Annotated in this window: 72 protein-coding genes and 1 riboswitch; of the genes, 29 read left to right on the top strand and 43 right to left on the bottom strand. The window is 35.4% G+C overall.

Features of this window, described 5'->3' with window-relative positions; translation table 11 throughout:
* The first annotated feature begins 1,366 nt into the window (after positions 1 to 1,366).
* From J3495_RS13365 to J3495_RS13355, 3 genes are all read left to right on the top strand, one after another.
* Entirely contained in the window at positions 1,367 to 1,513 is a 147-nt protein-coding gene (locus tag J3495_RS13365; RefSeq protein ID WP_210667047.1) for a hypothetical protein, read from the top strand.
* Between the two features lie 5 nt (positions 1,514 to 1,518).
* Positions 1,519 to 1,887 (top strand): hypothetical protein, encoded by a 369-nt coding sequence (locus tag J3495_RS13360; protein WP_210667046.1) that lies wholly within the window; start codon positions 1,519 to 1,521, stop codon positions 1,885 to 1,887.
* A gap of 153 nt (positions 1,888 to 2,040) precedes the next feature.
* Complete coding sequence (locus J3495_RS13355) at positions 2,041 to 2,436, top strand: hypothetical protein (RefSeq protein ID WP_210667045.1); 396 nt, start codon at positions 2,041 to 2,043, stop codon at positions 2,434 to 2,436.
* A 69-nt stretch (positions 2,437 to 2,505) separates the two neighbouring features.
* Here J3495_RS13355 and J3495_RS13350 read toward each other — a convergent pair whose 3' ends face one another.
* Complete coding sequence (locus J3495_RS13350) at positions 2,506 to 2,874, bottom strand: SpoIIAA family protein (RefSeq protein WP_210667044.1); 369 nt, start codon at positions 2,872 to 2,874, stop codon at positions 2,506 to 2,508.
* Between the two features lie 584 nt (positions 2,875 to 3,458).
* Here J3495_RS13350 and J3495_RS13345 point away from each other — a divergent pair.
* From J3495_RS13345 to J3495_RS13330, 4 genes are all read left to right on the top strand, one after another.
* Complete coding sequence (locus J3495_RS13345; RefSeq protein ID WP_210667043.1) at positions 3,459 to 3,893, top strand: DUF1810 domain-containing protein; 435 nt, start codon at positions 3,459 to 3,461, stop codon at positions 3,891 to 3,893.
* A 99-nt stretch (positions 3,894 to 3,992) separates the two neighbouring features.
* The gene (locus tag J3495_RS13340) at positions 3,993 to 4,829 is read left to right on the top strand and encodes a sulfite exporter TauE/SafE family protein (RefSeq protein WP_210667042.1); all 837 of its coding nucleotides are present in this window, start codon (positions 3,993 to 3,995) and stop codon (positions 4,827 to 4,829) included.
* Positions 4,816 to 5,223 carry a DUF1634 domain-containing protein gene (locus J3495_RS13335; protein WP_236025465.1) on the top strand — a complete coding sequence of 136 codons (408 nt, stop codon included), beginning with the start codon at positions 4,816 to 4,818 and terminating at the stop codon, positions 5,221 to 5,223. The genes J3495_RS13340 and J3495_RS13335 overlap by 14 nt, the downstream gene beginning before the upstream one ends.
* Positions 5,224 to 5,251: 28 nt before the next feature.
* Complete coding sequence (locus J3495_RS13330; RefSeq protein ID WP_210667041.1) at positions 5,252 to 6,274, top strand: Atu2307/SP_0267 family LLM class monooxygenase; 1,023 nt, start codon at positions 5,252 to 5,254, stop codon at positions 6,272 to 6,274.
* A 303-nt stretch (positions 6,275 to 6,577) separates the two neighbouring features.
* On the opposite strand, the gene J3495_RS19330 is transcribed toward J3495_RS13330, so the two are convergent.
* From J3495_RS19330 to J3495_RS13310, 5 genes are all read right to left on the bottom strand, one after another.
* Positions 6,578 to 6,700 carry a hypothetical protein gene (locus tag J3495_RS19330; RefSeq protein WP_262898267.1) on the bottom strand — a complete coding sequence of 41 codons (123 nt, stop codon included), beginning with the start codon at positions 6,698 to 6,700 and terminating at the stop codon, positions 6,578 to 6,580.
* 164 nt (positions 6,701 to 6,864) lie between these two features.
* Positions 6,865 to 8,634, bottom strand: coding sequence for a RagB/SusD family nutrient uptake outer membrane protein (locus J3495_RS13325; protein ID WP_210667040.1), 1,770 nt, complete (start codon positions 8,632 to 8,634; stop codon positions 6,865 to 6,867).
* 3 nt (positions 8,635 to 8,637) lie between these two features.
* Entirely contained in the window at positions 8,638 to 11,919 is a 3,282-nt protein-coding gene (locus tag J3495_RS13320) for a SusC/RagA family TonB-linked outer membrane protein (protein ID WP_210667039.1), read from the bottom strand.
* Between the two features lie 71 nt (positions 11,920 to 11,990).
* On the bottom strand, positions 11,991 to 12,914 hold the full coding sequence (locus tag J3495_RS13315) for a FecR family protein (RefSeq protein WP_210667038.1): 924 nt from the start codon (positions 12,912 to 12,914) through the stop codon (positions 11,991 to 11,993).
* A 78-nt stretch (positions 12,915 to 12,992) separates the two neighbouring features.
* Positions 12,993 to 13,523: an RNA polymerase sigma-70 factor gene (locus J3495_RS13310; protein WP_210667037.1), complete on the bottom strand. Its 531-nt coding sequence runs from the start codon at positions 13,521 to 13,523 to the stop codon at positions 12,993 to 12,995.
* Between the two features lie 261 nt (positions 13,524 to 13,784).
* Between J3495_RS13310 and J3495_RS13305 the strand changes: the two genes are divergently transcribed.
* Positions 13,785 to 14,849 (top strand): phosphatidylinositol-specific phospholipase C1-like protein, encoded by a 1,065-nt coding sequence (locus J3495_RS13305; protein ID WP_210667036.1) that lies wholly within the window; start codon positions 13,785 to 13,787, stop codon positions 14,847 to 14,849.
* A gap of 433 nt (positions 14,850 to 15,282) precedes the next feature.
* On the opposite strand, the gene J3495_RS13300 is transcribed toward J3495_RS13305, so the two are convergent.
* Entirely contained in the window at positions 15,283 to 17,244 is a 1,962-nt protein-coding gene (locus J3495_RS13300; protein WP_210667035.1) for a metallophosphoesterase family protein, read from the bottom strand.
* Positions 17,245 to 17,484: 240 nt separating this feature from the next.
* Between J3495_RS13300 and J3495_RS13295 the strand changes: the two genes are divergently transcribed.
* From J3495_RS13295 to J3495_RS13285, 3 genes are all read left to right on the top strand, one after another.
* Positions 17,485 to 18,765: an acetyl-CoA C-acetyltransferase gene (locus J3495_RS13295; protein ID WP_210667034.1), complete on the top strand. Its 1,281-nt coding sequence runs from the start codon at positions 17,485 to 17,487 to the stop codon at positions 18,763 to 18,765.
* Positions 18,766 to 18,891: 126 nt separating this feature from the next.
* On the top strand, positions 18,892 to 21,813 hold the full coding sequence (locus J3495_RS13290; protein WP_210667033.1) for a PQQ-dependent sugar dehydrogenase: 2,922 nt from the start codon (positions 18,892 to 18,894) through the stop codon (positions 21,811 to 21,813).
* A 246-nt stretch (positions 21,814 to 22,059) separates the two neighbouring features.
* The gene (locus tag J3495_RS13285; RefSeq protein WP_210667032.1) at positions 22,060 to 23,412 is read left to right on the top strand and encodes a GH1 family beta-glucosidase; all 1,353 of its coding nucleotides are present in this window, start codon (positions 22,060 to 22,062) and stop codon (positions 23,410 to 23,412) included.
* A 36-nt stretch (positions 23,413 to 23,448) separates the two neighbouring features.
* Here J3495_RS13285 and J3495_RS13280 read toward each other — a convergent pair whose 3' ends face one another.
* Both J3495_RS13280 and J3495_RS13275 read right to left on the bottom strand, forming a co-directional pair.
* Positions 23,449 to 23,985 carry a hypothetical protein gene (locus tag J3495_RS13280; protein WP_210667031.1) on the bottom strand — a complete coding sequence of 179 codons (537 nt, stop codon included), beginning with the start codon at positions 23,983 to 23,985 and terminating at the stop codon, positions 23,449 to 23,451.
* Positions 23,986 to 24,172: 187 nt separating this feature from the next.
* Complete coding sequence (locus J3495_RS13275) at positions 24,173 to 24,664, bottom strand: TlpA family protein disulfide reductase (protein WP_210667030.1); 492 nt, start codon at positions 24,662 to 24,664, stop codon at positions 24,173 to 24,175.
* Positions 24,665 to 24,870: 206 nt separating this feature from the next.
* On the opposite strand from J3495_RS13275, the gene J3495_RS13270 reads away from it, so the two are divergent.
* Entirely contained in the window at positions 24,871 to 25,173 is a 303-nt protein-coding gene (locus J3495_RS13270) for an ArsR/SmtB family transcription factor (protein ID WP_210667029.1), read from the top strand.
* Between the two features lie 6 nt (positions 25,174 to 25,179).
* The gene (locus tag J3495_RS13265) at positions 25,180 to 26,283 is read left to right on the top strand and encodes an NADH:flavin oxidoreductase (RefSeq protein ID WP_210667028.1); all 1,104 of its coding nucleotides are present in this window, start codon (positions 25,180 to 25,182) and stop codon (positions 26,281 to 26,283) included.
* Positions 26,284 to 26,350: 67 nt separating this feature from the next.
* Here the strand turns inward: J3495_RS13265 and J3495_RS13260 are convergent, their stop codons facing one another.
* The 8 genes from J3495_RS13260 to J3495_RS13225 all read right to left on the bottom strand — a co-directional run bounded on the left by J3495_RS13260 (position 26,351) and on the right by J3495_RS13225 (position 35,396).
* Positions 26,351 to 26,932, bottom strand: a complete 582-nt coding sequence (locus J3495_RS13260; protein WP_210667027.1) for a chemotaxis protein CheB — start codon at positions 26,930 to 26,932, stop codon at positions 26,351 to 26,353.
* Complete coding sequence (locus tag J3495_RS13255) at positions 26,914 to 27,723, bottom strand: CheR family methyltransferase (RefSeq protein ID WP_210667026.1); 810 nt, start codon at positions 27,721 to 27,723, stop codon at positions 26,914 to 26,916. The genes J3495_RS13260 and J3495_RS13255 overlap by 19 nt, the downstream gene beginning before the upstream one ends.
* Positions 27,724 to 27,728: 5 nt before the next feature.
* Positions 27,729 to 28,094 (bottom strand): response regulator, encoded by a 366-nt coding sequence (locus J3495_RS13250; RefSeq protein WP_210667025.1) that lies wholly within the window; start codon positions 28,092 to 28,094, stop codon positions 27,729 to 27,731.
* 14 nt (positions 28,095 to 28,108) lie between these two features.
* A complete protein-coding gene (locus tag J3495_RS13245) occupies positions 28,109 to 31,678 on the bottom strand; it encodes a response regulator (RefSeq protein WP_210667024.1) in 3,570 nt (1,189 codons plus the stop codon).
* A gap of 14 nt (positions 31,679 to 31,692) precedes the next feature.
* On the bottom strand, positions 31,693 to 32,913 hold the full coding sequence (locus J3495_RS13240; RefSeq protein WP_210667023.1) for a hybrid sensor histidine kinase/response regulator: 1,221 nt from the start codon (positions 32,911 to 32,913) through the stop codon (positions 31,693 to 31,695).
* Between the two features lie 386 nt (positions 32,914 to 33,299).
* Positions 33,300 to 34,133 (bottom strand): hypothetical protein, encoded by an 834-nt coding sequence (locus tag J3495_RS13235; protein ID WP_210667022.1) that lies wholly within the window; start codon positions 34,131 to 34,133, stop codon positions 33,300 to 33,302.
* A 280-nt stretch (positions 34,134 to 34,413) separates the two neighbouring features.
* Positions 34,414 to 34,755, bottom strand: coding sequence for a hypothetical protein (locus J3495_RS13230; RefSeq protein ID WP_210667021.1), 342 nt, complete (start codon positions 34,753 to 34,755; stop codon positions 34,414 to 34,416).
* Between the two features lie 68 nt (positions 34,756 to 34,823).
* Positions 34,824 to 35,396 (bottom strand): YciE/YciF ferroxidase family protein, encoded by a 573-nt coding sequence (locus tag J3495_RS13225; RefSeq protein WP_210667020.1) that lies wholly within the window; start codon positions 35,394 to 35,396, stop codon positions 34,824 to 34,826.
* 192 nt (positions 35,397 to 35,588) lie between these two features.
* Between J3495_RS13225 and J3495_RS13220 the strand changes: the two genes are divergently transcribed.
* A complete protein-coding gene (locus J3495_RS13220) occupies positions 35,589 to 36,077 on the top strand; it encodes a hypothetical protein (RefSeq protein WP_210667019.1) in 489 nt (162 codons plus the stop codon).
* A gap of 77 nt (positions 36,078 to 36,154) precedes the next feature.
* On the opposite strand, the gene J3495_RS13215 is transcribed toward J3495_RS13220, so the two are convergent.
* The 4 genes from J3495_RS13215 to J3495_RS13200 all read right to left on the bottom strand — a co-directional run bounded on the left by J3495_RS13215 (position 36,155) and on the right by J3495_RS13200 (position 38,846).
* Positions 36,155 to 36,802, bottom strand: coding sequence for a DUF5661 family protein (locus tag J3495_RS13215; protein WP_210667018.1), 648 nt, complete (start codon positions 36,800 to 36,802; stop codon positions 36,155 to 36,157).
* 520 nt (positions 36,803 to 37,322) lie between these two features.
* The gene (locus J3495_RS13210; protein ID WP_210667017.1) at positions 37,323 to 37,874 is read right to left on the bottom strand and encodes a hypothetical protein; all 552 of its coding nucleotides are present in this window, start codon (positions 37,872 to 37,874) and stop codon (positions 37,323 to 37,325) included.
* A gap of 32 nt (positions 37,875 to 37,906) precedes the next feature.
* Positions 37,907 to 38,179, bottom strand: coding sequence for a hypothetical protein (locus tag J3495_RS13205; RefSeq protein ID WP_210667016.1), 273 nt, complete (start codon positions 38,177 to 38,179; stop codon positions 37,907 to 37,909).
* Between the two features lie 106 nt (positions 38,180 to 38,285).
* Positions 38,286 to 38,846: a hypothetical protein gene (locus J3495_RS13200; RefSeq protein ID WP_210667015.1), complete on the bottom strand. Its 561-nt coding sequence runs from the start codon at positions 38,844 to 38,846 to the stop codon at positions 38,286 to 38,288.
* Between the two features lie 598 nt (positions 38,847 to 39,444).
* Between J3495_RS13200 and J3495_RS13195 the strand changes: the two genes are divergently transcribed.
* The 10 genes from J3495_RS13195 to J3495_RS13150 all read left to right on the top strand — a co-directional run bounded on the left by J3495_RS13195 (position 39,445) and on the right by J3495_RS13150 (position 50,139).
* Positions 39,445 to 39,774 (top strand): hypothetical protein, encoded by a 330-nt coding sequence (locus J3495_RS13195; protein WP_210667014.1) that lies wholly within the window; start codon positions 39,445 to 39,447, stop codon positions 39,772 to 39,774.
* 160 nt (positions 39,775 to 39,934) lie between these two features.
* Positions 39,935 to 40,522 carry a DUF4142 domain-containing protein gene (locus J3495_RS13190; protein ID WP_210667013.1) on the top strand — a complete coding sequence of 196 codons (588 nt, stop codon included), beginning with the start codon at positions 39,935 to 39,937 and terminating at the stop codon, positions 40,520 to 40,522.
* Positions 40,523 to 40,925: 403 nt separating this feature from the next.
* A complete protein-coding gene (locus J3495_RS13185; protein WP_210667012.1) occupies positions 40,926 to 41,798 on the top strand; it encodes a helix-turn-helix domain-containing protein in 873 nt (290 codons plus the stop codon).
* A 75-nt stretch (positions 41,799 to 41,873) separates the two neighbouring features.
* Entirely contained in the window at positions 41,874 to 42,284 is a 411-nt protein-coding gene (locus J3495_RS13180) for an OsmC family protein (RefSeq protein WP_210667011.1), read from the top strand.
* Between the two features lie 36 nt (positions 42,285 to 42,320).
* Positions 42,321 to 43,370, top strand: a complete 1,050-nt coding sequence (locus tag J3495_RS13175) for an alpha/beta hydrolase (protein WP_210667010.1) — start codon at positions 42,321 to 42,323, stop codon at positions 43,368 to 43,370.
* Between the two features lie 134 nt (positions 43,371 to 43,504).
* Complete coding sequence (locus J3495_RS13170) at positions 43,505 to 43,855, top strand: hypothetical protein (RefSeq protein WP_210667009.1); 351 nt, start codon at positions 43,505 to 43,507, stop codon at positions 43,853 to 43,855.
* Between the two features lie 282 nt (positions 43,856 to 44,137).
* Positions 44,138 to 44,833 (top strand): ABC transporter ATP-binding protein, encoded by a 696-nt coding sequence (locus J3495_RS13165; RefSeq protein ID WP_210667008.1) that lies wholly within the window; start codon positions 44,138 to 44,140, stop codon positions 44,831 to 44,833.
* Positions 44,834 to 44,867: 34 nt separating this feature from the next.
* Positions 44,868 to 47,321, top strand: coding sequence for a TonB-dependent siderophore receptor (locus tag J3495_RS13160; protein WP_210667007.1), 2,454 nt, complete (start codon positions 44,868 to 44,870; stop codon positions 47,319 to 47,321).
* Between the two features lie 9 nt (positions 47,322 to 47,330).
* Entirely contained in the window at positions 47,331 to 48,779 is a 1,449-nt protein-coding gene (locus J3495_RS13155; protein WP_210667006.1) for an ABC transporter permease, read from the top strand.
* A gap of 1 nt (position 48,780) precedes the next feature.
* A complete protein-coding gene (locus tag J3495_RS13150; protein WP_210667005.1) occupies positions 48,781 to 50,139 on the top strand; it encodes a DUF3526 domain-containing protein in 1,359 nt (452 codons plus the stop codon).
* 74 nt (positions 50,140 to 50,213) lie between these two features.
* Here the strand turns inward: J3495_RS13150 and J3495_RS13145 are convergent, their stop codons facing one another.
* The 10 genes from J3495_RS13145 to J3495_RS13100 form a co-directional block, all read right to left on the bottom strand.
* The gene (locus tag J3495_RS13145) at positions 50,214 to 50,618 is read right to left on the bottom strand and encodes a cupin domain-containing protein (protein WP_210667004.1); all 405 of its coding nucleotides are present in this window, start codon (positions 50,616 to 50,618) and stop codon (positions 50,214 to 50,216) included.
* A gap of 250 nt (positions 50,619 to 50,868) precedes the next feature.
* A complete protein-coding gene (locus tag J3495_RS13140) occupies positions 50,869 to 51,738 on the bottom strand; it encodes a helix-turn-helix domain-containing protein (protein WP_210667003.1) in 870 nt (289 codons plus the stop codon).
* A gap of 195 nt (positions 51,739 to 51,933) precedes the next feature.
* The gene (locus J3495_RS13135; protein ID WP_210667002.1) at positions 51,934 to 53,190 is read right to left on the bottom strand and encodes a tetratricopeptide repeat protein; all 1,257 of its coding nucleotides are present in this window, start codon (positions 53,188 to 53,190) and stop codon (positions 51,934 to 51,936) included.
* A gap of 1 nt (position 53,191) precedes the next feature.
* Positions 53,192 to 54,502, bottom strand: a complete 1,311-nt coding sequence (locus tag J3495_RS13130; protein ID WP_210667001.1) for an AAA family ATPase — start codon at positions 54,500 to 54,502, stop codon at positions 53,192 to 53,194.
* A 601-nt stretch (positions 54,503 to 55,103) separates the two neighbouring features.
* Entirely contained in the window at positions 55,104 to 55,592 is a 489-nt protein-coding gene (locus tag J3495_RS13125) for a hypothetical protein (RefSeq protein ID WP_210667000.1), read from the bottom strand.
* 446 nt (positions 55,593 to 56,038) lie between these two features.
* The gene (locus J3495_RS13120) at positions 56,039 to 57,472 is read right to left on the bottom strand and encodes a TolC family protein (protein ID WP_210666999.1); all 1,434 of its coding nucleotides are present in this window, start codon (positions 57,470 to 57,472) and stop codon (positions 56,039 to 56,041) included.
* Complete coding sequence (locus J3495_RS13115) at positions 57,465 to 60,632, bottom strand: efflux RND transporter permease subunit (RefSeq protein ID WP_210666998.1); 3,168 nt, start codon at positions 60,630 to 60,632, stop codon at positions 57,465 to 57,467. The genes J3495_RS13120 and J3495_RS13115 overlap by 8 nt, the downstream gene beginning before the upstream one ends.
* Positions 60,633 to 60,745: 113 nt before the next feature.
* Positions 60,746 to 61,828, bottom strand: coding sequence for an efflux RND transporter periplasmic adaptor subunit (locus J3495_RS13110; RefSeq protein WP_210666997.1), 1,083 nt, complete (start codon positions 61,826 to 61,828; stop codon positions 60,746 to 60,748).
* A 171-nt stretch (positions 61,829 to 61,999) separates the two neighbouring features.
* Entirely contained in the window at positions 62,000 to 62,395 is a 396-nt protein-coding gene (locus tag J3495_RS13105; RefSeq protein WP_210666996.1) for a hypothetical protein, read from the bottom strand.
* A gap of 280 nt (positions 62,396 to 62,675) precedes the next feature.
* The gene (locus tag J3495_RS13100) at positions 62,676 to 63,578 is read right to left on the bottom strand and encodes a carbohydrate kinase family protein (RefSeq protein WP_210666995.1); all 903 of its coding nucleotides are present in this window, start codon (positions 63,576 to 63,578) and stop codon (positions 62,676 to 62,678) included.
* A gap of 144 nt (positions 63,579 to 63,722) precedes the next feature.
* Between J3495_RS13100 and J3495_RS13095 the strand changes: the two genes are divergently transcribed.
* Complete coding sequence (locus tag J3495_RS13095) at positions 63,723 to 64,301, top strand: pentapeptide repeat-containing protein (protein WP_210666994.1); 579 nt, start codon at positions 63,723 to 63,725, stop codon at positions 64,299 to 64,301.
* Here the strand turns inward: J3495_RS13095 and J3495_RS13090 are convergent, their stop codons facing one another.
* From J3495_RS13090 to glyA, 3 genes are all read right to left on the bottom strand, one after another.
* On the bottom strand, positions 64,302 to 64,799 hold the full coding sequence (locus J3495_RS13090; RefSeq protein WP_210666993.1) for a GNAT family N-acetyltransferase: 498 nt from the start codon (positions 64,797 to 64,799) through the stop codon (positions 64,302 to 64,304). It lies immediately after the preceding gene.
* 137 nt (positions 64,800 to 64,936) lie between these two features.
* On the bottom strand, positions 64,937 to 65,530 hold the full coding sequence (gene miaE / locus J3495_RS13085) for a tRNA-(ms[2]io[6]A)-hydroxylase (RefSeq protein WP_059117297.1): 594 nt from the start codon (positions 65,528 to 65,530) through the stop codon (positions 64,937 to 64,939).
* Between the two features lie 138 nt (positions 65,531 to 65,668).
* A complete protein-coding gene (gene glyA, locus J3495_RS13080) occupies positions 65,669 to 66,943 on the bottom strand; it encodes a serine hydroxymethyltransferase (protein WP_210666992.1) in 1,275 nt (424 codons plus the stop codon).
* Positions 66,944 to 67,051: 108 nt separating this feature from the next.
* Between glyA and fahA the strand changes: the two genes are divergently transcribed.
* Positions 67,052 to 68,335, top strand: a complete 1,284-nt coding sequence (fahA, locus tag J3495_RS13075) for a fumarylacetoacetase (protein WP_210666991.1) — start codon at positions 67,052 to 67,054, stop codon at positions 68,333 to 68,335.
* A 286-nt stretch (positions 68,336 to 68,621) separates the two neighbouring features.
* On the opposite strand, the gene J3495_RS13070 is transcribed toward fahA, so the two are convergent.
* Positions 68,622 to 69,662, bottom strand: a complete 1,041-nt coding sequence (locus J3495_RS13070; protein WP_210666990.1) for an agmatine deiminase family protein — start codon at positions 69,660 to 69,662, stop codon at positions 68,622 to 68,624.
* A 190-nt stretch (positions 69,663 to 69,852) separates the two neighbouring features.
* On the opposite strand from J3495_RS13070, the gene J3495_RS13065 reads away from it, so the two are divergent.
* Both J3495_RS13065 and J3495_RS13060 read left to right on the top strand, forming a co-directional pair.
* On the top strand, positions 69,853 to 71,376 hold the full coding sequence (locus J3495_RS13065) for a choice-of-anchor I family protein (RefSeq protein ID WP_210666989.1): 1,524 nt from the start codon (positions 69,853 to 69,855) through the stop codon (positions 71,374 to 71,376).
* Between the two features lie 224 nt (positions 71,377 to 71,600).
* Positions 71,601 to 72,863 (top strand): OmpA family protein, encoded by a 1,263-nt coding sequence (locus J3495_RS13060; RefSeq protein ID WP_210666988.1) that lies wholly within the window; start codon positions 71,601 to 71,603, stop codon positions 72,861 to 72,863.
* 78 nt (positions 72,864 to 72,941) lie between these two features.
* On the opposite strand, the gene J3495_RS13055 is transcribed toward J3495_RS13060, so the two are convergent.
* On the bottom strand, positions 72,942 to 73,829 hold the full coding sequence (locus tag J3495_RS13055) for a carbon-nitrogen hydrolase (protein ID WP_210666987.1): 888 nt from the start codon (positions 73,827 to 73,829) through the stop codon (positions 72,942 to 72,944).
* A 293-nt stretch (positions 73,830 to 74,122) separates the two neighbouring features.
* Positions 74,123 to 75,121: a S1/P1 nuclease gene (locus tag J3495_RS13050; RefSeq protein WP_210666986.1), complete on the bottom strand. Its 999-nt coding sequence runs from the start codon at positions 75,119 to 75,121 to the stop codon at positions 74,123 to 74,125.
* A 172-nt stretch (positions 75,122 to 75,293) separates the two neighbouring features.
* Between J3495_RS13050 and J3495_RS13045 the strand changes: the two genes are divergently transcribed.
* Positions 75,294 to 76,247 carry a glycoside hydrolase family 68 protein gene (locus J3495_RS13045; RefSeq protein WP_210666985.1) on the top strand — a complete coding sequence of 318 codons (954 nt, stop codon included), beginning with the start codon at positions 75,294 to 75,296 and terminating at the stop codon, positions 76,245 to 76,247.
* Between the two features lie 160 nt (positions 76,248 to 76,407).
* Here J3495_RS13045 and J3495_RS13040 read toward each other — a convergent pair whose 3' ends face one another.
* The 6 genes from J3495_RS13040 to J3495_RS13015 form a co-directional block, all read right to left on the bottom strand.
* Entirely contained in the window at positions 76,408 to 77,376 is a 969-nt protein-coding gene (locus J3495_RS13040) for a YeiH family protein (RefSeq protein WP_210666984.1), read from the bottom strand.
* 74 nt (positions 77,377 to 77,450) lie between these two features.
* Positions 77,451 to 78,347: a LysR family transcriptional regulator gene (locus tag J3495_RS13035; protein ID WP_210666983.1), complete on the bottom strand. Its 897-nt coding sequence runs from the start codon at positions 78,345 to 78,347 to the stop codon at positions 77,451 to 77,453.
* 64 nt (positions 78,348 to 78,411) lie between these two features.
* Complete coding sequence (locus tag J3495_RS13030) at positions 78,412 to 80,439, bottom strand: hypothetical protein (RefSeq protein WP_210666982.1); 2,028 nt, start codon at positions 80,437 to 80,439, stop codon at positions 78,412 to 78,414.
* Between the two features lie 129 nt (positions 80,440 to 80,568).
* Entirely contained in the window at positions 80,569 to 81,315 is a 747-nt protein-coding gene (gene fabG / locus J3495_RS13025) for a 3-oxoacyl-[acyl-carrier-protein] reductase (RefSeq protein WP_210666981.1), read from the bottom strand.
* 184 nt (positions 81,316 to 81,499) lie between these two features.
* On the bottom strand, positions 81,500 to 82,822 hold the full coding sequence (locus J3495_RS13020; RefSeq protein ID WP_210666980.1) for a Na+/H+ antiporter NhaC family protein: 1,323 nt from the start codon (positions 82,820 to 82,822) through the stop codon (positions 81,500 to 81,502).
* Between the two features lie 58 nt (positions 82,823 to 82,880).
* Positions 82,881 to 82,977, bottom strand: a riboswitch (SAM-I-IV-variant riboswitch).
* 427 nt (positions 82,978 to 83,404) lie between these two features.
* Positions 83,405 to 83,731, bottom strand: a complete 327-nt coding sequence (locus J3495_RS13015) for a hypothetical protein (RefSeq protein ID WP_210666979.1) — start codon at positions 83,729 to 83,731, stop codon at positions 83,405 to 83,407.
* Positions 83,732 to 84,016 lie beyond the last annotated feature (285 nt).

Below are 84,016 nucleotides of genomic sequence, written 5' to 3'. Positions count from 1 at the left end.
TTAAACAAAAAATTGATATAATTTTGTCTTTACAAAGCATTGGTGAGGTTTATTGGTTCGCAAAACAAATTTACTAAACCTCTGCTTTGTTTTTTATACTATAGAAACTAGCAACTTGAATTAATTACCTAAATTAATTTGGTCGCAATATAGATGCAAAAGTCACAAAAAAAGGTAACGATTTGTACTTTTAATGGGGGGCAAACGTTTTTTACTGCCGTTTAAGCCTTAAAATCTAATACAATAAATATATTCGAAAGTAAAAAATTAAATACTTTTTTGCCAAATTTATTTTTGGAATCTTCTCTCAAATTTAACAAAACAAAAACTTTCCGCATCAGTAGAATTACGAGCATAAGTGCTAACCGAACCGTAAATTAAAGCTCGCTCCAGAATATAGATCAGTAATTATTTTTTGCATCATGGACTGATCTAACAGTGGCTATCATCTGCTAAAAACACTCTAAAGCAACTTTAGCCTGATACAAAAAAACAGTGGTTTTAGCACCATTAATGGAGCCAATATTGCATTTCTTGTTACTACAACCGGCATTTTATTTGGTACAATATTTTCTTCTTCTAACAGTCTGTTTCGATTTACGAAAGATGGAGACAATAGAATAACTTACAGAGGAAACAAAACCAGGTATTTTCAGGTAGCGGCTTCTGTTTCATATCAGGGTAATGCCGATTTTACCGTAATCCTTTACATAGCCAGAAATGGCATCGTCCTTACCGAAACAAAAGTATATGGCAAAGGTACCACTGGTCTTTTTACAACATCAGGTATTTTAGCACTGCCAATTATATCAACCGTTCAGCTGAAAAAAAATGACTATATCGAAATCTGGGGAGAACGCTTTGATGGAAGCGGAAATATGCAAACGGTATCTCTTAATTTAACCGCAAGATAACCAGAGTGAAAATAATTCCTGATTTTCTTATCAAAATAGCTTAAAAACCGTGCTAATATCAAATGAATAGCATAGATTTTAGAATCTAAACATTGCCTATCTGTTGTTTTATTTTTGATCTGTCTTAAATTTGTATAAATTCTATACAAACCCTTCAAAGTCATTTGATTTTGGAGGGTTTTTACGTTCAACCTCTTTTGCTTCTTGTAGATACATCTCAATTTGGAGTTTTTTAGTTTTTGATGCTCCGCATTAGCATTCAAATATTTGATAATCAATAATTATTTTGATAAAAAACATTCAACTTCTGATGAAAAAAATTATACTTTATCTGAAAAAAATTACATTATAACTAGCTGTTAATTATACAATTACGTTTATTTATTCTGTAAGAAAGAAAAAAGCATTTAGAAGTAGATTTGTAAGATACAAACAATTAAAATTTAAATATCATGAACACTAAAGATTCAAAAAACAGCAGCACATCTGGTGCAAAATCAGCAAACAAAAAAACGGAAGCAAAAAAAGAGGAAACTACCAAAAGTACTCCAAAATCTTCTGAAAAAGATATGAAGAAAACGGCAACGAGTAAAAAGTAATTGTTATGGAAAACCAAAACAGTCAGAATGATTTTCGCAGCAAGCGGGATTCTTCTAATCAAGACTTGGATACTCTTATTGATAATGAAAAATCATATGCTGATAAAGCAAATAACTATCAGAAAGAGGATCTTATTAATGAGACAAATGATTATAGTCGAAATGAAAACATTCCGAACGAAAAGCGTATCATTAATGAAGATGATTTGATTACCAATGATGCTAATCGGGACGACTTAGACGAGGAAATCCAAACCAATTTGGAAGAAGAGGAAGACGAAATCGTCAGAAAAGAAAATGATCTGGATAACACAAACGAAAGAGATTTTGATTCTGAGAAGAATTTTCCAAAAGACAATTCAGGGCAATTTTAGTTGCCTATCGAGAAAGAAAACCGTTAAGTTATTATACTTAACGGTTTTCTTTTTTAATTATCTTTACTTAATTTTTTAGTTTAAATTAATAAATATAAATGTTTTAAAAACAAATACTTAGTATTTATTTTTAAAATTTTAATCATCATAATCATGAGTTTATCCACACAAATAGTTTGGCTTTTTGTTTTGGCAATTCCGATTGCCTGTATCGCCTGGACAGTTACGCATGAAGAAATTTTTAAGGAACCCCGAGAATGGTGTCAAAAAAATGCTAATCAAGGACGAACATTGTTAAGAAGAAAAGCCTTTTACCTCTTTACTTGCGAATATTGCTTTAGTCATTATGTAACATTGTTTTTTCTGGTTCTTTGCGAATACAAATTACTACTGAATGATTGGCGCGGCTATCTCATTGCTGGTTTTTCGCTGGTTTTTGTTGCCAATATCTATATGAGTCTTTTTGCATTGCTTAGACAAGCTATAAAAAAGGAAAAAGTTGAGATTGAGAAAATTGAAATCGAAACAAAAAAAGACACGAAAAAATAGCGCAATACATTGGCAATGCACTATTTTTAATTTACTGAAAATCAAGAACTAATATCGCACACAATATTCTTAATTTATATTTCCTTCTACCCAATTTAACGCTTTATTGAAAGTTTCTTTTTTAAATCCTTTAAATTCTCCCGGCATTATTACACTAAATCCATTAGTAAAAGCAATAATATCGTCTGAATCTGTTACAATTGCAGATCTGTTCCATTTTCCTAAGTGTTTAAGGCCAATCATAGCATCTTGAAGCCAAGCACCAGCAGTAAAATCTTTAAGGTCTGTATCTAGAACCAATAAAAAATTAATTTGATTTGTTCGCTTTACCAATTCTTCGATAGCAGGAACTACAACGGTCTTAAAATCATCTTTGGTAACTTCTGCCAGCGCTCTAAAAGCAACCATATTGTCTACAGTGTCAATTTTGTGTATCATAATATTGTGGAGTTTAAATGTTATTTTCGTTTCCATCAAAATTAGTTTGTACAATCTAAAATCACTTATACGATACTTTAAAAAAATTACAAAATAACGATCACATTTTTTTCTTCGTTTATCTAAAAATCTGAGTATATTTTATATTCTAAAGCTTAAGAAATGCTAAAAAAACACAACGAGAACTAATTTAAGATTCGAATAAAACTTCTGTATTATTAATTATTTTATTAAACTATAACTTTATATAAAAAATCATAAATAATTGGTAATCTGACTTAATGATTTAATAATTATTAATACATGACATTTCGTCATAGCTGTAAAAACTAGCAAATACTTATCTATTGAGACCAAAAAATTTAATTTTAAAAGTCAGCTCTAAAACGATTATTCAAATCGAAGTTACAATTATTGATAAGCAGATTTTTTTACATTTCTTCATGAAAAAACAGGGTAAAAAACAACTGAATAATAAGCTAAATTTTGCACAAAAAAAACTTTTTATAAGGACTTTGCTTTCTAAAACTCAATATATTTTCAGTAGATTTACCGCCAGAATGCCCCAATAAATATTTTACCTAATGGCTTACAATAAAAAAGATTTGCTTCGTTTTTTAGAGGCTCAAAACAAATTATACTTAACTGCATTATCTGAAATTAAAAAAGGAAAAAAAGAATCGCCGTGGATGTGGTTTATCTTTCCTCAAATAAAAGGACTTGGATCGAGCGATACTTCAAAGTTTTACGAAATAAAAAGTGCCGATGAAGCCATCGCTTATTTGGAACACCCTATTCTGGGAAAACATCTTATTGAAGTCGCTGCTGAACTTCTAAAAACAGAAGAAAAAACGGCATTAGAGATATTCGGAATGCCAGATGATGAAATCCTGAGATCTAGCATGACCTTGTTTGCCAGCGTACAGAACAATGAATCACTCTTTCAGGAAGTTTTAGAGAAATATTTTGACGGATCATCCGATTTTCATACCATTCAATTGCTATACGGAAATCTTTAATCAACTTTTCACAACTCAGATTTCACATTTTATTATAAGACCAAACTCTCCATAGACAAATATCTATTTGTAAATTAGCCTTAAATAAATTGTATTCGCATGACAGTACTTACATTTACACTGATTATGATTCTCGGTGCTTTTTTAGCAGGTTTTATTGGTTCATTATCAGGTCTTGGCGGCGGAATCATCATTATACCGCTCTTAACAGTCGTTTTGGGTGTTGATATTCATTATGCAATTGGTGCGGCTTTGGTCTCCGTAATCGCTACTTCTTCTGGTTCTGCAGCCGCTTACGTAAAAGAAGGAATTACCAACATTCGCCTCGGGATTTTTCTCGAAATTGCCACCACTATTGGAGCCGTAGGAGGCGCTTTGCTTTCTACCATTGCTCCTACTTCTTTTATAGCGGTTTTATTCGGACTCACTTTAATCTTCTCTGCTATTAATTCGCTTCGCAAGAAAGAAGAACATATTGTATTAGAATCAAGTTCATTGGCCAAGAAGCTGAAACTCCCCGGAACCTACCCCACGCACGATGGCCAAATAATGAGTTACGGAACCAAAAATGTGGTCGGCGGATTCGGAATGATGGGCGTTGCGGGTATGATGTCGGGATTATTAGGAATAGGTTCTGGAGCCTTTAAAGTGATTGCGATGGACAATATTATGCGAATTCCGTTTAAGGTTTCTACCACAACCAGTAATTTTATGATGGGCGTTACTGCTATGGCCAGCTCTGTGATTTACATTCAGAAAGGCTACATCGAACCCGGAATCTGCATGCCTGTTGTCATTGGTGTTTTGTTTGGAGCCATGGCTGGGGCCAAAGTATTGGTGCGAACAAACCCCAAGAAACTGCGCATCTTTTTTGCCTGCCTGATTCTGGTTTTGGCGGTAAACATGATTTATAGCGGAATAAATGGTAAAATATAAAACGATGCAGCAAGAAAAATTTGGAGAAAAAGATTTCCAGAATATTATAGGCAATTTATTGCGTTACGGCGTCTGGATTTCGCTCACGGTGGCTTTTATTGGCGGAGTTATTTATTTGATACATCACGGTCACGAAGTCGAAAATTACTCGGTGTTTCAGGAGAAGGATCGCAGTATCTTCGAAGTCATTTCGTCTGTTTACCAAGGTGCCATTCACGGAAGTGGAACCTCTATAATTTTTTTCGGAATCATTCTTCTTTTCCTAACGCCAATTTTTCGTATTTTACTCTCGCTTTTTTCGTTCCTTATCGAAAAAGACTACCTGTATACCGTGATCACACTCATCGTAATTTTGATCATATCAATAAGCGTTGCATTGGGTTTTTCACATTAAAAAAATAAATTTAACACCATTAAAGATCATGGAAATAGGAATAGACAGTTTTGCTTCGGCAATGTACGGTGACCACAATACACTGAGCAGCGTAGATGCAATGGAACAATTGCTGCAAAGAATTGAGTGGGCCGATCAAGCCGGACTGGATGTTTTTAGTATTGGCGAGCATCATAAAAAAGAGTTTTTAGATTCGGCAACCGCTGTAATACTAAGTGCTGCCGCAGCTAGAACAAACCGAATAAGGCTCGCAAGCGCCGTAGCTGTTTTAAGTGCCGCCGACCCTGTGCGAGTGTACCAAAGTTTTGCCACCTTAGACTTGATTTCGAAAGGAAGAGCCGAAATTGTCGTTGGTCGCGGGTCGTCTATAGAGGCTTATCCGTTATTTGGGTTTGATTTGAATGATTATGATGCGCTCTTTAAAGAGAAACTAGAATTGCTGCTGCAAATTCGCGACAATGAATATGTTACATGGTCAGGACAATTTCGTCCTGCATTGCACAATTTACCCGTTTATCCAAGGGCCGTGCAGGAAAAACTACCTATCTGGCTGGGTGTTGGAGGTACTCCCGAATCTTTTGTACGTGCAGGATCTTTGGGTTTACCGCTGATGGTAGCCGTAATTGGTGGCCAAACTCACCGATTTCGACCTTTAATCGATTTGTACCGAGAAGCAGGAAAAGCGGCTGGATATGCACCAAACGAACTTAAAGTAGGGCTACATTCACCTGGTTTTGTCGGAAGCGATAACGAAAATGCAATAGCAACCTATTACCCTGGCTACGCCGAACTCTGGACAAAATTAGGATTAGAGCGTGGTTGGCCACCTGTAACCAAAGTCAAGTTTGATATGCTTATCGATGACCAAGGCGTTTTGGTTGTGGGCGGACCGGAACGTGTTGCCGAGAAAATACTGCGCCACAGCGAATCGCTTGGCGGAATTGATCGATTTACATTCCAGATGGATAATGCCGGCCTCACACACGCTCAATTAATGAATGCAATTGAACTTATTGGTGCAAAGGTAATTCCGTTGATAAAAAAGGGATAATGCAACTGTTTTGTTATATTATACTTTCTTGTCTTTCACTGAAAAAATTATGTCAAACCTCTCTGTTTAGACGAGATAAAGTGTATTCAGGAGCAATTTCCAGCTATCATTCCAATCTTTTTAGGGCTAAGAAAAATAGCCCTAAAAAGGATTTTCCCTTCTATCTGGGCTAGGCAATCGTTTTCATAACAAAGTTTTTCTACAGTAAACATCTATCGTAATTCAATACGCATGCGAGACTTCTTAATCGTCCAAGAAAAAATTTCAAGCTATCATTCGGCCTGTCCGAATGAATGAGTTACATTACTTGCATTTAGTTTTCTCAAAAATAGTTTTTAATTGATCCATAACAGATCCCGATTTAAAATCTTCTTTTGCAATTGCATCAATAAGTTGTGGGCCATCTGCAAAAGTTTCTTTCGACATTTTTCTGATTAGTGAATCTGTACCTATCGCAAAACCGTTTGATGCTGTGGTAGCATATATTTAAACCATTTTACAAGTCTGTAATCGTCAATAGTGCTAAAACAAAAGCCTGTTTCCGGAAGAAACAGGCTTTGATAAAAAAAAAATAAACTAACACAAAAAAACTAATTATATCCTTGATTTTGTTTGAATTCCTTAGTGACATCAATCGTTGACTGAGGAATTGGAAACACCCTTCTGTAAGGTTGAGATGCTGGTTTTGCTGTTCCCGGCAAATCAAACTTCCCGAAACGAATCATTTGTGGTCTTCGGTACAATTCCCAATACAATTCAAAACCTATTTCGTTATACAATTTCGTTTCGTCTATAGAGCTAAGCGCTTTTCCAGGTGCATTTCCGTACAAAGACTCTCTTTTTCTGCTGGTACGCAATATATTTAAATCATTCATTGCCAAACCTGTAGCTCCTTTTCTAAAATAAGCCTCGGCTCTCATTGTGTAAATGCCGCCCAGACGAAATAACGGAATATCTACGTTACTGTTTCCGTTTCCTCCTTCCGGATCAAATTCATATTTAAAAATACGAGCACCCTGATTAATTTCGTTCTGAGCAAAAACCGACTGAGCCGGGTTTTTAAAAGTCAATGAAGGCGTAAAATCCATTCTTGTAGTTGTGCTTTTTTCCATATAAAGTGGAGAAACTTTAATGCGGTTACCCACCATTTCCAGTGATCCGGAAGGTAATAATATTGGACCATATTGAGGTCCCGCTACAATGCCTCTTGTAAAATGAAACCAAGGCAAGTTTGTGCTCTTCGGAATAATATCTGTAGCAGGAACGCTTGGCGTTGTTCCGTCATTGGTAAACCATGTACCATCTGCGTACTGATAAGCCTGGTTGAATCTCGGGTCATCATGATTGCCATCCCAAGTGGCATAAAATTCAGGAGTCGTACACGCTGCGTTTGTTCCTCTGTTTGCTGCAGATACGCGCTGATTACGCTCCATACATACATAAGCAAAACTGTTAGAACCGTTACGGATGTAATCAATTTTTTGAGAAATAGCAAAAATAAGTTCTTTGCCATTGTCGTTGTCTCTTGAGAAATTTTTGAAGTAGTCGCTTTCTAAACTAAATTTTCCAGAATCAATCAATAAAGAAGTATAATAAATAACACGATCCATATCGGTTCCTGTACCATTTACAGCTGCTTCATTAAAATTAAAATTAGATGTCGCGTTATAACGATCTTTTAGTACAGCACGATTCAGATACATCGTACTCAGAAAGCCGTAAGCTGCCTGTTTGGTAAACCTTCCGTGATGTGTTTGTTGTTCTCCTAGATTGGCTAAATCCGGTATCAGAGCTTCGACATCAGTGATTAATTTATCAATTTGAGTATCGGCTTTTAAAATTTGCAAAGGCGCACTTGGGTTCATCGGATCTCTGTAAGGTGCTTGTCCGTAAAGGTCTAAAGTTACGTACGTGTAATAAGCCAAAAGCGCTTTTGCTTCGGCTAGAAACAGTTTCTTTTCTGTGATCGAACTCTCCTCGATAGATTGAATAGCCGTTAACGAACGTGTAATTCCGTTGGTCAACAAATTCCAGTTGTCTACCACAATCGCATTATCAGACTTCCATGTAAACTCGTGCATATCTCTCCATTTTCCGCCATCTCCCCAGTCACTCCCTCGTGTTGGCAAAATAGCTTCATCTGAAGTATATTCCTGTAAAGAAAAAACTCCCGAATGATCTACAAAAGTCCTGTCTCCCAATCTGTCATAAGCCGCTGCCAATGCTCCGGCAGGGTTAGAGGCATTTTCTCCCAATACCTCATCTAATACAACTTCATCCAAATCAGTACAGTTGCTAAAGAGAAAAATAAAAGAGAATAATGTTATGATTTTTAAACTAAAAATTGTTTTTGTCTTCATGTTTTATAATTTTAAAGTTGCTCCGAAACTAAAAGTTCTAGAAGTTGGGTACGCCGCATAATCGATACCTATAGATTGATTTCCCCCGTTTGATTTCGGACTGTTAATTAAAGGGTCGTATCCGGAATAATTGGTGATCGTGATAAGATTATTACCTGTAATATAGAGTGTCAAACCATTTATCCAGCTCACGCTTTTTAAATCAAAATTGTATCCTATTCGGGCAGTATTTAATCTGATAAAATCAGACTTTTCTAAAAATAAGGTAGATAAAATTGGCGCGTTTGTTGCATTGGCTCCCGACTCATAATAACCTGTAGCCACATTTCGATCTGAAGCTAAATTATTGATATTTAAAGCATTCAACCCTGTATTATTCAATAAATAACCTCCTGTCTGACCAATAATCGAGAAAGAGAAACTAAAGTTTTTGTATCGCATATCACTGTTAAATCCATAGTAAAAAGTAGGTAAAGCGCCTTCGATAATAATCCTGTCGCTGTTATCAATTTTACCGTCTCCGTTTTGATCTTTAAAAACATTTGCTCCGTTGGCATCAAAACCGGTGTGTTCTAACAAATAAAAAGAACCCGCTGCATAACCGCTTTTGTAAATATTGGCATTAACTCCAGATTGTCCAGGTCCTGAAATTGTTCCTGTTAAGATTTCTGAAATCGGTAAATTTTCAATTTTATTGTTTAATGTCGCACCGTTAACGTCAACATTCCAAGTGAAATCTTTAGTATCAACAAGTTTTGAACCTAACATAAATTCAAAACCTTTATTGATAATTTCACCATCAATATTCGTCCAGATTGTAGTCGTTGGACTCAAAGCTTGCGAAGGAATATTTAAGATAGCATCGGTAGTGGTTTTATTGAAGTAATCTAAGGTTCCGTAAAGCTTGTCTTTCCATAAATTAAAATCAAGACCTACGTTGTATTGCGTTACAACCTCCCATTTTAAGTTCGGGTTTGGTGTTCTGTTTACCGAAACTCCATTGACCAAATTTAAGTCATTGTACAAATAATACCCATCTGCTCCCGAAAGAGAATAACTTGCCTGCGTAATTTTATTCTCTACTTCCTGGTTTCCGGTTTGTCCCCAACTCGTTCTTAACTTCAGGTTATCAACTGTTGCTGATTCTGCAAGAAAGTTTTCTTTGGCAATATTCCATCCTAAAGCAAATGACGGAAAGTAGCCGTATTTGTTGTTTTTTCCAAAACGAGTTGAACCGTCAGCCCTCATCGAAGCTGTTAAAAGGTATCTTTCGTTAAAGGTATAATTTAACCTTCCAAAATAAGACTGCAATTCGTTCTCCTGAGCGTAACCAGTAACTCCTGACTGCGTTCCTGCAAAACCGGGATTGATAGAAGGCTGTACGCCTACTCCCTGATTGGCAATTCCGTCGATGCTAAAAGCTGTTCCTGATCTTTCAAATTTTTGATACGAAAAACCACCCAATGCTTCAAATTTGTGTTTATCCAGTAAAAGATTGTACGTTAAATAATGCTCTACCAAAGAGTTTTTAGAATCAAGATTGTTTTGTACGTATTTCCCTTTTGGATTCAAATCGGTTAAGTTTGGGTAAATGGTCGTATTTCTCTCGGCCGTAGAACGGTCAATACCAATGTTAAGTTTGTATTCCAGTCCGTTAAAAATTTTAAGCGAAGTTTCTAAATTTCCTAAAACTCTCAATGTACGGGTTTGATCAGTATAAATGCTCAACAAATACGCCGGATTGTAGTGCGCATTCATATTAAAGTTGGTATAATTTCCGTTACTGTCAAAAACAGATCTGGTTGGGTTGGCCATCAAGGTATGAACGATTAATTGTCCGTTAGAACCTCCATCATCACTTGTAGGAACGCCGTCATCTTTTGTTTCGCTGGCAGTAAGATTCATTTTTACCTTCAAACGTTTGTCTTTCAAAAAAGATTCTGATGCATTAATTCTACCGGAAATACGTTTAAAATTACTGTTATGAATGATCCCTTCCTGATCCATTTGTGCAAGCGAAGCAAAGTAATTTCCTGACTCTGTTTGCTTAGAAAAAGACAACGAATTGTTTTTTGTAATGGCAGTTCTATAAATTACATCTTGCCAATCGGTATTGCCGCCGTGATCAAAAGCAGGGTCTTTAATGGCTTTTCTGTATTGATCTGCACTTAGCACATCCAGCTTATTGGCTACAGTGGCCACTCCCATATAGGTATCAAAAGTAAGCGTTCCCTCGCCTTTTGATCCTTTTTTAGTTGTAACAAGTACCACTCCGTTAGAACCTCTTGCTCCATAAATAGCCGCCGCAGAAGCATCTTTAAGAACCGTAATCGACTCGATATCGCTTGTATTTAAAAAGTTAAGAGGATTTTTGGCAGATGAAGCTCCAAAACCAACGTTTGTTCCAGTCGGACTTACACCTTCATTTGATAACGGAACACCATCTACCACAAATAAAGGTGTACTGCCGCTTCTGATAGACCCAACTCCTCTAATGGTTACATTTACGCCTGCGCCCGGTTCTCCACTCGTATTGACAACACGAACTCCTGCAACTTTTCCTTGTATCAGATTATCAACAGAGATATTAACCCCTTGTTTAAAATTGGCCGCTTCTAATTGTGTTACAGCTCCGGTAACATCTTTTTTAGACTGTTTACCATATCCAACCACCAAAACTTCGCTTAGTTCTGAGGTATTTGGCTCTAATTGAATCGTCATAAAAGAAGACTGAACCGTTACGATTTTTGTTTTATAACCCAAATAAGAGATTTCAATTGTTTTTCCATCGCCAACCGTAATCTCAAATTCACCATCAAAGTTAGTAACTGCCGAATTTTTAGTATTGCTTTCTAAAATAGTAACACCTGGAATTGGGACTTTATTTTCGTCAACAATTTTTCCTTTAACTGTAATTTTATCAATTGCTTTTTTGCTTATTACGCTGTTTTTTGCTTTTTGAATTAAAACCAGTTTTCCGTTAATATTATAATTGAAATTTGCTTTTTTAGAAAGTTCCTTCAAAATTACATCTACAGATTCGTTGGTGTAATCAAAAGTATAGACCGTATTGTCTGCTATTACAGCTTCTCCGTAACTAAATTTATAGTCCGTTTGTTTGCTCAATTTTGAAAAAATAGAGACTAGAGTCGCTTTTTCTATTCTATTTTTTAGATTAGATTTATTACTAAAATTAGTTTTACTATAACCGCCCTGAACGACCAGTAAAGCCAGCACTAAAAAGGCAATGCTCTTTAGATTTAAATAAATGGATTTAAAATACATGATTTAAGTTATTGTTTTTTTTCGATACTTATTTTACTTGCAGTGATTTTCAGCAACTGCTTTTTTTATATTTAATTCACTTTTACTATTTCGCCATAAACTTTGAATTTTAGGTTCGTGATATAATTAATTTGTTCTAAAACACTTTCCAGCGTTGCTTCTTTTTGAATAAATACCGTCAATGAGGTAGCCAAAACCGACTCGTTTTTGTATTCAAATTCAACTCCGTATTTGTATTGCAAAATATTGATGACCTCCTGTAATGTCGCCTGATTTAGAGTGATGTCGGTTGCATACCAATTGACCAAAAAGACCTTATTGATACTTTGTTTCGTTAATGATTTTCTTTCAAATAAAGCTTCTTCACTTGCCACTAAATCAACACTTTGGTGCTTTGTCGCCACATTTACTTTGCCCGTAACTACAATCACTTCGCATTTTGATTTTGATAACTGAATGTGAAATGAAGTTCCCAAAACCTTTGTCTGAAGTTCTCCTGAACTAATGATAAAAGGATGTTTTTTGTCTTTGGCTACTTCAAAAAAAGCATTTCCTTCTAATAAAGAAACTCGTCTCTGGTCTCCCGAAAATTTTTCAGGATATTGAAATGATGAGTTTGCTGCCAGATAAATTTTCGAACCATCACTTAATTGTATCGATTTGGGGACATCTGATGTTCTGAAGGTTAATTGCTTTTCGTTAGCAACATTCGGCTTAAAGTAGAACCCTAAACCAATTAAAAAAAGAATACTGGCAGCCACCATATATTTTAAATAAGGAGAAAAAGTACGCTGCTTCCCTATTTGTAGTTGAATATTTCTAAAAATATCCTGCGAAGCATCGTCGGCACTTCCCATCGAGGCATCGTCCCAATTTGCTTTTTGATATTCGCTTAAAGCGAAATTATTTAAAAGATTTTCTTCTGCCTCAGATGTTTTTTTTCGAGAACTTTTATCAATTAAATATTCTAAACTGTGTTGGATTCTTCTGATCATATTACTTATTATTACCAATAAGTACCCAAAATCAGAAATCGTACTACCTTAAAATATTATGAAACTATTAACTGAAAGTTATCTTAAAAACTTTGATGAAAGAAAAAGATATGGCAGTAACCAAGTGATTTCTTTCATGCCCGCACGCAATTGTTTTAAGGCTGCCGAAATTTGATTTTTGACGGTTTGTTTCGATATTCCGAGCTCATCCGCAATCTGTTCTATTGACATATCCTGAAACTTATACATAAGCAAAACTTCCTTACGCTTTTCAGGAAGTTTGTCCAATAAGGAATAAAGTAAATCGGTGAGTTCGGGATCAATAGTGGCAAAATTATCTATGATGTAATCTTCAAATTTATCTTCGAGAACAGTCTTATCAAAACGATTATTCTGGTAATGTTTAAAAACTTGATTTTTTACTGCCCTAAACAAATAAGGTTCTATAGCGCTAATGTTTAAGTCCTCTTTTCGTTCCCACAAATCAACAAAAACATCCTGAACAATATTCTGCGCCAAGTCTTTATCCTGAGTCATCGTATACGAAAATGCATTGAGCTTTTTCCAGTAAGTGGTATACGTTTGATTAAAAATTTCAGGATTTTTCATAACTAAAGGGGCTCATATAATGAGATGTAAAATAATAAAATGTTGTAGCGATATTTTTTTCCTGAAGGTTATCTTTTAATTAAATAATAAATTAATTTGCTGTAGTAATACCAGTATTGGATAGTAAAAATGATACTAAGTTTGCAATTTATTTTTCTTTAACTAACATAAAACTCAGAGGGCGGTTTTAACTTGGTTGTTTCAAAAAAGCAATATAATTTTGCCACATTCCTATCCCAATACCAATTATTTTCTACAGTTATGAAACAAATTCTGTTTGCATTTTTACTTGCTATTACGGCACATTTCTCCTGTATTGCGCAAAATGATAATTTAAAAATTAATCAATTGCAGGTCATTGGCTCGCACAATAGTTACCGACAGGCGATCGAAACCGATTTGTATAATATTATTCAGTCCAAAGACACTTCTCGCTCTTTAAAAGGTTTGCAATACACACATATCGGCATTACAGAACAGCTCAATAAAGGCTTGAGAAATCTAGAAATTGATGTTTTCGCCGATACCAAAGGTGGAAAATATGCGCATCCAAAAGGAATGGACATCGCCAAATCTGAAGAGGCTTATGACCCAAACGGACAAATGAATAAGCCCGGTTTTAAAGTGTTTCACATGCCAGATATCGATTTTAGGACTTCTTGTTATACTTTTGAAATTTGCCTTCAGGAATTAAAAAAATGGTCAGATGCAAATCCGGATCACGTACCCGTTTTTATTACGTTGGAACCAAAAGATGGTGACGCTAATTTTTTCGGAACTAAACCTGAAGATTTTACACCCGAAATATTTGATGCTTTAGATCAGGAACTTCGCAAAGGATTAGGTGAAAAATTAATCACACCTGATATGGTGAGAGGAAAGTATAAAACGCTTGAAGAAGCCGTTTTGCATCACAATTGGCCAACTTTGAAAAAAGCAAAAGGCAAATTTTTGTTTATTTTGGATAATAACGGAGCCAAAAGAGATTTGTATGCCTTACATCATCCTTCTCTAAAAGGACGCGCTGTTTTTATTAATGCCGAACCCGGAAAACCAGAAGCGGCGACACTTTTCAGAAACAATTCTGAAGATTCTGAAATTGCAGCTTTAGTAAAAAAAGGATACATCATACGCACCAGAGCCGATTCTGATACTAAAGAAGCCAGAGCCAATGATTACAAACATTTTGAAGCTACCAAAAAATCGGGAGCACAAATTATCACAACTGATTATTATTTGCCAAGTACGTTTTTTAACTCGCCTTATCAGATAAAATATGATGATGGAAGCTATGTGCGAGAAAATCCGGTAAATGGCGTTAAATAGTTTTAGGTTGAAATGAGGGAAAAATCTAACCGCAAAGAACACTAGATTTTTGAGATTTATATTTTATGGAAATGCAAAGTTCGCAAAGCTAATAATTGAAAAAGCGTTGCGAACTTTGTTTTTTTGTTAAGCTAACTAAGATAAAAAACTTTGCGGTCTTTGCGGTTAATTTTATATATAGCTGAAACCTAATTTTTCTCATAGTCTGTCATCCCGAGCAACGAGGGATCCCCGTTAGTAATTCGACAATCTAAGGAAATACTTTATGTTAGTTTCTTGCGAAGATCCCTCGTGCCTCGGGATGACAAACAGGTTTGATTTACGACATCTACGTGCCATTAAACACCAATTCTTATGAAGTGTGCAATCAAAAGCATTCCAAAAAACCTGAAACTTGAAAAACTTGAAACTTGAAATTTGAAACAAAAAAACACTATTCAACCAGACTCTTAACGACTCCAGAATTCATATCAACGCTGAAATGATCTGCTGGAACTTCTTTCATAAACTTATTAAAAATGAGCAGAAAAAGACGCATTTGGTTTTGCAGAGGCTTCTCTTTCGAAAGATTTTTTTCTTTATAATTTTCGAAAAATACTTGCGATAACAGCTTGTATTGTTTTACTCTTTTTTCTCCAACATCTGCCAAAGCCAGTTCATCTGCACTTCTAAAACGGTAGAAATCAACCAAAAAATCGTAACCTGTCCAATTTAGGTCTTCTTTCTTCAGATTATTTTCGGTTAAAGTTTTTTCTACTTCAAGTTGGGATTCCGTCCATTCATTTTTGTAAAAAGCTTTATTCTTTAGCAATTCATCATAATCTTTCTCCGATTTGATATTGGCCAAAAGCAACAAATCTTCGCCTGAAGTATTTAGAATAAAATCTTTAAAACCATTTGGCCAGTCATCTTTCAGGAAACGCAAACGAACCAATTCTTTTAGATGAAAATCGGTAAAATCATGATAATTTTTGGTTTTCAGAATATTGATATTCCAAATATCTTGGGTGTTCTGACTTTCTAAAAACCGATGTTCAATTTGGTATAAATCAAAAAGTTCGGCATATTTCGGCACATCATCAATAGTTATGGTTTGTATATCAACCAGATTCTCTTTTTTAATAGTCAATAATTTATAAGCCGGAATGTAAGCCGCCAACGACGGCGTTTGGATATTGACCAATGTATTGCCTTTTGCGGTGGTGCGAACTCCCGTATCATTGATGTGCATGTGACCACCAAAATGAATTTTAAGACCTGCATCAGCAAAAAGCTGCGCTACTTCTTCGGTAGGAACACGATTGAGCTGCCATTTATTGGGACCTAATAATTCTTTTATTGCCGCAGAAGCGTCATCATTAAAATCAATCATCGGAAAATGACTAAAAGCGATGAGTATTTTGCCTTGTTGTTTGGCTTGCGCCGAAATATCTTCGACCCATTTTATAAGATGTTTTTTATTGGATAAAACATTATTATAGCCAGTACTTGACTCCGAATAATTTTGAGAGTCTTTAGTATCGACGGTCGCATTTTTTTTCGGAATATAAACATTGCCATCAATCGCCATTAGCCAAATTCCCTCTATCGGCTCTACCACATAACTTACATCCGGAACTTCAAAACCTGCCGCAACATGGTACACTCGATTCTGTAGCAATGCGGCTTGAGAAGCTTTTTCAAAACTATAATTTTGAGAAGTGTACGTAGAAAAAGGCGTTGCCCAAAATTTATATTTTTTGTTTGGATGAAATCCGAAGTTTTTTAAGCCTTCCGTAATTCCTAAATAACCCATTTTAGCAATATCTGCGGTAACGACAACAGGCAGTTCTATCTTCAAATTTGACGTATACATGCCTTCTTTGCTGTAAATCGGCTGATTTTTACCTTCTTCCCCTAAGAAATCTTCCTTTCCTGATTCTTGAGCAAAAGGCCCAACTGGATCGTGATTGCCTGTGGTTATAAAAAATTCGATGTTGTATTTTTTTCGATATTGATTTAAAATTTCAGCTAAGCCACGCACATGAATCGGTTGCCCATCATCTGTGTAATCACCAGGAAGCGCTACATATTTGATCTTTCGCTTAGCGATATCTTCCAAAGCCGCAATAAAAGCAAAATAATTTTCATTAAAAATTCGTGTCGAATGCAATTGAGACGCCATTGATCTTAACAAAGTGTATTTGCCTGTTTTTGGATTTAAAATTCCACGGTAATTGTTATCTGAAAATTTTCCGTATAAATCCTGTAAATGCACATCTGATAAAAAAGCAATTTGAGTGCCTTCAAGCCTTTTTTGTTGCTGCGCAGTCACTTTACAATTCAAAAAAATAAAAAAAACAATCGATAGGCGCAAAAAATATATTTTGTGTTGAGAAGTAGTTCTAAAAATCATAGGTTAGGCTTTTTTCAAATGGAGAAATCATGAAATGTCTTTTATAATATTGATAAAAAACAATCTGCAATTTTATGGATAAAAACTTCAAACTCGTTTATGCCAATGTTACTTAATGATAATTTTTATGCTTGAATTTGTAAAATAATCGGTTTCTTCTGCTCGATTATTCTTTTTACAAATAACTGTGCTTATCTTTATCATTATTTTTTATCTATTTGAAACATAATTCCGAAAGCTATGAATACTCCAAATACCGTTAGAAAAGTCGCCATTGTTGGCTATAACAGAATTCCTTTTGCGAGAGCAAATACTGCTTACGCAGAAGTGGGCAACCAGCAAATGATGACCGCCGCACTTGATGGATTGATTGAAAAATACAATTTGGAAGGAAAATTATTGGGTGAGGTTGTTGGTGGTGCCGTAATCAAACATACCGCAGACAGTAATCTAATGAGGGAATGTGTGATGCAAACGGCTCTTGATCCCGCAACTCCTGCCTGCGATTTGCAACAGGCTTGCGATACGGGTATAGAAAGTGCTATTTATATCGCAAATAAAATTGCTCTCGGACAGATTGATTGCGGTATTGCCGGCGGCGTTGATTCTATTAGTGATATGCCGATTTCGGTAAGCGAAAATTTAAGAAAAATATTGTTGAATGCCCGAAAAGCAAAATCATTTGGAGAAAAAATTAAATGGTTTTTAAAGCTCCGTTTGAAAGATCTGACACCATTAGTTCCCCGGAATGAAGAATCGCAAACCGGACTTTCGATGGGCGGCCATACCGAAATTACGGCAAAACATTATAAAATATCCCGAGAAGACCAGGATAATCTGGCACTAAAAAGTCATTTGAATATGGCAAAGGCATACGATGAAGGTTTTTTTGATGATATGATTACTCCTTTTCAGGGACTTGATAAAGATAATAACTTGAGAAAAGACAGCAGTATTGAAAAATTGGCCAAATTAAATCCTGCCTTCGATAAAAAAAACGGAACATTAACCGCAGGAAATTCTACACCACTTACAGATGGTGCTTCATGCGTACTTTTGGCAAGCGAAGAATGGGCAAAAACACATGACCTACCTATCTTGGCGTATATAACTTTTGCCGAAGTTGCAGCAATTGAATATGTAAAAAACCAGCAAAATCTTTTATTAGCGCCTTTATTTGCCGCCAGCAGAATGCTTGAAAAAGCAGGACTCAACTTGCAGGATTTTGATTATTATGAAATTCATGAAGCTTTTGCAGCGCAGGTTTTGGCTACCTTAAAAATATGGGAAAGTCCGGAACTTAGTGCACAAATAGGTTTACCAAAACCTCTGGGAGCCATTGACAGAAACAAATTGAATGTAAAAGGAAGCAGTCTCGCAGCAGCGCATCCCTTTGCGGCAACTGGCGGAAGAATTATTGGTGTAATGGCTAAATTATTAAACCAAAAAGGTTCAGGAAGAGGATTTATTTCTATTTGTGCCGCGGGAGGTCAGGGAATCACTATGATCGTGGAGAAATAGCTGTAAACAACTCTTAAACAAATATTTAAATTAGGAAGAAAACCATACAAATTAGTTTTTTTATTATAACAATTAGGAAGAAAAAGATTAGATTTGATTTCCCAAATTTTAATTTTCTAAATAATTATGAAAAAAAATCTACTTCCAAAAACCGACATAAGGAAGCTGTTTAGCTTTGTTATGTTTACTTATTTTTTAATGATATCCTGGCAGGCCAATTGCCAATATATCACAGAGAATCTGGCTCCTACAGCTGTTATTAGAGAAGGTCTGTCACTAGAACAATCCTCAGACGGTCGAATTTTTATAGCAGAAAGAGCCGGTATTGTAAAAGTTTTTCAAAACAGTACCGTTTCGACCGTTTTTACAGTCACAACCGTTACAGATAACGAGCAAGGTTTACTCGGACTTACATTGCACCCAAATTTTGCAACAAACGGTTTTATATATCTATTTTATGCCATCAATGACGGAGCCATAATACGACATCGGATAGAAAGAGTGCAAATTGACAATGCTAATCAGGTTGTCAGCAGGCAGGAAATTTTATTATTAGAACCTATCGGTGGAGGTTTTCACAATGGTGGCGATTTAAAATTCTTTAATGGTTTTCTGTATGTGACCGTTGGCGATAGCCAGCAAAATACCAATTCTCAGGATCTGGATACTTATAAAGGAAAAATTCTCCGAATTACTGAAGACGGTCTGCCAGCTCCCGGAAATCCATTCTACGGAAGTGGTTCTGTACAAAGACAAAGCATCTGGGTTTATGGTTTTAGAAATCCTTGGAGACTGGTTCCTAATGTAACGGCCAATAAATTATTTGTTTTGGATGTTGGAACTTCATGGGAAGAAATAAACGAAATCAGTAATCCGACCATTCGCAATTATGGCTGGGGACATCCACAAGGCGGCGATGGAAATCAAACCGAAACTAATTTGTTTACCAACCCCATCTTCACTTATGCTACGGGAAGTATCGGAAATGCTCTGACCAATGGATTACTGTATAATCCGACCACACCCCGATACCCTAATCTGCAGGGAAAATTTATTATCAAAGATTTCGTTCGTAATGCCATTAGATCTTTTGATCCGACAATTACTGATCCGGTTTCAACCGAATTTTACACCGCACCACATCAACAAGCACTTGGAATGATGTTAGGAAATGATGGTTATATCTATTATTGTGCGTACGGAAACAATGGTGCCCTTATAAAACTCGATTATATTGAAACTGCAGCTCCTACAATTGTAAATCATCCTCTGTCACAAAGTATAATGGAAACCTATCCGGTTACTTTTAATGTAACAGCTAGTGGTATCGGACAAACGTATCAATGGCAATTTAATAATGTAAATATAAACGGAGCAACAGACGCAAGTTACACTATTCCGAATGTGACCACAGCAGACGCCGGAGCTTATCGTGTTGTCGTTACTAACACAGCAGGGTCTGTAACAAGTAATCCGGCGACACTTACAATAACTCCTTTTAGCAATGCTCCAACGGTCAATTTAGTTTCTCCTTTATCAACCTTAAAATGGAATGCAGACGATATCATTCATTTTGAAGCTACGGCGACCGATACTGAAGACGGAATATTGCCTGCAAGTGCTTTTTCATGGAGTATGGATCTTTTTCACGAAGATGTTCCCGGAGCTGGACATTCGCATCCAGGTGCAAGTCCGCAAGGTGTAAAATCAGGAGATTTTATCGCTTCTAATCAAGGTGAAAAAACACCTAACGTTTGGTATCGATTTACGATAAAAGTAACAGACAGTAACGGATTAACGGCTACAAAATTTGTAGATATCAGACCAAATCTGGTTGATGTTACCACTACAAGTTCACCCGCTTTACTCAATTTAGAATTCAACCAAAAACCTGTCGTGGCACCAGCAACAAAACAGGTCGTAGCCAATGCAACGCTGCAAACACTTAATGCACCTACGCCACAATATGTAAGCAATATCAGATATGATTTTGACCATTGGAGTCAGGGTGGTGCTGTCAATCAAACTTTTCAGGCACCAGCCAGTGGTACAATAACATATACTGCATTTTACACAGCAACTACACTTCAATCTGCGCCTTATCAGGGAACAATTGCCCAAATTCCGGGCATCATCGAAGCTGAGAATTATGATATAGGTCCGGCTGCTTATTTTGATAGTAATGGCGGAGGCGATACTGCTTACAGAGCTGGTGATGGCGTTGGAACAGAAGCTTGTAATGAAGGTGGTTTTAATATTTCTTATGTTGCCAGAAACGAATGGCTTAAATACACTGCAAAAGTTAATACAACAGGAAATTATACTATTAATTTAAGAATTTCGACTCCATATAATACCCGAAAAGTACATCTTGAAGTAGATGGCATCGATGTAACTGGAACTGTAAACGTTCAAAATACCGGAGGTTTTCAAGCATGGCAAAATACGGCAATTACGAACGTTTCTTTAACTGAAGGTGTTCATGTTATCACTTTATTTTTTGATGAAGCAGATATTAACGTCAATAAAATGGAATTTACACTTTCAGGAAGTAATACGGCTCCAATTGCTGATTTTGAAGTAAATACACAGATGGGATGTATTAATACACCGGTTACTTTTACATCTGTTTCATTAGGAACCGTAGATACTTATTTGTGGAACTTTGGTGACAGTGCTCAACCTGCTACAGCAACTGGAGTTGGACCGCACACTATTCTATATGGAACCGAAGGAGACAAGGAAGTTTCGCTAACCGTTACCAATGCAAACGGCAGTAATACAAAAGACATTTCTTATATGGTACATAATTGTAATCTTGGTGTTGAGATTCCATCTGAAGCATCAAACGCCATAAAAGTATTTCCAAATCCTTCAAAAGGAACATTTCATCTTTCAAAAGAACTTGAATGGACGGTATATTCTCCTTTGGGAATTAAAATAAAGCAAGGTTCCGGAAATATAATTAATATTGCCGATCATGCTTCCGGAATCTATTTCGTAAAAACGAAGGAAAGCAATAAAGCCCTGCCAATTATAAAACAATAACTTTCAATTAAAAAAAAAGCCTCTAAAGTTTCAGTATTTTAGAGGTTTTTTTAAAATTTAGCCACCAAAGTTAACTATCTGATAACATTTACGTTACGTTATATTTAAGAAGATTTCATTAATTTGATTAAAATTAAACATTATGAAATTCTTTCACTTCAATTTTTTAGTTTCATTTAAAGAATGGCTTTTTCTAAGAGCTATGCAATCTACTTTTCTACATTAAAAACTGGAAAGTACTATTAAATGAATAAATTCGAGAACTCACAATTAAGCAAAGAACAATTTGGAGAAGATTTTCTTTGGGGAGTTTCTACAGCAGCATTTCAAATAGAAGGTGCACATGATGTCGATGGCAAAGGTGCTTCTATCTGGGATGTTTTTACTTCCCAAAAGGGTAAAATAAAAAATGGTCATCATGCCATAAATGCCTGCGATTTCTACAACTTTTACAAAAATGATATTCAGTTAGTACGCGATTTAAACATTCCAAACTTTAGGTTTTCCATTAGCTGGTCGCGAATCATGCCAACTGGTGTCGCTCCTATCAATCAGGCGGGAATTGACTATTATAACAACATTATCGATTTTTTGCTTGAATGTAATATAACCCCTTGGATCACGATCTATCATTGGGATTTACCTCATGCTCTGGAACTTAAAGGCGGATGGACGAATCGGGAATGTGTTAAATGGTTTTCTGATTATACCGCTGTCTGCGCACAATATTTTGGGGATAGAGTAACCAACTGGATGGTCATCAACGAGCCATCGGTTTTTACAGGAGCCGGATATTTTCTTGGTATTCATGCACCCGGCAAAAAAGGTATTACCAATTACCTGAAAGCCATGCATCACGTAACGTTATCTACAACCGCGGGTGCCAAAATACTTAGAAACACATTGCCGAATGCCACAATTGGTACTACTTTTTCGTGTACATACATTGAGCCCGAAACCGAAAAGCAAAAAGATATTGAAGCCGCAAAACGCGTCGATACTTTACTTAACAGAACTTTTATAGAACCTATTTTAGGACTTGGATATCCACAAAGTGATTTGCCCGTACTCAAGAAACTCAAAAATTATATTTTGGACGATGATCTCGAAAAAATGGCTTTTGAATTTGATTTTATAGGTCTTCAATGTTACACCAGAGAAATTGTAAAACACTCCTTATTAACGCCTTATATTGGAGCTGAATTGGTGAGTGCCGAAAAAAGAAATGTTACCGCTACCCAGATGGGATGGGAAGTGTACCCGCCTGCTCTGTATCATATTATCAAAAGATTTAATGACTATAAAAGCATTAAAAAGATTATCATTACCGAAAATGGGGCCGCTTTTCCTGACAAAGTAACCAATGGAAAGGTATTCGATATCAGACGAACACATTTTATACAGGATAATTTAGAACAGTTGCTCAAGGCCAAAAAAGAAGGTTACCAGGTTGACGGTTATTTTGTTTGGAGTCTTACCGATAATTTTGAATGGGCCGAAGGTTACAATGCCAGATTTGGACTCGTTCATATTGATTTTGAAACACAGCAACGTACCATAAAACAATCTGGTTTGTGGTTTCGTGACTTTTTAGCATAAAACAAAAAAACCTCTGAATTTCAGAGGTTTTTACTGTTACTTTTTGCTTTTCTTTTTCAAAAGTTTTCGCAATTTTTTCATTGCTTTCTTTTTTATTTTAGCATTTTTCTCTTTTATTTTCAGCTTTTTCTTCTTCTTTTTATCCTTTGCTTTTTCTTTCTGTTTTTCCTTCTGAGCCTTCTTTTTTTGAGCCTTAACTTTCTTTTTTTGCTTTTTAGACTTCTTTTTAGCTTTACCTTTCGATAGTGCTTCTTTCTCCTCTTTTCCAGCTAGTTTGTCTTTCTTTTCTTTCTTTGTTTTTTTCTCATCTGCAACAAAATCTTCGACTATTTCTAAAGACTCTGAAGAAGAAAACTCTGAATTTTCAGATGTAATTTCTTCTGAAACTATAAGAGGTATTTTTCTAACCGTTCTTTTTATAGGCTTTGCGTTTTCATTTATCGAATCCGGTTGTTTTTCAACACTTTCAGAAGCAATTGCATCTGAAGCAATTACCGTATTTTCATCTGAATGTACTTCCTCGTTGACTACAGCTTCCTGTGTTGGATTTGGAACTATTTTTTTTCTTATCATGATCCTAATTTTATAATAAAACTTTATTTTAATTATTTAAAAATCAATAATATGATTAATTAATAGTTAATTAATCATTGATTTACTGTTATCAAAGATAAGAATTTAAAAAGATTCTCCAATGTTAAGCTTTTTTTCAAACCACTTGGTAAAGGAATTCCAGAAGCAATCGATATTGTAACGGATATTATTGCCCAAGCTGACTTTTAACAAAATCATTTAATGCAGCACCATGAATATTTTTTGCCAGAATAACTCCATTTTTATCAATTAAGAAATTAAGCGGCAGCGCCTGAATCATATAACTGGAAACCACGGGCGAGCTCCAATACTTTAAATCTGAAACTTGTGTCCACGGAATCTTTAATTTTGCAACAGTTCCCGTCCATGCACTCTTTTTTGAATCTAAAGAAACGCCGTAAATAGCAAGTTTTTCGGGATAAGTATTGTAGAGCTTTAATAATTCTGGCTGTTCTTTGATACAAGGCCCGCACCAGGAAGCCCAAAAATCAATAAGAACCAATCCTCCACGTAAAGAAGATAATGCAACATTGTTTCCTTGAGCATCTGGAAGGTCAATTTCAGGAGCGATATCACCCACATCAACTCCTACATTTTGCGCCTGAACATTTGTAAAAACACAAATTAAAAATCCTAAAATTAAGATTACTTTTTTCATAATTAAAATACGTTAGTTTAGATAAATTGGGGCCAAATCAATTTTTTAATCACACAAATATAAAAACTTATTGATGATAATATTGTATTCTATTTAAAGTCTCTTGCTAATTTTTAAGAATTAAGAGCACTACTGCCCTGTCTTAAAATTTTGCTAAATAAAATAGTTTAAATTGGTATATCGGGAAAAGTCGATATATTTGCATCATGGAACATATAGAAATATTTAAGGCCTTGTCTAACAAATCCAGATTACAAATGCTGGAATGGCTCAAAGAACCCGAAATCAACTTTCCGGAACAACTCCAGCATGCAGGATTTGAACATGGAGTTTGCGTAGGACAAATACAAGCCAAAGCAGGCCTTACCCAATCGACAGTTTCTGAATATTTGTCGATTTTGCAACGCGCCGGATTTATAGAATCTACACGCGTTGGACAATGGACATACTACAAACGCAACGAAAGTGCCTTTGAAGCACTCAGTAAATTAATTCAATCTAATTTGTAAATTATTATGAGTACAACTAACTTGTTTACACCTTTTAACTTAAAAACATTACATCTAAAAAATAGAATCCTAATGGCCCCCATGACACGTTCTTTTTCTCCAAATGGCGTTCCGACTGATCAGGTAGCCGAATACTATCAAAAAAGAGCAGAAGGTCAAGTAGGCCTGATTTTATCGGAAGGAACGGTAATCGATCGACCATCTTCTTCAAATGATGCAAATGTTCCTCATTTTTATGGAGAAGAATCCCTAAAAGGATGGAAAAAGGTAATTGATAAAGTTCACACCGCCGGAGCACAAATGGGGCCACAAATATGGCACATGGGAATTATGGACAATCACCATTCGGGATGGGTTCCTCCAGTTCCTTTTGAAGGACCATCGGGTCTAAATCGTCCTGATTTTAATAATGGCAACACTATGTCTGAAAAAGATATTGAAGCTACTATAATTGCCTTCGGAAAAGCCGCTGCTGACGCTAAAAGACTTGGTTTTGACACTATAGAAATTCACGGTGCTCACGGCTATTTAATTGACCAATTTTTTAGATCTGAAACCAATTTGCGTACCGATATTTATGGTGGAAAAACATTGCCGGAACGCAATCGTTTTGCTGTTGAGGTTGTAAAAGAAATTAGGAAACAAGTGGGTAATGACTTTGCCGTTATCATGCGCTTTTCGCAGTTTAAACCTTCTGATTACAATTATAAGCTAGCCAAAAATCCGCAAGAATTAGAAGCTTGGCTAACTCCCCTTGTTGATGCAGGTGTTGATATTTTGCATTGTTCACAACGTCGTTTTTGGGAGCCTGAGTTTGAGGATTCTGATCTTAATTTTGCTGGATGGGCCAAAAAAGTGACCGGGGCTCCTACTATCACAGTAGGTTCTGTCGGGCTTTCATCTGATTTCTTTGGCGCTTTTGCTGGAGAAAGTTCTGAACCTACTTCTTTAGACGAATTAAACAGACGTTTCGATAGAGGCGATTTTGATTTGGTAGCCGTAGGAAGACCTCTTTTGTCTGATCCAAATTGGGCAGCTAAAATAAAAGCTGGTAAAACTGAAGATTTAGTTGGTTTTAGCAAAGAAGCTTTGGGAGAATTAGTACTATAACTACGCTTCGTCAATATATTATTTTCAAAACCTCTATTTTATTGTTTTAAAATAGAGGTTTTTGCTTTTATTTATCAAGTAAAATAATAAAATCTAATAGTTGCTGTACGTTTAAAACGTAATCTGGTATGGTGTTGGCGATTGCATTATTGGGCATAAAAGGCATTTCGGCCGATTTAGGATCCTGAATTACAATTGTTCCTCCTGCCTCCTGAATTGCTTTAATCCCAGCCGTACCATCAGTGTTAGAACCAGATAATAGAATTCCGACCAAGTCAGTTTGATATACCTCTGATGCCGATTCAAAAGAAACATCAATACTAGGTCGACTATAATTTATTTTTTCGGAAGTATCGAGGGCAAGTATACCGTTTTTTTCAAACAATAAATGATAATTTGAAGGAGCAATATAAAGAAATCCTGCTCGTAAAGGCACTTTATCTTCTACAGAAAAAACGGGTATTTTTGACTTTAATTTTATTAAATTTTCTAATGCTGTATCGTCGGTACTTTTTCTATGAAGGACAATTACAATCGCAAACGAACGTATAGGAGGTAATTGAGGTAATATCTGTAATAAAGCCTGTAAGCTCCCTGCAGAACCGCCAATTATTACTACTTTGCATTTTTTTACTTTACTTTCCTCCATATTTTTTCCTGCCCTAACTGTTTGTACTTGGTCTGAGATATAGAATATTTTATGGTTTCTTTTGTCCCCAAAGCCAAAAAGCCTAAAATAGACAAACTTTCATCAAATAAATTAATAACTCTTTTTTGCAAATCAGTATCAAAATAGATGAGAACATTTCGGCATAAAATCATATCAAATTCATTAAAAGAATTATCTGAAACTAAATTATGCTGAGAAAAAACCATTTTTGATGCTAATTCTGCATTAAATTTAGCAATACCATAATTGGCTATATAATAATTTGAAAAATCTTCCTGACCGCCCGCATCACGGTAATTTTCTGAGTATTCTTTCATCATTCGCAACGGAAAAATACCTTTTTTTGCAGATTCTATAACCGTGGCATTTACATCTGTAGCGTATAATAATGATTTGTGCAGCAATCCGGCCTCTTTTAAGATTATTGCCATAGAATATACCTCTTCGCCGGTAGAACAGCCTGCATGCCAAAGGCGAATGAAAGGTTTTGTCGCTAATATAGGTAAAATCTCTTTTCTTACCACAGCATAAAAAGAAGGATCACGAAACATCTCCGTCACATTGACTGTTATTTCGTCTATCATACTTCTGTAATATTCTGGATCAGAACGAACTTTGGACAGAAACTCATAGAAACTTTCAAATTCACCCAACTGATAAACCCGATTTACACGCCTTTTTAAGGAGGCCTTAGAATAACTTCCAAAGTCAAAACCATAATATTCGTAAATATCATTAATTAGGGTTTCTAACTCAATGTCTTCTATCATTTGTTTTAAATTTTGGATAATGCCAGAAGCAATTTATCAACATCGATAGGCTTTGAAACATAATCGTCTGCTCCTGCATCAAGACATTTTTCTTTATCTCCAGTCATGGCCTGAGCCGTCACCGCAATTACTAATACCTTTTCTCGCAAAGGAATTTTTTTAATTAATGGAATAGCATCATAACCATCCATTTCGGGCATCATCATATCGATCAAAATGGCATCAATATGCTCATCATTTTCTAATAATTTTAATGCATCTTCGGCACTCAAGCAAGACAAACAATCAAAAGATTTTGCACGTAATGTATTTACAAGAGCAAAAATATTTCTCGAATCATCGTCAATAATTAAGATTCGTTTTTTATTCATATCTGAATGCTTTATTAATTTTTATCATACAACCAAACTCGCAATAATGATAATAACTGGTCAATATCTACCGGTTTAGTAATATAATCTGAAGCGCCGGCTTTTATACATTTTTCTCTATCGCCCGTCATTGCTTTTGCCGTTACCGCAATCAACGGCAAATTGATGAATTTTGGATTCATTCTGATCTTTTCGGCAGTTTCATAACCATCCATGTTTGGCATCATCATGTCTAGCAAAACAATATCGGTATCGGGGTTTTCTTCTAATATTTTTATAGCTTCGTTTCCGTCAAATGCTGTAATAACATTCATTTTAAAAGCTTCAAGCGATTTGGTCAGCGAATAAATATTTCGAACATCATCATCTACAATCAAGACCTTTTTTTCATGCAGGACATTATTCAACAAATGAAGTTTTTTATAACTTTCTTTGGCACTGTCTGTCACTTTCTTCTCTTCTACCAAATGCAGGAAAAGTGATACTTCATCGAGCATTCTTTGGTACGAATGAGCCGTTTTTACGATAATAGAATCAGCGTATTTCTTGATTTTTATTTCTTCCTTTATAGAAAGACTTTTACCCGTAAATACAATTACAGGAAGATTCTCTAATCCCGGATTTTTCTTGACACCATCCAAAATCTGATAGGCATGTTTATCCGGAATTCCCATATCCAGAATAACACAATCCACATCATTTTTATTTAAAGACACCAAACCATCGGCTACTTCACTTTTAATTTCTGAGTTGATATTGTATGTTTCTAAAAAATATGATAATGCTTTTGCGTGTTTCGGATTGTCCTCTATAATCAAAACCTTTTGCGATTCTTTGCTAATAATATGTTCTATTCGCATGAAAACCTCTGGAATTTTATCAAAAGCGACTGGTTTGTCTAAGAAATCTACAGCGCCTTTTAACAAACTTTCCTGCTTGAGTTTGTGAGAAGACATAATATGCACGGGAATATGTTTCGTTTGCATATTATTTTTAAATTCATCCAAAACTTCCCAACCACTTTTTATCGGAAGTTCAATATCCAATAAAACACCCACGGGTTTGTAAAGAAGTGCAAAATTTAAGGCATAATCACCTCTTACCGAGACCACCCCTTTATATCCTTTTTTACGGCTAAAAGCCAATAATGACTTTGCAAAGTTAATATCATCTTCTACGATTAAAATTACTTTATCACCGGGCAAAATAGTATCGCGATCGTCCTCTATTTCTTCAGGAACTAAACTTGCAATGTATTTGTTTTTTAATTTTTTTAGCTCTTCAAATTCTGTGTCGGTAATTTCTATCGGTGGTATTTTGTCTACTACGACTTTTTTAAGCGCTGAACCAAAAACAGGTAAACATAAAGTAAAACTGCTTCCTTTTCCTTCGTCGCTGTGTAAAATTATTTCGCCTCTCAGCAATTTGGCCAATTCTCTACTAATAGACAACCCGAGACCTGTTCCTCCGTATTTACGTTTGGTAGAGCCATCTGCCTGCTGAAAAGCTTCAAAAATAAGCGGTTGTTTGTCTAAAGGGATTCCGATTCCTGTATCTTTTACTATAAAACAAATGATCTGATCGTCATCATCGTTTATTTTTATTTCTAAACTTACCGAACCTTTGTCTGTAAATTTTATAGCATTCGAAATTAAATTTTTCAAAATTTGCTCCAGACGCATTTTATCTGTTTTAATGACAACTGGCGCTTCTTTTAAAATAATTTCGAAACCAATATTTTTTTCTTTGGCAACCTGAGTAAATAAATTAGATAAACTATCTGTTATTTCTTTGGTAGTAACATCTAAAAACTCAAGCTCCATCTTCCCTGCTTCGATTTTTGATAAATCCAAAATCTCATCAATCAAAGCCAGTAAGCTATTTCCGGAACTCTGAATCACCTTGGCAAACTCAATTTCCTCCTCATTCATGCCTTTACTGTTATTTTCAGATAACAATCTGCTAAGCAACAAAATCGAGTTTAAAGGCGTTCTTAATTCGTGAGACATATTGGCCAAAAACTCTGATTTGTAACGAGTTGTAACCTCCAAAGCTTCTGATTTCTTTTGAATTTCTGTGTTTTTTTCTTCTAATAAAACACTACGCTCAGAAAGTTCTTTGTTGGTCTGTTCTAATTCTTCTTGTTGCACTCGAAGTTCTTCTTCAGACGCCTGCAATTTTTCGGTCTGTACTTCCAACTCAGAATTTATGGCTTCTAATTCGCTATGCTGAATGCGCAATTCTTCAGATTGTGATTTGGTTTCTTCTAATAATTCCAGAACACGCTTTCTGTTTTGTGTCGATTTTATCGCAATTCCGATATTATTCGAAATAATTCTCAAAAACTCCAAATGAAGTTCTGTAAAGCCATAAATACTAACCAATTCCAGTGCTCCTTCTACCCTATTGTCGAGCAAAGGAACTGCTACAACATGCGTGGGTTTTATCTCGCCCAAAGCATAATTGATCGGAATATTATCGGGAGACAATTCTTTTAGTTCTAACACTTTTCCTGAAATAATGGATTGCCCTAACAAACCTTCTCCTTTTTGAATGCGCTCTCTGTTTTTGGTAGGAATGTAACAATATCCAGCTGTTGCCACAAGCTCATCGCCTTCTAAAACATACAAAACTCCTGCACTGCTATTCGTATAACTGCACAAAAACTCAATGATATCTTTAGATAATTTATTCATTAATTTATCTCCCAACATCACATTATTAAGCTTTGCGATACCAGTCTGCATCCACTCTTTTTCTGATAATAAAGTAAAAGATTTTTTTAGAGAAATACCCATATTATTGAGCGATTCTCCCACATTTCCTAACGCATCAGATTTAGTATCGTCTATGCGAATGTCATAATTACCATTAGAAATATTGGTTGCTATGGCACTTATCGCCTCAATTCTTTGGGCTGTTTCTTTATTTTTTATTTCGAGTTCGTGTTGCAAAAAAGCACGTTGATTAAAATCTCTTAAAATCCTGATTATAAAAATAATAGAAATAAAAAAAGCAACAAAAAAGGCTACTACAATGAGTACAAAACTATAATTACCATAGCGTTCAGAATTTTCATTTCGCTCTTTTAAAAGTACTTGTTCTGTGTTTTCAATACGTCTAAAATAATTTTTTAACTCTTCAATCATTCTTTTTCCTTCTGCAAGGTCAAAATCTGTGACTTTTTTATTAAGTTGTTTTTTTACAATTTGATTGTTTAAATATTTAAAAAAATTAAGGCGTAAGGGTTTTAAATCTTCCAGTGTTTTTTGCTGCAAAACATTATCAATTGTCAGCTCATCGAGTTTGTCAAAATAGATGTTTGATTCTTTTTCTGCCTCATTGTATTTGGTCAAAAATTGCTCTTCACCAGTAATTAAATAACCTCGCATATAGGATTGTGCTTCTGTAATGATCGAGGCACCTTCATTTAAATTATAAATAACACTTTGAGTATGATTTACCAAACTATTACTATTTAGTAAACTTCTGATACTCAAAAATGAAGCAGTAGAACTAATCGTCAAAATAAGCAATGAACCCATTGTGCTTATTAATAAATTTCTTTTAAAATTACTTTTCATAGACAGTAAATCAATTATTTATTATCATATTTTAAAGGAAGCACCATAATAAAGCTCGCTCCTTTGCCTACTTGACTTTTGGCGGTTATGAGTCCGTTGTGTTTTTCCATTATTTTTTTGGCAATTGCCAAACCTATCCCGGTTCCTTCGTAAGTTTGTCGGTCGTTGAGACTTTGAAAAATAATAAAAATTCGGTCTAAATAGATTTCGTCAAAACCAATTCCGTTATCCGAAACTATTATTCTGCAATATTCACCGTCGGGAGAAATTTCTGCATCAAATTCTTTGGTCTTTATCAGCTCTGAAGTGATTTTGATAATAGGAACCTCTTCATTTCTGGAAAATTTAAGCGCATTACCAATCAAGTTTTGAAAAACCTGTCGCAATTGACTCGGAATACTGTCTATTATAGGAAGCGCACCCGTTTTTATGATCGCTTTTTTTCGCTCTATCAGATAATCAAAATCAGAGAGTACTTCTTGTAAAACTTCATTAAGATCGGTTTTCTCGGGCTGAACCTTGGATGACAATCTAGAATAAGCAAGCAAATCGGTAATAAGAGTTTGCATTCTCTCTGCCGATTTTATGGTTCTGTCTACATAATCGATAGCTTTTTTATCATCAATCAAATATAATTCTTTTATAATTTTGATGAAAATTTGAATCTTCCTCACGGGTTCATTCAAATCATGCGAAACTACCCATGCAAACTGCTGTAATTCATGATTTTTCAATTCTAATTCTTCGTTTTTTAAAACCAGTTCTTTGGTTCTTTCGATGATTTTTATTTCGAGATTATCCTGAGCTTCTTTCCGAATTTTTATTTCCTTCGAAAGCAAATCTTTCATCACTTTCAACTCGTTTTTTTGCTCATAAAGTTTCAGGAATGTCTTTACTTTTAGAATAAGCAAATCAATATCAACCGGTTTTGTTACATAATCAACTGCCCCAGTTTCATATCCTTTAAAGATATATTTTTTTTCGATATTAATCGCTGACAAAAAAATGACCGGAATATCTTTTGTTCTTTTATTTCCTGAGAGAATTTTTACTACTTCAAAACCATCCAGTCCAGGCATCTGAACGTCCATTATGATGAGGAAATAATTGGTCTTCAGAATTTTCTTCAAAGCCTCTTCACCAGATTCTGCAGTATCTACATTAATCTCATGCAGCTCTAAAGTTTTTTTTAAGGCAATTATGTTGGCCCGAATATCATCTACAATTAATACCATTTTTTAGGTTAAAACGTTATGAATTAAATTATTTTAAAATAAAATTCGGTTCAATAAAAGTAATTTTGCTTCGGAACATTAAATTCGCTTACAAAATAGTGTGTAAGGCGCCAAATTTATAAAAAAAAAGTTAAGGATTGTTTTATTAGACTTTAAAAAAGTTACATAATTCCCACATTATACTTAAAAAAACATCTAATATCCTTCACTTTTTTTAAACATCTTTTATTTTTTTTTAATTATTTCTTTAAAAGAAAATATCTGATTTTAAACCCCAAACTTCTGATTTATAAAATAATCGAATGTAAAACTCATCCATTTTAAAACAAAAAAAACAGCTTTGCAGAGCTGTTTTTTCTAAAATTGAATAATATCGGAGGCTTTTTTTAGCTAGCTAATTTCTGGCTGTATAGTTTATGGATAGAAAACAATTGTTTTTCTTTAAAAATACGAGGAAAATAATTTTTGCTGACCAATCTCGAGGAAGAAATTGCTTCCTGTAGATTAAAGTGCGATAATTTCTTTATTTCGGTAATTTGTCGGGTAGCAAGGTTCATGATAGGATCAAGCACTTTTAGATAATTATAACTATGTTGCGCTATCTCCATTTCGATAATGCTTTTTAAAATCTGCTTTTTCTTAAGCAAACCTCTGGCTATTCTTTTTTCAGAGACTGTTTTAAGTTCTTTCATTTTCATGCTGATTTTTGCGTTTTCAGCACCTAAATAAATGTAATTACCGGACTCGTTGGTAAACATTTTTTTTAGTTGTGAAATAAATACTGAATTTTCATTCTTCTCACAAATAGTAGGCACTACGATAAGTGAAAACTGAACTCTTTTATGACTTTCAAAATGCAAAACACTATTGATAGAAGCTGTGTTGCTCAAAATCCCGGATTGTTGTCTTTTAATGCTTTTTTTATCCCCGCTAACACCAAAACTGTGTGTTAAACTGCCTTCTTCGCAATACGCAAAAAACACAGGAGCGGTCTGAATTGACTCTATACTAAGCGTAACATCATTATAAAAAACAATGTCAAAATGCATAAACGAAATTTCTTTGTCAAAACTCACACCACTGATGTTGCCTTGCGCAAATTTGGTTTTTATGGCCAAATTATGTTCGTTGTTGTTAGCCGTTAACTCGCCATCAAAACTTTCTTTAAGATCGGTAAAGATAGCATTGAATCCGCCTGTATTTAAGTATAGATTTTTCATGTTGATATGATTTAAACAAAGCGGTGCATAACTGTTTACATACACATACACGGCTTTGATTTTGATTCATTATTTGATTATTCAAATTTCATACTTATTGCTAATCAATTCGTTATACAATTATCAGGATATCTTTCAAAATTAATAGGAAACTACTTTTTGTTTTTTCTATATAAAAAAACAGCTGCCTCAGAATCGTTCCGAAAACAGCTGCTTCCAACCAAATTGAAATTTATTATAATCATTTATGATGATAGTTATGATAGTCTAATTTGATGTATTATGTAAGTTCATCAATATCGACATTCTTAGAATAATTTTCTTCGGGAATATCTTTAAAAAACTCTGCCTCTTCCAGATCAGCCATTGGGCCATATCCTATTAAATGTGTACCTCGTTTCTGATCCTTAGTGTTTATTACATACAAAATAGACATATCATCAGGATCGCTCATGCCTTCGTAACGATGATGGGCTACAATAAAAATTTCGTCAGGCTGATAAGCATATTTGGTTTCAGAATCGACCAGGCATCCTTTATCAAACAAAAAATTGGTGGTATATCCTTCATTTTGATATTTCTCTATATAATTGACTTCGTGTTTTGAATATTCTTTTTTCATGATTATAAGGGTAAGAAAGTTATAAAAATGCACAACCGTAAGATTGTACTTTTTAAGGTTTTAGAAAATTAATTTTCCTCTGCAGCTTCAAGATTTACGACATTCACAGCCACTTCTGTAAGTTTTTTGTCTGCGTCTTTTTCTTCGTCTAAAGTATGCTGCAACAATGTTGCAACTTCTAATAAGTTTAAAGTTTCGGCAAATTGTCTCAACGTTCCGTATGTGGCAATTTCGTAATGCTCTATTTTCTGACTCGCCGCTATAATGCCTGCATCACGCACAACCCCTATCTCCGTCTCTTCCATAATACCTTTTCCTTCTTCGATCAGTCCTGCCATGGCATCACATTTTTTAGCAACCGCTTTTTTTTCTATCAGACCAAAAATAGTTTCCAGGCGTGTTACCTGATCTTCGGTTTCGGTTAAGTGATTATTAAGTGCATCAATCAACTCGGGAGATGTAGCATTTTTTGCCATCAACGGAATTGCTTTTGTCAGTGCTTTTTCTGCCCAATAAATATCTTTCAATCCGTCTTCAAACAATTCTGTAAGTCCAGATGCAGCATCTGCTTTTGGTTTTGTATAAACGCTTTTTTTAGCGTCTTTTTTTGGAGCGCTTTTTTGTTTGCTTTTCGTTTCCATAATGACTATTTTTTTTACATTAATATTTGATAAAAGTAGTCGGATTACTACGGCTCTTGTTATATCATTAAGTTCTTATTTTACATCCTAAACAGCTGTTAATTATAGAATTGACAATTAAAATTCTATAATACAACCCCTCCTGTTCTTGACTAGATTTGTAAAACACAAAACAATTAAAAACAAATTATCATGCAAACTACAACACAAAAAAACAGCATCTTAAGAGAGAATAGAGAAACTGGAAACACCCAGCCGACTCATAAAAACATCTGGCCGGAAAAAGCCAGCTATGATAACGAGAAGGCAAAACATACTCCTACTCCTCAAAGCAATACAGAAGCTGCCGAGCTTGGTTATACGGTACGTAACAGTTACGATCCTAAACAGACTGATCCGGGCAAGGAGCAAATTACCAATGACGAAGACGATATGGAAGATTTGGACGATGATTTTCATACCGATCAGGATTTGCAATATGACGAAATAGACGAAGAGGATTTGGAAGAAGAAAATGATGAACTGGATAATCCCAGCGATATTCTTGAGGATGATTTTGATGAAACAGAAGATTTAGAAGACCTTGATCAAGACGACGAAGACGAAATGGAAGATGACGAAATGGAAGAAGATGATGCTATAGAAGAAAAAATTCCTGACAACGATCCCCGAAAATTCTAAAAGTTGTTTTACAACTTCTCCTCAACAAAAAAACCGTTAGCTGTCTAACGGTTTTTTTGGGTTTTATATCACAATGTTTAGTCGCCAATAATGGTCAAAGTAGGTATATCGTCCATTCGTTCTAAACGGTCATCAAGACCTGATCTGGCTTCTTTCAGCTCTTCTTCGGCTTCCATAAGTTGCTTGTACCACTTTTCTTTTTCAGATGTTGTGGCTTCTATTTTGCGCATGATTTCGTAGATTTCCCCTTCGGCTTCCATCACTTTCAGGCGCTGATAATAGGTTAATGTCTCGGTCATGTGAGCCAATGCGATCATGGCTGTCAAAAAAGGATGATTGTTGGTTACATTAACATCTTTAATTTTTCCGTGTTCGAGTTCTACTTTTAGGGCAAAAGCAAATTCCCTCATATTAAAAGGTTCATGTTTGCTGTTTGGATTCAGATATGCTTTTATCGACTCGACATTATTCATTGTAGACAAATCAACATCTGTCGACACATTTTCGTTCAAATCGCTCAGGATCACATTGCCTATTGCACGTGCCTCAGCACTTGTCGGATCGTTTTCAGGAGTATCAAAATCACGTACAGACCAATCCCAATTTTCGGGATGTACCGGTTTAATGTATTTTTCGCAAAAATCTGTCACGTCTTTCTTTAAGCTAACCATTTCATTGTCTCTTTTTATATAGACGTCTTGATAAGTACCACTTTTTGTTCCCATAATTGTATTTTTTTAATGATTTAGAGCCTCTTTATTTAATGGTTTTCTATCAATGCTAACAAAAGAAAACAGACTTCAGGAATAACATTCCTGATCATGGCAAGGCAACAGCTATATTGGCACCACAACCCTGCTCAATAAGGTGTTTACAACAGCTACTTATTAAGTGTCAGGTGTACCAAAATAGGGTATGTCTTTTGCAAAAAAGTGCAATGATTTTGCCTTTATTTTCTTTAGATCGATCTTTACTGTAAACGTACAGGTTGGTATAGCGCATTACGCTTTTATATCCTTTTTTGGATGCCCCAGATTGGGCAGAACAAAAGGATAATCTGCCGTAGATAGAAAACTACAGGTCAAAATTCGTTTAAAACCAATCTTTTTGAGTTATATAATTATCGCTTTAATTTTCATAATTAACTATATGTTAACATTTTGAATTTAGACATAAAAAAATCCTATCTCAAAGAAAATAGGATTTTAAAACTCTTTTTTTTATGCTTACAAGAACATTTGTCGATCATTCGGGAGAAATACACGAAACTATCTTTCCGTCTTTTGTTGCTCCTATGTAGCCGTGTCCTTTTAAATAATAAAAATTAAAATGGCCATAACTCACATGAGCCTCAATTACCAATAAATTTTTATACTCGCAATAGGGCGTTCGCAATTCTCCTTTATAAGAAAGAATTTTAAAATGATCTTTTCCGTTGGCTGCTTTCCAGATATGTCCTTCCGGAAAACTATTATCGTACCGAACAGTCTCTTTTTTCATATCCTCATCATACTGCAAAACGACCCCATTTTCTTCTCTGTAATACAATAGATTAGATTTTCCGTTATTCCATTCCTGCTTAAGTTGAGTGTATGTTATACCATTGATTATTTTTACTTCTTCCTTTGTTTCTTTATAAAAATCAGTATACCAAAAAACCTTTTTATTAAAATTAATCAATGACACAGGAAAGTAAGGCCCCTCTTTTGTCTCCTCGCAAAATTTCTGTCCTTCACTTATTTGAGAAAAAGCAGGACAAGCGGCAATCATTAAAAAAAACAACACTAATTTCTTCATTATACTACTTAAAAAAAGGATTTAGATACGTACTAGTGATTGCCAATATCTTCAATTGTCTCCTCTGGCATAACGTTAGGCTTTATTAATCTTAAAGCTAATTTTGAGAAATAAACTAACAGCAAGACAAAGAATAAGATCCCAACCACATTGCCAAAAAGGAAACCAATACCCTCGGATTTTGATTTGCTGAGTTCGTATTGAATTTGAGGTATCACTTCTAATACAACAAGAATAAGGACTAATCCAAATAATATACAACCGATTAATAAAATGTAACCAAAAACCTTTTTTACTTTCTTCATACAAACATTTAAAATTATTATACATTCATTACTATCAAAAAAATCCAGAGAGTAAATAGTGTTCTAATTGATCATTTACAGTTATTTGATCTAAAATTGCTACTTTTTACTTTTTCTTTTTTATAGAATGTAATAGCTGCCTCATTGCCGTTGAATCTCGCAAAGTATAATTTTCTTTAGATAAATGAACGCTTACAAACAAATCATTATCAAACATACCATACGCATACATATTCTTTTGTCTCATTTTGATTCCCTCATATTCCAGTATATCACATTGTCTAAACATAAAATCATCTGTAATGTTTCCCCAACCCGATTTGTTTACTTCGTATTTTTTTAAAGGAGAATTATCAGAAAAATAAATCATAGGAATACCCGCCATAGCAACTCCTCCAAAAGGCTCTACCATATATTTTTGCTCTTCTTTATTTAGCTTGAAATAATACACAGAACAAATTATCGAATCTTTACTTGTCCCTAAATAATAGTAATCTGTTCCTCTCCACTCCTCTGTAAAACCTTCAAAATTAGTAGCATTTAAGGTAATAGTAGTGTTATTTCTTTTTGGAAAACTAAATTCAACTACTTTTTCATTCGCAAACCTAAAAGAAAACAGTGACGTAAGTATCAACACCGCTATTGTCATTTTTTTAAATCTTTTCATTTGTTTTTTTTAAGTTTTGGATGTTGTTTTACTAGGTAATAAGAATTAAAAAGCAACTGCAATCGGTTTTCTCTAAAACGACCAATTGTCTTTTCACGTGGCTAATATAACAATATTAATAGTGTACAAAAAAATGCCTGCAGAAACTTTATCAACTATGTTATAAGCACAAAAAAGGCAAAATTATAAATCAAACATTCCCAAAAAATTCTCTAAACCTTACACAGATTTTTGGACACTCTCCTATTATGCTGTTCTGAATAGAACTCACGGGGTTCTGAATATAAATTGAGAGGTTTTAACATAAAGCTATGCAGTTTTAACATAAAGCTATAAGGTTCTAATATAAAGTCAAGGAGCTTTAACAAGAAGTCATAGGGCTTTGACATAATGTTATGGGGTTTCAACATAAAGTCGTGAGGTTCTGACAAGAAGTTGTGGGGTTCTGACATAATGTTACGGGGTTCTGAACCTAAACGATGGGGTTCCGAACCTCAACAATGGGGTTCCAAATCTAAACGATGGGGTTCCAAACCTCAACAATGGGGTTCCAAACCTAAACGATGGGGTTCCAAACCTGAACAATGGGGTTCCGAACTTGAACAATGGGGTTCCGAACCTGAACGATGGGGTTCCGAACCTGAACGATGGGGTTCCGAACCTGAACGATGGGGTTCCGAACCTGAACGATGGGGTTCCGAACCTGAACGATGGGGTTCCGAACCTGAACGATGGGGTTCCGAACCTAAACGATGGGGTTCTGAACCTAAACGATGGGGTTCCGAACCTAAACGATGGGGTTCCGAACCTAAACGATGGGGTTCCGAACCTAAACGATGGGGTTCCGAACCTAAACGATGGGGTTCCGAACCCCAAATTTGACGTCTCTGACGTCAAATTTGGGGTAAAACCTTCAAAACGAGGCTAATTCTAGTAAAAATGAAGGTTATTAAGGCTTTCACAGCAGTGAAAAGCTGAGGAATACTAACTGATATTCAAATCCTGTAACATTATCTTAAAATATTGTAAACCAAATCTTATGTTAGCTGAGTAATTTTACATCGTAGAAACACTAAAAACTTTCGATCATGAAAAAAATACTATTAGCCAGCAAATTGATTTTAGGCGCAGGACTTATTATTATCTTTTTGCAATCGTGCAAAAACGAAGCAAAACAAGAAGATCCTAAAGAAGTTGCCGAAGATACTAATGAAGCCAAATTTGACTCTATTGAGGACACCAAAAATGATTCTGAATTTCTTGTTGATATTGCCGAAGTGAATTTGGCTGAAATTGAAATTGGAAAATTAGCTCAGATAAAAAGTACCAACTCCGAAGTAAAAAAGTTTGGTAAAATGTTGGTAGACGAGCACACTAAAGCGGCTACTGAAGTAAGTGCTTTGGCAGATGCCAAAAACATTACTTTGCCAGTTGCAATTACCGAAGATGGTAAGGAAGAATACAACCAACTAAACGAGAAATCAGGTACTGATTTTGACAAAAAGTTTGCAGATATGATGATCGATGGTCACCAAAAAGCAATTGATAAACTTAGAAAAGCTTCTGAAGACGCGACAGATCAAGACGTTAAACTTTGGGCTTCTAATAGTATTGCAGGTATGACCGCACATTTGGAACATGCCAAAATGCTCAAACAAAATTTAGATAAAAAATAAACGGATACTCGTTATCGGTTTATTTTCAAAAGAACCCGCAAACATCTCAGTGTTTGCGGGTTTTTCGTATTATAAACCAAGTAAAACCTATTGTTGCCACCACTCACTCCACAAGGTGACGATTATAGAGCTAGTAGAAAATATAATTTTTAATAATCCCGCATTCTTCCCCTCCAAAAAAGGCAACTTCTAGTGGTTTTACAAAGCCAATTTTGCCTCTAACTGCTGAAATTGTAGCAAATAAGGATTGCTTAAAATTAAAAATGCCTTTGTATCTTTACTAGCAATAAAAAGTATGGAGAGAAGCGCTTTTGAACTGTTTTTAAAGCACGAGACGTACTTTTTAGCAAGCACAAAATAGCGATACTTTTTCAGTTTTAATACACCTAAACAATAGCAGATCATGAGTAACCCTGTCTTTTTTGAATCGAATTATAAAAAAATAGGCTTTTTTATTGTGAATGAAAATTCGATGGAAGATATCAATGGCGATGCATACAAATCATACATCAAAGTGCTTTATTTACCGGAAGAATACTCCGTTACGATTGATTTTAAGCAGTACCACACTACTACGCCGGCACTTTTTTTTATCAATAGCAATCAATATTTGCAAATTGACAAAGAAGGTCAAAAGCAAGGCTATTTTATGTTCTACAACCGTGATTTTTATTGTGTACAGATTCATGATGCCGAGGTAGCCTGCGATGGTTTGCTGTTTAATAATATTTTTGAGATGCCCATGACGGCTTTGCCGGCACATCATGTTGCCCCTGTAGAAAGCATCTATCACCTCTTGCAGGAAGAGTTTGACCATCCTGATCCTTCGCAGGAAGAAATGATCAGGACGTATTTGAAACAACTTATCATAAGAGCAACCCGCCTCTGGAAAATGCAGCAATTGGGGGCTTTGAACCAAGAGCCATCTAAAGAAATCGAGTTTTTTAGAGATTTTAGCCGTCTGGTCGATATTCATTTCAGAACCAAACATACCGTAGCAGATTATGCCGCTATGTTGGGGCTGGCTCCCAAAACATTGTCGAATAAATTTAATAGGCTGGAGCTTGCGCAACCCAACGACATTATAAAAGAGCGCATTATTCTGGAAGCAAAAAGGCTTTTGGGACATTCTGGTTTGAGTGTAAAAGAAATTGCCTATCAGTTGGGGTATGAAGATCCGGCTTACTTTAACCGACTTTTTACTCACAAAGTTGGTGACACTCCTTCAAATTTTAAGAAAAAATACCTTCAAGGGAAAAATGTACAATTAGAATAGACTTTTGTGTATTTCCAGAGCTTTATTACCGACATATCTTTGTACCATCAAAATAACTGATAAACATTTTAAGATATGAAACGTAAAGCTCAAGCCGTTTGGAACGGAGACATTAAAAACGGAAAAGGAACCCTAACTACCGCTAGTACGGTATTAAACCAAACTCAATATTCTTTTAACAGCCGCTTTGCCGAAGGCGTAGGTACCAATCCTGAAGAACTTCTGGCAGCTGCTCATGCTGGTTGTTTTACTATGAAACTGAGTTTAGATCTTGCCACAGCAGGTTTTACTGCAGAAGAATTAACCACACAATCTACCATTACTTTAAACGACGGAAAAATTACACAATCCTTATTGGTATTGAATGCTAAAGTACCCGGAATTTCTGAAGAAGAATTTTTGAGAATTGCAAAAGGAGCCGAACAAACTTGTCCGGTAAGTCAGGCTTTTTCTTTTGAAATTGTTTTGGAAGCACATCTTATTTAATTAAAAAACAAAACATTACACTAAAAATATACCATTATGAAAACTATAAAATTAATACAAAGCAGTATCTTTATTTTTGCATTATTAACTGTAAATACCATAGCCATGGCACAAGAAAGACAATACAAAGGAGAAAATGACCCGGAAGTTTTTACTGAAATACGCAGCTTCTTGAAAGCATTAAACTCAGGCAACGGCAAACCGCTGGAACAATTGAGTGTTGCAGATGCACGCGGCGTATTGGTTGGTGCACAGCAATCTGTAGCAGTAGATTATTCGGGTATTGAAGAATCTGAGAAAGTGATTACTCAGAATGGTTTGAAGGTAAACATTCATATCACAAAACCGAAAGGAGCTAAAGCAAATGCACCAGTGTTTATCTTCATCCACGGTGGCGGATGGGTTCTAGGAGATTACCATACCCACAGAAGATTGGTGAGAGATTTAGTCGTAGAAAGTGGCGCTGTAGCGGTATTTCCAGATTATACTCCTTCACCAGAAGCGCAATATCCAGTTGCGATAAACGAAATATATGCTGCCACCCAATGGGTAGCCGAAAACGGAAAAGAAATTGGTGTAGACGGTAAAAACCTTGCCGTGGTTGGGAACAGTGTTGGTGGAAACATGAGCGCGGCGATTACGCTGATGGCAAAAGATAAAAAAGGCCCTCATATTAAATTGCAAGTTTTATTATGGCCCGTTACGGATGCTAATTTTGAAACAGCTTCTTACAACTCTTATGCTAACGGAAGATTTTTGACCAAAAATATGATGAAATGGTTTTGGAATAACTACTTGCCAGATGCTTCTAAAAGAACCGAAAAATATGCTTCGCCTTTGCAAGCGAGTGTAGAAGAACTTAAAAACCTGCCACCTGCTCTGGTACAAACAGCCGAAAATGATGTGTTAAGAGACGAAGGTGAAGCATACGCCAGAAAACTAAACGAAGCCGGCGTACCTGTAACCCTAACACGATACAGCGGAATGATTCATGATTACGGATTGTTAAATCCGATTGCGGATGTACCAGCCGTGCAAACTGCCATTAAACAAGCAGCTGTGGTGATTAAAACTACTTTAAAATAAAAAATACCGCTTTTTTTAAGCCTCAAAAGAGAGTTGACTTTGGTATCAGCTCTCTTTTTTATTACAGACGATGCTATATTTCTAAATAAGATTTCTATATTTGCAACCTAATTGCGTTATAGCAAACAGAAAGAATGAAAAACAAATTTGCCTTCCTTAATTTTGCCGTATCTCTGGTAGTATTGTTTGCAATGCTGTTTCAGACCGTTCATTCTTACGAACATGTGTACAGGCAAATTACCGAAACACATTGCGATCACAGTGATAGTACCAGCAAAAATCAAATTACGCACAGTCACTCCATTGATAGTGATTGTTCTATCTGCCACTTTGCTTTCAGTACTTTTATCCCCATCGATTTTTATTACGCCGCTTTTACCAACTTTACAGAAGCAACTTCGTGCACATTTTTGTATGCTGCAGTAAGTACCACTTTTTTTAAAGGAAGTCTTTTTGCACTTCGTGCACCTCCTGCCCTTTTATAATCCTAAATTAGATTTGTATTTGAATATAAAAGTAGAGTTGTGTCTTGTTTTTAAATAATGACAAGACAATTACTGGTTACACTACGCTTTTGATATTTTTTTACAGCACTAATTTATACTACACTTTTTTGTCGAGACAGTTGGCAAGTACTCTTTTGTAGTATTTGTGCTGGGCTTTATCATCATTTCAATTATCCTATTCAACTGACTTTCAATAGTAAAACATTATTGAATATTGGTGATTTATAGTATTCTAATATCAATCCAAAACAAACACATACTATGCTTATAGCAGAAAACCTAACTAAAAAATATGGCAATCAAATTGCACTGAATGCGCTGAATTTAACCATTAAAAAAGGAGAAATCTTTGCATTATTGGGGCAGAATGGTGCTGGAAAAACCACTACTATCAATCTTTTTTTGGGGTTTATTGAGCCTACAGAAGGAGAATTAAAAATAAATGATATTTCGGTTACTCAAAACCCGCAAGAGACTAAAAAGCATATCGCTTATATTCCCGAAACTGTAATGTTATATCCTAATCTAACCGGAATAGAGAATCTTAAATTCTTCTCGTCTTTGGCAGGTTTTAAATATTCTGAAGGAGAATTGGCTTATTTTTTAAACAAAGCTGGATTACAAACAACGGCTCATCATCAGACCTTAGGTGGCTATTCTAAAGGAATGAGACAAAAAGTAGGCATTGCCATCGCTATCGCCAAACAAGCAAAGGTTTTATTGCTTGACGAGCCCACAAGCGGATTAGACCCAAAAGCTTCTAATGAGTTTTCGCAAATTCTAAAAGAACTTTCAGCCGAAGGAACTGCCATATTGATGGCCACTCATGATATTTTTAGAGCCAGAGAAGTCGCAACACACATCGGAATCATGAAACAGGGAAATCTTATGACCATTGTTGAAGCTGCGGCAATATCAGCCAACGAGCTTGAAGATTTATATTTACAAACTGTCTAAACGGAGATACAACCCTCTTTATCCACCTACCATAATGAAACATTTACACCTCATTTTATTCCTCTTCCTTGGGATGAATATTATAAACGCCCAACAAATTACAGGAAAAATCACCGATAGCGACACCAAAGAAGGAATCGCGGGTGCAACCATTAAATTACTGAATTCTGATCTGCAAACCACCACTGCAACAGACGGGAACTTTGCTATTGAAGGCGAAGGAATACTAGAAATTACGGCCGCAGGTTACAAGACAATTCAAGTAAAATCGGGTGCAAAATTTCTAAATATCGAAATCAATTCTGATCGAAACGAGTTGCAAACGGTCGAAATCCTTGGTCGTGCTTCTAAAAAATACAATAGTGATTATTCTTTTTCGGCAACAAAAATTGCAGCACTCAATAAAGATATTCCACAATCTATCTCGACAATTACCAAAGAATTAATTGCCGACAAAAATGCTTTTTATCTCGCAGATGCCGTAAAAATGGCCAGTGGCGTAATTCCGTCTAGCTATTACAACCAATATTCCATTAGAGGTATCAGTCAAAATGAAGAAGGCCAAATCATCAACGGCATGCGTACACGTCAATACTATTTTTTACAGCCTTTAACAAATAATATAGAACGTGTTGAAGTAATCAAAGGACCATCTAGTGCCACTTTTTCTTCTGTTGATCCGGGCGGAAGTATCAATCTGGTGACCAAAAAACCGTTGGCTGTTGATCGTAAAGAAGTTAGTTTAAGTGTCGGAAGTTTTAGCACTTTTAGAGGAACTCTTGATTTTACAGGACCTTTAAACGAATCTAAAACACTTTTATACCGAGTAAACGGAGCGTATCAAGAGGCGAAATCCTTTCGTGATTTGGTGGGAAACAAATCGTTTTTAATCTCTCCTTCTTTCAGTTATATTCCGAATGAAAAAACCGCCATTAATACCGAATTGATACTGAGCGACATGACGGGAAATCTCGACAGAGGTCAGCCCATTTTTGGAGCTGTGGCTGGAACAACCAATTTGAACAAAACACCGATAAGCCTTAATCTGGGAGCTCCAAATGATTTTTTTAAGTCGAAGGAAATGATTTTGATGACCAATTTTGCACATAAATTTACTTCAAAAATTGGTTTTAATGCTTCGTATATGAAACAATCCTGGACAGAAAACCTTCAGGAACACCGCACTACCAATGCTTTTGCTGTAGACATCAACAACCAGCCGGTAGCGAGTCTGGCAATGATGCAATTTGTGCAACGCCAGCAATATTGGAATGTCGATAATTTGAACGCTTATTTTAATTTTGATTTTAAAACCGGAAAACTCCGTCACAAATTACTAACCGGATATGATTTGAGCAGTTGGAACAAAACCAAAGGTGGTGGCCAAAATGCAGCAAGAGGTTATTTACTAAAAGACGGAACTGTTGCCAGTACGTTTGTTCTGGCTAACGCCGATAACTATCAGACGACCACCATAGATGGCGTGGTTTTGCCAAAGCCTAATGTTAATTATTTTAATTTGAATACTCCCACCTACACCCTTCGAAACATTGAAGATTATACTTTGAATGTGAGAACTGCCTTGCCATCGGCACTCACAACGACCAATGCTATTTATATTCAGGATCAGATTCAGTGGGCAAAATTTACTTTTTTACTGGGTTTAAGAAACGAATGGTTTGAAGACATTACCAATTATGAAACAACGAATGAATTGACGGTAAAAAAATCGGCCTTGTTGCCCCGAGTTGGTGTGACTTATGCAATTAACGATGCTGTAAATATCTACACGACGTATCTGGAGGGCTATCAGCCACAGTCTAATACAGTTACATTAATGCCACAAACAGGATCATTGCCTGCAGGAAGTTTGTTTGACCCTCTGGAAAGTAATCTGAAAGAATTTGGAGCAAAAGCTACGTTATTCAACAACAAAATAAGTATAAATGCGGCGGTTTATGAAATCAATCAGCGAAACATTCTGATGAATGCCAATGATCCTATCAATCCTGATTTATTGGTTACAAGAGGCGCTGAACGCAGTCGTGGCTTCGAATGCGACATTGCTGGATACATCACTACCAACTGGCAAATAAACGCTTCTTACAGTTATATTGATGCCGAAATTACCAACGATAGAGAGGCCTCTTTGATTGGAGCCCGAAAACAAAATACGCCAAAAAATAGTGCCAATCTCTGGACACGTTACAATTTTGATTCGGCTTCAGCTTTAAGTGATTTCGGAATTGGTTTGGGAATGCAATACCAAAGCAGCAAAATTCCTTGGTTTACAAGAGATTTTACAATTCCGGATTTTACCGTTTTTGATGCTGCACTTTATTACAAACCTACAAAAAGCAACATGCAAATTGCCATTAATGCAGGTAATTTACTAAATAAAACGTATTGGCTGGGAGCTCAAAACTATCTCCGCTTATTTCCCGGAGCCCCAAGAAATGCCACTCTCACCGTAACTTATAAATTTTAAGCTGTAACCATGTCATTACATAACAAAATTTTAATAGCCAAGCATTTTAAAAATAGTGTTTTTAGAAATACCGCCGTATTAATCATCATTCTTTTTATTGGTATTTTACTATTATACGCTGCTTTTTCAGGCTGGCAAAAATATACTCACCAGCGTCATACAAGCGAAAAATACCAACAGCAATCGCGAGAAGACTGGCTCAAAAATCCGGACAAAAATCCGCATAGAATGGCACATTACGGCAATTTTGCTTTTAGAAAAAATACTTCTTTAAGCGTTTTTGAATTTGGAATGGAACCGTTTTTTGGTAACGCCATTTTTCTCGAAGCTCACAAGCAAAATACCGCCAATTTCTCTGAAGCGGGTTTCTCAAACAGTATGCTTCGCTTTGGAGAAATTACTATCGCAATGATATTGCAAATCTTATTGCCTTTGCTTATTTTTTTTATTGGTTTTAATGCGATCGCAGCCGAAAGAGAAAACGGAACTTTAAAGCTAATCCTGAGTCAGGGCGTTAGCTGGAAAGAACTTTTATGGGGCAAAATATTTGGAATTGCCAGCGTCATTATGATGCTCTTTGTTCCTGCAATAATGGTACTTGTTTTTATTTGGATGTTGCTTCAGAACTTTACCATTTCATGGGATGAAACGATCAAATTGTTGCTTTTTATCGGTTTTCATTTTATTTATTTAATGTTTTTCTGCACCATTGCTGTTCTTATTTCCGCGGCAAGCGCAACCTCCAAAAAAGCATTGATTTCGCTAATAGGTATATGGTTAATTTTTACAATTATTCTACCAAGAGGCACACAGGCTCTGGGGGCATACATTTATGAAGCTCCTTCGAAAATACAATTTAATAGCAATATCGAAAAAGACATTTTGCAACAAGGCGACAGTCACAATCCGAACGATGTGCACTACAAAGCAATCAAAGACTCTTTGCTTCTTGCTTACAAAGTTGATTCTGTACAGAAATTACCATTTAATTACTCTGGTTTTATAATGGCTGAGGGCGAAAAAATCAGTGCTCGCATTTACAACCAACATTTGGATACTTTGTTGCAGGTGTATGATAAGCAGAATAGTTTTTCAAAAGCGATTTCATTTGTAAATCCGTATATCGCCATAAAAAATTTATCGATGGCATTGTCCAATACCGATTATGATTCGTACATCGATTTTCAAAAGCAAGCCGAAAAATATCGTTATGATATGGCGCAAAAGATGAATGCCTTGCAGATCAAATACATTAGTAATAAAAAGCAAAAACCTGGCGACAAGCCTTATACTATTCATAAAAATCACTGGGCCGATGTACAAGAATTCTACTATCAGCCAAAAGGGGTGTTTTTAGTTTTAAAAAACGAAATCATTTCAATATTCTCAATTATTCTCTGGGTTGGTTTGTTGTTTATTTTAATCAGACTGGCAGCTAAAAACCTCAAAGCAATTTAATATGTTAGCACTACTATTTAAAAACTTCTTCCGCTCAAGGGGAACCAAAATTGGATTATTATTTCTTTTAATAATAAGCTGTTTAAGCCTTTTAATAGGACAACAATATCAGAAAAAGCAAAACCAAAATAACATTGAAGCAAAGATCTACCAGAAAGAGCATATTGCTAAAAATGTTAAATTTCACGCTGATGAAATTGGTCTTTTGCTTTATTATGTAAAGTTTTCATTGGTCAACCAAACTCTTCCTATAAACAGTTTGGCAATTGGGCAGCGCGATGTCAATCCGTCGATACAAAGTGTAACGATTCGTGGTCTCGAAGGACAAAAATATGATGCTGAGCTGAATAATCCGAACAATCTTCTGTTAGGCAATATCGATTTTAGTTTTGTACTGATTTATCTTTTCCCTTTATTGATAATTGCTTTTTCATACAATTTAGTTTCTGAGGAAAAAGAAAGCGGAACCTGGAAAATTGTGGCGACACAAAGCTCAAATATCTTTTTGTACATTCTTAAACTATTTTATATCAGAATACTAAGCTTGGTTTCTCTTTTATCAATAGTACTATTTATGTCGGTTTTTCTTTTGGATATTCCTCTTGATTTCTCGTTTCTAATTTTCTACGGCATCGGGATTTTGTACGTGTTCTTCTGGTTTGCCATTTGCTTTTTTATCGTTTCGCTGCAAAAAAATTCTAATTTTAATGCCGTTATTTTATTGACGATCTGGTTGTTTCTGATGATCATTTTGCCTGCTACAATCAATACTTATATCACCAATCAATATCCTGTGCCAGAAGCATTAGAATTGACTGTAAAACAGCGAAATGCTTATCATGAGAAATGGGATATGGACAAAAAGATTACAATGTCTAAGTTTTTTGCTCATTATCCGCAATTCAAAAGTTATGCTTTGCCTGACAAAGAATTCAGTTGGCTTTGGTATTATGCAATGCAGCAAATGGGTGATGATGATTCGAGCAAAGAATCTCAGGAATTAGCCCTAAAATTAGAGCAAAGAAACAAAGCGAGTCAAACTATTGCACAATTTATTCCTAGTTTACACGCGCAAATACAGCTCAACGAAATTGCCAAATCTGATTTAGGCAATCAGCTTTTATTTCTAAAAGAAACCAAAAAATTTCATGAAAAAATGCGTCTGTATTTTTATCCCAAAATATTTGGTGAGGAAGCAGTAGAGAAAGAAAACTGGGAAAAATTTAAAGTGGAAACTTTTACTGATACATCAAAAATAAACGTTGTAAAAGCCTTTCTTCCGTTATTGGTTTTCAATATAATATTAGTTTTTTTAGGTTGGTGGAAATTTAAAAAAAGAAATCAGTTTAAGGCTTATTAATTTTTTTATTTCCATAATAAAAGTCCCTCTTCGTAATGAATTGGGACTTTTTGTATTTTTTTTAGATGAAAAACTTACTTTCCAAAATTATAATATTCATCGTCACTCACGCTTTCGAGCCAAATTCCTTTGCCTTTGTCTATTTCTGTTATGATCGATATTTGGGCGAATCGGCTAAAGGGTGTGGCGCCATACCAATGTTCTACTCCCGGTAATATGGTTACGACTTCGTCTTTGTGAAGCAATCGTATAGCTGCCCCTTTTTCCTGAAAATAACCAATGCCGTCTGTTGCAATAAGCAGCTGCAAACTCGCATTGATGTGCCAGTTGCATCTCGCACCGGGCTCAAAAGCCACTTCTTTAATAATGGTATTTTCGGGATGAATGGTACTGGTTTGTTTTTTATAAGTAACATCGCCAGTCATATACGTATTGGGTATTTTTCCTTCTTCGATACTAATGGTGTAAGGTGTTGGCATGGTATAGTTGTGTTAAATTGGTTTGTATTAAAAAATGAACAATGTTGCTTGCTGGTTCCAGAATAGAATCCGTTTATGATAGTGCTGACAGCAGTAAATAAGGAAAACAAAAGTTGTTTTTGGGTAGTATATTGGCAGTTCGTCAACTACCAACAGGTATTTTTACTACTTATTTCGATACAAATGTACTTTAGTAGCAACGACATTAGATAACAATAATCAAACAAAAAATTATGAATTTGAAACAATTTTACATTCTCAACGATTTCGGAACCGTTCCGGTAAGTCTTTTAAAGTAATTATTAAAATAGCTCGGATATTCGAACCCCAAGGAATATCCAATATCAGCAATACTCCAGTTGGTGTGCTGTAATAAGGCTTTTGCTTCGCCGATAATTCTCTCAGAAATATGAGCGGTAGTCGATTTTCCGGTAATTTCTTTTACCGAACGATTGAGATGATTTACATGTACAGCAAGGCTTTGTGCATAATCCTGTGGTGTTTTTAAAATCAGCGGACTGTCTTTTGCTTCTATCGGAAATTGTCTTTCTAAAAGTTCTAAAAATAAAGAAGTGATTCTGGCGGAAGCATTTTTATGTTTAAAAAAATTCTCCGAAGGCTGCATTTTCATCGACTCGTGAAGAATCAGGTTGATATAATTGCGGAGCAAATCATCTTTAAAAACATAATCTGTTTCTTGTTCTGCAATCATTTTTTCGAACAAAGTATCTATAAATACCTTTTGATCAGGCGATAAATTAAAAATCGGCGTTCCTCCTATCTTAAACAAAGGCGATTGATGCAGACTTTCAGAGCGGTCATTTACTTTAAGAAACTCTTCTGTAAAAACACAGGCATATCCCTCATAAGGGGAGATTGCTTCCCATGAATATGGTATATGAGGATTCCCGAAAAACAATATGGTTCCATCTACCTCAATGCCGCGATCGGCATAATGAATAAGGCTTTGACTGGTATTAATGCAAATTTTGTAGAAATCCCTGCGGTTGTAAGACGGAATCTTACTCACATCATCACTGATTTTATAAACCTTAAAGCCTTTTAGTTTTAAATCACTTGCGTTAAAGTCTGAAAGCGGAGAAACAGTTTGATCATTCATAAAACAAAGTTATGAAATTCAAACAGAAATAAAAAAAACTTGTTTAATGTTTCAAGTTTTACGTTACACTGAGAAAAACGGAAAGATTAGTAAACTATTTCTTTGGTGATAAACAAACCAAAAAGCGCAGGAGAAAAATAATTCTGCTGCGCTTTTTATTACCTATAATGAGTTGTAAACTACTTAATTTTTCAATCAATAATTACTCTGTTTTATGATCATGAAGTTGGCAACCCATTGAAAAACTATAAACCCGAATAGAAAGGATATCGACATAATGTTGAATAACTCTCCTGTTACAAAAGTGAGCCCAATGGCGGCAAGACCAACAACTGCCAGTACAATGCTGTATATCAAGAGCGAATATTTGTATTTTGTGGGCGAAAACATCACGCTGCAAGGCAACATCATGGCGCATCCAAAAACCGCTACCGATAAAAACCGCTCATCCGGCAAAATAAAATAGAGTGCCAAACCTACGGCAAAAAGTCCCAGACCTGCCGCAACAAAATTAGAACTCTGCCTTTGTTTTTTGGTAAGCAATAGTTGCCCGTATTTATTAAAACGTAAAAATAAATTGCCAATCGGGTAAATAACCCAAGTAGAATACGCAAACAATGCCAAAAGAATAAGTAAAGGATTAAGATAGGGCCGCAACGCCTCATTATGATCTGCCAACGTTCTCAAAGCCCTAAATCCGAGGTAAAAACCAATCACTACTCCCCATTGGTATTTAGAGGTTAAGTTCCCCATCCAGAAAGAATACTTTAAATACACTCTATAAACAGGATTTGTCGCTTTTATCGCTTCGAGCATTCCGGATTGTGCGTATGCAAAATTAGGATCGCTTTTTAAGGCTTCGTTAAAGTGTTCTAATGCTTTTTTATTCTCACCTTTCTCGAGTAAACCCCAGCCATAATTGGCATGTGTATACGCATTATTGGGATCCTCTCTCAAAGCACCTTCAATGGTATCAAAAGACTCCTCGCTTTTATTCAATTTTAAGAGAGCGGTACTTCGGGTGTTAAGCCCTAATAGGTTTTCGGCGTCTATTTCAAGTGCTTTATCGGCAAATTCTAAAGCGACTTCATATTGTTTGCGCGCTAATTTTATATTGGCCAGAAAAGCAAAATAATCTGCATCGTACGGATCAAACTCAATGGCCTGCATGATGTATTTTTCTGCTTCATCGTACTCATCCTGCTGAATCGCAATTCTCGACTTAATATAAAAAAGATGAGGAGCATCGGGCGCTAACCCAATCGCATTGTCAATAAGGCTTCTGGCGACATCAAAGCGATCCTGCTGCAAATGAACTTCGGCAAGCAGGGACAATAAATAGATATTATTGGCATCTGCAGCAAGTAAGTCCTTCAATACTTTTTCGGCCTCTGTATATTTTTTTTGTTGAATTAAAATGCTAACTTTTGATAACTGATAATCTTCTGTCATATTATTTTTTAAGTTTTAAATACGTTAGAATATCATCATACAATCCTGAATCATTGGCAAACATCGCAAAGTTTTTGGCTGTCATAAACCATTCTTGCGTGCTTGCTTTGTGCTTCTTGATGGCATTTTGCAAATCTTTTGTACTAATAGGTTTCGGAATACCATCCTCAAAAGACGATTCCAGTTTTTGCTCAATCGCAATATCGATCATGGCTTCTATATCGGCTCCGGAATAGTTTTCTATCTTTTTCGAAATAGTGCTATAATCAATCGTTTCGATCGGTTTGTTTTTTAGTTTCAATCTCAAGATAGATTCTCTTGAAGTTTCGTCTGGTGGCGGTACAAAAACAATTCTGTCAAAACGACCTGGGCGTCTAAAAGCCGGATCGAGATTCCACGGTGTGTTGGTCGCACCAAGTACCAATATTCCCTCATTGTTATGCTCTATTCCGTCCAGTTCCTGCAAGAACTGATTGATCAAATGTCGCCCGCTGGATTGCTTCATGTCGCTTCGGCTGGCTCCCAAAGCATCTATTTCATCAATAAATAAAACACAGGGCGTATTTTGTCTCGCGAGCTCAAAAATATCATGCAGATTTTTTTCGCTGCTGCCAATCCACATGTCCAGAATATCATTCAAACCAACACTTATAAACTTGGCGTTTACTTGTCCCGCCGTTGCTTTGGCAATATACGTTTTTCCGCAGCCGGGAGGGCCGTATAACAATATCCCGCCACCTATTTTCTTTCCGTAAGCCTTATAAAGTTCAGGATGTTGCAGGGGTTTTATGATTTTTAACTCAATCTCTTTCTTCACCGATTCCATGCCACCAACATCTGAAAAATTAACGGTTGGTTTCTCCAAAAATCTACTGTCTATCTCTTCATCTTCCGCTTCCTGCACCTCATTAGTTCCTCTCAATCGCAACTGATTGTCAAGTTCTTCATCAAAATATTTGGGGTCTATGGCCAATGCTTTTTTATAGGTTTCGATGGCTTTTCCAACCGAATTTTCTTTTAAAAGTCCTTTCGCATACAGCGTAAAAGTGCTCAAATCCTGAGTTCCGTTCTCGATCACTTCCTCCAAAATCACATTGCAGGCAGAGTAGCTTCCTTTTTTAAAGAATGTTGTCGCAAGTCCCACTTTTACCTTAATATCGTTGGTACTTCTTAAAAGCGTAAGATATTCTGTTTCTGCTTCTTCCAGCCTGTTAAGCGCCAGCAAAGTCTCGGCCAAAAGCATCCTCAACGGTGTATTTTCGGGCGAATGTTTTAATGCTTCTTTTAAGCTGTCAATTGTATTGTCGTTCATAGTAGGAATGTTACGGTGTCGTCTGTTGTAATTAGTGTCAATTGTGTTCTAAATTTTATTTTGAATAATTTAAAACCTGATATTTTTTATTGTTCGAAAATACAAATTAAAATGATAATTTCACTAAAACGCTCTACTCTGTACGTTACTTATTTAGTTATGAGTTTTTATAACCTTATTAATGGTCTATTGAAGTAAAATCATCAACCATAAGTATTTTTTACTCCTCCGTTGGGGTTGTTTACTCCTCTGATGGGGTTCCGAACCCCATTGATGAGGTTCGAGACGTCAAATTTGGCCCCTACAAACCCCATTTTTGAGGTTCGGAACCCCAAATTTGACGTCTGGAACCCCAAATTTGGGGTGCAATACCCCATCGTTGGGGTTCGGAACCCCATCGCTGGGCCTTAGAACCCCAAAATACCTTTTTTCGGGTTCAATTTTCCTAACTATTCCATATTTACTTATTTTTCGGCGGAGCACGACAAAAAAAACCTTCCGAGTAAACGATTTTTAGTATGCTCGATACTCTCTTTCATCCAAGTCGAATTATTGATAGCATTCCAAACAAAATATTAATTAATACGTTTAATTCTTTTTATTACTTTAAAATTTCAAAAAAATCTTTTTTATTGTAGTAATTAGATATTTTATATAAATCAGCTACTTCCACATAATATTTATAGTCTATATTTTTAATATCTTTTGTTAGAAAAGAAAAAAGAAAATTAATATATCTCGTTCTATAATTTTTTTCAAAATTTTCTAACAGGCCCCCGTCATTAGTTATTAAAACACTAGCCATTTTAAATATCATTTCCCTAGCAACTGATCTTCCTTCAAAGTCATTCTCATAGGCAACTGATGAATGAAGATCTAAATTATATTCGCAAGTAACATATAATTCATTATTTTTAAAATAACAAGTAATCTTAATCTCTTTAGTATTATTCCCTTCATAAATAACATTTATGGCCTTTTTAAACCAATTCTGACGATCAATAAAATCGTCTTTCACTTCATTATTTTGAGCATAAAGATTATTATAAAATGAAACTATCATTAAAATAAAGTAGACTATTTTATTCATAATAAATTAATTAAATTAGTAAAAAAACACAAAATTATTACCCTAATCAAATTCTAAGGCTGAAAGAAACTGATACCACTTTGCCTGATAATTAAAATAAATACATTTATATGCAACAAAGACAGACGAAACTTTAACTATAACTAAGAAGTAATTCTATTGAGCTAATATAAAACATTTTTTATATTAGAAATCTACATTTTTAAGTTACCAAGTTTACTGTTCAATATGTTTTGAAATATTATTAGAATTAGTTATTTAATTAAACTTACCAATAGTTGTTATTTGCCTTCAGATAAAATTCCGACCTACAAAATATCCTGCTAATAACTTCATCACTCGGTCTTAGAAGCGAAAAACATTTTTTTTCGACGGAGCACGACAAAAAAAACCTTCCGAGAATAGCTCTCGAAAGGTTTTGATCTACAAATAATCTAACCAACTAATTATTTCCAACCACCGCCCAGTTCTCTATATACATTTACTGAGGCGTTCAATTGCTGTTTTTTGGTTTCTATCAACTCTAATTTCGATTCTAAGGCATCGCGTTGTGTCATCAATACCTCAAAATAATCTACACGAGCCGATTTGAACAAATCATTAGAGACATCTATCGATTTATTTAGGGCATCAACTTGTTGCGATTTTAGATCGTAACTTTTTTCTAAATTATTGATTTTAGAAAGTTGTGTTGACACTTCTAAATATGCGTTTAGGATCGTTCTGTCATAATTGTACAATGCCTGAAGCTGTCTGGCATTGGCACTGCTAAACTCGGCTTTTATAGCATTTCTGTTGATCAATGGCGCGACTAAATCTCCGGCCAAAGAATACAAAAGCGACTCAGGAAGCGTAAATAAATACGATGGATTGAACGCATTTACCCCTACTCCTGCCGAAATATTCAAAGACGGATAAAACTCGGCACGCGCTACTTTTACATCTAGTTTTGCAGCAGTTAGCTCCATCTCGGCTTTCTTAATATCAGGACGATTGGCCAATAATTGCGACGGAATACCCGAATTGACAGCCGATGGCAATAAAGTGAGGAAATTACTTTTCTCTCTCTTTATTTCCTGCGGATATTGCCCTACCAAGAAGTTAATTTTGTTCTCGGTTTCTTTTATCTGCTGCAAAATATCAAACTCTTTGCTTTTTGAAGCCAATACTTCGGCCTGAAATTTCTGAACCGCCAATTCGGTAGCACGAGCGGCTTCTTTCTGCACTTTTACAATTTCTAATGCATTCGACTGCAACTCGATATTCTGTTTTACAATCTCCAACTGACTGTCTAACGCCATTAATTCGTAATACGAGTTGGCAATTTCTGCAATAAGGCTTGTTACTACAAAATTCTTGCCTTCTACAGTAGCCAAATACCTGCTTACCGCTGCTTTTTTAGAATTGCGTAGTTTTTTCCAGATATCTACTTCCCAATTCGCGTAAGCGCCAATTACAAAATCGCCCAGCGGATCCGGCATTTCTTTACCCGGCTTAATTTCGGTAGAAGCATCACCAGCACCTTGACTGGTATATCGTCCTACTTTTTCTACTCCTGCACCAGCTCTTAAACCAACTGTTGGTAAAAAAGCGCCTTTTCTGATACGGATATCGTTTTTTGCAATTTCGATTTCCTGCAACGTAATCATAAGCTCTTGATTGTTTTTAAGAGCCGAATCGATCAACGCAATCAGATTTTGATCCTTAAAATAGGTTTTCCAAGGAATAGAAGCCGTATTGATCGTGTCTTTATTACTGGTAAAAGCTTCAGGTAGTGGTTTGCTTGCAACGTTAGTATTAACTGCCGGAGCTTTGCAACTTACCACCGCAGCACATGCACCTACAGCAAGTATATATCGGTATGATTTTATTTTATACATGATTGTTGTCAATTTCTTCTGTTAATGGATTTTCTTCTTCCTGTTTAACCAGCTTGTGTTTCTCGGCTATTCTTGCAAAAATGTAATACAATCCCGGAATCACAAATACACCACAAATGGTTCCGATTAGCATACCACCAGCAGCAGCAGTACCAATTGTTCTGTTACCAATTTTACCCGGACCAGTTGCAAAAGCTAGCGGTAGCAAACCTGCTATAAAAGCAAAAGAAGTCATCAAAATAGGTCGGAATCTTGCTTTTGAACCTTCCATAGCCGCTTCAAGAACTGATTTTCCTGCTGCATGCCTTTGTATTGCAAACTCTACAATTAACACGGCGTTTTTACCCAGTAAACCTATAAGCATTACCATGGCAACCTGTGCGTAGATATTGTTTTCCAAACCGGTTAATTTCAGCAAAAGGAAAGCTCCAAAAATACCTGCCGGCAACGAAAGAATTACCGACAATGGCAGAATAAAACTCTCATACTGCGCTGCCAAAACCAAGTACACAAATCCTAAACAGATTAAGAATACCCAAATGGCCTGATTGCCTTGTGCAACTTCATCGGCAGAAATACCTGCCCAATCGATATCATATCCTCTAGGCAATTTTTTGGCCGCCACTTCCTGAATCACTTTAATCGCTGTTCCAGAACTGTATCCTGCAGCAGGCCCACCACTAATTTCGGTAGAAGTATACATGTTGTGTCTGGTAATTTCTGAAAGTCCGTATACTTTTTCTAATCGCATAAAGGCCGAAAAAGGCACCATTTCGTCCCGATTGTTTTTTACATATAATTTTAAAATATCATCTGGTTGTGCACGATATTCCGGAGCTGCCTGAACAATTACTTTATAATTGATTCCGTATTTAATAAAACTAATCTCGTAGTTACTTCCCACAAGAGTTGACAAGGTATTCATGGCATTTTCTATAGAAACACCTTTTTGCTGTGCCAAATCATTATCGACTTTCATCATATACTGAGGAAAACTGGCACTAAAAAAGCTAAATACGTTTGACAATTCAGGACGTTTATTCAATTCTTCTACAAACTCTTTATTGACTTCTTCTAATTTTTTGAAATCACTAGAACCTGTTTTATCCAACAGACGAAGTTCAAACCCTCCTGCTGCACCATATCCTGGTACTGCCGGCGGTTGGAAAAACTCAATATTAGCTCCCGGAATGTCTTTGGATTTTTCTTCCAATTCGGTCATAATTTCCTGAACAGACTCCTTTCTGTCGTTCCAGTCTTTAAGGTTGATCAAACATGTACCTGCATTCGATCCTGTACCCTCTGTTAGAATTTCATAACCTGCCAACGAAGAAACCGATTTTACTCCGTCAATCGTTTCGGCGATTTTTTGCAATTTCTCTGCAATATCATTGGTTCTTTCTAACGAAGAACCCGGCGGCGTCTGAATAATAGCATAAAACATTCCCTGATCCTCATTTGGAATAAATCCGGAAGGAACCGTACTACTGATGAACCACGTTCCGGCACAAAAACCAAGAAGTGCAATAATCGTAATCGCTCTTCTGTTGACAATTTTACCTAATACATTTTGATATTTGCCCTGAGCAAGGTTAAATTTATTGTTGAAACCATCGATAAACCTATTGACAGGTGTTTTCTTTTTAGGTAGTCCATGATTATTTTTCAGCATCATCGCACAAAGTGCTGGTGTCAGGGTCAATGCCACAATACCAGAAAGGATGATGGCGGTTGCCATTGTAATCGAAAACTGTCTGTAAAAAACCCCTACAGGTCCTGACATAAACGCAACCGGAATAAATACCGCAGCCATGAGGAAGGTAATAGCGATAATAGCACCAGCGATCTCGTGCATGGCTTTTTTTGTTGCCTTCATTGGCGAAAGATGCTCTTCCTCCATCTTGGCATGTACGGCTTCAATCACAACAATTGCATCATCGACGACAACTCCAATTGCTAAAACCAACGCAAATAAAGTAATCAGGTTTAATGAAATATCAAAGAATTGCATAAACATAAAAGTACCAACCAACGAAACAGGCACCGCAATAGCAGGAATGACCGTAGAACGCCAGTCTCCTAAGAACAGGAACACTACCAAACCTACCAAAATAAAAGCTTCGATAAGGGTGTGAATTACTTTCTCGATAGAAGCATCAAGGAATTTAGAAACATCATACGAAATTTCATATTCCATTCCTTTTGGAAATTTTTTCTTTATGGTTTCTAATTTGGCTTTTACGTCTTCAATAACCTGATTGGCATTACTGCCAAAAGATTGTTTTAGTACGATAGCTGCTGATGGCTTTCCATTTAAATTAGAATAAATATCATACATCGAACTGCCAAACTCTACTTTGGCGATATCTTTCAAACGTAAAAGTTCACCGTTGCTGTTAGATCGTACTACAATGTTTTCGTACTGTTCTTTGGTGGTAAAACGTCCTGAATATTTTAAAACATATTCAAATGCCTGCGAACGCTTTCCGGAACTTTCGCCCGTTTTACCCGGCGAAGCTTCCAAACTCTGACTTGATAATGCTTCCATTACTTCGTCGGCAGAAATTTTGTAAGCCAGCATACGATCAGGTTTTAGCCAGATACGCATGGCATATTCACGAGTTCCTAAAATATCTCCAGAACCCACACCGTTTACCCTTTTTAATTCTGAAAGTACGTTGATATCTGCATAATTGTACAAAAACTTCATATCGGTGTTTTTGTCTGTACTATAAAGATTCACATACATCAGCATACTCGGTACTTCGCGAGTGATCTTTACACCTTCTCGAACTACCAAAGGAGGTAATTTGTTGGTTACGGAAGCCACACGGTTTTGAACATTAATGGCAGCCTGATTAGGATCTGTACCTAAGTTAAAGACAACTTGTATGCTCGCTTCACCGTCGTTTCCTGCATCAGAGGTCATGTATTTCATGCCAGGAACTCCATTTAGGGCTCTTTCTAAAGGAATAACGACCGATTTGATCATTAATTCCCCATTAGAACCCGGATAATCTGCGGTAATGTTTACCATTGGAGGAGAAATGGAGGGAAACTGCGTAATCGGCAAATTCAATACCGACAAAACTCCTAAAAAGACAATTATTAGCGATATTACTATCGACAGAACAGGTCTTTGTATAAATTTATTAAACATTTATTTATTTTTTAATGATTAAACTAATGGGGAAATTAAAAGTATTTCAAGTTTCAGGTTCCAAGTTTCAAGTTCACATTGGAACCTTAAACTTGAAACATGAAACAAAACCTTTATTCCGCTTTTAATCGTAAATTATTAATCACCTTTTGAGGAGTTATGTAAGTAAAATTAATCTTGTCATCCTCTTTCACTTTCTGAACTCCTTCTAGTAAAATTTTATCATTTTCGGAAAGTCCGCTGCTTACCACATACAAATCGGGGATTTCGCCCGTGATCGTAATCTCTTTTGAACTTACTTTGTTGTTTTTATCTACAACAAAAACATATTTTTTGTCCTGAATTTCGTAGGTCGCTTTTTGCGGAATCACAATAGCGTTTTTAAGCGGTACCAACATTTGAACCTTTCCGGTTTCTCCATTTCTGAGCAATTTACCAGAGTTCGAGAATCTCGCTCTAAAGGCAATATTACCCGTTTCGTTGTCAAATTCGCTTTCTATAACTTCTACATTACCTTTGTACTTAAACAACTCACCATTAGCCAAAAGCAATTTGACATTTGTTTCTGCACGATCTTTTACATCTGTTTGGTATTGCAAATATTCAGGCTCAGAAACGTTGAAATAAGCAAATACCTGACTGTTGTCTGAAAGACTTGTCAATAATTCACCTTCATCAATAAGACTTCCTAGTTTTAATGGAATGCGGTCGATGGTTCCGTCAAAAGGTGCTCTGATTTCTGTGAATGATAAGTGAAGTTTTGCCAACGCTACTTCGGCTTTGGCTGCCTGAAGTTTTGCCTGAGCTACAGCTTGTTCGTTCTTAGAAACGATATTTTTGTCTGCCAAAGTTTTAGCATTTAAAAATTCTATTTCAGCAGATTTTTGCTCGGCCTGCGCTTTCAGCAACTCAGCTTCGTACATTTTAGGCATAATTCTGAATAATACCTGACCCGCTTTTACAGATTGACCTTCGTCTACATAAATATTTTGAAGAAAACCTTTCTCCTGAGCACGAATCTCTATATTTCGCACAGAACGTATTTGCGAAACATATTCTTTGGTAAACGAAGTGTCGATTTTTACAGGATTGGTTACTGTAAATTTCTCTGCTTCTTCTTTTTCTTCTTTTTTTGTTGTACAACTTATTAGGCACAATAGGGCACAAAAACCCGTTAACACGACTATTTTTTTCATGGTATAAAAATGGAAATTAAGCGATTGATTGCTCGGAATGAAAATTCCTTTAGACAGTAAAAATCATCAGTCGTCAGGCAAAAACCTGATCTGTTATAGAAGAAAAAAACTACTATACATCATCATAAGACATGAAAAATCACGCCTCATACAACTGATGCTAGGTGTTTATCAAATTCTTAAAACTCGTTGAGTAATGTAAATAGGATTGGTTTTGCCGCTATATGGCAAAGAAAATTGTAAGCGTTTGTAGTAATCGTCATTAAGACAAAAAGAAGGTGAAAAAGTAGGGAACCACTTTTCGGGAGAGTTGTACTTTACCACAAAAAACTCTCTTGTGGTTTTGTTGGTAACATCGTCTTTGTTTAGAAATTCTTCTTCAAGATCTAAGTCAGCTTCTTCGATTATAGAACTTCCGGGCTCCTGCGTAGAAATTTTAACATGGTGCTTTTTGCCGAAATGATGAGAATAAAAATCTTTATTAGGATGTATACTTGCATTGAGGTATTTCCCTCCGCAAAACAGAAGGAAAGAAAAATACACAAAAAAGACTACTATTCTTCTCATATCGGGATCAAAATTAATCAAAGATTGAAATAAAAAAAACTTTTTTTAAATACCTTAACAAGAAAAATAAACGAAAACGTTTTCATTTTTTTTAATCTCTTTTTCGTACCATAAAAGTCTTACTATTCTGATCGTGTAATGAATTAATTTAGAGACCGTTTACGTAAAAACTGCATCCATTAATTATTTTGATTACTTTTTAAAACTCTTTTCTTAAATTCATAAAAAAAACCTTAAACAACACTTTATTTAAGGTTTTAGAAATCTCAATGAGGAAAATCTAACGATGAGACTGAATCAAATTTTCTATTTCAGCATCGGAGATCACAGGATTTGCTCCAACCGATTGAGCCACCAATGCTCCTATTGCACAGGCAAAATCAATTGCGCTTTGAGGTTCTTTCCCGGTGAGTAAAGAAGTGATTAAAGCTGCCAAAAAAGAGTCGCCAGCTCCTACTGTATCTGCCACTTTTATGGTATATCCCTCATTTTCATAAAGCTGTCCTTTCCATAAAAGCAATGCGCCATGAGATCCTCTGGTAACACATACGGCAGTGGTTTGCGTATTTTCTGCTATAAAATAGATGTTTTCTTCTAAGCTGGAAAAAGGCGATTTCATAAAAGCACTTATTTCTAATAATTCATCGTCATTAAATTTAATAAAATCGGCAGAAAGCATTAATTTTTCCAGCATTTCATAAGAATAGTGTGGCTTTCTCAAATTAACATCAAATACTTTGTAAATGTCTTTTTGAAGCAATTCGTCAAGCGAAGATCTCGATACTTTATCCCTGCATACCAAACTGCCAAACAACAAAACATTGGCATTTTCTACAGTCTTTCTGGCAAAATCGTTGAGCAAAATCTTATCCCAGGCTGCAGGATATTTTATTTCGTAAGTAGCGGATCCTTTTTCGTTTAGCACAACATTCACCAATCCGGTAGGAAAATCTTCCGACTGCATAATGCCCGTGGTTTCAAGTCCTGCATTTTCGATATAATTGATAATGGCTTGCCCGTCTTCATCTTTTCCTACACAGCTTATCATGGCTGCTTCACAACCCAAAGTTTTCATCCGCAAAGCAACATTTAGAGGTGCTCCGCCAATCATTCTTTTGTCCTCAAAAACATCCCAAAGTACTTCTCCGTAAGCAACTGCCTTTACTTTTTTGGTATTCATCATAAAAAAATTAGTTGACTATTTAATAAAGCTCACCGGTAAAACTACATTAATTTTGAAAGAGAAGAAAATAATGAATCACAAAAAAACATTAAATAACCTTGATATTTACTACCTTTTGACCCAAAATCACCATTAAATACAACTTTGAAAAAAGCGTCTGAATATTTCCTTGATAAAGAATACAACTCTATTACTTACTGTAAAGACGATCTTGATTTTAAGGATTTTGAGTGTTGTGTTTTTAATAATTGTAACTTTTCGAACTGTACTTTTGTCGCTGTTACTTTTATTGATTGCGTTTTTAATGACTGCATTTTTTCGGAAGCCAAAATCAATTATGTCGCTTTTCGAACTGTAACTTTTAATGATTGCGAAATTAAAGATGTGAATTTTGCGATGTGTGACAAATTGATTTTTGAAGTCCATTTTTACAATTGTACGCTTGATTTTTCGAAATTTTACACCTTAAAACTAAAAGGAACCACGTTTACCCATTGTAGTTTGATTGCCGTTGACTTTATGGCAACCGATCTTACAAGCGTGCTTTTTGACAATTGTGATTTGTACCGATCAGAATTTAACAAAGCCATTGCTAATAAAGCCGACTTTAAAACCAGTTATAATTACACTATTGATCCTTCTAAAACCAAACTAAAGAAAGCAGTTTTTGCTTTGAAAGAATTGAAAGGATTATTGTTTAAGCATGATGTGATTGTAAGTTGATTATAATTTTTTCTCCATCACATAATCTTCCATCAAAAACCCTTTACCGATGTCGATATTGACTTCATCTATAACTTCAAAACCTATTTTTTTATAGAAAGTTAAAGCTGTATTGTAACGATTTACGTTTAATGACAAAGCGGTTGAATTGTTTTCTAATGCCATTTTAGCGATTTCATCTATCACTTTTTTACCAATTCCTTTTCCTTGTGTTTCTGGTAAAAGATATATTTTATGAATTCTAGTTACCAATTGATCATTGTAATGATGCTCAATTCCGATGAAACCTAAAGGCGTTTCATCATCCAAAATCAAATAAAATAATTGCTTTTTTTTATGAAATTGAATCGTTAAAGCTTCGTCAGAATACATGAGGTCTAACATATAATCTAATTGCTCTTTTGATAAAATTTGGTCATAAGTAATGGTCCAAGTTGTGTATGCAATATTTTGAATCGTAGTAATATCGTTTAAAGAAGCTTCTAAAATTGTAATCATAATGATATAAAAAAGGAATACTTTTATGGGGTGAAAAGCGGGTAAATGTGAAGAATTTTAGATTTCAAACTCATTGCTGGATTTATAATAATACGTAACTTTTTCAACCTGACACAAAGAAAATCTAAAACAAAAAGCTACCCGTGAATAGTCTCACCCTTACCGTAATTGGTAATGATTGATTCTTCGAATGCGAGCCATTCTCTCCAACGTTTTTCAACGTCAATTCCGACTCCGTATTTTCTGGCGTAGGTGATAAAAGTGGTATAATGACCTGCTTCGCTTTCCATCAAATCTCTGTAAAAAACGGCTAATTCTTCGTCCTGAATATTTTCAGATAAAACTTTAAAGCGTTCGCAGCTTCTGGCTTCGATCATGGCCGAAAAAAGGAGTCTTTCGACCAAACCCGAAACACGGCTGCCGTCTCCGCTTTTCTTCATATATAAATAAAGCTCGTTTACGTAATCGTCTTTGCGTTCGCGACCAAGTTTTAGTCCTCTTTTAATAATGATATTGTGAACTTGCTCAAAATGATCGATTTCTTCTTTGGCTAAAGCCAATAGATCTTTTACCAAATCCTGATGTTCTGAGTTATTGGTGATAATGGTAATTGCGTTTGTTGCTGCTTTTTGCTCGCACCACGCATGATCGGTCAAGATTTCTTCAATATTTTTTTCAACAATATTTACCCATCTTGGGTCGGTTGGCAATTGTAATCTTAGTACGCCCATTTTTTAAGTCTTAAAGTTAGAAAGTCATAAAGTCATAAAGTTGTAAAGTCAAAAAAGTCGAAGATCAAAACTAAAATAGAAATTTATATTCCATTTCAAGACTTTTAACCTTCGACTTTAAGACTTTATGACTAATATTTAGTATACGAAAATCGGTCTTTCGCTCATCATTTCATTTACTTCATTTGCCACTTCTTCGATAATAGCTTCATTGGTATGATCTGTTAAAACTTTATCGATAAGTGCTACGATTGTTTCCATGTCTTCTTCAACCAAACCACGAGTTGTGATTGCAGCGGTTCCTACACGTATCCCTGAGGTTACAAATGGTGATTTATCATCAAATGGAACCATATTTTTGTTAACCGTAATTTCTGCTTTTACCAACGCGTTTTCTGCTTCTTTACCCGAAATATTTTTATTTCTTAAATCAATAAGCATCATGTGATTGTCTGTTCCGCCAGAGATAATATTGTAGCCTCTTTTTACAAAAGCATCCGCCATAGCGTTTGCATTTTTTTGCAATTGCATCGCATAAGTAAAGAATTCATCTTTTAGCGCTTCACCAAAAGCAACCGCTTTAGCAGCGATAATATGCATCAATGGACCACCTTGATTTCCTGGGAAAACCGCAAGATCTAACAAAGATGACATCATTCTGATGTCGCCTTTTGGCGTTTTTAAACCTTGTGGATTTTCAAAATCTTTCCCCATCAAAATCAAACCTCCACGTGGACCGCGCAGTGTTTTGTGCGTTGTTGTAGAAACAATATGGCAATGTGGAATCGGGTCATTCATCAATCCTTTGGCGATAAGACCTGCAGGGTGAGAAATATCAGCAAATAAAATAGCTCCTACGCTATCTGCAATTTGTCTGAAACGTGCAAAATCCATATCACGAGAATAAGCCGAAGCCCCTGCGATGATTAATTTTGGTTGTTCTTTTGTTGCAATTTCTTGAATTTTATCATAGTCCAAACGACCTGTTTCTGCATCTACACCGTAAAAAACCGGACGGTACAAACGACCAGAAAAGTTTACAGGAGAACCGTGAGTTAAGTGACCACCGTGAGATAAATCAAACCCTAAAATAGTGTCTCCAGGATTTAAACAAGCGTGGTAAACTGCTGTATTTGCTTGAGAACCTGAATGAGGCTGCACGTTTGCATATTCAGCACCAAATAATTCTTTGGCTCTGTCAATTGCAATTTGCTCAATAACGTCTACTACTTCGCAACCGCCGTAGTATCTTTTACCGGGATATCCCTCAGCATATTTGTTGGTTAAAACAGAACCAGCTGCTTCCATTACTTCATCACTTACAAAATTCTCAGAAGCGATAAGTTCTAATCCGTGAATTTGTCTGTCTTGTTCCTCTAGTATAAGGTCAAAAATTTGTTCGTCGCGTTGCATTTTTTCGTTTTTCGTTAATTTCCTGCAAAAATACAAAAAAACGTTTGCCATACAGTTAGATTATGATATATTTGACAAGTAATTTTTCAACAAATAATTAACATTCACATGCCAATAACCGCCAACGATACCAAAAGAAAATCATGGTTAGAAGTACCAGAAAATAGTGACTTCCCTATTCAAAATATTCCTTTCGGTGTATTTCTTACCAAAGAAAATGTCGTTACAGTAGGAACCAGAATTGGCGATTATGCTATCGATTTAGGGGCTTTACAACAATTAAACTATTTTGCAGGAATAGATTTGACAGATGATATGTTTATGCAGGACACGCTAAATGATTTTATTTCTGATGGAAAGAAAACATGGCGTTTGGTTCGAAATCGTATTGCTGACATTTTTGATGCCACCAACCCGCAACTGAGAGATTCTGCAAAAGATCGCGATATTGTTATTTTTAACATAGATGATGTCGAGATGCAATTGCCTGTTTTAATTGGTGATTACACCGATTTTTATTCGAGTAAAGAACATGCAACCAATGTCGGCAAAATGTTTCGTGACCCGGAAAATGCTTTATTACCAAACTGGTTACACATTCCGGTAGGTTACCACGGCAGAAGTTCTACGATTGTACCGTCTGGAATTCCGGTACATCGCCCAATGGGACAAACATTGCCAAATGGCGAAAAATTGCCTGTTTTTGGTGCGTCTCGTTTGGTAGATTTTGAGCTGGAAACTGCTTTTATCACCACAGATGCAAATGTAATGGGAGAAAATATCCCAACGTATGAAGCCGAAGATTATATTTTCGGAATGGTTTTATTGAATGACTGGAGCGCTCGCGATATCCAGAAATGGGAATACGTGCCTCTTGGTCCGTTCTTAGCCAAAAACTTTGCTACATCAATCTCTCCTTGGATTGTAACGATGGATGCGTTGGAGCCTTTTAGAACAAAAGGTCCGAAGCAAGATCCTTCTCCGCTTCCTTATTTACAGACAAAAGGCAAAAAAACTTTTGATATTCATTTAGAAGTTTCGCTTCAGCCTTTGAATAAAGAAGAAACCATTATTTCAAAATCAAATTTTAAGTATCTATATTGGTCAATGGCACAGCAATTAGCGCATCATACGTCTAACGGATGTCGCGTAAATTCTGGCGATATGATGGGTTCCGGAACCATTTCTGGCCCTACTCCTGATAGTTTTGGTTCGATGCTAGAACTTACTTGGGGTGGAAAAAACCCGATAAAATTGAAAGATGGCAGTGAACGTAAATTTATCGAAGATAATGATACTGTAATCATTAGAGGTTACTGCGAAAATGCCGAAGTGCGACTTGGCTTTGGAGAAGTTAGCAGTCAATTGTTACCGCCATTTATCAGACCATGAAGAGAGAATAAAATTGATTGATAAAATAAAACCTCGAAATCACTTTCGAGGTTTTTTGTTTGTTTTTTTGCCACAGATTAAAATGATTAAAATGATTTTTTCTCATTTTATGTCGTTTCTACGAAGGAGAAATTTCCACGAGAAGCTCTACAAAGATTGGATTTTCGTTGCGGAGTTACTTGCGGAGATTTCTCCTTCGTGGAAATGACAAACTTTGGCATTAAACGAGACAGGTTTTAAACCTGTGAAAATCCGTTTAATCTGTGTTATCTGTGGCCAAAAAATATTAGGCTGGAATCTGCTGACTCAAGCAATGCAATGTCCCGAATCCCCAGATAAAATCGATACAGCTGATGCCGATAACTTCTCTATCTGGAAAGCACTCTGATAAAATATTTAATGCCACACGATCGTTGCTATCATTAAATGTTGGAACAAGAACACAATTATTCAAAATTAAAAAATTAGCGTAACTGGCTGGTAACCTTAAATCTTCAAAATCGACACGTTTTGGCATCGGCAACGCTACAATTGTTGGTGATTTTCCGTCTTCTAATTTTGCGCTTTGCAAACGTTTTAAATTGTCTTGTAAAGGTTTATAATTAGCATCATTTTTATCTGTTTCTACAATTGTAACAATCGTATCTTCGTTTACAAATCGGCATAAATCGTCAATGTGGCCATGGGTATCATCACCTTGTATTCCGTCTCCAAGCCAAATTACATTGGTAACTCCAAGGTATTCTTTAAAAACGGCTTCATAATCTTCTTTGGTGAAATTTTTATTTCGAACCTGAATACTTGGATGCATTAAACACTCTTCAGAAGTCAATAACGTTCCTTTTCCGTTGACATCAATTGCACCTCCTTCTACAATTACCGGTTTTCCTTTATACATCACCTGCGTGAGCGGAACATCTATAAAATCAGCTATTTTAGAAGGTACCAATTTATCTAACTGATAGTTTTTGTACTTCGCCCAGCCATTAAAATTAAAGTTTAAAGCTTCTCTTTTAGTACCTTTTTTTACAATAATTGGCCCTGAATCTCTCATCCAGCTTCTGTTAGTTTTATGAATAATAAAAGAAACTTTTGCACTATCTACGCGGGCTCTTTCGAGCATTTCTGCAACTTTTTCCTTTAGTTTTTCATCGGCTACGACCAAAAAAACGGCTTCGAAAGTCGCAACTTTTTTAATAAATTCTACAAAAGCCCATTGAACGGCTTCATATTTTCCTGGCCAGTCGTTACCATTGTGCGGAAAACACAACACAATTCCTTGTTGTTTTTCCCATTCTGCTGGAAATCTTCTATTGTTTGTTGACATAAAGAGGTTCTAAAATTAGAAAGACCACAAAGATAATCATTCAGAATCATTATTAAAAAAGAGAAAAGGTACAAATGATGCTTTCTCAAAAAAAAAATCTACAATTTAATTTAAAGATTAAATAATGAACACTTAATATACACCCGCCATTGACAGATTACTTTTGGCATCACTAAACAAAACCAAAAAAATGAAGAAAATTATCCTTTCGTTATTGGCATTAATTACACTTTTTGCAAGTTGTAATAATGATGATAATCCAAAAAATCAAGAACCAGAAGTTGTTGTTAATGAAAATCCTGCCACTTTTAAAGAGATTGGTTCTATTGCAATTGGTGGTGAAGGAGCTGCAGAAATTACTGCTTATGATGAAAAAACGAAGAAACTTTTTACAGTAAATAACAGCGGTACCAATCAGATTGATGTGATTGATTTGAGCGATCCTACAAAACCAACCAAAATAGGAAAAATAGATTTAACTTCTTACGAAGGTGCTTCGAACAGCGTTGCAATTTTTGATGGAAAGCTGGCCGTTGCTTTAGAATCTACCGTAAATAAGCAAGCCAACGGAAAAGTGGTTGTTTTTAATACTACCGATTACAGCGTAATCAAACAAATCACGGTAGGTGCCTTACCAGACATGGTTACTTTTTCGCCTGACGGAAAATATATTATGACTGCCAATGAAGGCGAACCAAATACCACGTATACACAAGATCCTAACGGAACGATTTCGATCATTGAAGTGACCAATAATTATGCCGTAACGACTCTAGATTTTGCTACTTTTAGCACACAATTGTCTACTTTGAAAAAAGATGGTTTTAGAATTTCGAGTTTTGCCATTTCATTTGCTGCCGATGTTGAGCCAGAATACGTTACGATTTCTGATGATTCTAAAACGGCATGGGTAACTATGCAGGAAAATAACGGTGTTGCAAAAGTTGACTTGGCCTCTAAAACCATTACAGCTATTTTTCCTTTAGGTTTTAAAGATTTTAATACTGCCGAAAACGGAATTGATGTGAGTGATAAAGATGATAAAGTTGCTTTCAGCCCTTGGAAAGTAAAAGGGATGTATATGCCCGACGCTATTAGTCATTTTTCTGTAAATAACACTCCTTATTTTGTAACTGCAAATGAAGGCGATGCAAGAGAATATAATGCCTACAGCGACATCAAGAGAATGAAAGACGTTAAACTGGATGCTAGCGTTTTTCCAGATGCAGCTACTTTAAAATTAGAAACCAATCTTGGAAGACTGAACCTTATTGCTGATATGGGAGACACTGACGGCGATGGTGATTTGGATGAAATGGTAAGTTTTGGAGCGCGCTCTTTCTCTATTTGGAATGGAAATACCGGAAAAATTGTGTACGATAGCAAAAACGATCTAGACAAAAAATCGCAAGAATTTGGAACTTATGATGATAAAAGAAGTGATGACAAAGGTTCTGAGCCAGAAGCAGTAGTTGTTGCCAAAATGGGTACGCAAAGCATTTTATTTGTAGGAGTAGAAAGATCTGATGCTTTTTTGACTTATGATGTTACCAATCCGGCTTCTCCTCAATATTTACAAACAGTAAAAACAGGAGATGCGCCAGAAGGTCTTCTTTTTATTCCCGCTTCTAAGAGTCCAACCAAAAGAAGTTTAGTAATAGTAAGCAGCGAAGGCGATGGTGTTATTAAAATCTATCAGCCCGATTTGAAATAGTTTTTTTTTATTTTTTTGGAGAAAAAGGATCAAATGAAAATTTGATCCTTTTTTATTTGATCTCCTTTTGTACTTAATTTAACAAAATCTTAGTAAAATATCGCTTTTGATGGGAATTATATAATATCACAATGACTATATGAAACAATGTTGCTACATCATTAAGGTAAGTTTGTCTCAAGTTTAAGAAAACTTAAATACAAATTTTAAATTAATAGATTGACATGAAAAAGAAATTAGCATCCGTATCACTTTTGTTACTTGCATTCGCTGCAAATGCACAAAATATGACTACAACAACTACGAGGACTACCATTGAAAAACCTGCATACAATAAATGGTCTCTTGAATTAAATGGTGGTATCAACAAACCAACCAGAACAATGACTCCTGGTTACGCTACTGCTACACTTAATCCTTTCCACGCTGATTTAGGCGTTAGGTATATGTTCAATCCTAAATTTGGTTTGAAACTGGATGTTGGATATGATCAATTTCAGGAACGTGATGAAACCGCTCCTTTTGAAAGCAGATCAATCAGAACAAGTTTGCAGGGAGTTGTGAATATTGGAAGAGCTTTAAATTTTGAAACATGGACCAATACTATCGGTATCTTGGCACATGGTGGATTTGGAGTTTCTCAATTAACATCTGACAATGGTTTTGATGGTAAAGATTATATGGGAAATGGAATTTTGGGACTTACAGGACAACTTAGACTGAGCGACAGGGTTGCTTTAACCGGAGATTTAACCGGAATTGTTAACGGAAGACAAAACCACAACTTTGACGGAATGTCACCGACTTCTACAGGTTCATTTGATGGTGTACTATTAAACGCTTCTGTTGGTCTGACATTTTACTTAGGTAAAAATACAAAACATGCTGACTGGTATTCTGAAGAAAATGAGCGATTAAATAATTTGGAAGACAGAGTGACAACAATTGAAACGGGTCTTATCGATACAGACAAAGATGGTGTTGCAGATTTGTACGATTTAGAGCCAAACTCTGTTAACGGAGTAGCTGTCAATACTAAAGGACAAGCAATTGATACCAATCAAAATGGTGTTCCCGATGAATTAGAAAGTTATCTAGAAAAAACATACGGACAAAACGGTAAAGGTGCTACAAATAGTACTGTAGAAGAATTAATTAACGGTGGATATGTAAATGTTTACTTTGACTTTAACGCTTCAAAACCAACAAATGCTTCATTGTCTGGTGTAGATTTTATAGTTAAATACTTGAAAAATAATCCTGGTAAATCTGCTGATATTATTGGTTATTCAGATGAAATTGGAAGTTCAAGCTATAATACTGAATTATCAAGAAAAAGAGCTGAATCAGTTAAATCAATTGCTATTGATGCTGGAATTGATGCTTCTAGATTAAATGTTATTGCAAATGGTGAAGACACTTCTGTGAATAAAAATTCTAACGAAGCACGTCAAATCGTGAGAAGAGTTACTTTTAAAGTAAAATAATATTCAATAACTTTGAATAAAAAAAGGACAAAATTTTTACATTTTGTCCTTTTTGTTTTTATAAAACCGAAAAATAAATTAATCGATAGCTCTTTTGGTAATATCGCCAAAAGCATCGATTCTTCTATCTCTAAAAAATGGCCAGTTCTGACGCACATTTTCCTGCAAGTCCAAATCGACTTCGGCAATTAAGATTTCTTCCTGATCGTGAGAAGCTTGTGCCAAAATTTCACCTTGCGGACCTGCAATAAACGAAGCTCCCCAAAACTGAATTCCATCTGTTCCTTCTATATATTTTTCTAGACCAATTCGGTTTGCCGCTGCCACAAAAACGCCATTAGCCACAGCATGACCTTTCATTACGTTCATCCAAGCTCCATATTGATTTTCTCCGTATTGTTCTTTTTCTTTCGGATGCCAGCCAATTGCAGTTGGATAAAAAAGTACTTCGGCACCTTTTAGCGCTGTAATACGAGCTGCCTCAGGATACCATTGATCCCAACAAATAAGCGTTCCTATTTTTCCTTTTTGAGTTTCGATAGCTTTAAAGCCTAAATCACCCGGCGTAAAATAGAATTTTTCGTAAAAATAAGGATCATCCGGAATGTGCATTTTTCTGTACAATCCAGCTTCAGTTCCGTCTGTATCGATAATGTAGGCACTGTTGTGGTAAATTCCGGCCATTCTTTTTTCGAAGAAAGGAACAATAATCACCACTCCTAATTCTTTTGCCAATGCACTGAAAGCAATAAACGAAGTACTGTAAAGTGGTTCTGCCAAAGCAAAATTGTCTACATCTTCGCTTTGACAAAAATAATGACTGCTATATAATTCTGGTAATAAAATAACTTCTGCCCCTTTTGTTGCAGCGTCTTTTACCCAACTGATACATTTTTTAAGGTTATTTTCGGCAACGTCGTTAAGATTCAATTGAATAACGGCTATTTTGTATTTTCTCTTCGGCATGACATAAAATTTAGAGTGCAAAAATAGGAATTTTTAAAGGAATCACAAAAGCTATAAATTCCAGATTTTTTCTAATGAAACCTAAAGCCCTAGCCCTGATGGAAGCGGCATCCTTTTTATTTTTTCTTTAAAAATAAAAAGATACAGCGGACAGCAGGAAATAGCTCCTGAAAACATACTTACAAAGTTTAAATATTTGAGGTGAAAGTATTTTTTGAATGATTTATATAAAACCATAAAAGCCTTTGAAATCAATATCTCAAAGGCTTTTGTATCAAATAGCAAACTATTATTTAGTCATTTTGATTTTTCATTCCGAATAAATCTCCTTGTTGAAATAATTTTAAGTCTTGTTTTAAAGCTTTGCAATTTCTTTTGGTTACTTCCTTAGCATCCAGATCGCTTAAATCAGGTTTTCCGGCGTTTACCCAGGCTGTATACCAAAAACTTGCCGTGGCTTCGATGGCTTTTTTCATCTGTTTTTCGACCATTCCGTTTAGCTCAGTGTGCAATTTCTCTGCGTATTCGTCTGAGAATTTGGCGCCATTGTATTTGTTTTTAACCACTTTACCATCGGCATCGACTACAAAAACTTTATTTTCGGGAGTAGTAGTTCTTAGTTTTTTATCTACGGCCAATAATGGGTCAACCAAAGTATGCGTGTCGTAAATCATGTCCCAGATCGCTTTATGCACGTCTTCATAATGATGCGCCTGAGGTACATTTAATTTGTAATTTTTGACAAATAACTCTGGTAATCTGCTTTCCCAAAGGGAGTGAATCCCTTTTTGATCGGTCAATTGCCCATCGTGATTGGCAGAAGTATGCAATGGCATGTGCGCATCGCCTATATAATGACCTAAATCTGCTGCAAGAAAAATAATTTCGGCTCTATTTTTGTCTTTAAAAGCCTTTGTTAGTTTTACCATCATGTCTTCGATATACCAAGGCAAGATTCCGTTATCGTTCAAGAATTTGGCATCGTATTTCTTTTTGGCAGCCTCTAAAGTCTGTGGTAAACTATCAAGGTTTCCAAAGTTTTCTAAATCCATGTAATGTCTTGGATTTTCGTCTTTATAATTTAGCGCATATTTGCGAATATCCGGCACGGAAGCTTCCTGTGTAATAAAATCGATGTGATTGTAAAAAAACACTTGTAGTGGCTGTGGTAAAGCCATTACTGCTGCTTTGTTGATGCGCTCGTGACCAACAATTCCCCAAGACAATGTCAAAAAGCCAATAGCTAACGCAAAAACCGCAATTAGTTTTGGTTTCATTTTTAAATTTTTCATTTGCAAATTTTTATTTCCTGCAAATTTATTTGATTTGAACATCATTTGAAAGCATCTCAATTAAGATTATGTTAATTTAATCACTATTTATTGAACAACATTACTGCTGATATGGTTTTGCATTGAAAGTTTCTTTGTAAATTCGTTTTATTTTTACTCTAAACTTTAATATATGCGCCTAATTGGTTCGAGTATTCTCTTCTTGATTTTTACTACTTTTTGCACTGCACAAGACGATATTGTACAACTAAAAAACGTTAGCGATACGATATTAAATACTAAAAGGCAACTGAAAGTAGCTGATCCTCTGGATGCGGTAAAAACGATGCAAAAGTTATTTCCAGGCAAAGTATATACCTTGTCTGACTATAATACTTTTATAAGTTGGAATTGTAAAAACTGTAAAACAGCTTTGTATACCGACGTCAATGGTGTTGAAGGAGATCAAAATTTTCCTTATGAAAGAGGCGTTGCGACAAGGATTCTGGATAATATTGATTATTCAGATTCAAAAGGAAATCAATTTAAATTACTACTCTTTAATCATTCTGGATACGATGAAGACGGATTGCAAACAGGCAGATTTTCTGGTGGACTTATTGGTCTTGCCAAGTTTACAAAAAATGCTAATGTTTGGGAAATGAGGTCTTTTCAACCAGCAATCGCTGCTTTTGGTGCTTTTTCTCAAGCTCCTAAACCTAAATTGGTAGAAATTGGGCAAGACCAATATGCTTTTACTTTGGTACACTCCAACGGTGGTGCTGGCGGCGCGTATTCCGGATACCTCTATCTCATTGTAGGTTTTGACGGAAAGTATCAACCTCTGATGGAAGTGCCGAATTTTACATTATCCAATAGCAGTAGCTCAGAATGGTCGAGTTCCTACAAAGTTGTTACCGATAATAACAAGAAATTTTTTAGAGATTTTGTTATTACAACAACCGGTTCGTATAGAAAGGCAAAAGGTACTGAAGATGACTATGAGGTCGATATGCCTGTGGAAGTAAGCGCAATGGCTAAGACCAAAAAGCAATTTAATTTTGTAATCGAAAAAAGACTTTCTTTCAACGGAAAATGGTATAATATTACAGGAAAGCCAGTTGTGAAATTTTCGAATATAAAATAAATCATATAAGAATCAGATGTATTAACAACCGAATTGCAAAAAGATAAAGATTTGCGACAGCTTGAAAACATTTTCGCGCACTAATCTCTGATAATCTCTTAATCTGTAGCCAAAAAAATTGATCAATTATTGAGTGTAAAAAAGTTTTTACAGTTTACAATTAGCCGATATACATAATTGAAATCAAACCTAAAACTGCGATAAATATCCAAAGGAAAACACCTTGAAGCAAAGGCTTCACTCCTACTGATTTTAAAGTATTTAGATTTAAAGTAGCGCCAATTAAGAATAAAGTGATCGTCAGACCAATTTTGGCAATAGTGACTACTTTCGGTGCTATACTCGAGATTTCAGGTACGTAGGTATTTAAAAGCATGGCCAAAATAAACAAACCGATAAAATAAGGAATTTTTATTTTACTGTTTTTATTTTTGAAAATTACAGCGGTTGCGACAGAAATCGGAATAATCCATAACGCTCTCGCCAGTTTTACTGTTGTGGCTATCTGCAAAGCTTCGGCACCATATTTATTGGCCGCACCTACTACAGAACTCGTATCGTGAATGGCAATGGCACACCATAAACCAAACTCTTTTTGCGACAAATCGAGTTGATGACCGATAAAAGGAAAGACAAATAAAGCAATCGAATTCAATATAAAAATCACGCCCAAAGCTATAGAAGTCTGATTTTCGTTTGATTTAATAACAGGTGAAATCGCTGCAATCGCACTTCCTCCGCAAATTGCGGTTCCGCAAGAGATGAGATGAGATGTTTTTTTATCGGTTCCAAACCACTTTCCTAATAGAGTTCCGAAAAACAAAGTACTGAAAATGGAGAAAATGGTAAGCAGTAAACCTTCTTTTCCTGCCGAAACAGCTTCAACGGCATTCATTCCAAAACCTAAACCCACAACCGAAAATTGCAATAAAAAAGTAATCGCACGATGATTGAATGCTACAAATGGATTTCCAAACAAATTCACCAAAAACACTCCCAATAATAAAGCTACTGGAGGAGAAATCAGCGAAAATAAACACAGTAGAATCACCAAACCAAAAATAATTTGTTGACTCAAAAGGTTAATTTCAAATAAATGTTTTGCAGTATGCTGTGGCTTTGTTTTCAAAATAAGATACTTTTATATTTTATTACAAAGATCAGTCGTTTACTTGTTATTTACCAATCTTAAAAAACAATTGACTATAACTTTAAATTATAGTGATTCCCTATATTTTGAATAAAAAGTTCAGACAAAGCATCTGATTTTCCTAATAAAGTGATAATGTAAAAATATCTTTCTATTTCTAAATTCTCGACATCCAGAACCATCAACTCATTATTTGTAAGCTCTTTAGATACTGCATGTATTGACATAAAGGCCAAACAATCCGAATTTAATAAATATGATTTTATGCTTTCTGTACTTCCCAATTGCATTTCGATTTGTAAATCTGCAATTTTTAAACCAACTTGTTTTAAAGCAAATTCTATAACTTCAAGTGTTCCTGAACCACGTTCTCGCGTAACATATTTCATTGCTTTTAAATCGTCAAGCGAAATTTTGCTTTGCTGTACCAACGGATTTTTGCTGTTGCAAACCAAAACCAATTCGTCTTTTAAGAACGGAATGTATTTTATCGATTGATTTTTAGATTGTCCTTCTACAATTCCGATTTCGATTTCTTTATTGATCAAAGCGTTTTCAATTTGCTCGGTATTGCCGTTGAGCAAATTGACCTTTATATTTTGTTGCTTTTGATGAAAGCCCGCCAAAACCGGCGAAATAACATACTGCGAAATTGTTGTACTTGCCCCCAAACGCAACAAACCCTGACGTTCTTTGCTAAAGAAACTCATATCAAAATCGATTTCTCTGTAAATTTCAAAAATGTTTTTGGTGTGTTTTAGAAGAATTTCTCCTGCGGGAGTCAAGGCGATTTTAGAACCATTTCGCTCAAAAAGTTTTGTTTTATAGGTTTCTTCGAGTTCCTGAATGTGTTTGGAAACCGCTGGCTGCGAGATATACAATTCGGTTGCCGCTTTGGTAAAATTAAGGCGGAGCGCAACCGTGTAGAATACTTTTAGGCGGAAATCCATTTGTTCTTTGTTTGTTTGCTTTTTATTTCAAGTTCAGTAAAAAACTTTGAACCTTTGTAACTAGTTACAGTAACCCATTGTATTTCCTAACAAACCATTCGGTCGTCAATAAAGCAGCAATTAAAATCAATAACCAAATCCAATCAATCAAAGGCGTTTTGGTTGAGATGTTCTTCTCTATCGATTTGTATTCCTTATTTTCTAAAAGCGTCTGAACCAAATTATCAACCTGATTTTCAAAAAAGGTGTTTCCGTTGGTTTGCAATGCCAGTTGCTGGAGCTTTTTTACATCCGGATTTACAAATTGCTTTTCGATATCAAAATCTAAAATCTCAAAATGACTCGAATAAACTGTATTGGTGTTCAATTCTTTTACCGAAAAATTATATTTTCCTGCCGTTAAACCATCCAAATTTACTGAAAAAGAATTATTTCCTTTTAATAAATCGTAGTTTTTGACTTGCTTCGTTTCGGTATTAGTGACTTTTATTGTAAGCCTGGCTTTGTCATCAAACTCATAATTTTTGTTGAAATATTGTGCGTTGATCACAATTGCTTCTCCCGAATTATAAAAATTTTCATGCGTTACCACCAAAGATTTCTTAGAGGTTGTCGAAGCCAAATACTGAATTATTTTATCTACAAAAACATCGTATTTTTCAAATGATTGATTGTCAATATGACTCTGCAAACGCCATTTCCAGCTGTTTTCGCCCAATAAAAAAGCCGTTCGTTTGCCTTGATTTTCGGCGAAAGCCAACAAAGGTGAATTGGTAGCTACATTTCTAATTTTTGAAGAAAGCAAAACCGAAACGCTTGTATTGGTCGTAATTGTGCCAAATAAATTTTGCAACGGCGGAAAATTTTCAAAACCTATATTATCAATCGCAAACAAATTAAACTGCGACTGAAACTCGGCCAAATAATCTTCTTTTTGACCGCTCATTCTAAAAACTAGACTATTTTGCTGCTGATTTAAAAAATTAAAATCGGTACCAGTTCCCGTAATGATAAAAGTATTGGTACTGGCCAATTTTGCATTATCAAAAATACCTTTAAAAGCAGTATTAGGTTGGTACAAAACCAAAATAGCAACATCATCCAATTTACTTATTTCATTGGGTTTAACCAATATTACTTTGCGTTGCGCATTTGTTTCGATCGAACGTTTCAAAGCTCCAATATCGGGGTGATTGATCGAAGATACAATGGCAATAGTAGACTTTTGATCGATCACTTCGACAGCAAAATTTTTACTGTTATTGTAACTATTTTTCTCTTTTACATTGGAAGAAATGGTAGCCTTAAAAATTTGCAAACCTACTTTATCAGCCGGCAAAAGCACATTCAATGTCGCCGTTTTTTTAGTATTCGAAAAATTGACTTTCTCTCTCACAACTACCGTATTTCCTTGCATAATAGCAAAATCAGCATTTGTGTTTTTATCACCCGAATATTGCAGAAAAACTTCAACTGGAAATTTATTTTTATGAAAAGCGTATTTATTTACGTTAAGCTGATTAATTTTCAGGTCAAAAAAAGTGGTTGTATCTCCCACAACCAGAGGATAAATTTTATTTTGAGGGTCAAAACGATAAACATAATCGTTACCCGTCGTTTGATTTCCGTCGGTAATAATTACCGTTGGGAAAATCAGGTTTTTATTGATACTTTTTAAGTTTTTTGCCACTGCATCCAGATTAGTTTGCTTTCCTTTAAAATCAAATTGATCAGAAGGTTTCAGATCGGCATCAAACTGATAGGACTGAATTTCGAATTTTTCCTGAAGAGCAGAATTCGATATCAGTTTTTGGTACAATTCATTAACTTTTTTATCCGATTGTAAAGCTACAATCGAACTCGAGTTATCGACTGCAATTGCCAGAGGTGTTTTGGTAATCTCCAGCTTATTTTTGGTCATTATGGGGTTTATGAGCAAAACCAACAAGGCAAAAATGACTAAAAAACGTAAAAAAGCCAAAAACACATTCACTTTTGAATGGTTTTTGACTTTAAAAAAATATTGAGAATACGACAAACCACCCGCTATTACTATAGAAAGTAATAATAATAAAATCGTGTTTGTAGTCATATATATTTAGTGTTCAGTAATCAGTTTTTAGTGATCAGAATTTAAAAATTGAATTATAACAAACGTGTTCTCTTTATTCTTTTTCAGATTGAATTTACTGAATACTCAAAAATTGAACACTGTAAACTATTAGGTAAGCATTCCTCCGCAAACATTTAGAACCTGTCCTGTAATGTAAGCACTCATATCTGAGGCTAAGAATAAACATGCATTTGCTACATCTTCAGTAGTTCCGCCACGTTTCAAAGGAATTCCTTCTCTCCAGCCTTTTACTACATCTTCTCCTAGTTTAGCCGTCATTTCTGTTTCGATAAAACCTGGTGCGATCGCGTTGCAGCGAATGTTACGCGAACCCAATTCTAAAGCTACCGATTTGGTAAAACCAATAGCTCCCGCTTTTGAAGCTGCGTAGTTCGTCTGACCCGCATTTCCAGATACTCCCACAACAGAACTAATATTAATGATAGAACCCGAACGTTGCTTTAAAAAAGTCTTCTGAATCGCTTTTGTCATATTAAAAACCGATTTTAAATTCACATCAATAACCTGATCAAAATCTGCTTCAGACATGCGCATCAACAAATTATCTTTTGTAATTCCGGCATTATTTATTAAGATATCTACAGTACCAAAATCAGCCAAAACAGCTTCAACAAAAGTCTGCGCTTCGTTAAAATCGGCAGCATTCGACTGGTATCCTTTTGCTTTAACTCCCAAACCATTCAATTCTGCTTCTAGAGCCTGCGCAGATTCTACAGATGAGCTGTATGTAAATGCCACATTTGCGCCGTGTTTAGCAAAAACTTCAGCAATTCCTTTCCCAATTCCACGACTAGCTCCTGTAATAATGGCAACTTTTCCTTCTAGTAATTTCATATTCAAAATTAATTTTTATTTTTATTTAGTAGCTATTCCTGCTATCCGCTTCAATCTTTTATGTTTTTAAAGAAAAAACACAAAAGGATTTCCACTTCTATCAGGGCTATGAACGACTTGTCAAATATAGAACAATTCCCTTTTTAAAAAAACAGCAATTACAATAACCTTTAAACAATACTTTTTAAACCTTAAAGATTTTCTCTACCCATTTATCCCAAAAGGTACTATAAATGGCAATCATAGTAAATATAAACAAAAATAAAATATACCACGCATTGCCCACCAAATCAATAAAACCTAATTTTCCACCAGCAAAATTGAGCAACAATAAAACTTGTGCTCCATAAGGCAAAATTCCTTGTACCAGACACGAAAAAATATCCATAATAGTGGCTGTTTTTTTTGGGTTTAATTCATATTCATCATTAATTTCTTTGGCAATTCCGCCTGTAATCACGATCGAAACTGTATTATTAGCGATCGCCAAATTGGTCAAACCTACCAAAGTTCCTATTCCAACCTGAGCGCTTCTTTTGTTTTTGATCCGTCTTTTTATCTGGTGCAAGATAAAATCAATTCCGCCCGCTTTATCCACCATAGCCGCCAATCCGCCAGAAAGCATCGACAGAATAAAAATATCTGTCATACTGGTAAAACCTTCATATACTTTTTGTGCAAAAACTAAAAGTGTAAACTGATGATTAAAAAAGCCAATTATTCCCGCCAACAAAGTCCCGATAATCAAGGTTGAAAATACATTCACGCCAAATAAAGCCAAAACAATTACTAAAACATAAGGTACAATGGTAATCCAGTTAAAAGCATTTTTCGGAATTTCAACTGCTTGAATTTCAGAATTAAAACCTAAATAAAACAAAACTGCAATCGTAATTATCGAAGCTGGCAAAGCAATAAATAAATTAATTTTGAATTTATCTTTGAGTTCACAACCCAAAGATTGCGTTGCTGCAATCGTAGTATCCGAAATCATCGAGAGATTGTCGCCCAACATAGCACCGCCTAACAAAGAACCACAAATAAGTGGCAGTGAACTACCACTGGCATTTGCCAAGCTCACGGCAATTGGCCCCAAAGCCACAATTGCTCCCACCGAAGTCCCTGTCGCAGTGGATAAAAAAGCTGAGATCAAAAAAATTCCTAAAGGAAAATAAGCCGCATCAATGGTATTAATTCCGAGATTCACGACCGCATCTACTCCTCCCATAGCTTTGCTTACCACTGCAAAAGCTCCTGCAAGCAAGTAAATAATACACATAGTCATGATTTTGCTTTCGCCACAACCTGCAATCAAGGTATCTACTTTTTCGTCTGTAGAAGATTTAAAAAGTACAAAAGCAACAACAATCCCAATCAGAACGGCAACTGGGGATGGAAATGCATAAAAGTCATTGAGGGCAATTCCGACTCCTAAAAAGGTAAAAATAAAAACAAATAAAGGAATTAAAGCTACTGCATTTCCTTTTTTCTTACTGAGTTTTGTCATAAAGTAAATTATAAAATGAAACATTTACAACGACAAGCAAATCTGAAATGGCAATGCGAATGACAACATTTTTTCCAAAGGATTTGGCTTATCGTTTTAGCACCTTGCTCGTTGTTGCAGGTTGCTATCTCTTTACGAGATTCGTGATAACGGGTGCAAAAATAGTAATTATTTTATCATATAAAACATAATTATACCATTTCTATAGAATTTATTCAAAATTAACATTTTATAAATCAAAAAGGCAGCTCATGTGAGCTGCCTTTTCTTTCCAAAAACATATTCTAAAAAAGTTTTACATATACTGTATCGTTACAAAATAAATAACTAGCATTGCGACTCCAATAAATAGTAATCTATAAAGGGACGATTGAAACTCTTTTGTTCCATTAAGTTTATCTTCTCTTCTTCGTTTTATCATGCTAAAAATTATTACCGGAGTTACCAAAATCAAAAAAGCAAAGAAAAAATATAAAGTATATTTTCTTTCGTATATATAATCCATAATTTGAGATAAAGCCCAAATGGACGTAATAATAATTGCCTCTATATATTTTTTCATTATACTCATTAAATTTAGAATTATTTTAATGTTTTAACATATTTACCATTTGAGTCTGTTGTCCAACAAGTATCTGCAAATTTATCACAATGTATTGTTAGCTCTCCTGTTGCAGGGGGTAATTGTCCAGGAATAAATTCTTCTAGAACACAATCATTATAATCTTCTTCGGCATCGTCATCACAATTTAATTTTGCAACAACACATAGTGCTTCCACTACTAATCCCTGCCAAAAAGGAGGAGCAGAAGCTGAAACTAAAGCTCCAAGCGTACATGTACCAAAATCTCGTTGACATCTCTTTCTAGCCTTTTTAAAACCATTGACACAATCTGGTCCCGCTTGCAATCCTGAAGAAGGTAAAGGTATTGGAAAGAAATAATTAATTTCAGCTAAATCTAAAGAAGCATTTAATAATTCTGTTCGCTTCTCTACAGTGAGATTATAAAAGTTTGGATTTTGTGCTATAAAATTTTGTCTTATTGTAACATTATTTTTTAAAATATTAATTAATTCAAGTTGCTAGTTTGAGTATTAAAAATACAAAGCAAAGGTTAAGTAAATTTGTTTTGCCGACTAAAAAACAAAACCGATGCTTTGCAAAGACAAAATTATCTCAATTTTTTGTTTAAT

This window comes from Flavobacterium geliluteum (assembly GCF_017948595.1).
Lineage (GTDB): Bacteria > Bacteroidota > Bacteroidia > Flavobacteriales > Flavobacteriaceae > Flavobacterium > Flavobacterium flavipigmentatum.
The sequence above is the reverse complement of the archived record's forward strand: the minus strand, read 5'-3'. Positions and strand labels throughout refer to the sequence as shown.

Bases quoted from the DNA above. Each gene is read 5' to 3' on its own strand.
- J3495_RS13315 (WP_210667038.1), bottom strand. From the start codon at position 12,914: ATGATCAGAAGAATCCAACACAGTTTAGAATATTTAATTGATAAAAGT.
- J3495_RS13250 (WP_210667025.1), bottom strand. From the start codon at position 28,094: ATGAATAAAAAACGAATCTTAATTATTGACGATGATTCGAGAAATATT.
- J3495_RS13325 (WP_210667040.1), bottom strand. From the start codon at position 8,634: ATGAAGACAAAAACAATTTTTAGTTTAAAAATCATAACATTATTCTCT.
- J3495_RS13175 (WP_210667010.1), top strand. From the start codon at position 42,321: ATGAAAACTATAAAATTAATACAAAGCAGTATCTTTATTTTTGCATTA.
- J3495_RS13185 (WP_210667012.1), top strand. From the start codon at position 40,926: ATGAGTAACCCTGTCTTTTTTGAATCGAATTATAAAAAAATAGGCTTT.
- J3495_RS13255 (WP_210667026.1), bottom strand. From the start codon at position 27,723: ATGATAGAAGACATTGAGTTAGAAACCCTAATTAATGATATTTACGAA.
- J3495_RS13355 (WP_210667045.1), top strand. From the start codon at position 2,041: ATGAGTTTATCCACACAAATAGTTTGGCTTTTTGTTTTGGCAATTCCG.
- fahA (WP_210666991.1), top strand. From the start codon at position 67,052: ATGCCAATAACCGCCAACGATACCAAAAGAAAATCATGGTTAGAAGTA.
- J3495_RS19330 (WP_262898267.1), bottom strand. From the start codon at position 6,700: ATGTCGAAAGAAACTTTTGCAGATGGCCCACAACTTATTGATGCAATT.
- J3495_RS13200 (WP_210667015.1), bottom strand. From the start codon at position 38,846: ATGAAAAGATTTAAAAAAATGACAATAGCGGTGTTGATACTTACGTCA.
- J3495_RS13165 (WP_210667008.1), top strand. From the start codon at position 44,138: ATGCTTATAGCAGAAAACCTAACTAAAAAATATGGCAATCAAATTGCA.
- J3495_RS13045 (WP_210666985.1), top strand. From the start codon at position 75,294: ATGCGCCTAATTGGTTCGAGTATTCTCTTCTTGATTTTTACTACTTTT.
- J3495_RS13215 (WP_210667018.1), bottom strand. From the start codon at position 36,802: ATGGGAACAAAAAGTGGTACTTATCAAGACGTCTATATAAAAAGAGAC.
- J3495_RS13060 (WP_210666988.1), top strand. From the start codon at position 71,601: ATGAAAAAGAAATTAGCATCCGTATCACTTTTGTTACTTGCATTCGCT.
- J3495_RS13335 (WP_236025465.1), top strand. From the start codon at position 4,816: ATGGTAAAATATAAAACGATGCAGCAAGAAAAATTTGGAGAAAAAGAT.
- J3495_RS13030 (WP_210666982.1), bottom strand. From the start codon at position 80,439: ATGACTACAAACACGATTTTATTATTATTACTTTCTATAGTAATAGCG.
- J3495_RS13170 (WP_210667009.1), top strand. From the start codon at position 43,505: ATGAAAAACAAATTTGCCTTCCTTAATTTTGCCGTATCTCTGGTAGTA.
- J3495_RS13020 (WP_210666980.1), bottom strand. From the start codon at position 82,822: ATGACAAAACTCAGTAAGAAAAAAGGAAATGCAGTAGCTTTAATTCCT.
- J3495_RS13345 (WP_210667043.1), top strand. From the start codon at position 3,459: ATGGCTTACAATAAAAAAGATTTGCTTCGTTTTTTAGAGGCTCAAAAC.
- J3495_RS13115 (WP_210666998.1), bottom strand. From the start codon at position 60,632: ATGTTTAATAAATTTATACAAAGACCTGTTCTGTCGATAGTAATATCG.
- J3495_RS13145 (WP_210667004.1), bottom strand. From the start codon at position 50,618: ATGCCAACACCTTACACCATTAGTATCGAAGAAGGAAAAATACCCAAT.
- J3495_RS13245 (WP_210667024.1), bottom strand. From the start codon at position 31,678: ATGAAAAGTAATTTTAAAAGAAATTTATTAATAAGCACAATGGGTTCA.
- J3495_RS13340 (WP_210667042.1), top strand. From the start codon at position 3,993: ATGACAGTACTTACATTTACACTGATTATGATTCTCGGTGCTTTTTTA.
- J3495_RS13330 (WP_210667041.1), top strand. From the start codon at position 5,252: ATGGAAATAGGAATAGACAGTTTTGCTTCGGCAATGTACGGTGACCAC.
- J3495_RS13310 (WP_210667037.1), bottom strand. From the start codon at position 13,523: ATGAAAAATCCTGAAATTTTTAATCAAACGTATACCACTTACTGGAAA.
- J3495_RS13280 (WP_210667031.1), bottom strand. From the start codon at position 23,985: ATGATAAGAAAAAAAATAGTTCCAAATCCAACACAGGAAGCTGTAGTC.
- fabG (WP_210666981.1), bottom strand. From the start codon at position 81,315: ATGAAATTACTAGAAGGAAAAGTTGCCATTATTACAGGAGCTAGTCGT.
- J3495_RS13230 (WP_210667021.1), bottom strand. From the start codon at position 34,755: ATGAAAAAAGAATATTCAAAACACGAAGTCAATTATATAGAGAAATAT.
- J3495_RS13210 (WP_210667017.1), bottom strand. From the start codon at position 37,874: ATGAAGAAATTAGTGTTGTTTTTTTTAATGATTGCCGCTTGTCCTGCT.
- J3495_RS13350 (WP_210667044.1), bottom strand. From the start codon at position 2,874: ATGATACACAAAATTGACACTGTAGACAATATGGTTGCTTTTAGAGCG.
- J3495_RS13360 (WP_210667046.1), top strand. From the start codon at position 1,519: ATGGAAAACCAAAACAGTCAGAATGATTTTCGCAGCAAGCGGGATTCT.
- J3495_RS13125 (WP_210667000.1), bottom strand. From the start codon at position 55,592: ATGAATAAAATAGTCTACTTTATTTTAATGATAGTTTCATTTTATAAT.
- J3495_RS13130 (WP_210667001.1), bottom strand. From the start codon at position 54,502: ATGAACGACAATACAATTGACAGCTTAAAAGAAGCATTAAAACATTCG.
- J3495_RS13365 (WP_210667047.1), top strand. From the start codon at position 1,367: ATGAACACTAAAGATTCAAAAAACAGCAGCACATCTGGTGCAAAATCA.
- J3495_RS13140 (WP_210667003.1), bottom strand. From the start codon at position 51,738: ATGAATGATCAAACTGTTTCTCCGCTTTCAGACTTTAACGCAAGTGAT.
- J3495_RS13295 (WP_210667034.1), top strand. From the start codon at position 17,485: ATGAATACTCCAAATACCGTTAGAAAAGTCGCCATTGTTGGCTATAAC.
- J3495_RS13300 (WP_210667035.1), bottom strand. From the start codon at position 17,244: ATGATTTTTAGAACTACTTCTCAACACAAAATATATTTTTTGCGCCTA.
- J3495_RS13055 (WP_210666987.1), bottom strand. From the start codon at position 73,829: ATGCCGAAGAGAAAATACAAAATAGCCGTTATTCAATTGAATCTTAAC.
- J3495_RS13050 (WP_210666986.1), bottom strand. From the start codon at position 75,121: ATGAAAAATTTAAAAATGAAACCAAAACTAATTGCGGTTTTTGCGTTA.
- J3495_RS13190 (WP_210667013.1), top strand. From the start codon at position 39,935: ATGAAAAAAATACTATTAGCCAGCAAATTGATTTTAGGCGCAGGACTT.
- J3495_RS13285 (WP_210667032.1), top strand. From the start codon at position 22,060: ATGAATAAATTCGAGAACTCACAATTAAGCAAAGAACAATTTGGAGAA.
- J3495_RS13135 (WP_210667002.1), bottom strand. From the start codon at position 53,190: ATGACAGAAGATTATCAGTTATCAAAAGTTAGCATTTTAATTCAACAA.
- J3495_RS13160 (WP_210667007.1), top strand. From the start codon at position 44,868: ATGAAACATTTACACCTCATTTTATTCCTCTTCCTTGGGATGAATATT.
- J3495_RS13065 (WP_210666989.1), top strand. From the start codon at position 69,853: ATGAAGAAAATTATCCTTTCGTTATTGGCATTAATTACACTTTTTGCA.
- miaE (WP_059117297.1), bottom strand. From the start codon at position 65,530: ATGGGCGTACTAAGATTACAATTGCCAACCGACCCAAGATGGGTAAAT.
- J3495_RS13100 (WP_210666995.1), bottom strand. From the start codon at position 63,578: ATGATGAATACCAAAAAAGTAAAGGCAGTTGCTTACGGAGAAGTACTT.
- J3495_RS13110 (WP_210666997.1), bottom strand. From the start codon at position 61,828: ATGAAAAAAATAGTCGTGTTAACGGGTTTTTGTGCCCTATTGTGCCTA.
- J3495_RS13305 (WP_210667036.1), top strand. From the start codon at position 13,785: ATGAAACAAATTCTGTTTGCATTTTTACTTGCTATTACGGCACATTTC.
- J3495_RS13180 (WP_210667011.1), top strand. From the start codon at position 41,874: ATGAAACGTAAAGCTCAAGCCGTTTGGAACGGAGACATTAAAAACGGA.
- J3495_RS13205 (WP_210667016.1), bottom strand. From the start codon at position 38,179: ATGAAGAAAGTAAAAAAGGTTTTTGGTTACATTTTATTAATCGGTTGT.
- J3495_RS13105 (WP_210666996.1), bottom strand. From the start codon at position 62,395: ATGAGAAGAATAGTAGTCTTTTTTGTGTATTTTTCTTTCCTTCTGTTT.
- J3495_RS13240 (WP_210667023.1), bottom strand. From the start codon at position 32,913: ATGGTATTAATTGTAGATGATATTCGGGCCAACATAATTGCCTTAAAA.
- J3495_RS13220 (WP_210667019.1), top strand. From the start codon at position 35,589: ATGCAAACTACAACACAAAAAAACAGCATCTTAAGAGAGAATAGAGAA.
- J3495_RS13235 (WP_210667022.1), bottom strand. From the start codon at position 34,133: ATGAAAAATCTATACTTAAATACAGGCGGATTCAATGCTATCTTTACC.
- J3495_RS13155 (WP_210667006.1), top strand. From the start codon at position 47,331: ATGTCATTACATAACAAAATTTTAATAGCCAAGCATTTTAAAAATAGT.
- glyA (WP_210666992.1), bottom strand. From the start codon at position 66,943: ATGCAACGCGACGAACAAATTTTTGACCTTATACTAGAGGAACAAGAC.
- J3495_RS13035 (WP_210666983.1), bottom strand. From the start codon at position 78,347: ATGGATTTCCGCCTAAAAGTATTCTACACGGTTGCGCTCCGCCTTAAT.
- J3495_RS13225 (WP_210667020.1), bottom strand. From the start codon at position 35,396: ATGGAAACGAAAAGCAAACAAAAAAGCGCTCCAAAAAAAGACGCTAAA.
- J3495_RS13090 (WP_210666993.1), bottom strand. From the start codon at position 64,799: ATGATTACAATTTTAGAAGCTTCTTTAAACGATATTACTACGATTCAA.
- J3495_RS13270 (WP_210667029.1), top strand. From the start codon at position 24,871: ATGGAACATATAGAAATATTTAAGGCCTTGTCTAACAAATCCAGATTA.
- J3495_RS13120 (WP_210666999.1), bottom strand. From the start codon at position 57,472: ATGTATAAAATAAAATCATACCGATATATACTTGCTGTAGGTGCATGT.
- J3495_RS13265 (WP_210667028.1), top strand. From the start codon at position 25,180: ATGAGTACAACTAACTTGTTTACACCTTTTAACTTAAAAACATTACAT.
- J3495_RS13260 (WP_210667027.1), bottom strand. From the start codon at position 26,932: ATGGAGGAAAGTAAAGTAAAAAAATGCAAAGTAGTAATAATTGGCGGT.
- J3495_RS13150 (WP_210667005.1), top strand. From the start codon at position 48,781: ATGTTAGCACTACTATTTAAAAACTTCTTCCGCTCAAGGGGAACCAAA.
- J3495_RS13275 (WP_210667030.1), bottom strand. From the start codon at position 24,664: ATGAAAAAAGTAATCTTAATTTTAGGATTTTTAATTTGTGTTTTTACA.
- J3495_RS13320 (WP_210667039.1), bottom strand. From the start codon at position 11,919: ATGTATTTTAAATCCATTTATTTAAATCTAAAGAGCATTGCCTTTTTA.
- J3495_RS13070 (WP_210666990.1), bottom strand. From the start codon at position 69,662: ATGTCAACAAACAATAGAAGATTTCCAGCAGAATGGGAAAAACAACAA.
- J3495_RS13290 (WP_210667033.1), top strand. From the start codon at position 18,892: ATGAAAAAAAATCTACTTCCAAAAACCGACATAAGGAAGCTGTTTAGC.